Raw genomic sequence first — 115,093 nt, 5'->3', positions numbered from 1 at the left:
TTTGCCGACTCCTTCAAACGTTTTGCCGATACCCATTTGTCCCGCTGCGCCGCTGAACTCAAAAGTACGTTCGCGCATCCGTTGGGAGACAGTTATCGCGACCAGTTGCCACGTCTGGCACGAGAAATAGACAATGTGCTGTTGCTTGCTGGCTATTACGATGCGGCGCAGGCAAATGCCTGGCTGGAAAACTGGCAAGGCTTGCTCCACGCCATTGAGACACGCCAGCGTATTGAAATCGAACATTTCCGTAACGAAGCAATCTGTCAGCAGCCCTTCTGGCTGCACAGTGGACAACGCTAACCCGGTCAAGGAACCCCCCGATGATGCCGCACTCTCCACAGTTACAGCAGCACTGGCAAACAGTACTGGCCCGCTTGCCTGAGTCGTTCAGTGAAACACCGCTTAGTGAACAAGCGCAGTTAGTGCTTACTTTCAGTGATTTTGTGCAGGATAGCCTTGCCGCGCATCCTGACTGGCTGGCTGAGCTGGAAAGCGCGCCGCCACAGGCGGACGAGTGGAAGCAGTATGCGCAAACCCTTCGCGAATCGCTGGAGGGGGTGGGAGATGAGGCATCATTAATGCGTGCGCTGCGCCTGTTCCGTCGCCATATGATGGTGCGCATTGCCTGGGCGCAGTCGCTGGCGCTGGTGGCAGAAGAGGAGACGTTGCAGCAATTGAGCGTACTGGCGGAGACCCTGATCGTCGCTGCACGTGACTGGCTTTACGATGCCTGCTGTCGCGAGTGGGGAACGCCATGCAATCAGCAGGGGGAACCGCAGCCGTTGCTGATCCTTGGCATGGGCAAGCTGGGTGGCGGGGAGCTTAACTTTTCGTCCGATATCGATCTGATTTTTGCCTGGCCGGAAAACGGTTCAACGCGCGGTGGGCGACGCGAACTTGATAACGCCCAGTTTTTTACTCGTCTGGGACAGCGCTTGATCAAAGTGCTCGACCAGCCGACGCAGGATGGCTTTGTCTATCGCGTGGATATGCGGCTGCGCCCGTTTGGCGACAGCGGTCCGCTGGTGCTGAGTTTTGCCGCGCTGGAAGATTATTATCAGGAGCAGGGGCGCGACTGGGAACGTTATGCGATGGTGAAAGCCCGCATTATGGGCGATAAGGACGATGTTTACGCTGGCGAATTACGGGCCATGCTGCGGCCGTTCGTCTTCCGTCGCTATATCGATTTCAGCGTTATTCAGTCTCTGCGTAACATGAAAGGGATGATTGCCCGCGAAGTGCGCCGCCGTGGTCTGAAAGATAACATTAAGCTGGGCGCGGGCGGCATCCGTGAGATTGAGTTTATCGTTCAGGTGTTCCAGTTGATACGCGGTGGGCGCGAGCCGTCGTTGCAGTCCCGTTCACTGTTACCGACGCTGGACGCTATCGATAAGCTGGGTTTGCTGCCGCCTGGCGATGCACCGGCGTTACGCCAGGCCTATTTGTATTTGCGCCGTCTGGAAAACCTTCTGCAAAGCATTAACGACGAACAAACGCAGACGCTGCCGACAGATGAACTCAATCGCGCGCGTCTGGCCTGGGGGATGCGGGTCGCTGATTGGGAAACCCTGACCGCTGAGCTTGAAAAGCAGATGTCTGCCGTACGAGGGGTATTCAACACCCTGATTGGCGATGACGAAGCCGAAGAGCAGGGGGATGCGCTCAGCGGGCAATGGAGTGAGTTGTGGCAGGATGCGTTTCAGGAAGATGACAGCACGCCAGTGCTGGCGCACCTTTCTGATGATGATCGCCGCCGCGTGGTCGCGATGATTGCTGATTTTCGCAAAGAGCTGGATAAGCGCACCATTGGCCCGCGCGGCCGCCAGGTGCTCGACCATCTGATGCCGCATCTGTTGAGTGATGTCTGCTCCCGTGAGGATGCCCCTGTACCGTTGTCTCGCGTGACGCCGCTGTTAACGGGAATTGTCACGCGTACGACGTATCTTGAGCTGCTCAGCGAGTTTCCCGGTGCGCGTAAACATCTGATTTCACTCTGTGCCGCCTCGCCGATGGTGGCCAGTAAGCTGGCGCGCTATCCGTTATTGCTGGATGAGTTGCTCGATCCGAATACCCTTTATCAGCCCACGGCGATGAATGCCTACCGGGATGAGCTACGTCAGTATCTGCTGCGTGTGCCGGATGACGATGAAGAACAGCAACTGGAGGCGTTACGCCAGTTTAAACAGGCTCAATTGTTGCGTGTGGCGGCAGCAGATCTGGCTGGCACACTCCCCGTGATGAAAGTGAGCGATCACTTAACATGGCTTGCCGAAGCCATCATTGAAGCCGTGGTACAACAGGCGTGGAGCCTGATGGTATCGCGTTATGGGCAACCGAAACACTTACGCGACCGTGAAGGCCGTGGGTTTGCGGTGGTCGGTTACGGCAAACTGGGCGGTTGGGAGCTGGGCTATAGTTCCGATCTGGATTTGATTTTCCTTCATGACTGTCCGGTGGACGTGATGACTGACGGCGAGCGGGAAATCGATGGCCGTCAATTTTATCTGCGCCTTGCCCAGCGCGTGATGCATCTGTTCAGTACGCGCACCTCATCCGGGATCCTGTATGAAGTGGACGCGCGCTTGCGACCGTCCGGTGCGGCGGGAATGCTGGTGACCTCAACTGAATCTTTTGCCGACTACCAGCGCACCGAAGCCTGGACCTGGGAACATCAGGCGCTGGTTCGCGCCCGCGTTGTCTATGGCGATCCACAATTAAACGCGCAATTTGATGCCATCCGCCGCGATATCACCATGACCGTGCGTGATGGTGCGACGTTACAAACCGAGGTGCGCGAGATGCGCGAAAAAATGCGCGCTCACTTGAGCAATAAGCACAAGGATCGCTTTGATATTAAAGCCGATGAGGGTGGAATTACCGATATCGAATTTATCACCCAGTATCTGGTGCTGCGTTATGCCCATGCAAAACCGAAACTGACGCGCTGGTCGGACAATGTCCGCATTCTGGAGGGGCTGGCGCAAAACGGCATTATGGAAGAGCAGGAAGCGCAGGCACTTACCACCGCCTATACGACGTTGCGTGACGAGCTGCATCACCTGGCGCTACAGGAGCTGCCGGGGCATGTTCCGGAGGCATGTTTTGTCGCTGAGCGCGCGATGGTGCGAGCCTGCTGGAACAAGTGGTTGGTGGAGCCGTGCGAGGACGCGTAAGTGTGCTATTATCGCGCGCAAATTTTGTATCTCTCAGGAGACAGGAATGAAAGTAACGCTGCCAGAATTTAATCAAGCGGGAGTGCTGGTCGTAGGCGATGTGATGCTGGATCGCTACTGGTACGGTCCAACCAGCCGCATTTCACCGGAAGCGCCGGTGCCAGTGGTGAAGGTTGAAACCATTGAAGAGCGTCCGGGTGGTGCGGCGAACGTAGCAATGAACATCGCTTCTCTGGGCGCGGGCGCGCGTCTGGTTGGGTTGACCGGTATTGACGATGCGGCGCGTGCATTGAGCAAAGCGCTGGCGGACGTCAACGTAAAATGCGACTTCGTTTCTGTTCCAACTCACCCTACCATCACCAAGCTGCGCGTACTGTCGCGTAATCAGCAACTGATTCGTCTCGATTTCGAAGAGGGCTTTGATGGTGTGGATCCTGAGCCGCTGCATGAACGGATTAATCAGGCGCTGAGCAGCATCGGCGCGCTGGTGCTCTCCGATTACGCCAAAGGGGCGCTGACCAGCATTCAGCAGATGATCACGCTGGCGCGCGGTGCAGGCGTGCCTGTACTGATCGATCCGAAAGGGACCGACTTTGAACGCTACCGTGGTGCGACCCTGTTGACGCCGAATCTCTCCGAATTTGAAGCCGTGGTCGGCAAATGCAAAGACGAAGACGATATTGTTGCACGTGGCATGAAGCTGATTGCCGATTTCGACCTGACTGCGCTGCTGGTCACCCGTTCTGAACAGGGAATGACGCTGCTACAGCCGGGCAAAGCACCACTGCATCTGCCGACGCAGGCGCAGGAAGTGTATGACGTGACCGGTGCGGGTGACACGGTGATTGGTGTGTTGGCTGCTACGCTTGCCGCGGGTAATTCGCTGGAAGAAGCCTGCTTCTTCGCGAACGCTGCTGCTGGCGTTGTGGTGGGTAAACTCGGGACTTCAACGGTTTCGCCTGTCGAGCTGGAAAACGCGGTGCGCGGGCGTTCTGAGACGGGTTTTGGTGTGATGACCGAAGAAGAACTGCGTGACGCCGTGGCGGCAGCACGCAAACGTGGCGAAAAAGTGGTCATGACCAACGGCGTGTTCGACATCCTGCACGCGGGCCATGTGTCATATCTGGCGAATGCCCGTAAGCTCGGCGATCGTCTGATCGTTGCGGTGAACAGCGATGCTTCCACTAAACGGCTGAAAGGGGATTCGCGCCCGGTTAATCCGCTTGAGCAACGTATGATTGTTCTCAGCGCGCTGGAAGCCGTGGACTGGGTGGTCCCGTTTGAAGAAGATACGCCGCAGCGTCTGATTGCCTCCGTTCTGCCGGATAAGCTGGTGAAAGGGGGTGACTACAAGCCGAAGGAGATCGCCGGTAGCGAAGAAGTGTGGGCCAACGGCGGTGAAGTGCTGGTGCTCAACTTTGAAGATGGCTGTTCGACCACCAACATCATCAGGAAAATCCAGAAAGACAGCGAGAAGTAAGCAATGCGGGAGATGCATCGAACATCTCGTTATGTCGCTCTCCTCGCTGTTGACGGTGCTGCTTTTTCGACCTAAATTAAAGGAACAAGGGTGAGAGGGGATTTCTCCCCCCTCTGATTGGCTGTTAGTAAGCTGCGAAACTTATCGTTAACAGAACAATCAGTATGATGATGTGCTTCATCATAACCCTTTCCCTATTAAAGCCCCTTCCTCGGGAGGGGCTTTCCCGTTTCAGCCCCTTGCTGACCCAGCGATTGTTGGTGAGTGCCTCGACAGGGACAAGAGCTTTTCCCCTCGGATGTTTTATTACTGGGTCGTTCACGCAAAATGGCCTCCGTTCCGAACGTTACGTACTGAAAAGGCGCGTTCAGAATAAAAAAATCCCCGGCTTTATGGGCCAGGGATGGGGTTGCATAAGGTGGGAGGAAACTATTCCTCTTTTACCGTTTCTTCTTTTACCGCTGTGACCGCGATTTCTTCATTAGGCCCGACCGCAGGCGATGAATTTAACGGCGTTGCCATGGCTGCCAGCGAGCCGCCGGAAATCCCAATTTCATTAAGCAGCGAATCAATCAGCGGCGCCTGAGTTCGGTAGGCGAGGGCGGCAGAGAGCGCCTGTTCCGCCAGATTGTCACCGTTAACCGTACCTGTGGTCACTTCGCCTGCCGCTCCGCCGCGGTTCAGCCCATCTACCTGAATGATCTTGATACCTTCGATGGACTTCATTGGCTCAACGGATTTCTCGATAACCGCAGGCAGAGACTGCAGAAGTGCCAGTTTGAATTTGAGGCTGGTTTGTTCGTTGGAAAGCACGTTGATCGCATCGTTCAGCGCGCGCTGCGCTTCGGCTTCCGCCAGACCTTTTTTCCGCGTTGCTTCCGCCAGTTCGACGATGGCTGCAGCCTGCAATTCTGCCGCTTCTTTCTCGGCTTTGGCGCGTACAGTCAGCTCAACCGCTTTGGTTTCCGCATCCTGAGCTGCGGCAATCAGCGCAACCTGTTTTGCACGATCGGCTTCTGCGGTCTGACGCGTGGTTTCTACGTTTTGCTGGGCACGAACGGCTTCCGCCAGCGCGTCGTTGGCTTTTGCTTCCGCCTGTGACTGTTGCTCTGACTTCGCCGCGATGGCGATGGATTTCGTCTGGCTGGCAATCTCCGTCACCTGCTGTTGCTCGATCTCTTTAATGCGAACTTCACGCTCAGCCTCAACTTTTCTGGAACGTACTGCCTGTTCGCGTTCGATTTCACTTTCCTGAATTTGCCGTTCCGCAAGGATACGTGTTTGCTCGGCTTCACGATGGCGCTCTGCTTCGAAGGCGGCGATTTTGGCATTCTGCTCGGCGGTGCGGGTTTTCACCTGCTGCTCCTGCTCAAGCGTCATAAATGCCTCTTGCTGTTCAATCTCAAGTTTGCGCGCCAGGGCATCGCGGTTCTTCTCACGGACTGCGACTTCAACGTCCTGCTCGACTTCGTTACGTTCACGGCGACGGCGCTCAGTTTCCTGAGTCAGTTTGGTGAGACCTTCGGCATCAAAGGCATTGTTCGGGTTGAAATGCACCTTTTCCGTCTGGTTGAAGTTGGTTAACGAGACGCTTTCCAGCTCCAGGCCGTTCTTCGACAGATCTTCCGCAACGGTGTTTTGCACACCCTGAACGAAGTTCTCGCGAGTGTCCTGTAACTCATGCATGGTCATCTGGGAGGCCGTAGCACGCAGGGCATCAACGAATTTATCTTCAATCAGCACGCGGAGATCTTCTGGTGACAATGTACGCTGCCCCAATGTTTGTGCGGCAGTGGCAATCCCCTCAATCGACGGTTTTACGCGTACGAAAAAGGCAACAACGACATCAACGCGCATACGATCTTTAGTGATCAGGCTGTCAACCGTAGAGCGGCTCACCTCGAGTTTAAGGGTGTTCATGTTAATCGGAATAATTTCGTGGAAGATAGGCATCACAATCGCGCCGCCGCTCATTACCACTTTCTGCCCACCTAAACCTGTTCGTACAAACGCCTGCTCAGCCGAGGCCCGACGGTATAACCGGGCAAAAATAATCCCGATGACCAATAAGACAAAAACGGCTATCAGGGCATAACTCATCCATGAGGGAAATAGATTCAAGAGATTTTCCATAATACTTCCTTTTGTTTTTACAATTCATTCGGCCAGGGGTTCAGTTCCGCCAAATAACGGCTGGCGGACAACCGACAAATAATGAGGACCTTATCGCCTCGTTTAAACGTCTTTCCTTCTTCGGGTTCCAGAAGTAAATAATGTACCTGCCCAAACTTATCTTTAAATTTTCCTTCGCAAGGGCGTTGAGGCTCCGCACTGTGACCCGTGATAATGGCCATGGCGCCAATAAAATCATCTTCTGTGATCGCACTGGTTTCATCTCCCGGTAGCCAGTGTCCTAAAAGTTTACCGGTATAGTGTGTGCAAATACCTGAAAAAATAAGGCAGAAAGGGGTCAGGACTATATTGGGAAGCGGGGTTTGCAGCAGTGTCACGCTCATGTGCTGTAAAAAAATGCCAGACAGGCCGAAGCAACCGGCGATAAGGCAAAGGACAACCAGTGCGGGAACGCGACCAAAATTAAGGTAATGGAAAAACTGGTTCAAATGGCCTGAAGCGACGCCGTCATAATCACCCAGATGTGAATCAATAACACCAGAAATAACATTCCCAAAGAACAGGGAGACAATTTCCACAATACCTATAAGCGCCACAAATGCGAGGGCAAAAAAGTAGGGCGAGTAGTATTCAGGAAAAATATCCATATATTCTCCTTGGGTTATTGTTTTTTAAATCAGACGCATATTTCCGTGAGTATTAAAGACGATAATATCATAAATGGAGAGGTAACAAAAAGGTGGATGAACTCCCGGAATATCGTAGGGTAATCGATGAAAACCTTATCGATTACCCCTTTGCGGTTGGCTATGAGGGGGATGCCAGAATTGGCTTAAACACCTGTGTCTGGCGAATCAACCGGAGGAATTGCCGGAGCCGGTTTCACCTCTGCTGACGCATTGCGATTTTCCAGTTCGCTCAGACGTTGCTCGAGCAACGCCAGTTTTTCACGTGTACGCAACAGGACTTGTGTCTGTACGTCAAACTCCTCACGGCTGACAAGGTCAAGGCGAGTCAGTTGCGCCTGCAGAGACTGGCGGATTTTTTTCTCAACATCTTCCCCGAACTCGCGAATCCCTTTTGGCATCGATTCGTGGACCTGACGCGCAATCTGTTCAATTTTTTTCGGGTCAATCATTTGTATGTTCCCTGTTCGGATAGGTTCTGACAATTATTGTAGTGTGATATGCCATAACGATAAACCAGATTTGTTTGAAGGTTACGCGTTGCCGAAGGTAATCAATAGCGTTATAGTTATCCCGCTTATTCTCAGGGCGGGGCGAAATTCCCCACCGGCGGTAAATCAGCGATGTCCAATAGATTTCGCGTAGCGGCAAGGCGGCAACTGAGCGAATTCCAGGAACATAGTCAACTATGTAACTGGGATGAGTGAAGGAAGCCAACGCAGCAGCGGCGTTAAAGATGAAGGACAGGTTGAAAGCCCGCGAGCGCTTTCGATGAAAATCGAAAGGTCAGCAGATCCGGTGTAATTCCGGGGCCGACGGTTAAAGTCCGGATGGGAGAGAGTAACGATTCAGTTGGGCCTGGAGGCCTGCTCGCGTTATTTTTTTATACTCCTAAGACTGCCCTGATTCTGGTAACCATAACTTTAATGAGGTCTTTTACCATGAATCAGACGCTGCTTTCTTCTTTTGGCACGCCATTCGAACGTATTGAAAATGCTTTAACTGCACTGCGCGAAGGCCGCGGTGTAATGGTTCTCGACGATGAAGATCGCGAGAATGAAGGCGACATGATCTTTGCCGCTGAAACTATGACCGTTGAGCAGATGGCGCTGACCATCCGTCACGGTAGCGGGATTGTTTGCCTGTGCATCACCGAAGATCGTCGTAAACAACTTGATCTGCCGATGATGGTTGAAAACAACACCAGCGCTTACGGTACCGGCTTTACCGTTACCATCGAAGCGGCTACGGGGGTTACTACCGGTGTTTCGGCTGCCGATCGTGTTACTACCGTGCGTGCTGCCATTGCCGATGGCGCTAAACCCTCTGACCTTAATCGTCCGGGCCACGTGTTCCCGCTGCGTGCGCAGCAGGGCGGTGTATTGACGCGCGGCGGTCATACCGAAGCGACGATTGACCTGGTGACCCTGGCAGGGTTCAAACCGGCCGGTGTGCTGTGTGAACTGACGAACGATGATGGCTCCATGGCGCGCGCGCCGGAGTGTATCCAGTTTGCTCGCGAGCACAACATGGCTGTTGTCACCATCGAAGATCTGGTGGCTTATCGTCTGGAGCATGAGCGTAAAGCCAGCTAAGTGATAGCCATGCAATGAAAAAAATCCGAAGCCGGGCACCGACTTCGGATTTTTTTATGTCCCTGTGAGTATCTTGCTGAAAATACCCCATTTATCCGCTTTGTTGATCTCGCTAATGGCGACAACGGCTTGCTACTTATAAAGTGGTACCCATGACGTAATGGCTCGCGCAACCACATGTGGAGCGTGATAAGGAAGGGGTATGCTGATTTATTGGTGCGGTTTTTTTGTCGTTGTGCTCGTGATGTTCGCGCATATCATGTGCCTGCGCCGGAATTGCAGGGCATTTCGCCAGGATCGTGATGCGCAACAGGAAGGCTATCAGCGCGCGTTAAAGATCATCCAGTCCATGCAAGCAAATGAGCAAGTGCAGGCGAAACCCGAAGCGGCTTCTGAAAGCGGCGTTGCTCAATAGGCGCGAGCAACGCCTGATTGTATTAACCAAATCCCATCGTTTGCAGCGCAACCAGGCTAAGGCCCATTACTGACATCCCGCAAAGCACGCCATAGCTTGGGTTGTTGTTGGGGTCTATCTCTTTAGCCAGCGGCATCAGTTCATCAACAGAGAGCGCGACCATAATGCCGGCAACCGCTGCCATGACCGCCGCCATCACCATCGGGGAGACCAGGCTTCCCAGAATCAGCCAGGCAAGAACCCCACCGAGAATCTCGGCAAACCCGGATATCCCCGCCCAAAAAATTGCCGTTCGTTTTGAACCCGTTGCTGCATAAACCGGTCCGGCAACCGCAAGACCTTCTGGAATATTGTGTAAGGCTACCGCCAGGGCAATACCGAAACCGAGTTCAAGGTCGTTACTGGCCGTCACAAAGGTGGCGATCCCCTCCGGAAAGTTATGCAGGCTGATGCCCAGCGTCAATAAGATCGCCGTACGTTGGATCTTGCGGGGGACCGGGTGCTGCGAGCATGAACCCTGCATTAAATCCTGCGGGTGTGCATGGGGGAGCATACGGTCAAGGGCAAAGTAACCCAACAGGCCAATGACGAACATGCCATAGCCCAGCATGGGTGACATGCCTTCGGTAGCCAGTGCGGCTGGCAGCATCTCCATAAGGGAGATAAGCAGCATAATGCCGGCGGCAAATCCCAGCGAAAATGCCAGTACACGGTTTGACGGTTTCTGGCCAAGAACCCCCAGAAAGGCGCCGATAAAGGTAGCAGCGCCGGCAAGTAACGTCAGAATCAGTGGGGCTGACATATATCACTCCTTATGATAATGCTTCTCATTAATGCTAAATATTAATGGGTTCCAAAGTGAGGCCGCCGCATCACCTTTACACAATTCTTACATCAAAAATTCTGAATATCTTCATCATGCTTATCTGAGTTCATCACCCGATGAATAAGCGTAATGTGTGTTCATTAAATATGACACACTCAGTAAGGATATCATCATGTCTGCACCTCGCATGCCAGCACTGTTTTTGGGCCACGGCAGCCCGATGAATGTTCTGGAAGATAACGTTTATACCCGCGCCTGGGCTCAGCTTGGCGAAACACTGCCGCGTCCTAAAGCTATTGTGGTTGTCTCAGCGCACTGGTTTACGCGTGGTACCGGGGTAACCGCGATGGAAGCGCCGCAGACAATCCATGACTTTGGGGGCTTTCCTCAGGCATTGTACGACACCCATTACCCGGCACCGGGCTCGCCTGCGCTGGCCCAGCATCTGGTTGAACTGCTGTCGCCCGTGCCGGTCACTCTGGATAAAGAAGCCTGGGGTTTTGACCACGGCTCCTGGGGCGTGTTGATCAAAATGTATCCGAATGCCGATATCCCAATGGTGCAATTGAGCATCGACAGTACCAAACCAGCGGCATGGCATATGGAAGTAGGGCGTAAGCTGGCGGCACTGCGCGATGAAGGCATAATGCTGGTGGCGAGCGGTAACGTGGTGCATAACCTGCGTACGGCACGCTGGCATGGCGATAGCGCGCCTTATCCGTGGGCGACCGCTTTCAACGAATTTGTGAAGAATAACCTGACATGGAAAGGGCCGACCGAACAGCATCCGCTGGTCAATTATATGGAGCATGAAGGTGGTTCGCTTTCTAACCCTACACCGGACCATTTCCTGCCGCTGCTCTATGTTCTGGGGGCGTGGGATGGGGTGGAGAATATCTCGATTCCGGTAGACGGTCTGGAAATGGGCAGCCTGAGTATGTTGTCGGTGCAGGTAGGCTAAGGCTTTGTAGCCCCGGGAAGCGTATGCGCACCCAGGGCTCCTTGTCGCACGTTACTCCACAAAAATATGCGGATAGAAACGTGACAGATCCTGGGTGATCAACGCCCGGTCTTCACGAATGCCAATACCTGCCGGTTGATCGTTGATAAGCCAACTGCCAATCAGCGTGTAGCTGTCGCCAAACCTGGGTAACTGACAGAACTGCTGGACGATCATCCCTTCTTCGCCGTATGGGCCTTCGACTTCCTCGATCGTTTTGCCATTTTCGATAATGGACACATTTGCCCCTTCGCGAGAGAAGATAGGTTTAATGACGTATTTTTCCATTTCCGGGTGAGCATCTTCGGCAAACCAGGCAGGTAACAGGTTCGGATGGTTGGGGAACATCTCCCACAGCATTGGCAGGAGCGCTTTGTTCGAAATAATGCTCTTCCATGCCGGTTCCAGCCAGCGAACGCCTGCATCTTCCAGCTTGGTCGAGAAGTCTTCGCGCAGCATATACTCCCAGGGGTACAGCTTAAACAGATTACTGATCACCTGATCCTGCAGATCGGTAAACTGCCCTTTTTCCCCCAGGCCAATATCTTCAATATAGAGAAACTCGCTGGCCACATCCGCTTCTGCGGCGCAGTCTTGCAGATATTGCACGGTACCCCGGTCTTCAACGGTATCGCGACAGCAAGCGAAATGCAGTAGGTTAAAGCCATGCTGTTCGCGTAGCTCTGCAAAACGCTCAATAAGTTTTTCCTGCAGGCTATTGAATTGATCGCAGCCTTCCGGCAGCTTGCCGGCGGTTATCTGATCTTCCAGCCAAATCCACTGAAAAAATGCCGCTTCATACAATGAGGTTGGTGTATCGGCATTATTTTCCAGCAACTTCGGTTCGCCGGTACCATCCCACGCCAGATCAAGGCGTGAATAAAGCGACGGCTGCCCGGTTTTCCAGGACTGACGTACAAAGCCCCAGGTGTGCTTTGGAATGCGGAATTTCGCCAGCAGTTCATCACTGGCGATAACCTTGTCCACAACCTGCAGACACATTTGATGGAGCTCGGCGGTGACCTCTTCCAGTTTCTCGACCTGGGCGAGCGTCAGTTTGTAGTAGGCATCTTCACACCAGTATGGCTCGCCATACATGGTGTGAAAGTTGAAACCATACTCGGTGGCTTTCTCGCGCCAGTCGGGACGTTCGACAATGTTGATTCTTTCCATGGTCATCAGCCGCCCATTGAACGGGTTGAGGTGCCGCTGGCGCTACTCTGCATAGAGGCGGCTTGTTTGGCCACGGACTGACCAAAACCGCCACGCGTGATGGTGGAGGTCGTTGCAGGTTTTGGTGCCATCGCGGTTTTCGAAACCGTTGCGCTACGGCCAGGCTGGGCTGCACCATAGCTTTTGCCGCTGGCATCGGTGTACTGACCATAGGCCGGGCTGGCCGGGTTTTTGGAGCTGAACAGCGGTTGCTGGGCATAACCCGCGCCGCCGCCCATCAGGCGACCCATCATGTAACCTGCCATCAGCGGCATCCAGAAACTGCCACCAGACTGTTGTGCCTGCGCCTGGTTTTCCGTCGCCATACCTGCCTGAGCAGGAGCTTGCTGACACTGACCTTCGCCAAACTCAGCGACGCAATCCTCGCGCGATGCATATTTCGGCGCGGTACGCGCGGCTTCTTTCAGCGCATTGTCATAGGTGGTTTTACATTCGGCGCTTTTGTCCGGGTTCGCCGAAGCACAGTCATCGGCATTCTGATACATTTTTACTGTTTCATCGTTTTGTTCGCACCCTGCCAACATAAAGACGGCAGTCACGGCCAGCGCTACGGGCGTCAGGTGACGCGCGCCCCAGCTTTTGCGAAACATCGCATGATTAATATTTTTTGTCCGTTTCATATTTGTCTTCCGAGACCCACAGGTATTAATAAAAGGTCAGGATAGTGGATGAGTGTCTGAAAATGAAGCAGGAGGCGGGGCAGCAGGGGGGATCTTTACGTTGCCTTACGTAAAAACGGGGGCTGTATGCCCCCGTACGATAATAATGGGAAAAAAGAATTAATGCGTTGTTTTGCGCACGCTGGCCGGCTGTGTCTGAGGAGCCTGTCCGTTTGCCATCTTCTCAACGCGAGCTTCTTGCTCTGGGTTTTCCGGCGCCACATTTTCTGGCGAGGTAGAGACAGGTTTACCCAGTGTGTTGTTCAGCGCCAGTAGATCCTGTTCATTCAGGGTGCCGAGGGCAGATTTAATATTCAACTGGTTAATCAGATAGTTATAACGCGCGCTGGAAAGTTGCTGCTTCGCGTTATACAGCGTGGTGGTTGCGTCCAGTACGTCCACAATGGTACGTGTACCCACGGAGTAACCTGCTTCCATCGCATCCAGAGAACTTTGCGCAGAAACAACGGCTTGTTTATACGCGTTAATGCTACTGATGGAGGCATTCACGTTGTTGAAGGAGGAACGTACGGTCTGTACAACGCTGCGGTGTGCGCTTTCCAGTTGCTCGCTTGCGCCAACAAAGTTGTACTGTGCCTGTTTCACCTGCGAATTCACCATCCCGCCCTGATACAGCGGCAGGGAGAAGCTCAGGCCCACTTTATTCTGACCAATTTTGCTGTCGTCATACTGGGCGCTGTTGGTACGGGAGCCGCTGTAGGAAGTATTCGATACCGCAGTAGACGCGGTCAAATCGAGCGTCGGCAGATGACCATCTTGCGCCTGGCGAATCTGCTCACGCGCCAGATCCTGGCTCAGACGTGCCTGCAGCAACGTCAGGTTGCGGCTTTCTGCGTCCTTCAGCAGTGTGTTCACCGCCTGAGGTTTGTCTGTTTTGAAGCCATCAACATTCAGTGATGCCAACTGCGGATAATAATTACCGGTGACCTGACGCAGTGACTCGACGGCATTGTCGAGATTGTTACGGGCGGTCACTTCGTTAGCCAGTACGGTGTCATACTGTGAACGGGCGTTCTGTACGTCGGTAATCGCAACCAGACCCACATTAAAACGCTGGGTAGTTTGGTCTAACTGACGGTAGATAGCCTGTTTCTGCGCTTCGGTATAAGAGAGCGAATCAATCGCGCTTAATACGTTAAAATAAGCGGTGGCAGTATTCAAAATGAGTGTTTGCTGATCGGTCTGGTACGTCACATCCTGGATGCCTGCGGATTTTTCCTGTAACGTCAACGCACGCCATTTGGACATATCAAACAAGGTTTGCGTAAGCTGCAGGGAGCCGCTGGTGGCATTGGAGTTCACACCATTGCTGTCGCGATAGCCATTGCTGTAGGTGTAATCCGCACCCAAACCCAGCTGTGGCAGTAACGGGCTGCGCGCTTCGTTAATTTTCTCGAAAGCTGCATCACGATCGGCGGCGGATTTACGCAGATCGGGGTTGCTTAAACGCGCCTGCTGATAAACCTGCAACAGGTTTTCTGCCTGGCTCATAGCACTGAAACCTGTCAGGCTCAGGCCGATAAGAATGGGGAGCAATTTCTTCATTTGCATTCCTTGTTGTGAAGCATGAATAGCGCTGATCTAAATTCAGAAATATTCGCCGATTCTAACAGAGAGCGCCACCGCTGAAGGTTGGCGTAAAGTGCCATCCGACGTAAATTTGCCCCAATCTATCACATGGCGCTTTAAACGGCAGTCAAACAGGCTTGAAAACCACAAAATCAACATTAATTAATAACAGGATATCCGCATGAGTAAGCCAGAAACCTCTGCTGTGACTTTCACAAAAAACGATGTAGAAATTATTGCACGGGAAACGCTCTATAGCGGTTTTTTTTCGCTCGAACTCTACCGTTTTCGTCATCGTTTGTTCAATGGTGAGATGAGCGGTGAGGTACGGCGCGAAATTTTTGAACGCGGTCACGCTGCAGTCTTGCTACCCTTTGACCCAGTAAGGGATGAAGTGGTGTTAGTCGAACAGATTCGCATTGCTGCGTTTGATACCAGCGAAAGCCCGTGGTTGCTGGAGATGGTGGCCGGCATGATCGAAGAGGGCGAGTCTGTTGAAGATGTCGTTCGACGTGAGGCGGTAGAGGAAGCCGGGCTGACCGTGGGTCGGGTGAAAAAGATGTTGAGCTATCTGGCAAGCCCTGGGGGCACCAGCGAGCGCTTATCCATATTGGTTGGCGAAGTGGACGCCACGCAGGCCGAAGGTATTCACGGTCTGGTGGATGAAAACGAAGATATTCGTGTTCATGTGGTGAGCCGGGAACAGGCTTATCAGTTGGTAGAAGAGGGGAAAATCGACAACGCAGCGTCTGTCATCGCCCTGCAATGGCTGCAACTGCATTATGAGAGCTTACGAAACGAGTGGAAAAAATGAAGCGTTATACACCTGACTTCCCTGAAATGATGCGCCTGTGCGAGACCAATTTCGCACAGCTCCGCCGCCTGTTGCCGCGTAACGACGAGGCAGGCGAAACAGTGAGCTATCAGGTGGCAAATGCGCAATACCGGTTAACGATTGTCGAGTCCACCCGCTACACTACGCTTGTGGAAATCGAACAGACCCTGCCCGCAGTCAGCTACTGGAGCCTGCCATCAATGACAGTGCGCCTGTATCACGACGCGATGGTAGCCGAAGTGTGTTCGAGTCAGCAGATCTTTCGTTTTAAAGCACGTTATGATTATCCGAATAAAAAGTTGCATCAACGCGACGAAAAGCATCAAATTAATCAGTTTCTGGCCGACTGGCTACGTTACTGTTTAGCACATGGAGCAATGGCGATTCCGGTTTGTTAGCGTAGTGAAACCTAAGGACACCATTTGGAAAGCCTGTTAAACCTTCCTCTGGCTGGTGGGGCCAGAGTCAGGATATTACAAATTACAGACACTCACCTGTTTGCCGAAAAACATGAAACGTTGTTAGGTGTGAATACCTGGGAAAGCTATCAGGCCGTACTGGATGCCATTCAGGCCCAGCAGCGTGAGTGTGATTTGATTGTCGCCACGGGCGACCTGGCGCAGGATCAGACCGCTGCGGCTTATCAGCATTTTGCTGAGGGCATCGCAAGATTCGGCGCGCCTTGTGTCTGGCTGCCAGGTAATCATGACTTTCAACCGGCGATGTATACCGCACTGCAGGAAGCAGGAATCTCCTCATCCAAACGGGTAATCACTGGCGATAACTGGCAAATTCTCCTGCTTGATAGCCAGGTATTTGGCGTTCCGCACGGTGAGTTGAGTGAATTCCAGCTCGACTGGCTGGAAAAAAAACTGAGTGCCAGTCCTGAACGTCATACGCTGCTATTGTTACATCACCACCCGTTGCCTTCGGGATGTAGCTGGTTGGATCAACACAGCCTGCGCAATGCCGCAGAGCTGGATAACGTGCTGGCGCGTTTCCCGCATGTTCGCTACCTGTTATGCGGACATATTCACCAGGAGCTGGACCTCAACTGGAATGGCCGCCGCCTGTTAGCGACGCCATCGACCTGCGTGCAGTTTAAACCGCATTGTGCCAATTTCACGCTCGACACAATCGCGCCGGGCTGGCGCTGGTTGGATCTGTACCCGGACGGAAGCCTGCAAACTGAGGTCTGTCGTTTGCAATGCACGCGGTTCAACCCGGATACCGCGTCAGAAGGATACTGATGGCCACGCTCCTTTATTTGCATGGTTTTAACAGCTCGCCGCGCTCTGCGAAAGCGACGCAGTTGCGTCATTGGCTGGCTGAACATTACCCGGATATCAACGTTGTCGTTCCCCAGTTGCCCGCTTACCCGGCGCAGGCTGCGGAACTGCTGGAATCGTTGGTGATGCAACATGGCGGGCAGCCGCTGGGTATTGTCGGTTCGTCCCTTGGGGGCTACTACGCAACCTGGCTCTCTCAGTGTTTTACGCTGCCAGCGGTAGTGGTGAATCCTGCCGTTCGCCCGTTTGAATTGCTGGCAGAGTTCCTCGGTAACAACGAGAACCCCTACACCGGGGAGCAATATGTGCTAGAGTCTCGCCATATTTACGAGCTCAAAGTGATGCAGGTCGACCCGCTGGACGCGCCGGATTTAATCTGGTTGCTGCAACAGACAGGGGACGAAGTGCTGGATTACCGCCAGGCCGTGGCGTATTACGACGCATGTCGTCAGACGGTAGAAGAGGGCGGTAACCATGCATTTGTGGGCTTTGAGAATCATTTCACACAGATTGTCGATTTCCTTGGGCTCCATTGAGCCCGCCGGGAAACGAAGCGGTCACTATCTACGAACACACCATGACGCAATCCTATAACGCTGATGCCATAGAGGTACTCACCGGGCTTGAGCCGGTTCGCCGCCGTCCGGGGATGTATACCGATACCACTCGTCCCAACCATCTTGGTCAGGAAGTTATTGATAACAGCGTGGACGAAGCGCTGGCAGGCCACGCGAAGCGCGTGGATGTCATTCTGCACGCCGATCAATCTCTCGAGGTCATTGATGATGGTCGTGGTATGCCGGTGGATATTCACCCGGAAGAGGGGGTGCCTGCGGTCGAGCTGATTCTTTGCCGTCTGCACGCTGGCGGCAAGTTTTCCAACAAGAACTATCAGTTCTCCGGTGGCTTGCACGGCGTAGGGATTTCTGTGGTCAACGCCCTGTCTCGTCGCGTGGAAGTGAACGTGAAGCGTGACGGTCAGATTTACAATATCGCTTTCGAAAATGGCGAGAAGGTCAGTGACCTCAAGGTTGTCGGGACCTGCGCGAAACGCGCGACCGGTACCAGCGTCCACTTCTGGCCGGACGAGAAGTTCTTCGACAGCCCGCGTTTTTCCGTCTCCCGCCTGAGCCATCTGTTGAAAGCGAAAGCTGTGCTGTGCCCTGGCGTGGAAATCACCTTTAAAGATGAGGTGAACAACGCCGAGCAGCGCTGGTGCTATCAGGATGGTCTGAATGACTATCTTGCCGAAGCGGTGAATGGTCTGCCGACGCTGCCGGAAAAACCGTTTATTGGCAATTTTGCGGCTGAAACCGAAGCCGTGGATTGGGCGCTGCTCTGGTTGCCGGAAGGCGGTGAGTTGCTGACGGAAAGCTACGTCAACCTGATCCCTACCATGCAGGGCGGTACTCATGTAAACGGTTTGCGTCAAGGGTTGCTCGACGCGATGCGTGAGTTTTGCGAATACCGCAATATTCTGCCGCGCGGCGTGAAGCTCTCGGCGGAAGATATCTGGGAACGCTGTGCATATGTGTTGTCGGTGAAGATGCAGGATCCGCAGTTCGCCGGGCAGACCAAAGAGCGTCTGTCATCGCGCCAGTGTGCGGCCTTTGTTTCCGGTGTAGTGAAAGATGCCTTTAGCCTGTGGCTGAACCAGAACGTGCAGGCCGCAGAAATGCTGGCGGAAATGGCGATTTCCAGCGCCCAGCGTCGCCTGCGTGCCGCGAAGAAAGTGGTGCGTAAAAAGCTCACCAGTGGCCCGGCGCTGCCAGGCAAACTCGCTGACTGTACCGCTCAGGATCTCAACCGTACCGAGCTGTTCCTGGTGGAAGGTGATTCGGCGGGCGGTTCTGCCAAGCAGGCGCGCGATCGTGAATATCAGGCGATCATGCCGCTGAAAGGTAAGATCCTGAATACCTGGGAAGTCTCCTCTGATGAGGTGCTGGCTTCGCAGGAAGTGCATGATATCTCTGTGGCGATCGGTATCGATCCGGACAGTGACGATCTGAGCCAGTTGCGTTACGGCAAGATCTGTATTCTGGCGGATGCTGACTCGGATGGTCTGCACATTGCGACGCTGCTGTGCGCGCTGTTTGTGAAACATTTCCGCACGCTGGTGAAGAACGGCCATGTCTACGTTGCTCTGCCGCCGTTGTATCGTATCGATCTGGGCAAAGAAGTTTACTATGCCCTGACCGAAGAAGAGAAAACGGGTGTGCTGGAGCAGCTTAAGCGTAAGAAAGGCAAGCCAAACGTGCAGCGCTTTAAAGGTCTGGGTGAAATGAACCCGATGCAGTTGCGTGAGACGACGCTTGATCCTAACACTCGCCGACTGGTGCAGCTCGTCATCAGTGATGACGATGATCAGCGGACGAATGCAATGATGGATATGCTGTTGGCCAAGAAACGTTCGGAAGATCGTCGCAACTGGCTGCAGGAAAAAGGTGATATGGCGGATATTGAAGTTTAAGCCACTGAGACTCTTCAGGCCTGATGGCCTGAAGAGTATTTGCCTCAGTTAATCCATTATCGCTTTCTGTTTCGGCGAGAGGGACTGTGTTTCAGGGGCCACTTCCGGCCAGAGTTTTTCATATTTTACCCCAGTCAGATCTTCCACAATGCTGCGTGTTTCAGGTGTTACTGCGGCACGTGAACCATTCTTTTTCAGTCGTTCTACTTCATCAACAAACACTTTGTGAGTCTGTTTATTCAAATGGAAGGTCAGAGCCTGCCATAAGGCGAGAACCAGCAAACCTGCGGTACCAACAAACAGTGTCATGGCAATGGTATGCACTGCTTGTTCTGGCTGGACCTGGCTGCCTTTTACAAAACCGCCTTCCTGCAAAATAAAACCGACAACAAAGGTCGCGATTGCGACGGTGGTTTTGCGAGAGAAGGTCATCACCGCTGCAAACAGACCTTCACGGCGCTGGCGCGTAATCATCTCATCAATATCCGGAATAAACGGGAAGACATTCCACGGGGTAAATTCCAGAACACAACGACCTACCTGGTACAAACCGGCCAGGATAATCAGCAGCAGGGCTTTTTGCTCCGTCGGGAAGAGATAAATCAGCAGAATACCGCCAAGGCAAAGCATCATTGTGCTGTAGGCAAAAACATAAAGTTTTGAGGGGCCAAATTTGATGATAGCGAAACCGGCCACCAGCGTAACGGGCAGGCCGATGATACTCATCGACAGCAGGCTTCCCGCAAACGCGGAGGAAACCTGCAGACAGTAGACGCAGAAAAAGACGAAAACGGTATTGTAAATGTCTTTGGCGGTAAACGAGAGCAGATAGATGGCCAGATGTTTACGGAAGGCTCTCACTTTCAGCGTTGACAAGTAGTCCTTAAAAAGGCCCAGAATATTGACCCGTGAAGCTGAGCGATCGCTTTCCAGTTCGGCAAGCATTTCCGGCGTTAATTCGCGCTCCCAGGTCACTTTCCACGAGATAAAGACGCAAAGCATAAAAGCCACGGCAAATACGATGCCGTTTATCAGATAGGCTTCCGCACTCTTTTCTCCGAGGTAGCCAATCAGCAGCCCCGGAATAAATGTGGCGAGAAAGGTTCCCGTTGCAGAAAGAAACATGCGCCCGGTGGATAGTTTTGTCCTGGCGTTGAAATCTTTGGTCATTTCAGAGGGCAGCGTTTCCCACGGGATAAGCACCATGGCAGCAATAATTTCAAAGGCAAGATATACGCTGAGATAGAACCAGTAGTTCATGCCATTAAGCCAAAGAAGAGCATAAACCAGCATTAACGGTGAACCAATCAGCAGGAAAAATCGGCGACGACCAAATTTCTTACCCAGTCTATTTTTATAAAAATGGTCTGTGAATGTTCCCATGAACAAACTGATAATAGCATCGACAATTCGCGCTATAGCTACGATGGAAGCGGCTTCTAATGGCGAGAGGCCCACAAACGTTGTGTAATAAAATAATAGCCATGCGCCAATGACGGTAAAAGCACCACCACCCATAATATCGGTAAGGCCATAACCGATACTGACAGGTATGGTAATTTTTCTTTCTGAGTTCTTCATGTTTTATCTCGATTATAAAATCAGAAATTGAAATAAGAACGGGCGTTGTCAGCGCAAATCCCTTTGATCATACTGGATAAAATATCCATATCTTCTGGTACTTCGCCCCGATCCACCCAACCGCCTATAAGATTGCAAAGAATACGTCTGAAATAATCATGGCGGGTATAAGACACAAAACTACGGGAATCCGTAAGCATGCCAATAAAATTGGCAAGTAATCCCTGGTCGGCCAGAGTCATTAATTGATTGATCATGCCGCGTTGGGTATCGTTAAACCACCATCCAGAACCGAACTGCATGGGTGATTTAATCCCTTCTTCGCCGCTCTGAAAATTAGCCAATGCCGAGGCTACAATATCGTTATAGCCAGCGTTTAAATTATAGAGAATGGTTTTAGGCAGACCATTATTTTCCGCCATTGCGTTAAGCAGGGCATTTAAATTCGCAGCCAGGTTCTGTTGGTCGGCAATTGAATCAAACCCACTATTAATACCAATAGCGTGATATTGCGGCATATTATTATTTCGGATAGCACCGAAATGAATCTGCATTGCCCACTCTTTTTGCTTATAGAGAGCAGCGAGTTTCACAAAGATAATGCTGTTCCATGCCTGCATCCCTTCGGCGGAAAGTGTTTGTTGCGCCATTCTGGCCGCAAAAAGCGCCTCTGCTTGTTCATCGCTGACGCGCTGATAGCTCACTTCTACCGGGCCATGATCGGAAATACGACAGCCAACCTCATGGAAGAAATCGATACGCGCGGCAATCGCAGCAATGAATGATGAGAAATGCGTAATATTGACTGAGCTTATTTCAGCGAGTTGAGTGACAAATTGGCTAAACCGGATAGGATCCGCTTCGAATAATTCATCGGGACGAAAGGTCGGTAATACGCGCGTAGCGAACCCTTTCTCATTTTTAAGAAGCTGGTGATATTTCAAATCATCCAGGGGTTTATCCGTCGTGCAAATAATTTCAACATTTGACCGCGAAATAAGTGCGCGAGGTGAAAAATCACTATTTTTTAATTTCTTGTTACATTCACTCATCACCTCACACCAGTTGTTACGGTTTAGCGGGGTGTGAATATCAAAATAGGTGGCGAGTTCAAGATGTGTCCAGTGATATAACGGATTGCCAAAGCTGGATTCAACGGTTTTAGCCCAGGCTTTAAACTTCTCCTCAGCAGAAGCATGGCCTGTAATATATTTTTCCTGAATACCATTGGCGCGCATGGCTCGCCATTTGTAGTGATCACCTTCAAGCCAGAGCTGGGTGATATCGCGAAAAGGTTTGTTTTCGAAAATGTCCCGGGCTTCAAGATGACAATGATAATCCAGTATCGGCTGTTTCTTCGCATAGCGCGTATATAGTATTTTTCCTGCTTTACTGTTAATCATAAAATCGTCGTTAATCAACGTCATGATCGACTTGCTCCTGAAATTTTTACCTAAGGTTTTTTTATAAATGCAATAACTGAGCTGTATTTACGGTATACCTAAAAACCGCACAGTCTACTACCATACCAGATAAGTTTTTAATTATGTGAAGGTGGTCAAATTTTGAAATAGTGTTTTAACTGTGCTTGTAGTTAGATTGTTAACGGGCGCTTAACATATTGTTCAATATATTTAACCTCGTTTATTGATTCAGAAAATCTATTGATTATTAAAGCCCATCGTTTTACTGTACTGCTCATCAGCTACTAGTATGGTAGATATTTTTGCTCATTCGGGTTGAGGTTGTTCTATGCAGATGACAATGCGGTGGTTTGGGTCAACAGAGGATAAAGTTTCTCTGGAATATATTCGTCAGATTCCGGGCGTAGAAGGGGTTGTCGGTGCGTTGTACGACATCCCGGTGGGGGAAATATGGCCCGAAGATAAGATTGAAGCGCTGGTCGGCCAGGCCACTGCCGCCGGCCTGAAAATGGAAGTCATCGAGAGCGTTAATATTCATGATGACATCAAAATTGGTCTACCGAGCCGCGATCGTTACATTGAAAATTACCAGCAAACCATTCGCAATCTGGCGCGATTTGGTGTGAAGGTCATTTGCTACAACTTCATGCCTGTTTTTGACTGGATGAAGACTGACATGAACTATGTTCTGCCAGACGGCTCCCTGACCATGGCCTTTGAGAAAAAGGATATTGATAAAAGCCTGGAAGAGGTGGTGAGTGAGGTGCTCAGTAATTCAAACGGCTTTGCACTGCCTGGGTGGGAACCTGAACGTCTGGCGCAGGTACAGAAATTATTTGCCAGTTATAAAGGTGTCGACGACGAAAAATTACGGGAAAATTTAGTTTATTTTCTCAAGGCAGTCATTCCGGTTTGTGAAGACGTTGGTATCAAAATGGCAATTCATCCGGACGATCCGCCGTACTCTATTTTCGGCCTGCCGCGCGTTGTCAAAAATCGTCAGGATCTGGATTGGCTCTGCAACGCCGTCGATTCAGAAGCCAATGGCATCACCCTGTGTACGGGCTCAATTGCCGAAGACCCTGAAAATAATGTCTACGAGATTCTGGCAGAATTTACCCGTCGCAAGCGTATTCATTTTGCCCATGTGCGTAATATTAAGCTTCTTAAGGATAAAGACTTTTATGAGTGCGCACATCCGTCACAGTACGGCTCTCTGGATATGTACAAAGTGATGCAAGCGCTGCACGACAATGGTTTCGAGGGTTACATTCGCCCGGATCATGGTCGTTTTATCTGGGGGGAAAGCGGTCGTCCGGGTTACGGATTATACGATCGCGCGCTGGGTGTCACTTATCTGGTGGGCCTGTGGGAAGCGTTGCAAAAACAGTCGGCGTAATGTTCTGAAACTGGCGGTATTGCCTCGCCAGATCCCTGCGGTTCTGAAATCAGGCACGCCTGAATAAGGCGTTTTACGGCGCAACCTGATGTCCCGGCTGCGCTTTTTCATAACCGTTATCTCTCTTCTTCCCGGTCTACTCCCCCTCTACTCCTCATGGCGTACAACGCCGCTTCAACGCTTTTATTCTCACTTTAAAGGTGTATTTTATTTGCAATATATTGTTTCAATCGACGCATATTTTATTAAGGATGAAACATGCAACGCATTGTTATACCAACACATTATGTGCACGTGCGCTCAACACCGTTATGGACTAAAGAGACTGCCCCCGCCTCTATCTGGCAGCGGCATCTGGATGCCGGTACGCGCCAGGGGGTAAATCCACGCTTGTGCGTTATGCAGGGGGCGATTCGCTATTACGGCTATGCCGATGAAACCAGCCCGCAACCGGTGGAAACGATGACCATCGAAGCCGGACAGTTTGGCGTATTTCCGGCAGAAAAGTGGCACCGCATTGAAGCGCTATCAGACGATACGGTATTCAACGTCGATTTTTGGGTCGATCCCAAAGTACTCATTGAAGGTTGAGGTGGATGTCATGACAACGGAAAACCAAGGCTATTCTCTGGCCGTCACAAACCGCGGCAGCAAAACAACGGCAGAAAAAGTGTATCTGAAACCGATGGCGCTCTACGTGCCGAATATCGCGGTGGCGGCGGTGGCAGAGCTCGTTGAAAAGCTGGCGGACAAGAGTGCCAGCGAGAAGGGTTTCATCCTGACGGTGACCAATAACAATAACGGCGTGTCAGTGGATAAAGATTTCTCTGCGCTGGCAGAACTACAAGATGCCACCGTGGCGGCGGATGCGGTCAAAGATCTGATCAATATCGTCCGTGGCTATGAGTCTGACGAAGAGACCAATGTCTGCGGATGGTAAGTCGCTTCTGATATAGCAAGGATCGCCAGCCCGGCCAGTGCGACTGACCAGGCGGCGAATCTGATTACAGGCGTTGCAGGCGCAGCGCTATCCAGGGTTTCCCCGGCAGCTCAAGCTTATCTCCCTGACGAATTTCCTGAGCAACAGGCGTGATGGTCATTTCCCAGGTATCGATGATATCGACCTTCCACACGCTGTCCGGCGGCAGCATGGTCATCATTTTGTAGCCCGGGCAGTGGTCGCCAAAATAGAACAGCCCCCAGCGCTCGTCGCTCATGCCCATTGAGGTATCCCAGTGGCTTCCCCACGGGACTGGCGCGAGCCGTTTAGCCGCTCCTTCTTCCAGTAGCTGGCGCAAGAACGCGATACGTTTCACGCTCTCGCCTTTGAGTTTGCCGCCGTGCGACCACCAGATGATCTCATCGTCGCTTAGCCAGGTTTCCCCGTGCGTGACATAGCCGCCCAGGCAGACGCCGTGCCAGAACAGGGCCACCATTTTCTGCGCGGTGATATTCCCCCAGCCCAAATCGACATTGCCTTCATAGCAGCACTCGTCAATCACCACCGGTTTGTTGAAAGTCTCACGCCACTCTGGCACGAAGTGCAGATCGTGATGCTGAATGCTGGCGTGGGTCAGCGCGGTATTATGATGATCGTACCAGTGCGCATTAGAGGGATAGTGGATCGGTGGGTTATGCCAGTTGTGGATCGATATCAGGTGATTCGAGGGGTCTTCACGCTGGATCCGGGCGATGGCGGCATCCCAGAAATGCATCGGTTTCTCTTTCAGCAGATCGAATTCATTTGCCAGCGACCACCAGATGTTCTTAAACGAGGCCAGACGTGCCACCAGGTAGCGGATGTAGCGTTGATCCACTTCGAGCGGCATGCGCGAGAATCCCCAGCGATCGTACGGGTGGAAGATGATCAGATCCGCTTCAATGCCGAGCCCGGCTAGCCTGTCGATCTGCTGCTCCAGTTCGGCAAAGAAGCTGACATCAAAGCGCGTATAGTCAAAGCCCGTCTCGATATTGCCGGGGAAGGGGAAGCGCACCGGTTCCGCCAGATTGTAGTGGTAGTGTTTTGGGAAGACGCACTTGCGAATCTTGTTAAACGGGCTCGCGGCAAGCGAGGCGAGGGTGTCTGCCTGCACCGCTTCGGACTGGTAATTCCACACATAGGCCGTTGTGTCAAACGGGTACCAGGGTTCGCCATTGGTGTGGCAAAAATGCCGTTCCCTTCCCGACGAACGGGGCCTTTGTCTGATGAAGGCGTGCACTCAACATCGCCAGAAATCCTGTGCAGCGCGGTGCCTTACGGCGTGTCGTGCCTGCTGGTCTTCCTCGCCCCCGATTTTTCACCGACGGGAAAACGGGTTTACGCCACCGCCACCTATCTGTTTTTGATTCTGATGTACGCCTCAACGGTCGTACCCTATGTTGCGCTGCTGACCACCCTAACGTCTGACCCGATGGATCGGTTGAGTGCGAACTCCTGGCGTTTCCCGCTGGCGAAAATGGCCTTCCTGATCTGCTCGACCGTGGCGCCGATGTTTGTTGCCTGGTATGGCAAAACCAATGAGGCGCAGGCATACATGATGGCGATGAGCTTTATCGCCATTCTGGCGACGGCGTTTATGCTGCTCTGCTTCTGGGGTACCAAAGAACGCTATCAGGTGAAACTGGAGAGCGAACGAGTCCCGTTTGGCAAGCAGCGGCGGGTGATGATGAAAGCGAAGCCGGTGGTGATTTTCTACATCTTCAAAATCACCAGTTCTATCGCGTTTGTGATTAAAGGCAGCGTGACCATCTACTTCGTGAAGTACTTCCTGGAGCGTGGCGACAGCTTTGTTTCCGGGCAGCTCTCTGCGACGGCGATTGCCGGGATTATCGCGCCGATGATTGCCATTCAGCTTATCAAACGCGGCGTGCTGTCAAAGCTCGGCACGCTGAAAGCGGCACAGCTTGGCTGCTGCGTGGCGGCGCTGTGTCTGTACTTTGTTAATCCAGGGCAGATTGGCCTGGCCTGCGCGTTGCTGGTGGTGTCGGTGCTGCTGGCTGAGCTGGGGGCGGTTACCGCCTGGGCGTTGCCTTCCGACTGCGCCGATTATTGCGAGACCCGTTCGGGAATTACAATGTCTGGCGTAGTGGCGGCGGGCACGCTGTTCTCAATGAAAGTTGGCCTGGCGCTGGCGGGCGGGATGGTCGGCCTGGTGCTTTCCGCCAGCGGCTACAGAGCGGGCGAAGCCGTCAGCCCGGAAGCCATGAAAGCCATTCTCTTTTTGTTTGCGGGCGTACCTGCCATCTTCCACGGCATCAGCCTGATATTGCTGATGATGTTTTAGCTGGAAAGTGAGCCGAAAACCACGCTTGCCAGCACGGCGGCGAAATAAGCCATAGCGCCTTCCCATGGGGATATCCGGGAAGGCGCTCTCAATAAAACGTACTGCGACCGGTCAGATGGCCAACCCAGCCTTCCGGATTGGTGAAGATGCGGATGGCGACAAAATCCGGGTATTCACCGCTGTCAAACCAGTGCGGCGTATTGGCCGGGACGCGCAGCAAATCCCCCGCGTGGCAGACCAGTTTTACCACCAGGTCCCCGGCAGGTACGAAGAAAGTGCCACTTCCATGCACAAACAGGCGCACCTCATCTTCATTGTGCGTATGCTCCTGGAGGAATTTTTCCCGCAGCGCGATGCGGTCTTTATGGTCTGGCGTCAGCGCAATAACATCCGCTGACTGGTAGCCTTCGCGCTGTTTTAATGCTTCGATATCGTCGTGAAATTGCGCCAGCAGCTGTGCTCCATCGGTCCCTTTATCAACGCCGCTGACATCCCAGCGTTCAAGCACGATACCGGCCTGGGAAAGAAAGGCGCGGATGTCGTCAAAGCGGGAAAGCGATTGTATGGGGTCGGCTGTCTGCGGGCGCTGGAATACGTGTAATGCCGTCATCATGACTTACCCTGGTAACATAGAAAGACTATAACCTTTCATGTCGCATGGGTAATGGCAAGACGGGTTCTGTATATAATATTGCTATTGCTTCTGAGCGAAGCGGGTCACATGGTTTTTCCGATACTGTAAGGGCGTCTCGCCAATCCCTTTTTTGAACGCGCTAATAAAATAGGTCACATCAGAAAAGCCTGCCTCGCTGGCAATGTCGCCGATGCTTCTCATACTGTGCAGCAGTAATTCACAGGCTTTTCGCAGGCGGATGGTATTAAGGTACTGGTGAATATGTTCGCCGGTCTCAAACAGAAAACGGCGCGACACATAGCTGCGCGATTTGCCCAAATCCTCTGCCAGCCGGGCGAGGCTAAATTTCTGCTGATAATTCTCTTCCAGCCAGAACATCACCGGCGTGGCGATTCCGGTAAGATCTTCCGGCATTTTTTCATTCTCTTCCGGCAGCATATTCAGCAGGGTTAACAGTAAACAGGCGACCTGTTCGCTATTGAGGCTGGCGAGGGCAGCCTGCTGTGCATAGCGGCTAAACAGGTGATCGATATGGGTATGAATATCCGCCGCATCCATCACCACGGCCTGCCCACCGCGCACCGAGAGACGCTGCAACCGCCGCTGGTTATGCGGGAAGTCGCGGAATAGTTTGAGAATGGCCCGATGATCCACATGGATGATGGTGCGCCGGTAGCTGTTCTGCGCTTGCTCATCCACCATCACTTTATGCAGCGTAAAAGGCGGGAAGAAAAACAGCCTGCCGGGGCGCATGGTGTACTGGCGATTATCGACCATCACCACGCCAAATCCCTCTTCCACGTACAGCAGCTCGAGGCATTGATGCCAGTGATGGTAGCGCACGGTATTGGCAAACAGGCGGCTAAACGACACGATAGCATCGTTTAGCGAGATCAGCTCCAGACGTTCCGCATGCCAGGGTTCAGCCATAGTGCAACCATTCTCAATTTTGGTCTCATTACCTGCTGTTATAAACCACCATTTTAAATTTTCTCAACTACCGGTTCGCTGAAAATTCTCCAGTGTGACCGGGGTAACATTTCACTACTCTATCGATTCACTATTCTTTAGCCACTTACGGGAGGGTGAACCGATGCAGATGGCTGAAGGAAAAAAATCAATTCCATTGTCTTCACGTAGCGATGTGGCGACAGCGCTTAAGACGATGCTGAGCGCGCTGGATAAGCAGTTTCCGGCGGGGCAATCGGGATTTCGCTGGGCGAAACCTGTGCGCATTACGGCGCAGACATTGCTGAAATGGAGGGATTATCCCGGGCGATGTGGGGGATTTTCCCTCTGATGGCGGGCGGTGAAGCACTGCCGCTGAGTGAAAAATACATCACGGCGCTAAAGCTCGGCACCGACCCGCAAAGCAGCGGCTACTGGGGCGACACCGGGCCATACGATCAGCGCCTGGTCGAGATGGCGGCCTGGGGACTCGGGCTCGCACTGTTGCAGGATACATGTCTGAGTAGCTTCTCTGCTCAGGAGCGGGACAATCTGCATCGCTGGCTTAATCAAATCAGCGACGCGCAGATGCCGGACAGTAACTGGAATTACTTCGCCATTCTGGTGCAACTGGGCTTCAAACGCGCGGGGTTGCCGTGGGATCGCGAGGCCATCGAACGGCGCTTTAACCTGATGGAAGCCTACTATCTGGGCGATGGCTGGTACTCCGACGGGCCGGGGCGGCCCAAAGATTACTACATCTCGATGGCTTTTCATTTCTACGGGCTGATTTACGCCACGCTCACTGGCGAAGACGACCCGGGCCGCGCCGCCTGCCTGCGTGAAAGGGCGGAGTTGTTTGCCCGCGACTTTATCTATATGTCCGCATCGGGTGGCGAATCTGTACCGTTTGGCCGTAGCCTGACGTACCGTTTTGCGATGGTGGCCTTCTGGAGTGCGGTAGCATTTGCCGGGCTGAATACGTTCTCGCCGGGCGTGGTGAAGGGGCTAATCCTCCGCCATCTGCGCTGGTGGTTGCGTCAGCCCATTTTCGATCGCGATGGCATTCTAACGCTGGGATTTGCCTACCCCAATCTGGCCATGTGTGAAGACTACAACTCGCCAGGTTCGCCTTACTGGGCGCTGAAAGTGTTTTTGATTCTGGCGCTGCCGGAAAGCCACGCCTTCTGGCAGGCAGAGGAGCTGCCGTTGCCGGAGCTTGCCGTGCAGCGTGTCGTTCCTCATGCTCAGCAAATCCTGGTGCACAGTGCGGCGTCCCGGCACGTCTATATGCTGACATCCGGGCAGCTGGAGTTGAACAATTACGTCAACACCGAGGCTAAATACACCAAATTCGCTTACTCCAGCGCCTTTGGTTTTACCATCGAACGCGGGCGCTACGGCATCAAGCATGCCGCCAGCGACTCCATGCTATTACTGAGCGAAGGCGATAACTATTTCCGCGGCCGTCGTGAGTGTGAAGAGGTAAGCGTCCATGCCGACCACATTTTTTCACGCTGGTCAGCCTGGCATGACGTACATGTCTCAACCTGGCTGATCCCCTGCGATGACTGGCATGTCCGCGTGCATCGCGTCGACACGGCCCGCACGTTGCAGAGTGTGGAAGGGGGCTTTGCGGTAATCAAAGCACCGCACCAGTTAGCTCCCCATGAAGGGAGGGCAGGCTGTCGGGTGGAGGCTGAAAACGGGACCAGCATGATTTATGACTTATCGCCTGACCTGGCGCGCGAGCCGGACTGCCTGGTAACACCGCCCAATAGCAGCATCATGTTTGCCCAGTGCGCGGCTATCCCGCAGCTTAAAGGCGAGCTTTTACCGGGAACGCACTGGCTGGTGTGTGCGGTGCAGGCAATGCCAACGGGCAGCCCGTTAACGACTGAATTACCCACGTTTCAACGTGAAAATAACCAGCTGGTGGTGACTCCCGTCCACTGGAATAAAAGTATCACCATTGCGTTTTAGCGAATGCTATTACCCATAATCAGTATTTTAAATTGCATTCAGCACCTCTGAACTCTACCTTTTTTGTCGAGGATAGTATGGAAAAATTAACCATAAATACCCGTACTGAATATTATAAAATCAGTAGTTTTATCTTTCTCTATTTCTTTACCTGGTCGGCAAGTATTGGTTTGCTCGCTATCTGGTTGGGGCAAAAAGCCAACCTGAGCGGTACGGTTATCGGTACCGTTTTTGCTGTTAACGGCGTATTTTCCGTTATTCTCAAACCGATATATGGCTACATCCTGGATAAAATAGGGATGAGTAAATATCTGCTCTATTTTGTCGTGCTGATGTCGGCACTAATGGCGCCGTTCTTTATCTATGTCTATCAGCCGCTATTAATTTCCAACACCCTGTTGGGGATTATCGTTGGTGCCATTTATTTAAGTTTTGCCTGGTATGCCGGGGTGGCCGCCTGTGAATCTTACAGCGACCGCTACAGCCGATTAAACGGTATGGAGTTCGGGCAGATCCGCATGTGGGGATCGCTCGGTTGGGCGGTGGCATCCTCTTTCTCCGGGCTGCTGTTTAACATCTCACCGGCGTGGAACTTCATTATGGGGAGCGTGGCCTCCGTCATCATGTTCTGCGTGCTGCTGAGCCTGAAAGTGAATACCCAGGCGGCTCACGCCAGTGAAGTGCTGGCAAAAGAGAAGATCGCCCCGGCGGATGTGTATGCCCTGCTGCGTAACCGGAAATTCTGGGCTTTCTGCCTGTATGTCGCGGGTGTGGCCTGGATGATGTTTATCGCCGAACAGCAGTTCTCCCGTTATTTCGTCACCTTTTTCACGGATATTCACCAGGGCAACGCCGTGTTCGGCTATCTGGGCACGGTACAGTCGGGCATGGAATTTGTGATGTACATGGTCATCCCACTGTTTGTGAATTTTATCGGTGCTAAGCGTGGCTTATTACTGGTCGGTGCTTTTGTCGGTGCCCGCCTGATTATTTCCGGCCTGTGTGAATCGCATTTGCTGATTTCCATCTTAAAACCGCTCTACGGTCTGGAAATCTGTCTGCTGCTGGTGTCAGTATTTAAATATATCGCTGAGCATTTCGATAAGCGCGTTAATGCCACCATGTATTTGTTGGGCTATCAGGCCATGTTGTATGTCGGCAATGTGGTGGTTTCTTCCCCGGCGGGATTATTGTATGACCGCATTGGCTTTGAAAATACCTACATCATTATGGGATCGATTGCGCTGGCCTTTACCGCCATCTCTGCAATAACGCTTTCCGCCTGCCAGAGTAAATGGCGACAGCATTCCCCTTTAGATATTGCTGGAAATAACCTTTCACGTTAATTCCCGGCCATGATTGCCAGTAAAATAAGGAACCGAAATATGTTAAGTAAAATCGTTGAGGAGCCGTTACGTGAATGTCCAGGCGCACCGTTTAATCGGCAGGCGTTTTCTGATGAGCTGGACAGCGCACGTCAACACACCCTTGAGCTGATTCGCCGTCATTTAACGGAATTCGGTGAGAAGTTTCCCGCAGAGACCTGCGAGAAGGGGTATTACCCGCTGACCGATAACGTTGAGTGGACAACCAGTTTCTGGACCGGGCAACTGTGGCTGGCGTGGGAGATGAGCGGTGACCCGGCGTTTCGCGCAATGGCAGAAAAAAATGTGCGCTCTTTTGGCTTACGCATTGCGGGGCGCAGCGACACCAACACCCATGACCTCGGCTTCCTTTATACGCTCTCCTGCGTTGCTGCCTGGCGTTTAACGGGTAACCGCGATGCGCGCGGGTTTGCCCTGCAGGCCGCCGAGGCGCTACTTGAACGTTTTCACGCAAAGGCGCAGATCATTCAGGCGTGGGGCGATCTTCAAGACCCGCAGCAGGCCGGGCGGATGATCATCGACTGCAATATGAACCTGCCGCTGCTGTACTGGGCGAGCGAGCAAACCGGTGACCCGCGTTTTGCGCAGGCGGCGCAGGCCCATGTCAGGCAGGCGGCGACTTATCTGATCCGCGAAGATGCCTCGACCTTCCATACCTACTATATGGATGTGCAGACCGGCGAGCCGCGCTACGGTAACACTCAGCAAGGTTACGCCGATGATTCTTGCTGGTCACGCGGGCAGGCGTGGGGGATTTACGGTTTCCTGCTGAGCTTCATTTATACCGGCGATAAAGAGATGGTGGCCCTGTCAAAACGGCTGGCGAACTACTTTTTGAATCGCCTGCCGGAAGATGCGGTGTGTCACTGGGATTTGGCACTGGTGGGGACCGACGCGCTGCGCGACTCCTCTTCTGCGGCGATTGCGGTCTGCGGCCTGCTGGAGCTGGTCAAACATTTACCGGTTTCCGACCCGGATCGCGAACGTTATCAGCAGTGGGCGATGCGTATTATGTCGTCACTGGGCAGGCACTATCTGGCCGGGAAAAATGAGCCAACCAACGGCCTGCTTAAGCATTCGGTGTACCATCTTTCCAGCAATAAAGGGGTGGATGAGTGCTGTAGCTGGGGGGATTATTTCTACGTTGAGGCGTTAATGCGCTTTAGCGAGAGCTGGAAGTTGTACTGGTAGTCAGTGGGGTTTTGTCCCGGATGCGGCTTCGCCTTATCCGGGCTCTTGAGATACCCGGGTGAGGCGTTGCCGCATCCGGGGCACTACGAGGGGATTAGACCCCTTGTTCCAGAATGCGGATATGCGTTTCCAGCACATCGCCTTTCACGGCTTCGCTCCAGGCTTTCATATGTGGCGTTTGCAGATGCGCTTCTAAATGCGCCACGCTCTCCCAGTTTTCCACCATGATAATGGAGTCCGGTGCGCTCGTCTGGAAACTGACGCCTGCGGCATGGTCAACCCACGGCGCATAGCCATGGCAACCCTCTTCCTGCAACACCGTCGGGATAATTTTTGCGAATTGATCAAGGACCGCCTGGCGATGGTGCTGGCCAGGACGGGTACGAATTTCAGCAATCACTGTCAACATGGTTAACTCCTTCTAAGTCCAGCTTCACAGTTAAGCAAAAATCTCCGCAAGATGCTTGCGATATTCCTCAATATAACGCGGCACATCTGGCATTTTGATCACGTCATTGGCGATAAAGCTCGGTAGAGCTTCCATCCCAAGGAACTGATTCGCTTTGTGGAACGGCAGATAAACACCGTCAACGCCGACGCCATGGAAGAACTGCTCTTCATCGGTAAAGGCATCAAGCGGTGCGTTCCAGGTCAGAGAAAGCATATATTTTTTCCCCTGAATCAGACCACCGGAACCGTACTTTTTCGCGCCGTCAGAACGGGTTCGCCCATCGCTGGCATACAGCGAGCCGTGGCCTTCGGTAAACACATCGTCCATGTATTTTTTTACGGTCCAGGGAGCGCCCATCCACCAGCCTGGCATCTGCCAGATAACCACATCGGCCCAGAGAAAATTCTGCACTTCCTCTTTAACATCATAATCACCGTCGGTACGTACGCTTTTTACTGCGTGTCCGTTATCGCGCAGAAAACTTTCGGCGACAGAGGTGAGGGTGTCATTGAGTTGACCGTTAGAGTGGGCGAATTTTTTTGCGCCGTTGATAATCAGGATGTTGCTCATTTTTTGTCCTTATCGAAACGTTAATGCCGGTAATTTTATCCCGCATGCGTCAATGACAAAACTGGCAAAGCGTGCAAAGACTTTTGCATTTAAAGCAACAATCGCTTTCGGAGTGGGACTGAAATGACTGCGCGTATTGCGCAAGATCGGTCAGGATTAACCTTCGTCGAACCGCCAAAGTAGCGCCTCAGGAGGATGCGATGAGCGACACGCGTAAGGCGGTTTATTCAGCACGTTTCAGAATGGTTTGTCACTACATTGAACGTCATCTGGATGAGCCCTTATCACTGGAGGCATTGAGTGCGATTGCGCACTGCTCGCCTTTTCACTTTCACCGGATGTTTACAGCCTGGAGCGGAATGCCGCTTTATCGCTATATCCAGTGGCTGCGGCTGCGTCACGCCTCATGGCGGCTGGCGTTTAATCCGCACGATAAAATTATCGATATCGCCCTGGATGCGGGTTTTCAAAATCCGGAGTCGTTCAGTCGCGCCTTCAAAACGGCGTTAGGCGCCAGTCCCCGTCAGTTTCGTCTTAAACCGGACTGGGTGAACTGGCACCAACGCGTACCGAAAAACGTTTCTCAGGAGCGAACGATGAAAGAGATCAACATAGTCCTGTTTCCGACCACGCCAGTGGCGATGCTAAAACACCGGGGCGACCCGGCGCAGGTGAATGCCAGCGCCGCGACATTTATTGAGTGGCGGCGAAGTAGCGGACTTTCGCCGGTTGAGCGTTATCCAACATACGGTATTGCATGGGACGATCCCGAGTCAGTGCCTGCCGACGCGTTCCGCTTTGATATTTGTGCGGCCGTGGAGCAGGCAGTACCGGCAAATACGTTTGGCGTCGAAAATGGTGAAATCCCCGGCGGGCGCTGCGCGGTCATCCGTCATCATGGCTCGCTCGACTCCGTGGGGGAGAGCGTGTATCACCTCTTTCGGCACTGGCTGCCGGAGAGTGGCGAAACCGTGCGCGATTTCCCGGTCTTTTTCCACTATCTGAATTTTGTGCATCAGGTGCCTGAGCACGAACTCAAGACCGATATTTACCTTCCCCTCGTGTAAGCCTGACGCGGCCACCAGCCTTCGGTGGCCGCCAGATGCCTGAACAGGCGAAAGTCCCCCGGCGCGATAGGTTTTGTACGCGCATCACTATGCCTTGACGTCACAGATAGGGTAGTATCTGCGGCAATATTGCCGCCGAAAAGGCGGACGCACATGTTGAGGAATCACACTTAATGAGCGATATGGCAGAGCGCCTTGCGCTACATGAATTTACGGAAAACGCGTATCTGAACTATTCCATGTACGTCATCATGGACCGTGCGTTGCCGTTTATCGGTGATGGCCTGAAACCTGTTCAGCGTCGCATTGTTTACGCTATGTCTGAATTGGGGCTGAGCGCCAGCGCCAAATTCAAAAAATCTGCCCGTACCGTGGGCGACGTACTGGGTAAATATCACCCGCACGGCGACAGCGCCTGTTACGAAGCTATGGTCTTAATGGCACAGCCGTTCTCCTATCGTTATCCGCTGGTTGACGGGCAGGGGAACTGGGGGGCGCCGGACGACCCGAAATCCTTCGCCGCAATGCGTTATACCGAATCCCGTTTGTCCAAATACGCCGAAGTGCTGCTGGGTGAACTGGGGCAGGGGACGGCGGATTGGGTTCCGAACTTTGATGGTACGCTGCAGGAGCCGAAGATGCTGCCTGCGCGCCTGCCGAACATTCTGCTAAACGGCACCACCGGGATTGCGGTCGGGATGGCGACCGATATCCCGCCGCATAATCTGCGTGAAGTGGCAAAAGCGGCGATCACTCTGATTGAACAGCCGAAAACCACCCTCGACCAGATTCTGGATATCGTTCAGGGGCCGGATTACCCGACCGAAGCAGAAATCATCACGTCGCGAACTGAGATCCGTAAAATTTATGAGAACGGTCGCGGCTCCGTACGTATGCGTGCGGTGTGGAAAAAAGAAGACGGCGCCGTGGTGATTACCGCGTTGCCGCACCAGGTTTCCGGCGCGCGCGTACTGGAGCAGATTGCCGCCCAGATGCGCAACAAAAAGCTGCCGATGGTGGATGACCTGCGCGATGAGTCCGACCACGAAAACCCGACCCGTCTGGTGATTGTGCCGCGCTCCAACCGCGTGGATATGGAGCAGGTTATGAACCACCTGTTTGCCACCACCGATCTGGAAAAAAGCTACCGTATTAACCTCAACATGATCGGTCTGGACGGACGTCCGGCGGTGAAAAACCTGCTGGAGATCCTCACCGAATGGCTGACTTTCCGTCGCGATACGGTACGTCGTCGCCTGAATTATCGTCTGGAGAAAGTGCTCAAGCGCCTGCATATCCTCGAAGGCCTGCTGGTAGCATTCCTCAATATTGACGAAGTGATTCATATTATTCGCACCGAAGATGAGCCGAAGCCGGTTCTGATGTCGCGGTTTGGCATCAGCGAGACCCAGGCAGAAGCCATTCTCGAACTGAAATTACGCCACCTCGCCAAACTTGAAGAGATGAAAATTCGCGGCGAGCAGGACGAGCTGGCAAAAGAGCGCGATCAACTGCAGGCTATCCTTGCCTCTGAGCGCAAGATGAATAATCTGCTCAAGAAAGAGCTGCAGGCGGATTCTGATGCCTTTGGCGACGACCGCCGTTCACCGCTGCATGAACGCGAAGAAGCGAAAGCGATGAACGAACACGATATGCAGCCGTCTGAGCCAGTGACTATCGTACTGTCGCAAATGGGCTGGGTACGTAGCGCCAAAGGCCATGACATTGATGCACAGGGCTTAAGCTACAAAGCGGGCGATAGCTGGAAAGCGTCGGCGAAGGGCAAGAGCAATCAGCCGGTGGTCTTTATCGACTCAACCGGGCGCAGCTATGCCATTGACCCGATCACGTTACCTTCTGCGCGTGGGCAAGGGGAGCCGTTAACCGGTAAACTGACCCTGCCGCCGGGTGCCGTTGTTGAGCATATGGTCATGACCAACGAAGATCAGAAGCTGCTGATGGCGAGCGATGCCGGTTACGGTTTTGTCTGCACATTCAACGACTTGGTGGCGCGAAACCGTGCGGGTAAGACGCTGATCAGTCTGCCGGATAACGCCCGTGTGATGCCGCCGCTGGAAATTGAAAACGATGCGGATATGCTGCTCGCGATCACCACGGCAGGCCGCATGCTGATGTTCCCGGTGGGCGATCTGCCGCAGTTGTCAAAAGGCAAAGGCAACAAGATAATCGGCATTCCGTCGGCGGAAGCCGCCAAAGGCGAAGACGGGCTGGCGCATCTCTACCTGCTGCCGCCGCAGAGCACGCTGACGATTCATGTGGGTAAACGTAAAATCAAACTGCGCCCGGAAGAACTGCAGAAAGTGCAGGGAGAACGTGGCCGTCGCGGGACGCTGATGCGCGGCTTGCAGCGTATCGACCGCGTTGAGATTGATTCACCGTCCCGCCCCAGCGTCGGAAACAGCGAAGAGTAATTGTTCTGCATTCATCCCCCACACATCGGTGGGGGAATGACTAATTTTTCCCGTAAAAGCGTTGTTTATTCCAGAGTTGCGATTAACAATACGTTTTTACGACCCCGCATCTAACCAGGCCTGAGTGTTGCAGGCTAGTGTTTATGCACATAGGGATGGGTTTTCGAGGTAGCTATGCTATTTATTGTTCGCTTCATCATCGTTGTTATTTATTCCATTCTGGTGTGTGTCTTTGGTTCTCTTTACTGCCTGTTCAGCCCACGTAATCCGAAGCATGTTGCTACCTTCGGGCATATGTTTGGCCGCCTGGCTCCGGTATTTGGTTTAAAGGTCGAAAAGCGTTTCCCGCAGGGTTACGAACAGCATGGCAAGGCTATCTATATCGCGAATCACCAGAACAACTACGATATGGTCACCGCGTCTAACATCGTTCAACCGCCAACCGTCACCGTCGGCAAAAAGAGTCTGCTGTGGGTGCCGTTTTTTGGTTTGCTTTACTGGTTAACGGGCAATCTGCTGATTGATCGTAATAACCGGGCAAAGGCGCATGGCACCATTGCTCAGGTGGTTAAACATATTCAGAAGCGCAATATTTCTGTCTGGATGTTCCCGGAAGGCACCCGCAGCCGTGGGCGTGGGTTGCTGCCGTTCAAAACAGGGGCGTTCCACGCAGCCATCGCCGCTGGCGTGCCGATCATCCCGGTTTGTGTCTCTGGTACGTCGAATAAAATCAATCTTAACCGCCTGAAAAACGGGCTGGTAATTGTCGAAATGCTGCCACCCATCGATACCACCGGTTACGGTAAAGATCAGATTCGTGAACTGGCCGCGCATTGCCATGAGCTGATGAAAACGAAAATCGATGAGCTGGACAAAGAAGTGGCTGAGCGCGAGGCTGCAGGAAGGGTCTAATCCTTTTGCTATATTGATGCCGGGAAATGATTTCCCGCGCGGTTTATTCAGTTTTTACACGGAGCAACTATGTCACTCAGTCGGCGTCAATTTATTCAGGTATCCGGGGCTGCATTCTGCGCAGGCGCGATACCGCTGAGGGCGAACGCCGCCGGGCAGCAACCGCCGCTGCCGATACCTCCGTTGATTGAATCCCGTCGCGGGCAGCCGCTTTTCCTGACTCTTCAGCGTACGCACTGGTCATTTGCCACCGGAACGCGCGCGCAGGTCTGGGGAGTGAACGGGCGTTATCTTGGGCCGACAATCCGGGTCTGGAGCGGCGATGACGTCAAAATGATTTACAGCAACCGTCTGGCAGAAAATGTCTCTATGACGGTGAGCGGGCTGCAGGTGCCTGGGCCATTAATTGGCGGCGCCGCGCGGATGATGACTGCGAATAATGACTGGGCGCCAGTACTGCCGATTCGCCAAAGTGCCGCCACGCTCTGGTATCACGCCAATACGCCGAACCGTACCGCACAGCAGGTTTACAATGGCCTCGCCGGAATGTGGCTGGTGGAAGATGACGTCAGTAAATCGCTACCCATTCCGAACCACTACGGTGTGGATGATTTCCCGATTATTATCCAGGATAAACGGCTGGATAATTTTGGTACGCCGGAATACAGCGAGCCAGGCAGCGGCGGCTTTGTGGGCGATACCCTGATGGTCAACGGCGCGCAAAGCCCGTTTGTCGAGGTGTCGCGCGGCTGGGTGCGTTTACGTCTGCTCAATGCCTCAAATTCTCGTCGTTATCAGTTGCAGATGAGTGACGGACGTCCCCTGCATGTGATCTCCGGCGATCAGGGGTTTTTGCCTGTTCCTGTGTCGATCAAGCAACTGGCGCTGGCGCCGGGTGAACGTCGTGAGGTGCTGGTTGATATGACCAACGGTGATGAGGTTTCTGTCACCTGCGGTGAAGCGGCTGGCATCATGGATCGTCTGCGCGGCTTTTTTGAGCCCTCCAGTATTTTGATTTCCACCCTCGTACTGACGTTGCGGCCTACCGGACTGTTGCCGCTGGTCACCGATACTTTACCGATGCGACTTTTGCCATCGGACATCATGACCGGTACGCCTGCGCGCAGCCGCGATATTACACTGGGCAGCGATCCGGGGATCAACGGGCAACTGTGGGATCCGCAACGTATCGACATTACCGCTCAGCAGGGCTCCTGGGAGCGCTGGACAGTGCGTGCGGACATGCCGCAATCATTCCATATGGAAGGCGTACAGTTCCAGGTGCGTAACGTCAATGGCGCAATGCCGTTCCAGGAAGATCGTGGCTGGAAAGATACCGTGTGGGTTGATGGCCAGGTGGAGTTGCTGGTCTATTACGGGCAACCGTCATGGCCGCATTTCCCGTTCCAGTATGGCAGTCAGACCCTGGAGATGGCGGATCGCGGCTCGATCGGACAACTGCTGGTGAACCCGGCGGCCTAGTCGATATGGATGCTACTCTGTCGCCCGACTGCGTTCCCGGATGACGGCGTAAACGCCTTATCCGGGCTATATCCTCTTCGGGTTCTGAGGCGAAAACCCCACACATATTCCTTCATTTCATGTATTGATCCAGCGTATAATCCACGCCCTTTGTTTATTTTTTTGCCACTTTTTTGGAAGCAAGATGAGCGCAATATCCCTGATCCAGCCGGATCGCGACCTTTTTTCATGGCCCCAGTACTGGGCGGCCTGCTTTGGTCCGGCTCCGTTTTTACCTATGTCCCGCGATGAAATGGATCAACTCGGCTGGGATAGCTGCGACATCATTCTGGTAACGGGCGATGCGTATGTCGATCACCCGAGCTTCGGTATGGCTATCTGTGGTCGTATGCTCGAAGCCCAGGGCTTTCGCGTTGGCATCATTGCCCAGCCGGACTGGAACAGCAAAGACGACTTTATGCGTTTGGGTAAACCAAACCTGTTCTTCGGCGTGACCGCAGGCAACATGGACTCGATGATCAACCGCTATACGGCGGATCGTAAGCTGCGCCATGACGATGCCTACACCCCGGATAACGTGGCGGGTAAACGTCCGGATCGCGCGACGCTTGTGTATACCCAGCGTTGCAAAGAAGCCTGGAGAGATGTGCCGGTGATCCTCGGTGGCATTGAAGCGAGCCTGCGCCGTACCGCCCATTACGATTACTGGTCCGATACCGTGCGCCGTTCGGTGCTGGTGGACTCCAAAGCCGACATGCTGATGTTTGGTAACGGTGAACGTCCGCTGGTGGAAGTGGCGCATCGTCTGGCACAGGGCGAGCCTATCTCAGAGATTCGCGATGTCCGTAACACCGCGATCATGGTGAAAGAAGCGCTGCCGGGCTGGAGCGGCGTGGATTCACGTATTATTGATATGCCGGGTAAAATCGACCCGATTCCGCATCCCTACGGCGAAGATTTGCCGTGCGCGGACAACAAACCTGTCGAGCCGAAGAAAGCCGAAGCGAAAGCTGTCGTTGTTCAGCCACCGCGTCCGAAACCGTGGGAAAAAACCTACGTGCTGCTGCCCTCCTTTGAGAAGGTCAAAAGCGACAAAGTGCTGTATGCCCACGCTTCGCGTATTTTGCATCATGAAACCAACCCCGGCTGTGCCCGTGCACTGATGCAAAAACATGGCGATCGCTACATCTGGATTAACCCGCCGGCTATCCCGCTTTCTACCGAAGAGATGGACAGTGTTTTTGCCCTGCCGTACAAGCGTGTTCCGCATCCGGCCTACGGTAACAGCCGTATTCCGGCGTACGAAATGATCCGTTTCTCCATCAATATTATGCGCGGCTGCTTTGGTGGCTGTTCCTTCTGCTCGATCACCGAACACGAAGGGCGCATTATTCAGAGCCGTTCGGAAGATTCTATCATTAACGAGATCGAAGCAATTCGTGACACGGTTCCGGGTTTTACCGGCGTCATCTCCGATCTGGGTGGCCCAACGGCCAACATGTACATGCTGCGCTGTAAGTCGCCGCGCGCGGAACAAACCTGTCGCCGTTTGTCCTGTGTATACCCGGATATTTGCCAGCACATGGATACCAACCATGAGCCGACGATCAATTTATACCGCCGCGCACGCGATCTGAAAGGCATCAAAAAGATCCTGATCGCCTCCGGGGTACGTTACGACATCGCCGTAGAAGATCCGCGTTATATCAAAGAGCTGGCGACGCACCACGTGGGTGGCTATCTGAAGATTGCCCCGGAACATACCGAAGAAGGGCCGCTGTCGAAGATGATGAAGCCGGGCATGGGGAGCTATGACCGTTTCAAAGAGCTATTTGATACCTTCTCGAAGCAGGCCGGTAAAGAGCAGTATTTGATCCCGTACTTTATCTCTGCTCACCCTGGTACGCGCGATGAGGATATGGTCAATCTGGCGCTGTGGCTCAAACGCCACCGTTTCCGCCTCGACCAGGTGCAGAACTTCTATCCGTCACCGCTCGCTAACTCAACCACCATGTATTACACCGGGAAAAATCCGCTCGGTAAGATTGGTTATAAGAGTGAAGATGTGGTGGTGCCGAAGGGCGACAAACAGCGTCGTCTGCATAAAGCGCTGCTGCGTTACCACGATCCGGCGAACTGGCCGATGATCCGTCAGGCGCTGGAAGAGATGGGTAAAAAGCACCTGATTGGTTCACGTCGCGATTGTCTGGTACCGGCCCCGACGCTGGATGAAATGCGTGAAGCGCGTCGCCAGAATCGTAATACCCGTCCGGCGCTGACCAAACACACCCCGATTGTTCATCAGCGTCAGAACGGTTCCACACGCAGCGAAACCGCAAAGCGTGGCGTTGCGAAAAACGGCGCAGTGAAAAGTGATGCTGTGAAAACCGGTGCTGTGAAGAGTGGCGCGGTGAAAAGCGGCGTAATGAAAAATGATAACGCGAAAAAAGCGGTGAAGCGTAAGGCGAGCTAACGATTCACCTGCCCCTTACCCTTCGGGAGAGGGGATGTAGCCCGGATAAGGCGCTTGCGCCGCATCCGGGAACGCGCCAAGGTGTCTGCCACTCTGCTAGGGAGAAGGCTGGGAAGAAGGTGTGCTGGTGACATGTTTTTCGTCCGCTTTATCGCTCAGCGCTTCCTGCTGTCGCTCGCGGTTATACTCTTTAATCCCCTGGTATAAGCTTTGGGTTTCATTGACGATGTCGTCAATCAGCCAGCGGCCGTTTTCATCCACCAGGGAGAGCGTCTGTGTAACGGTCTCCGGCCCATCGCTGAATGGGCGGAAGCGGACCACCGCGTCAACGTGCTGACTATCATGGGGCACGATATCGACCTGCTCCAGCACCAGGTTGTCATAATCCTGGCAACCGCAGATAGGATCGTAATTCAAATAGCCTACATCTCCCTCCGCCGTCAGCCTCTGATCCTCTGCGACCTCTTTCATGAGCCGACTGGAAATCACCTGATCCTTGCCGGAAGCATCAAAAATGACCCCGGCTTGATTATCCTTATAGTGCTGATAAAGCAATTCCACGCTACGCTGAGGAGATTCACCAAACGCGGAAAAGCTGCAAATAAAAAGCAATACCAATAGTTTTCGCATAGTCGATTCTTCTTGTGGGGCACTGTACCCAGAGTAGCATTGCCTTTGTGCAGGCGTAAGTCTTCATATACGAAGAGATGTTTATCTGAATTCAAGGAGCGAGTGATGGCAACACGATTCTGGCCGGGTATCGCGCTTTTAGCGCTATTGCAAAGCGGGTGTGTGGCATACACCCAGTCTCAACCCGCACTGGAAGGCCGCCTGGTGGATAGCAGCGGAAAGCCCATACCTGCGGCCACTATTACGCTGAAAAGCTATCGTCCAGGGGCCAGCACCGTAACCGATAGCAAGGGCTTCTTCGCTTTTGCAGGCGAGCATGAATGGTCGTTCTTTTTACCCGTTGGGCCAATCGACAAGATTAACCTTTCCCGCTTGCTTATCAGTGCGCAGGGGCAGCAATACGATGTGTTGCTCTCATACGGGCTGAGTGGACCTTACGGCTCGGGGCCGTCGGAAGTGGGTGTACTGTGTACGCTACCTGAAACGCAACTGCCAACGGATAAAGAGGGCGCAACGCCGGATATTTGCCAGCGGGTGCCGTATAAAGAAATACAGGTATCCCGCACGGCTGAGTGAGTCGGTGGAAATCAGCCCGGCACTCAGGCCGGGCTAAAAGAACTAATTAGTACAGCCCCAGCATTTTCCACCAGACAAGGCCGATGGTCATAAACACAGCCTGGTTGAACAGGCTAATCAAGAACCCTGTTCGCCACCAGGTGCCTGTTGGCACATAACCGGCGCCAAACAGAATCGGACCGCGTGCATGGGTGTACTGCGTTAGTGAGCAATAGAGGCTACTGGTAAAGGCCAGCATCAGCGCCATTGGCGCGGCGGGAATATTCAGGTGAATACCCACGCCGAGGAAGACGGCGTACAGTGCGGCGATTTGCGCATTACCGCTGGCGAAAAAGTAGTGGGTATAGAAATAGGCGGCATTCAGCAGCAACAGTACAATAACCCAACTGGTGCCGCCCATTGCGTTTCCGATGCTTTCACCAATCACGCCGCCAAACCAGGTGGTGAAGCCCAGTTTTTTCAACTGGTTCGCCATCATCAGCAGCGCCGCAAACCAGATCAGCGTATCCCAGGCCCCTTTCTCGCTTTTCACATCTTCCCAGCTCAGTACTCCGGAAAGTAACAGTACCGACAGGCCAACAAAAGATGCGGTTGTCGGGTCTACCCCCAGCGCATCGCCGAAGATCCACAGTATCAGCAGAAGCAGGACGGTGCCGAGCATCAGCCATTCTCCGCGGCCCATTTTCCCCATCAATGCCAGCTCGCGCTGCGCCAGGACGGGAGCATCCGGGGTATGTTTGATTTCGGGACGCGTTATCCAGTAAACCAGCACCGGCACGATAAGCAAGGAGACAACGCAGGGGGCCAGCGCGGCGATAAACCAGCCGCCCCAGGTCAGCGTGACGCCTGCGTTTGCCGCCAGCTTCACCGCCAGCAGGTTACCGGTATAGCCGGTCATAAACAGCGCGGCGGTGACATCGTTAACGTTGCCGATACAGGTAATAAGAAAGGTACCGATTTTGCTGCGCGATTCATCTTCCGGACGAGAGTCAAAGCTGCGCGCCAGTGAGTCGGCAATCGGGTAGATGACCCCACCGCAACGCGCGGTATTACTTGGCATGGCGGGGGAGAGGATCAGATCGGCAAACGCCAGACCATATGCCAGCCCAAGCGTGCGCTTACCGAGCAGGCGGATCATTTGTAGTGCGATGCGTCGACCAAGCCCGGTTTTGATAAAACCACGGGCGATCATAAAGGCGACGACGATAAGCCAGATAAGTGAACTGTTCAGCTCGCTTAATGCCGTGAGGATAGCGCCATTAGCGGTTTTATCGCCCGCGGCGTAGGTGAGGGCGAACACGGTAATACCGATGATGCCGACAGCGCCAATAGGCAGCACTTTAGCGACAATCGAGGCAATGGTTGCGACAAAGACAATAGCTGAATGCCAGGCCTGGGCGCTGAGTCCTTCCGGAGGGGCTACTTGCCAGAGGCCGGTGGCGATAGCAACGATAATAATTAAAGGGAGCCATCGGACTCCTGACGTGGTTTTTTCGGCCATAAAGTCATCCCTATTCATGGTGTAAATAAAACATCGCGAATAAATAATCATTACAAGTGATTATGTGGTTTCAGCATAAATTATGCTGCGCTACAAATGTGTACAAATACACAATAAGAATAGGGTTAAATTGTTTCCTGATGTTTCTGATTTCAGAGCAAAAAAAGCCCGGCATGGACGCCGGGCGGGTGGAGAGTAAAAGGCATTAGCCGCCGAACTGATCCGGGTCAGGGCCAAGACGTTTACCCTGATCGAGTTTAGCGATTTCGGCCAGCTCGTCTTTATCGAGACGGAAATCCCAGACGTCAAAGTTTTCGGCAATGCGCGCCGGAGTGACGGATTTCGGGATCACAACCAGACCGCAGTCCAGATGCCAGCGAATCACAATCTGTGCGGGGGTCTTGCCGTATTTATCCGCCAGCTCGCGGATAATTTTCTGGTCAAATACCCCTTCGCCGCCCTGTGCCAGTGGGCTCCAGGATTCGGTCTGGATTTTGTGCGTGGCGTTCCAGGCATGCAACTGGCGCTGCTGCAAAAGAGGGTGCAATTCAATCTGGTTGATAACCGGGGTCACGTTCGTCTCATCAATGAGCTTTTGCAGATGATGAATCTGGAAATTACATACCCCAATGCTCTTCACCAACCCCTGTTCCTGGAGTTTGATCATCCCTTTCCAGGCCTCAACATAGCGATCGATAGCCGGAACCGGCCAGTGCATCAGGTAGAGATCAACATAATCGAGCTGCAGTTTATCGAGGCTTTCTTGCAATGCTTCCTGTGGGCGTTTCTGATCGTCATTCCACAGTTTTGTGGTAATAAACAGGTCTTCACGCGCAACGCCTGCACTTTTTAATGCCGTGCCGACGCCGTCTTCATTTTTATACGCGGCAGCGGTATCAATAGAGCGATAGCCCACTTCCAGCGCCTTGTGAATGGCGGAAACCACTTCCTCATTGCCCGCTTTCCACACGCCAAGACCCAGCTGCGGCATCAGGTTGCCGTCCGAAAGCTTAATCACGGTTGGATGTGTCATGCATTCCTCCTGTATGAGCTTACCGGGACAAGTCCCGGTAAGGTTGTGTGCATTAAGTCTGGACGAAAAGTCCAAAAACGAAAGGCAGCGGAGTAAAAAGCTTAGCGTGCCGCTTCGTAAATGCGACGGCTGACTTCAAGAGTAATGTCCTGATGTTCACCGAGTTTTGTCATGCCATGTTCTTCCAGTTTTGCCAGCAATGCAGGGATAGAACTACCGTCCAGACCGTAACCGGACAGACGCGTCGGCACACCCATCTGCTCAAAGAAACCACGGGTTGCTTCGATAGCGGCATCGATACGACTGTCTTCAGAACCTTCGCTGATATTCCAGACACGTTCTGCATATTGCAGCAGTTTGGCGCGCTTGGTGTCGCGTTTCTCATTCCACAGGGCAGGGAGTACTATCGCCAGCGTCTGGGCATGATCAAGACCGTGCATTGCCGTCAGCTCATGGCCGAGCATATGGGTCGCCCAGTCTTGCGGCACACCCGCACCAATCAGGCCGTTTAGCGCCTGGGTGGCCGCCCACATGACGTTGGCGCGGACATCATAGTTTTCCGGTTCTTTCAGCGCTTTCGGACCTTCTTCAATCAGCGTCAGCAGAATGCCTTCGGCGAAACGATCCTGGATTTTGCCGTTTACCGGGTACGTGACATATTGCTCGACGGTATGCACGAAGGCGTCCACAACACCGTTAGCGACCTGACGCGGCGGCAGAGTGTAGGTGTAAACCGGATCCAGCACGGCAAAAATCGGCTGAACGTGTTCAGACATAAACGCTTGTTTATCGCCAGTGGTTTTACGGGAGATAACCGCGCCTTTGTTGGATTCGGAGCCGGTTGCCGGCAGCGTCAGCACGGAACCCATCGGGATTGCGCTGGTGATTTTGCTGCCGTAGGTTTGCAGAATTTCCCACGGATCCACGCCTTCCGCGTAATGCGCCGCTGCAGCGATGAATTTGGTGCCATCCAGCACTGAGCCGCCGCCGACCGCCAGCAGGAAGGTAATTTTTTCATCCTGCGCGATTTTGACGGCTTTCATCAGCGTTTCGTAAGACGGATTGGGTTCGATACCGCTGAATTCCCGCACATCCAGACCTTCCAGCGCGCTATACACCTGATCCAGCACACCGTTTTTCTTCACGCTACCGCCACCGTAGGTAATCAGGACGCGAGCGTCTGCCGGGATTTGTTCACGCAAATCGGCAATCGCGCCTTTACCAAACAGGATGCGGGTAGGGGTATGGAGATTAAAGTTGTTCATTGCTCGTTCCCTTTATGTGGGTGATTGATGAGCAGGCAGTATGCTGCCCGATGGCAATAATTGTGGCCGTGGTGAGCTTTCCTCTCAATGCACATTTCTGCCGATGTCTTGCCTGTTTCTCCAGCTTGCTGGAGAAACCGCACAAAAGATTGCACACTGTAGCGGTCGAAAAACTGTGAAGGAGCGGCGAGCTATGAACCGTGACGAGATTTGCCAGGCGCTAACGAAAAAAGTAAAACTACTGAAAAATAATGAAAACTATCTCAGTACGCTGCTTCCGGATATCCGTTTACTTTACGGTACTGAACCGGGAACCCGCACGCCGGTGATGTATCAACCGGGGATCGTTTTTCTCTTCTCCGGCCATAAGATTGGTTATATCAACGAGCGTGTATTTCGCTACGATACCAATGAATATTTACTGCTTACCGTACCCTTACCCTTTGAGTGTGAAACCTATGCAACGCCGGAGATTCCGCTGGCGGGGTTACGCCTTAACGTCGACATTCTGCAGCTACAGGAACTGCTGATGGATATTGGCGAAGATGAATCTTTCCAGCCTGCGATGGCGGCAAGCGGCATCAACTCTGCCACGCTATCCGAAGAGATCCTGTGTGCGGCGGAGCGTTTACTCGACGTGATGGAACGCCCTCTGGATGCCCGTATTCTGGGAAAACAGATCATTCGCGAGTTGCTCTATCACGTGCTCACTGGACCACGTGGCGGCGCACTGCTGGCGCTGGTTAGCCGCCAGACCCATTTCAGCTTAATCAGTCGGGTGCTGAAACGCATTGAGAGCCAATACACGGAAAACCTGAGCGTCGACGAACTGGCGGCGGAAGCCAATATGAGCGTCTCTGCGTTTCACCATAACTTTAAGTCGGTGACCAGCACCTCGCCGTTGCAGTACCTTAAAAGCTACCGCCTGCACAAAGCGCGAATGATGATGATCCATGATGGTATGAAAGCCAGTGCTGCGGCCATTCGGGTGGGGTATGAGAGCCCGTCGCAATTCAGCCGCGAGTTTAAACGCTATTTTGGCGTCACGCCGGGGGAAGATGCTGCGAGAATTCGCATGATGCAAGCGGGTTGATTTTCCTTCTCCTTTTGGGAGAAGGAAAAAAGAAAGGTATCAGGCGCTGCAGTATTTTTTCTTAATCACGACGGCCAGCGTACCCACCAGCCCGGCGACCAGCAGGAAAAGCGGCAGAATCATCAGGAATGTCATCACCTGATCTTCATGGCGCTTAACGAAGGGGATCATGCTGATGGCATAGCCCAACGTGGTGATCATGCCGACCCACAGCAGGCCACTGAGCCAGTTGAAAAGCTGAAAGCGGCGGCTGGACAAGCCTGAAATGCCGGCCATGGTTGGCAACAGGGTACGCACGAAAGCCAGGAAACGCCCGGCCAGCAGCGCCAGCAAACCGTGACGGTCAAACATGCAGGTTGCGCGCTGGTGATATTTCTCCGGTAACTGCGCCAGCCAGCTCTTCACCACTCGCGTATTCCCCAGCCAACGTCCCTGCAGGTAGCTTAACCAGCAGCCCAGACTGGCGGCAGACGTCAGGATCAGGAGTGTCGACAGGTAGTCCATGCAACCACGCGCCACCAGTGCGCCAGCCAATAAAAGCAAACTGTCCCCAGGTAAAAACGAGGCCGGAAGCAATCCGTTTTCTAAAAAGAGTGTGGCAAACATCACGAAATAGACGACGCCAACAATATGTGGGTTCGCCAGCGCTGCAAAGTCGTGGTGCCAGAGCGCAGCGATAATGTCTTGAATTACAGCCATGGACTTTCCTGTGGTACCGCTTAGAGAAGGCTATTGTACCTGCTTATCGCCCGAAACACCTTGATCCCAGGCGCAATTAATACAGAGTATTCTGCTAGCGTAATCAGAATTTTCAACCAGCAGTTAACAATTTAAACGATACGCTGGAAACCTGCGGCCAAATCTTCAATTAAATCATCAACATCTTCCAGACCAATATGAACGCGAATCAGAGTACCGCTAAAATCCACGCCGCCATCAGGACGAATAGCTGCGATCTGTTCCGGTTGATTTGCCAGAATTAATGATTCATACCCACCCCATGAGTAGGCCATGCTGAACAGTGAGAAATTATCGAGATAGGCCGCCAGCTCTTCATTGTTAAGACGCTTGTTCAGAATGAAGGAAAACAGGCCGCTGCTACCGCTAAAATCGCGCTTCCAGAACTCATGACCTTTGCTCCCGGGCAGCGCCGGATGGTTAACCTGCGCGACTTGCGCCTGTGAAGCCAGCCACTTCGCGATTTTCAGACTGCTTTCATGATGCTGGCGCAAGCGTACGCCAAGGGTACGCAGGCCACGGCTGGTCATATACGCCGTATCCGCATCGACCATTTGCCCCATCAGATAGGCATTCTCACGTAGTTGATCCCAACAACGGGCGTTGGAAACCGCGGTGCCGATCATCCCATCAGAGTGGCCAATCAGGTATTTGGTGGCGGCCTGAATAGAAATATCGATATCGAATTCAAGGGCTTTAAAGAGAATGCCTGCCGCCCAGGTATTGTCGATCATAATGATCGCCTCTGGCGCAACGCTTCGGACCGCCTGCACAATTGCCGGTACGTCATGAACTTCCATGGTGATGGAGCCAGGGGATTCGAGGAACACGATTTTCGTATTGGGCTGAATCAGACGCACAATGCCTGAGCCGATCATCGGGTCAAACCAACTGGTGGTCACGCCGAGTTTAGTGAGGATCTTCGTACAAAAATCCTGGCTTGGTTCATAGGCGCTATTGGTCATCAGGATATGGTCGCCCTGTTCTACAAACGCCAGAATGGTATTCGCCACTGCCGCGGCGCCACACGGGAAAAGGGCACATCCCGCGCCGCCTTCCAGCTCACACATGGCGTCCTGTAACGAGAAATGGGTTAGCGTGCCGCGACGCCCGTAAAAAAGCTCGCCCTTTGCGCGATTGCGTGTGGCCTGCTTTTTCGCTTCGACAGTGTCGAAAACCAGGGAGGAAGCCCGTTGAATGACACTATTCACCGAACCTTGCGTGTATTTCTTGCTGCGCCCCGCGTTCACCAGAGCGGTATCAATATGCTTCGCCGTCATGTTCGCCTAACCTGTTTTTATACGTCTGGATGTCCAGACTACCATGAATGCCAGACGATGCATCGGTGCCTGTTCTGATAAAGCATAAAATTTTATGAATATTCGGCGATGAAACTTTTTTACTGCGTGAGCGCAAGGAAAAAGCGGGAATATTGCGGCAGTATGTAAATACTAATGAGAACTACTATCAATTCGACGATGTTTTGATATTATTATGCTCAGATTTTGTGATATGCGTCGTGGAGATACACAGTGGGTAATAATTTGATGCAGGCGGATCTTTCCGTTTGGGGTATGTATCAACATGCCGACATCGTAGTAAAAATTGTGATGATCGGGTTGATTCTGGCATCAGTGGTCACCTGGGCAATCTTCTTTAGTAAAAGTGCTGAGATGATTGCGCATAAACGCCGCCTTAAACGTGAACAGCAATTGCTGGCTGATGCCCGTTCGCTGGATCAGGCCAGTGACATCGCCTCCGCTTTCCATGCCAGAAGCCTCAGCACGCAGTTAATTAACGAAGCCCAAAATGAGCTGGAGTTGTCCGCGGGTAGCGAAGATAACGAAGGTATTAAAGAGCGTACGGGTTTCCGCCTTGAGCGTCGCGTTGCCGCTACGGGCCGTCATATGGGCCGTGGCAATGGTTACCTTGCGACAATTGGTGCTATTTCCCCGTTCGTGGGGCTGTTTGGCACCGTATGGGGTATTATGAACAGCTTCATTGGTATTGCCCAGACGCAGACCACTAATCTTGCCGTGGTTGCACCGGGTATCGCGGAAGCGTTGCTGGCCACCGCGATCGGTCTGGTGGCGGCAATTCCTGCCGTGGTTATCTATAACATCTTCGCCCGCATGATCGGCGGTTATAAAGCGACGCTGGGTGATGTTGCCGCGCAGGTTCTGCTGCTGCAAAGCCGCGATCTGGATCTGGCTGCCAGCGCCGCAGCAAAACCCGTTCACGCCGCCCAGAAACTACGAGTAGGTTGATGCCCCATGGCAATGCGTCTTAACGAAAACCTCGACGATAACGGCGAAATGCACGAAATCAACGTAACGCCGTTTATCGACGTTATGCTGGTACTGCTGATTATCTTCATGGTGGCTGCGCCGCTTGCAACGGTAGATGTGAAAGTTAATCTGCCGGCTTCCACCAGTCAGCCGCAGCCGCGTCCGGAAAAACCCATTTACCTGTCCGTCAAAGCGGATAACAGCATGTTCATTGGTAACGATCCGGTGACTGACGAAACGATGGTGACTCAACTTGATGCTCTCACCGAAGGGAAGAAAGACACGACGGTCTTCTTCCGTGCGGATAAGACTGTTGATTACGAAACCATCATGAAGGTGATGGATACTCTGCATCGCGCGGGCTATCTCAAAATTGGCCTGGTCGGCGAAGAGGTTGCAGCCGCGAAGTAACCTTCGCGTTTGCTTATTAAGGCTGGCCTGCGGGTCGGCCTTTTTGTTTTCAGGGTTCCGCTCAGCCGACGATATAACACCTTATTTCAGGGGATGTTAACCTGAGAATGCGTATACCAATACAACGGGAATGATTCAGTGAATAGTCAAATAGGGTGAATAATTATTGATAATAGAGGGAGAGATTATAAGGTTATTTCGCTACTTGCGCAGGCTCTGACATAAGGGGCGTTGCAGCGTCTTCTGACGCAGGTTTTTCCTCAGGCGCAACGGTCTTCACAACCGAGGTACGGTATTCTTCATCGGCAAGCTTACGGCTGATACGCAGTGTTGCTGTCTCTCTGGCAAGGATATGCTGGTAATTGGCTTCCAGCCTGGCCATTATTTTTTCCAGCAGTTCAGGGCGCTCCTCTACGATAGCGTTGATTGCCGCACCATAGATCTCTTCTTTTACCTGAAAGGCATAGATTTCCCGGCGATTTTGCCACTTTAGTCGTACAAGGGCCGCAGGGATAGAGATGAGCTCATGGGCAATGCGCTGTATGGTGGCGTTCTTACTCTGAATCAGTGCATCGATATTTTGCTTTAAGATAAATTCGTCGCCAGGTTGATTGTCTAAAGTCAAATAAACGTCGTTATTATCTATTTTCTCCACGTCATTCATCCCCTAACTTATAAAACAAAGGCGTATCTTTTTCGCGGGTAATGAGATTAAGCCAAATTTCATTTCCTGCTTCATTAATTTGTTTGGTCTTTTCGGAAATTATTTGGCTTAATGTCTGGGCATCAATCTCGCCTTCGGCTTGCAAATCGTTCAGCAGGCGGGCAAAAGTTTCGATTTTTACCACACGATATAATCGATCTTTTATATGACGATCGCGCTCTTCAAGCAACATATTCCGCGACTGACCGGTACGATTGGCATTCGCTAATATATCACTGGCATAATCAGAGAGCGTTCTTTTTCCCTGAGTTAAATTAGTGTCTTTTTCTGCTTCTCCCGCTTCTGTTTCCGTAACAGAAATGTGAAATCGAGCCGGGACAAGATTCTCGGGGAGCATTTCTAATATCCTTTAATATCAATAAGGTAGGAGAAGTTCAGGCGTGAGGTTCGTTGACAATATCATGGCGCACTTTTAAAATCAAAAAAAATGGAGCCTGCATATGAACAGTATTTATTATTCTGTTGTCATTTTATTGCTGTTAACGGGCGGCGTACTTTTATTGATGCGCGAAAACAATAAAAAGCCGTCCATAGCTGAAACTGAAACGTTGGCGCCGCAAGCTAAGCCTCTGTCCAAAGAGGAGGGCGAAGACCATTTCGCAATGCTAATGAATGCCATTACCCCGGTGTGGTACTGGCGTGTAAATCATGAATATATCGATTTTCTTCATGCGACCATTAAACGCATGAACATGGCGGAGATAAATAGTGTACCTGGGTTATTTGAGGCGCAGCGCCGTTGCAGCGATCTCAATTCTGCCGTCTACAAGTATTATGACAATATTAAAAAGCGCTGTTTAAACGGCGAAAAAGTGATGCACTCTGACCTTGATGTGTTGAACTTGCGCCAGTGTTTTCGCGAGTTCAGCATGGAAGCCTACCCGGAACTGGTCGTGCTGGTATGGCCGGAATATCAGCGCCCGGAGATAGACCCGGCACAGGTGTAACCTGTCGTGACGCTCCACTGCTGCCGGAGCAGCAGTGGAACAGGCGAATCAATATTTCGCGTGGTGTTTAAAGCGGAAATCTTCCATAAAACCGGTCAGTTTTTCTACCGCGCCGAGCGTCAGCGCGTTATAGATTGAGGCGCGTACGCCGCCAATCGCGCGGTGACCGCCAAGGCCGGAGAATCCAGCGGCCGTCGCTTCATTCAGGAACAACGCTTCTAGCTCTTTCGTCGGCAAATTGAACGCAACATTCATATCAGAACGGAAAGCCGCTTCACCCCACGGGCGGTAGAAATCATTGCTGCCGTCAATCAGGCCATACAGCAATTTCGCTTTTTGCTGGTTGATTTGAGCCATGTTTTCCAGCCCACCGACGTCATTGAGCAGCCAGCGTGTGACCAGCAGTACCACATAAATTGCGAAGACTGGCGGGGTGTTGAAGTTTGAGTGTGACTCAACCTGGCGGCGATAATCCAGGAATGACGGCAGGTTATCCGGGGCGTTTTGTACGACGCTGTCACGAACCAGTACGATGGTAACGCCTGCCGGACCAATGTTTTTCTGCGCATGGGCATAAATCAGTGAGAATTTATCGGCCTCACACGGCTTAGACAAAAAGTCAGAAGACATGTCACAGACGCGCGGTACGTCGTCGCGGCCCAGAATACGATTGAACTGCAGACCTTCTACCGTCTCGTTGGAGACATAGTGAATGTACGGAGCGTCCGGCGAAAAATCTAACTCTTCATCGGTCGGCAGACGGCGATAACCATGTTCCTCACCGCTCCAGATGACGCGAACCGGGCCTTCACGCATGGCCTCGGTCACAACTTTACGGCTCCAGTAGCCGGTATCAAAATATTCTGCCGGGTGTTTTTTCCCCCGCAGCATGGTCATCGGGACCATAGAGAACTGCTGTGTCGCCCCCCCCTGCAGGAACAGGATATGGTAGTTGGAAGGCAAGCCCAACAGTGTGCGGATATTGTTTTCGGTTTCACGCACCACATTTTCAAACCAGTCTGAACGGTGGCTGATACCCAGAATGGACAGCCCCGCCTCAGGGACATTAATGATCGCCTGTTGGACCTGGTTTAATACCACCTCGGGCAGCGCGCCCGGGCCGCCAGAGAAGTTCAGTGCGTTATTCGGATTCAATGACATGTTCATACCTGTGTAGCATAAATGGTTAGAGCGTTTTACCGGCCCGTTGTAACAACATTTCCCGCATCGCAGTTTTGACTTTATGCATATGAATCTGCTTGTTGGGAAACATCACTTCGTCGTCCATGGCGTGCACGACCATCGCCGGATCGATTTCAAAAATCAGCAGTTCGCCATTCTGCGTCTCGGCACAATCGATACCGATGTACTCAAGGCCTGTGCGCTGGCTTATTGCGTCCAGTGCATCATGGTGGCGTGCGGCAAAATCAGCGAATTCGTTCAGGAAGCGAGCTTCCTGAGCGCGTTTGTTTTCGTCTTCGTACATCCCTGCGTTGACGTAATGGATCATCCAGTTGGACGACACGGCCATATGGCAGGCATACGCTTTGCCGTCGATTAGCACCAGGCGCATTTTGCGAAACAGACCGTCGTCACCGCTGTAATCCACGAAACGGGACAAGAAAAACGTATCCTCGTCGTTCTGCTGCAGATAGGACGCGACGGCCTCACGGTTATCCACTTTTTGTAGACCGTGACCGCCATGGCTGCCGACCGGGCGCAGAATAATCGGGAAGGCGTGATCGTCGGCGATATCGGAGACCGACTTCTCTCCCGCAGCCACAGACTGCAGAGACTGGCGGCTGGTATGCAGCGCCGGACAGATCACCAGACCGGGCACATTTTGCAGCAGGATACTGGCGTTGTGGCGTTCAGAATTGGGGACATTTTGAGGCGGATTCAGGACTGGCGTAGGCCAGTCGCGCAGAACATTCTCCAGGCGCTGCAAAACGGCACTTTGTTCGTCGCTGGCACCAATCGCCACCATCACCAGATCGTGTTCCGGCACGGGTGACGTCAACGGATGCGGCGCAGTGGGATCAACATAGTAATTGATGAGATCGATGTCGCTATCTTCAAGCAGGCAGTCGAGCGGAATATTGGCCGAAAGATTACCCGGCACCATCAGCATCAGTACACGCAGTTTCGTTGGCTGACGCGCATGCCAGTGGTAAACGCGTTGCATCTGCAGCGCCTGGTTTTGAATTTGCAGACCTAACTCTTCATGTTTCAGGCTCATCATGGCCGTGGCAAGGTTCATCCACAGAGTCGCATCTTCCGGTGCTTTTTCCGCAAGGGCGATCATTTCTTGTGCCATAGAGGAGAAGTCAACACCTGCGATGCTCATACGTAAAAACGGCGCCATTCCCAGGAATGGCAACGATTGAGCTTCCGGCTCTGACGTTAACGACATACTGAGTGCCTCTGGTTATACAGTCGATATGACTTATGATGCTATAAATGACCAGATGGCAATGCGGTGATTAGCGGGGATAAAAAGCGGGATAACGAGAGTTACCCTCGGAAAGTGCGTCATGGTTGGGGTAAATAGTGCGAATTTTTCTATGAAAGGCCGATAAACCACCTGAAGGGTAATAAAAGAAGGGGGAACTGCGCCCCCTTCATTTTTACTTATCGGAGGAGGCGTGCCAGAGGTTGAGTTCACCGTCGGCAACATGCTTATCGATCTGCGCCAGCTCGTGTTCGCTGAATGTCAGGTTGTTTAGCGCCAGCACGTTTTCTTCCAGTTGCTCCGGACGGCTTGCACCGATCAACACGGAGGTGACACGGTCGTCTTTCAGCAGCCAGCTCAGCGCCATCTGCGCCATGGATTGCCCACGCGCGGTGGCCATCTCGTTAAGCAGCCGCAGGCTGCTGAGGTTGGCTTCGGTCAGCATTTTTTCCGACAGGCCGCGAACCTTCTTCCCTTCTTTCTGCATCCGCGAACCTTCCGGGATCCCGTTAAGGTATTTTCCGGTCAGCAATCCCTGTGCCAGCGGGGTAAAGGCGATGCAGCCAACGCCGTTGGCGTCGAGCGTATCCAGTAAGCCGGTTTTATCGACCCAGCGGTTAAGCAAGTTGTAAGAAGGCTGATGGATCAACAGGGGAATCTTCCACTCGCGCAGCAGCGCTACCATTGTCTGGGTTCGCGGCGTTGAATAAGAGGATATGCCGACATAGAGCGCTTTACCGCTCTGTACGGCCTGGGCCAGCGCGGCGGCGGTCTCTTCCATCGGCGTATTCTCATCGACACGGTGTGAATAGAAGATATCGACGTAGTCCAGCCCCATGCGTTTCAGGCTTTGATCGAGGCTGGCGAGTAAGTACTTACGGGAGCCGCCGGAACCGTAAGGGCCGGGCCACATGTCATATCCTGCTTTGGTGGATATGATCAACTCATCGCGGTAAGCGGTGAAATCTTCACGCAGCAAACGCCCAAAGTTTTCTTCCGCGCTACCCGGAGGCGGGCCGTAGTTATTGGCTAAATCAAAATGGGTGATGCCTAAATCGAAGGCTTTACGTAACAGCGCACGCTGGGAATCAAGGGCTTGAACATGGCCGAAGCTATGCCACAAACCCAGCGACAGTGCGGGCAGGCGCAGGCCGCTTTTACCGCAGTAACGATACTGCATCTGCTCATAGCGAGCAGGGTTGGCAAACCAGGGCATGATGTCTCCTTTCTTGTAGATGTAGGGTCGAAACAGTGTTTTTATTCTATAACGGTTCTGGTGGCGTGCTCTCGACGGGATAAAAAAATCTCTTCGCTAGCGTTCTTCTCTCTAATGATAACGTCTTGCGATTATTCACTTTATGGGGTTATCAGGTGCTGAAATAGATTGTCGACACTGAACTCCGACGAAGGGGCTCTGGGCGTTGAGGTAATATTGTGTTTAAGACGTTACGACAAGGTAAAATAGACTTGCGCAAATACTTCATATCGACAGTGCTGTCGGCGATGCGACATGCGAGCTTTTCCGGAAGATGCGCAAATTTTCTGAGAAAATTCTTAGGTTATGACGTTCGCGCACCGTTGTTGCTATGAGACGGACAAACGATAAATTATATTTATTGAATATGATCGAAATAACAGTTGGTTTTCCACGCTTCCCGTAATCCTGCCTGCGCAGTGTCACTTTAAAAGCATCGCGCTGTACGATTTATCGCATTTCAATCAGAAGGTTATCATCCTCTCTGAACGTCACGGTAGAGACCGCTTTTTGTCACCATTACGGGTAACAAAAAACGCATTAACATTACTAATGGTGTGGTTATTATTTCTTTGATTTTATTTATGGCGGCGTGGTTAATATTTATTTTTGTATTTTATTATGATTCTTATATCTTTGTTTTAAATTTGAATGCGGTGTTGGTATGTTGTTATTTCCTTTATTGGGCGTCTTTTTTGTTTATTTATAATATTTTTCTCAGATCTTTTTTAATTTTCCTTTTATTTATAAAAAACGTTTTGTATTTTTTACTTTAATTACGAATCTAATAACTCATCAATAAATTTCCCTCATAATATAAAGCAGTTACATATAGTTTAGTTAGGTTGCTAACCTTAAAAATCGAATGATAAACCGCACCTTGTTTTCAAAAAATAACATCCATAAGTGAAGGTAAACCACGATGGGATATGGACAAATATTGCCCATTTTGTGATCAATTTTTTACTTTGAACCATACAAATTCCCTAAATGTTGCCGATAAAGGAATTAACTCTCAATTCCGAGTAAGCATGTCCCTTCACTGCAAGGAAATAATTATGCGTATGCTTCAAAACTTTACTATCCGAATCGTCATGCTGGTGATCCTGGGCATTTTTGGCCTGTTGTGGTCCGGTGTCGGTTTGTATAGCGTTTTCTCTCTTTCAAAAGTGGCAGATGGCAATGAAGTTGATCGCCAGCTTGTGTCACAGATGACGTTGCTTAGCCAGGGCAATGACCAGTACTTCCGTTTTGTTACGCGCCTTAGTCGTGCGATGGAGGCAAAAAGCGCAGGCGGTGCAGTCGATTTTGCCCCTGCACAGCAGTCGCTTGAGAGCATGGCGAAAAAACTCACCGAGTTTAAAGCTATCTCTCCAGGACCTATGGATCCGAAGGTATCAGAGCAGGTAATCGCTGCCTGGCAGGCACTGCTTGATCAGGGCGTCACACCGCAGATGCAGGCCGCCCAACAAGGGTCGGTTGAAGCCTATCGTCAGCAGGCAAACAACGTGACCCCTGCATTGAGTCGGGCATTTGGCGCAACCACTGACAGCTTTAATAAAGCGGCAGGTGTCAGTCTTGACGAAACTCGTGTGATGGTTGACAGCCAGACCCACATCATTCGTATGATTATTATCGTGGCAATGGTGCTGGGGTTACTGATTCTGCTATTCACCGACCGCTACCTGGTGACCATGCTGGTGAGACCGTTGGATGCCATTCGTGATCACTTCACGAAAATGGCACAGGGTGACCTTAGCCAGCCAATCCCGGATTTTGGTCGCAATTGCGTAGGACGTGTCGTGCCCTTGCTACGTGCGACTCAGGATAGCCTGCGAGATGCGGTCAGCTCTATCCGTAACGGTAGTGAGAATATCTGGCGCGGCGCGACCGAGATTTCCAGCGGCAACAATGATCTCTCTTCCCGTACCGAGGAGCAGGCGGCAGCGCTGGAACAGACGGCAGCCAGCATGGAACAACTGACGGCAACGGTGAAACTGAACGCCGATAATGCCAGTCAGGCAAGTGAATTGGCCGATATCGCCTCCTCAACGGCGAGTAAGGGCGGCGCGCTGGTAGAGGAGGTCATCAGCACAATGGATGGCATCTCTCAAAGCTCGAAGAAAATTGCGGAAATTACTACGGTCATTAATAGCATTGCCTTCCAGACCAACATCCTGGCCCTTAACGCCGCTGTCGAAGCTGCTCGTGCGGGTGAGCAGGGGCGTGGCTTTGCGGTTGTTGCAGGCGAAGTGCGTAACCTGGCCAGCCGAAGCGCAGGCGCGGCGAAAGAGATCGAATCGCTTATCGCAGACTCCGTTACCCGCGTGGAGAAAGGCGCCAAACTGGTCAATGACACCGGCACTACGATGGAAGGCATTCTGCGCGCGGTTACCGAAGTGACCACCATCATGAAGCAGATTGCTGCCGCATCCGCGGAGCAGAGCAAAGGCATTTCGCAGGTAGGCGTCGCCATAACCCAGATGGATAGCGTCACCCAGCAGAACGCCTCGCTGGTAGAAGAAATTTCTGCAGCAGCAGCGGCGCTTGAGGTACAAACAGAAGAGTTGCAGCGTTCTGTACAACAGTTCCGTTTGTCTGCTAATGAGCAGGTCAACGTCGCTGCGCCGACGGCAGTGAAAACACCTGCCTTGCGCGGTACCGCTAAGAAAGCCGCTTCTTCGTCAGATGAGTGGGTCGCATTTTAAATAACACTGTTACTGCTCAAAATATCGCTATATAGTTGTGTATATATCGGTTGAGGGCAGTAAGCATGGAAAACCATTTTGGCAAAGGCTTGATGGCAGGGCTTAAGGCAACACAGGCGGATGAAGCCAGTAGGGTCACACATTTTTGTTCTGACTATAAACGCGGTTTTGTGCTCGGTTTTTCACATCGTATGTTCGAAAAAACCGGTGACAGGCAACTGAGTGCCTGGGAGGCTGGTGTGCTGACGCGCCGCTATGGGCTGGATAAAGAGATGATCATGGATTTTTTCCGTGAGAGCCATTCCGGCACGATCATCCGCTTCTTTATGGCTGGTTATCAGGTCGAACAATAACTTCATTGCCGAATGCTTTCAGCTCTATTCACCCCTTTTAAGAAGCCGTATCTCAGGGTGCGGCTTTTTTTATTTCATTTCCAAAATCAATGTGATCTGATGCTCCGATATTGAATTTTTTCTATATATAGCCACAGTTTTTGTGTGATTACTTGATCGCACACGCACAACACTCATCTCAATCCAGTGTAAAAACAGGGCTAATTTTTGGCAAAGGAATGACAATGCATGGCCGACGAAATTCCTCAACTGACTTCTTTTACCTCCTGCGGCATTAATCGTCGCGATTTTATGAAGCTTTGTACCGCACTGGCAGCCACGATGGGGCTTAGCAGCACTGCTGCCGCGAAGATGGCGCAAGCCGTCACCCAGAGCAAGCGCCCGCCCGTGGTCTGGATTGGCGCGCAGGAGTGTACGGGGTGTACTGAATCGCTGCTTCGCGCAACGCATCCCACCGTTGAAAACCTCGTGCTGGAAACTATCTCGCTGGAGTACCACGAAGTACTGAGCGCCGCGTTTGGTCACCAGGTCGAAGAGAACAAACACCATGCTCTGGAAACCTATAAAGGGCAGTACGTTCTGGTGGTAGACGGTTCGATTCCGCTTAAAGATAACGGCATTTATTGCATGGTGGCGGGCGAACCGATTATCGACCATATCCGTAAAGCGGCGGAAAATGCCGCGGCGATTATCGCGATTGGTTCCTGTTCTGCATGGGGCGGGGTGGCCGCAGCCGGGGTTAACCCCACCGGGGCGGTGGGTCTGCAAGAATTGCTCCCAGGCAAAACGGTGATTAATATTCCAGGCTGCCCGCCGAACCCACACAATTTCCTCGCCACGGTGGCGCACATTATTACCTTTGGCAAACCGCCGAAGCTTGATGCGAAAAACCGTCCGCTCTTTGCCTATGGTCGGCTGATTCACGAACATTGCGAACGTCGTCCTCATTTCGATGCCGGACGTTTCGCCAAAGAGTTTGGCGATGACGGGCATCGTGAAGGCTGGTGTCTCTACCATTTGGGATGTAAAGGTCCGGAAACCTGGGGCAACTGTTCAACGCTGCAATTCTGCGATGTGGGCGGCGTCTGGCCGGTTTCGATTGGTCACCCTTGCTATGGCTGTAACGAAGAAGGTGTTGGCTTCCACAAAGGCATTCACCAACTGGCGCATGTTGAAAACACCACGCCTCGCGTTGATAAGCCGCAGGTGAACAGCAAAGAAGGCGGTGTGATGTCGGCTTCCGCTGTTGGTCTGCTGGGTGGGGTGGTGGGATTACTGGCAGGCGTCGGGGTAATGACGGTGCGCGAGCTGGGCCGCCAGCAAAAGAAAAACAACGCTGACTCACAGGGAGAGTGACCGTGAACAGACGTAACTTTCTGAAGGTGGCCTCCGGCGGAGCGCTACTGGCGGGGGGAGCACTACCCGTTTCCGCCGCCGTGCATAACCGCCCGGCGATACCGGGCGCATGGGGAATGCTCTACGACTCCACGCTCTGCGTCGGTTGCCAGGCGTGCGTCACCCGCTGTCAGGACATCAACTTCCCGGCACGTAACCCACAGGGCGAACAGACCTGGTCGAATAATGCCAAACTCACCCCCTATACCAACAATATTATCCAGGTGTGGCGTAGCGGTACGGCGCAGCATAAAGATCAGACGACAGACGGTTATGCCTACATCAAAAAACAGTGCATGCACTGCGTTGACCCGAACTGTGTTTCTGTCTGCCCGGTTTCGGCCCTGAAAAAAGATCCCAAAACCGGCATCGTCCATTACGACGCCAGCGTCTGTACCGGTTGTCGCTATTGCATGGTTGCCTGTCCCTACAACGTGCCGAAGTACGATTACAACAACCCCTTCGGCGCGCTGCATAAATGTGAGCTCTGTAATCAGGCGGGCGTGGAGCGGCTCAACAAAGGGGGGCTGCCGGGGTGTGTCGAAGTCTGCCCAACCGGCGCGGTGATTTTCGGTACGCGCGAAGCATTACTGTCCGAGGCGCAAAAGCGCCTGAAACTGCAACCCGGCAGTGAATATCCTTACCCGCGCCAGACGCTGGATGCCAATGATCCTAACGTTCGCGAAGTCCCGAAATATCATCCACACCTTTATGGCGAGCATGAAGGGGGAGGCACGCAGGTCATGGTACTGACGGGCGTGCCTTATACCTGTCTGGGCTTGCCGGAGCTGGATGATGTTTCGACCGGTGCGCGTTCAGAAAACATTCAGCATACGGTGTACAAGGGGATGATGTTGCCGCTGGCCGTTCTTGCGGGTTTGACCGCGCTGGTGTATCGCCATACCCGAAGCGATGACCATAAGGGAGGGGATGACGATGCATCATGATCCGCAGCCGCTTGGCGGAAAGTTACTCAGTAAACCGATCTACATGTTTGGGCCGCTGATCGTCTTGTGCGGGCTGTTTATCCTCAAGCGCCTGGTTTTCGGTCTGGGATCCGTTTCCGACCTGAATGGCGGGTATCCGTGGGGGATTTGGATCGCCTTCGACTTGCTCATCGGCACCGGTTTCGCCTGTGGCGGCTGGGCGCTCGCCTGGATGGTCTATGCCTTTAATCGTGGCGAATATCATCCGCTGGTGCGCCCGGCACTGCTGGCCAGCCTGTTCGGCTATTCGCTGGGGGGCTTATCCATTACCGTCGATGTTGGTCGTTACTGGAACCTGCCGTATTTCTACATTCCGGGCCATTTTAACGTCAATTCGGTGCTGTTTGAGACCGCGGTGTGCATGACGATTTATATCGGCGTGATGGCGCTGGAGTTTGCCCCTGCTTTGCTGGAGCGTCTGGGCTGGAAGGTGTCGCTAAAACGGCTCAATAAAGTGATGTTTTTCATCATTGCGCTGGGTGCGTTACTGCCCACCATGCACCAGTCGTCAATGGGATCGCTGATGATTGCCGCCGGACACAAAGTGCATCCGCTATGGCAAAGCTATGAAATGCTGCCGCTTTTCTCGTTGCTGACGGCGTTTATTATGGGCTTTTCCATCCTCATTTTTGAAGGTTCTTTGCTACAGGCGGGGTTAAAAGGAAACGGGCCGGATGAACGGCACCTGTTCAGTAAACTTACCGGTACGTTGAGCGTGCTGCTGGCGCTGTTTCTGGTGGCGCGCTTTGGCGAGCTTATCTGGCGTAACAAACTGTCGTTCGCTTTTGCCGGGGATGGTTACAGCCTGATGTTCTGGGCCGAAATACTGCTGCTGGCTTTCCCTCTGGTGGTGTTTCGTGTGCCGCGCCTGCGCAACGACGCCCGATTCTTGTTTACCGGTGCGGTGAGTATGCTGCTGGGTTGTGCGCTGTGGCGTCTATCCTACTCTTTGCTGGCATTCAACCCCGGTGACGGCTACCACTACTTCCCAACGGCTGAAGAGCTGATCATTTCCATTGGTTTTGTGGCAACGGAGATTTGCGCGTACATCCTACTTATCCGCCTGTTACCCATAATTCCCCCGTTAAAACAATCAGAAAGCCATGAGGCGAGTAAAGCATGAGTCAACGTATCACCATCGATCCGGTGACCCGTATTGAGGGTCATTTACGCATTGATTGCGAAATTGAAAACGGCGTGGTTTCCCGAGCCTGGGCATCGGGAACCATGTGGCGCGGAATGGAAGAGATTGTGAAGGGACGGGATCCGCGCGATGCGTGGATGATCGTGCAGCGCATTTGCGGCGTTTGCACCACCACCCATGCGATTTCCTCGGTGCGTGCGGCGGAAAGCGCATTGAAAATCAATGTGCCGCTAAACGCTCAGTACATCCGTAATATTATTCTGGCGGCGCACACCACCCACGACCATATCGTGCATTTCTACCAGCTTTCCGCACTCGACTGGGTAGATATCACCTCGGCTTTGCAGGCCGATCCGCAAAAAGCGTCGGCATTGCTAAAAGGCATCTCGAACTGGTCGCTAAACAGCGCCGAAGAGTTCGCCAAAGTGCAGCAGAAAATCAAAGCGCTGGTTGCCAGCGGGCAGTTAGGTATTTTCGCCAACGGTTATTGGGGACATCCGGCAATGAAACTGCCGCCGGAAATTAACCTGATTGCCGTGGCGCACTATCTGCAGGCGCTGGAATGTCAACGTGATGCCAACCGCGTGGTGGCGTTGCTTGGTGGCAAAAGCCCGCATATCCAGAACCTGGCGGTTGGCGGCGTGGCTAACCCGATTAACCTCGATGGGCTGGGCGTGCTCAATCTTGAGCGTCTGATGTACATCAAAACCTTTATTGACCGCCTGGAAGACTTTGTCGAACAGGTTTACAAGGTCGATACGGCGGTGATCGCGGCATTCTACCCGGAATGGCTGACGATGGGCAAAGGCGCGGTTAACTATCTGAGCGCGCCGGAATTCCCTACTGATGCCCAGAATGGCAGCTTCCTTTTCCCCGGCGGCTACATTGCCAACGGGGACCTCGCTACCCGTCGTGAAATCACTTCCCACAGTGACGAATACCTGATCAAGGGGATTCAGGAGAGCGCGAAACACGCCTGGTATAAAGATGAGGAGCCGCAGGCGCCGTGGGAAGGGACGACTGTGCCTGCCTACACGGGCTGGCAGGACGAGGGTAAATACAGTTGGGTGAAATCCCCCACCTTCTATGGCAAAACCGTGGAAGTTGGCCCGCTGGCGAACATGCTCAATAAGCTGGCCGCGAAACGGGAAACGACCTGGGAAAAACTTAACGATATCATTGCTATCTACCAGAAACTTACCGGGAAAACCCTTGGCGTCGAGCAGTTGCACTCAACACTTGGCCGCGTGATTGGCCGTACCGTTCACGCCTGCGAGCTGCAGCATATTCTGCAGCATCAGTATATGGCGCTGATTACCAATATCGGCAAAGGCGACCACGTGACGTTCGTGAAACCGGATATTCCGGCGACGGGCGAATTTAAAGGGGTGGGTTTCCTGGAAGCGCCACGCGGTATGTTGTCGCACTGGATGGTTATCAAGGACGGCAAAATCAGCAACTATCAGGCGGTAGTGCCGTCGACCTGGAATGCCGGCCCGCGTAATGCTAATGGCGATATCGGGCCGTATGAGCAGTCGCTGATTGGCACCCCGATTGCGGATGCGAATAAACCACTGGAAGTCGTGCGTACCATCCACTCGTTTGACCCTTGCATGGCCTGCGCGGTGCATGTGGTTGATGCGGACGGTAACGATGTTGTCTCGGTGAAGGTGCTGTGATGCGTATTTTGGTACTGGGTGTCGGTAACATTTTATTGAGCGACGAAGGTATTGGCGTTCGTGTTATTGAAGCGCTGGAGCAGCGCTATGTTATGCCGGAAGGCGTAGAGGTGCTGGACGGCGGCACCGCGGGCATGGAGTTACTGGAAGCCATGGCGAATCGCACCCACCTGATCATCGTTGATGCGATCGTGTCGCGCAAAAGCGAGCCGGGCGCGCTGCTTATCCTGCGTGATGAAGAGGTGCCAGTGCTGTTCAACAATAAAATCTCGCCCCATCAGTTGGGGCTATCTGATGTCCTTTCCGCCCTGCGCTTTACCGGCGAGTTCCCGGATAGCATTACCCTGGTGGGGGTGATTCCCCACTCGCTGGAGCCGAACATCGGGCTGACGCCAATCGTAGAGGCAAGCCTGGAGCCTGCGTTACAGGCGGTACTTATGGCGCTACAGGAATCCGGCGTAACCCCGGCATTACGGGAGCGCGCGTATGTCTGATTTCCTCGGTTTTCAACATTCCCCGCATGAACTGGTGGAGGCTGCGTTTGCGCGCATTGCCACAGATGAGATGCAGGATTTGCCTTTCTTACACCCGACTATGCCGGTTTTTGTCCCCGGCTTTACGCTGTTTGAAGGGCAATGGATCGGCTGCGTATTGACGCCCTGGATGCTGAGCCTGGCTATCTTTCCCGGCCCGGATCAGTGCTGGCCCCCGCGAAAAGTGGGGGAGAAGATCGGCCTGCAACTTCCCTTTGGCGAGATGATGTTTACCGTCGGCGAACTGGATGGGATATCCCAGTACTGCGCCTGTTCACTGATGTCGCCGTTGGCGCACGATCTCTCCGTTGGGCAGGGGAAAACGCTGGCCCAGGATTGCCTGCGCATGGTGCTTTCTCTGCCGGTGCGTGACCCGCGGCTCAGCCGCCGTGCCCTGTTTGCTGGCCTTAAAGGCGGCGAGTATGCATGAGCTTTCCCTGTGCCAGAACCTGGTTGAGATCCTTGAACAACAGGCTCAGCAGCATGGGGCAAAACGGGTAACGGGCGTCTGGCTGGAACTGGGGGCGTTTGCCTGTATCGAGGAGAGCGCTCTGCGTTTTGGCTTTGAGATAACCTGTCGGGGAACGGTGGCAGAAGGGTGTCAGTTGCATCTTTCACAGCGTCCTTCGCTGGCCTGGTGCTGGAACTGCAACGAAAGCGTTGAGGTGAGCGGGGATGAGGTGTGTCCGCATTGCCACAGCCCCGGCCTGCAGCGGGAAAACGACAGCGGCATGCAAATCAAAAGTATCGAAGTCGATCAGGAGTAGCTATGTGTATTGGTGTGCCCGGCCAGGTGGTGAGCGTCGGTGAAAGCGCTCATCATCTGGCGCAGGTCGATGTCTGCGGCGTTCGCCGCGATGTGAATATTATGCTGGTGTGTGAAAGCGAACCCGCCGCGCTGCTTGGTCAGTGGGTGCTGGTGCACGTGGGGTTTGCCATGAGCGTGATTGATGAGGAAGAAGCCCTGGCGACGCTGGAAGCTCTGCGCGAACTGGATATGGATTTCACCGATCCTCAAAGATGAACCAGACCGGGTTTGGCATCGGTAATCATCTGGGTAACCAGCGCCAGATTACCGATTTTCGCCTCGCTGGCCCGGTAAAATTTACTTTTATCAATAAGCAATAAAGACTGATTTGCACGCCGCAGAAGGTGCGCTTTATAGGTGGCGTTATATTTCGTTGAATCCCACATCTCCCCGCTGGCATCCACCCCTTCGCAGGAAAAAATAAACAGGTCGACCTCAAGCGATTTCAGCATCGTGACCAGCGCCGGGTTCACGTAGCAGCGATTTTGCCGCTCCAGCCGCCCGCCGGAGCAGATGAGATTGATATGCTGGCGGCGCGCCATCTCCTGGCAAACGGGCAGGCTGTTGGTAAAGACTGTCAGGGGGATATCCGGCAACTGGCGCGCCAGATGAAAACAGGTCGAACTGGCATCCAGCGCCAGCGTCATCCCTTGCTCAATCCAGTTCAGGGCGTGGCGGGCAATATCGGCTTTATCTGCATAATGGCTTTTACGCCGGGCGTAAAACGGCTCGCCATCACTCTGTTGCGGCGTGTGAAGTAATCGCGCCCGACCGTGGCGGCGCACAATTTTTCCCTGCGTCTGTAGCGCTTTTAGATCCCGACGAATGGTCTCTTTGCTGACGCCAAGCTGCCCGGCGAGTGCGTCGGTGGTCAATGTCTCATGTTCTGCCAGTAGCTGAATCAACGAAGCCTGGCGTGTCATTTTCATGTCGGTTCCGCCTGCCGGTATGAAAGGGACAGCAGCGTGTGACCAATGGCTGCACCATTTTTACCGGTATGTTTTATCTGATACATCGACTGGTCTGCGCGGCGTAGCGCGTTAACAAAATCGTCGCCGCGCTGTACTTCATCAATACCGATGGATGCTCCCACCCGTGCCTCGCCATTATCCAGCTCGAAGGGCGTTAGCGCGGCGTGCAGGCAATTATGCGCGGTGCTGTTGATAAGCAAACTGTTGAGCGCAAACGGTAGCAGCAGGACAAACTCATCGCCCCCCAGTCGCCCTACCACTGAGCCTTCCGGACAGGCTTCACGCAGGCGCCGACTTAACTGTATCAATAATTCATCACCACTACGGTGACCAAAGGTGTCGTTGACGACTTTAAAATCGTCCAGATCGATAAACGCTATGCACAACGGGCCAGCCACCTTGAGCGTATCGAAATGATGAATCAGCGCGTGGCGGTTCGCCAGCCCGGTCAGCGGGTCGTGGTTCGCCAGCGCCGCGAGCTGCTCTTCATACTGCTTCTCTTTGGTCATGTCGATGTGGGTACCGGTGACCTTTAACGGCTTGCCGTCGCAGTTCCGGTCAGTGACACGCCCACGGTCCAGCACCCAGGTGACGGTGCCGTTTTTATGCTGCATACGGTGCAGCGCTTCATAGAACGGGGTTTTGCCGTTGAGGTGGTCAAAAAACGCATCGAGAACGCGCTGGCGGTCATCCTCATGCAGGTGCTCTTTCCAGACATCAAAGTGGGCGCTGAGCTCTTTTGGCTGATAGCCGAGCATCGATCCCCAGCGTCGGTTGTAGATAATCAGTTTCCCGCTGGGCACATCAAGCTGCCATAAACAGAGGCCTGTGCCATCCAGCGCCGCGCTGAGTTTGTTACGGGCATCACGCGCAATTCGCACCAGACGGGCGTTATGCTTTTTCAGATTCTGGATCTGCTGTTTTAGCGCATTTTCAGACATTTGGCGTGATTATAGGTAAATAAAAGGCATTCTTACTGGTTATCTCAGAGGTTGTAAATATGAAGTGATAAAAACAGTCTGAGGCTGGCCTGGGAAGGGGAATTCCCGGACGCTTGCCGTCCGGGAAGAGGGGGGTTAGCCGTTGCGTTTGTCTTCGGTGTGGGTGTCGAAATCGCTGGCATCGTGGCGTTCGTGCAACTGTTCGCTTGGCTCACCAAAGGTACGGTTGACCATACGCCCACGCTTCACGGCAGGACGCTCAGCAACCTCTTTGGCCCAGCGCAGAACATTCTGGTAGCCACTGGCTTCAAGGAACTCGGCGGCGTTGTAAACGTTGCCCAGCACCACGTTGCCATACCACGGCCAGATGGCCATATCGGCGATGGTGTATTCGTCACCCGCCACGAATTTGTGTGTGGCGAGCTGTTTGTCGAGCACATCTAACTGGCGTTTGGCTTCCATCGTAAAGCGGTTGATGGCGTACTCGATTTTCACCGGCGCATAATTATAGAAGTGACCAAAGCCGCCGCCGAGGAACGGCGCGGAGCCTTGCAGCCAGAACAGCCAGTTCAGTGTTTCAGTCCGCCCGGCGGGGTCTTTGGGCAGGAAGTGACCAAACTTCTCTGCCAGATACAGCAGAATGGCACCGGACTCAAATACGCGCGTTGGCGGGGTGGTGGAGTGGTCACGCAGCGCCGGAATTTTGGAGTTCGGGTTCACGTCCACAAAGCCGCTGGAGAACTGATCGCCTTCACCAATGCGGATGAGCCAGGCGTCATACTCCGCCTCTTTCACGCCCTTCGCCAGTAGCTCTTCGAGCATGATCGTCACTTTTTGACCGTTCGGCGTACCCAGCGAATAAAGCTGTAGCGGGTGCTTACCAACGGGTAATTCTTTGTCATGGGTCGCGCCGGAAATGGGGCGGTTAATATTGGCAAACGCGCCGCCGCCGCTGTCTTTATTCCACGTCCAGACTTTTGGGGGCTGATAGGTGTTCTCTGACATGTTGACCTGCCTTTTCGTTAAGGTATTGAAGCAGTGTAGCAGCCGTCGGATAGGGGGGGGCCCGCTCCGATCAAGCCAGAATACGCGCCGCCCAGGCGCTGATATCATCACCGCTGCCCAGATCCGCCTGTACCAGGCCGTTGACCATAAAGGTGGGGGAGACGTGGATACCGTTCTGGCGCGCATACTTACAGTGCCATTTGATTTCCGTCTGCAATTCCGGGCGCGCAAAGGCTTCGCTCACCTTCACGCCGCTATAATTTTCAATTCGCTCGATGATCTGCTGCGGGGTGGCATCCATATTCGGGCCGCTGCAGTGGTCGGTAAACTCGAACTCTTCCCGGTGATCGGCAACCGCCTGCATCACCTTATGTGCGGCATCTCGACCATTGGGCAGCGTGGAGGCGGCAAGAATGCAGCGCACAATGACGCCAGAAAACAAATGCCAGGGCTGCGATTGCAGGCGAATTTTTACCGTCACCTTGTCTTCACCCACTTCTTTTAGCAGCGCATCCAGTTTGTTAAACGCGCGCACGGAGAACGGACAGGTGGGTTCCAGAAAAACTTCAAAAGTGCGTGGGCCGTGACCCCAGACCAGCGGCTCGGCATGTAACGGTTGGCTCATGTTGACTCCTGATGGTTAGCACGATGTTGTGGCAGATGTGAACGTTGCGATGACCAAAGAGAATATCAGGATGTGATTTCGTGAGGCACTGGAATTGATGAATTTGGCAGGAGTGACGGCTAAACCGCTCAAAAAGCCAATGCCACAAGCAGACCGCCAGGCGAGACCCTGCGGTTGATGTAGCGCACCTCATTTTGCATTGGCAGCAGAATAGATTTGCTTTGCTAAACCGGTTTAATTAGATTTTAGCGATACATTCTACTGGGAGAAAATCATGTCAGCTCAAGTCTGGTGTCTGGGTGATGCCGTTGTTGATCTGTTGCCAGAGGGCGACGGGCGATTAATGCAGTGCGCGGGGGGAGCCCCGGCCAATGTCGCCGTTGGCATTGCGCGGCTGGAAGGGAAAAGCGGTTTTATCGGCCGTGTAGGGCAGGATCCTTTTGGCAAATTTATGTACGACACGCTACGTCAGGAAAAGGTGAACACGGATTATATGACCTTTGACGAGGCACAGCGGACATCCACCGTTGTCGTCGCCCTTGACGACGAAGGCGAGCGTTCCTTCACCTTCATGGTGCGCCCCAGCGCCGATCTTTTCTTGCAGGCTGATGATTTGCCAGCCTTCCGGCAGGGGGAGTGGTTACACTGCTGTTCTATTGCGCTCTCGGCTGAACCTTCGCGGACCACGACGTTACTCGCCATGCAGCGCATACGTGAAGCAGGCGGCTTCGTCAGTTTTGATCCTAATATTCGAACCGATCTCTGGCAGGATCCGCAGAGGCTGCAGCGGTGTCTGGAGCGTGCCTTCGCTCTGGCCGATGTGGTCAAACTCTCAGAAGAAGAGTTGGCTTTCATGACGGCCTCCACGGATTTACGTGTCGCGATGAAAACGCTGGCAGAACGTTTTGCGATCAAACTGTTACTTGTTACCCAGGGCAAAGCTGGCGTGCAGGCGCTCTTCCAGGGCGACATTTTCCATTACCCCAGCGTGCCCGTAGCAAGCGTGGATACCACCGGTGCGGGTGATGCCTTTGTGGCCGGGTTACTGTGGCAACTGGCGCAAACAGGTTTACCCCAAAGTGAGCCAGATCTGGCATTGGGCCTTAAGTATGCGCAGCGATGCGGCGCGCTGGCGACCACGGCGAAAGGGGCGATGACCGCGCTGCCCCATCTTGCGGCTTTGATGCCGCCGCAGGGCTGATTTCCATAACGATTTGCGACCCTCCTCACATTCACTAAACCGGTTTAGCTAATTTGTTTGCAGGTTGAAATTAACCACGATTATGATTCGCGACTAAACCGGTTTAGCAAAATATTCAGCACTCTTACCTCTTTCATAGGGACGCAAAAACAATGAGAAAAAGCACGCTCGCTATCACGCTTGGTTTGTTAATGGGGTCGGGTTCTGCCCTTGCAGCAGAGGCGGGGACCAGCAGTATCGAGGCGCGCCTTGCCGCGCTGGAACAACGTTTACAGGCCGCCGAACAACGGGCGACTAACGCAGAAAAAAGAGCAGAAGCCGCCGAGTTACAGGCAAAAAATCTGGCAACCGAGCAGCAGAAAACGCAGACCACCACGGCTGAGGTGGCGCAGCGCACCACGCAACTGGAGCAGAAATCATCACAGGAAGGCGGCTTTGAGTTCCATGGCTATGCCCGTTCGGGACTGCTGATGAGCGACTCCGCGGCTAAAACCCAGGGTGGGCCAGGGATGACGCCAGCCGGTGAAACGGGTGGACATGTCGGGCGTCTGGGCAACGAACCGGATACCTATGTTGAGATGAATCTTGAACATAAACAGACGCTGGCTAACGGCGCCACCACGCGCTTTAAAGTGATGCTGGCCGACGGGCAGCGCAGCTACAACGACTGGACGGCATCGAGCAGCGACCTCAACCTGCGTCAGGCCTTTACCGAGCTGGGCCATCTGCCCACCTTCACCGGCGCGTTTAAAGACACTACCGTCTGGGCCGGGAAACGCTTTGACCGCGATAACTTCGATATTCACTGGCTTGATTCGGACGTGATTTTCCTCGCCGGGACCGGCGCAGGTATCTATGACATGAAGTGGAGTGATAACGCGCGTAGCAACTTCTCACTTTATGGCCGCACCTTTGGCGATATCGAAAACAGTGAAAATAATGCTCAGAACTACATCCTGACGCTGAACAACTACTTTGGCCCGGTGCAGGCGATGGTTAGCGGCATGCGTGCAAAAGACAACAACGACCGCCTTGACCTCGATGGCAACAAAGTGAAAAGCGATGCGGCTAACACCGGTGTCCATGCGCTGTTAGGGCTGCACAACGAAAGTTTCTATGGCTTGCGTGAGGGGATGTCGAAAACCGCGCTGCTTTATGGCCATGGCCTCGGTGCTGAGGTGAAAACAGTAGGGGCGGATGGCGCGCTGTTACCTCAGGCGGATACCTGGCGTCTCGCGACCTACGGCATGACCCCTCTGGGTGGTGGCTGGCATATTGCCCCTGCGGTACTGGCGCAGAGCAGCAAAGACCGTTACGTCAAAGGCGACAGCTACGAGTGGGCGACGGTTAACATGCGACTGATTCAGGCACTGACGCAGAATTTCGAGATGCAGTATGAAGGCAGCTATCAGTATATGGATCTCAAACCGGAGGGGTACAACAGCCGCAATGCGGTCAACGGCAGCTTCTACAAACTCACCGTTGCGCCAACATTGAAAGCGGGTGATGTGGGTGAGTTCCTGAAACGTCCGGAACTGCGTCTTTTCGCCTCCTGGATGGACTGGGATCACAAGCTGGATAACTATGCCAGCGATGATGCTCTGGGTAGCAATGGCTTTAAGTCTGGCGGCGAATGGACCTTCGGCGTGCAGATGGAAACCTGGTTCTGATAATGAAGCCCCGTTAAGGGGCTTCCTGATGCGCTAATTATTACAAATTTCCATAAAACAGGGGCTTATATGGACTTTGAACAGATTTCCCGCTCGCTCTTACCGCTGCTGGGCGGCAAGGACAATATCGTCAGCGCAGCGCATTGCGCTACGCGACTGCGGCTGGTTCTGGCGGAAGATGCCAAAGCAGACACCACGGCAATCGGTAAGGTTGAAGGGGTGAAAGGTTGTTTTCGCAATGCCGGACAGTTGCAGATTATTTTCGGCACTGGCGTTGTGAATAAAGTCTACGCCGCCTTTATCAAAGAGGCGGGTATTGGCGAAACGAGCAAGTCCGAGGCCGCCGCCATCGCTGCCCGCAAACTGAATCCGTTCCAGCGCGCGGCCCGTTTGTTGTCGAACATTTTCGTCCCAATCATCCCAGCCATCGTGGCGTCGGGTTTGTTGATGGGGCTGCTGGGAATGGTGAAAACCTACGGCTGGGTAAACCCGGAAAATGCGCTCTATATCATGCTGGATATGTTCAGCTCGGCGGCGTTCATTATTCTGCCTATCCTGATTGGTTTCACCGCGGCGCGTGAATTTGGCGGTAACCCCTTCCTGGGCGCGACGCTGGGCGGCATTCTGACGCACCCGGCGCTGACCAACGCCTGGGGCGTAGCCGCCGGGTTCCATACCATGAACTTTTTTGGTATCGAAGTGGCGATGATCGGCTATCAGGGCACGGTCTTCCCGGTGCTGCTTGCCGTCTGGTTTATGAGTGTCCTGGAAAAACAGTTGCGCCGGGTCATTCCTGACGCGCTGGATCTGATTCTGACGCCGTTTTTGACGGTTATTATCACCGGTTTTGTCGCGCTGCTGGTCATCGGTCCGGCGGGGCGTGCGCTGGGTGACGGCATCTCCTTTGTGTTGAGCACGCTCATCACCCATGCCGGTTGGCTGGCAGGGCTGCTGTTCGGCGGTCTCTATTCGGTGATTGTTATTACTGGTGTGCACCACAGTTTCCATGCGATCGAAGCGGGATTATTGGGTAATCCGTCTATTGGCGTGAACTTCCTGCTGCCCATCTGGGCGATGGCCAATGTGGCTCAGGGCGGCGCTTGTCTGGCGGTGTGGTTCAAAACCAAAGATGCCAAAATCAAAGCCATTACCCTGCCATCGGCGTTTTCTGCGCTGCTTGGCATTACAGAAGCTGCGATTTTTGGTATCAACCTGCGTTTTGTAAAACCCTTTATTGCAGCGTTGATTGGTGGGGCGGTTGGCGGCGCCTGGGTGGTCTCGGTCCATGTCTATATGACTGCCGTAGGGTTAACGGGCATTCCGGGCATGGCGATTGTACAGGCCAGCTCGTTACTGAATTATGCTATCGGGATGGTGATTGCTTTCAGCGTCGCCTTTGTTATCTCTTACCTGCTCAAATACAAAACGGACTCCGAATAATGACGCCATCAGCCCTGTTGCCGAAGATTTTACTGTCAGTACTTAAAGGTCAACCGAAAGCACTGCGTGACAGTCACTATCCGGCCTGGCATCTGGCCCCGGCGACGGGGCTGTTGAATGACCCCAACGGTTTTATCCATTTTCAGGGACGGTTTCATCTGTTTTATCAGTGGAACCCGCTCGGCTGTCAGCACAATCATAAATGCTGGGGGCACTGGAGTTCAGCGGATTTACTGCACTGGCAGCATGAGCCGATAGCGCTGATGCCGGAAGAGGAGTATGACCGCAGCGGTTGCTATTCCGGTAGCGCGGTCGACAACCAGGGCGCACTGACGCTCTGTTATACCGGCAACGTGAAATTCGCCGAAGGCGGGCGCACGGCCTGGCAATGTCTGGCCGTGCAGAACGCGGAAGGCGGGTTTGATAAACTGGGGCCCGTCATCGCGTTGCCGGAAGGCTACACCGGGCACGTCAGAGATCCGAAAGTCTGGCGGCATGAAAACCAGTGGTACATGGTGCTTGGCGCCCAGGATCTGGCGCTGCGCGGCAAAGTGCTGCTGCTTCGTTCCGATGATTTGCATCACTGGCAGTTACTCGGTGAGCTCGCCGGTAGCGGCCTCGGCGGTTTAGGGGAGGCAGGGTACATGTGGGAGTGCCCGGACCTGTTCACTCTGGGTGCCGATACTTTCCTCATCTGTTGCCCGCAAGGGGTGGCACGTGAAGCGCACCGTTTCCTTAATACCCACCCGAGCGCGTACCTGAGTGGGGCATTCTCCCCGGAACAGGCGACGTTTGCGCATGGCGCGTTGCATGAGCTTGACGGCGGATTTGAGTTTTACGCTCCGCAAACCACCTTAAGCGCTGACGGTCGGCGCCTGCTGGTGGGCTGGATGGGTGTGCCGGATGGCGAAGAGATGCGCCAGCCGACGGTAGCGCAGGGCTGGATCCATCAAATGACCTGCGTGCGTGAGCTTTCCAACCGCAACGGTAAGTTGTATCAACAGCCGGTCAGGGAATTGCAGGCGCTGCGCGAAAATGAGCGCCGTTTTGCAGGGCCTGTGGATGACGCACCGGTGATGGACGCCCGGAGCCTGGAGCTATGGGTCGAGAGCGAAGGTGAGCTGACGCTGAATATTGGCGATACGCTTATCCTGCACTGGCATAAAGACCATCTGCGTCTTGACCGTCGTAGCCTGGAAAATGGCGAATGGCTCTCGCGTTACTGGGACGGAGCGGCAAATGCGCTGCAAATTTTATGCGACAGCTCAAGCGTTGAGATCTTCATCAATGAGGGCGCTGGCGTAATGAGCAGCCGCTACTTCCCGTCACATCCTGCGCAAATAACCTTTAGCGGAAGTGGCGAACTGCGGGCGCAATACTGGTCGTTACGTCCTTGCATGGTAGAATAACCGCTTGTTTCATTAACCGATGCATTGTCGTGAGAAAAACAAAACGCGTTACCATCACTGATATTGCCGCGCTGGCGGGTGTCTCAAAAGCCACCGCCAGCCTGGTTCTCAATGGACGAGGTAAAGAGTTACGCGTGGCGCAGGAAACCCGTCAGCGTGTGCTTTCGCTTGCTCAACAGCACCACTATCAGCCGAGCATTCATGCCCGCCTGTTGCGCGAGGATCGCAGCCACACGCTTGGCCTGGTGGTCCCTGAGATAACCAACCACGGGTTTGCCGCCTTTTCTCATGAACTGGAAAACTTGTGTCGTGAGGCGGGCTTGCAGCTTCTTATCTCCTGTACCGATGAAAACGCCAGCCAGGAGTCGGTGGTGGTCAACAACCTGGTCTCCCGCCAGGTGGACGGGCTGATCGTCGCCTCCAGCATGCTCAACGACGCCGATTACCTGAAACTCAGCGAGCAACTGCCCGTTGTGTTGTTCGACCGCCATATGAACAGCACGCCGTTGCCGCTGGTTATCACCGATGCGGTGACACCCACCGCCGATCTGGTTGAACGTCTGGCCCGTGCGAATCCGGATGAAATCTACTTTTTAGGTGGGCAACCGCGACTGTCGCCAACCAAAGATCGTCTGGCGGGTTTCACGCAAGGGCTGGAGAGAGCGGGGGTGGCGTTGCGCCCTGAGTGGATTATTCACGGCAACTATCACCCCAGCAGCGGCTACGAAATGTTTGCCGCCCTGTGTGCGAAGCTGGGACGTCCGCCCAAAGCCCTGTTTACGGCGGCATGTGGGCTGCTTGAAGGAGTGTTGCGTTATATGAGTCAGCACCATTTACTGCAAAGTGATATTCATATCGCCAGCTTCGACGATCACTATCTCTACGACTCGCTTTCGCTGAGTATTGATACCGTTGAACAGAATATCCCGCGTCTGGCGTACGACTGTTTTGACCTCATCACCCAGTTGATTGAGGGCAATGAGCCGACCGAACAACAACGCATTTTGCCCGCCACACTGCGCCTGCGTAATGAACGTTTGAAAAACGCAGCGCCTGGTCAGGCTGGCTGATGTAACGGCAACGCGTGTCACCATTTTGATAATACAAGGGGAAGGGGCTTCCCCTTGTGTTCATCATTGCTGGCTGCCACGCACCATCGTCACGATCGCCTGCACCAGTTCATCCTTCGCCTGCTGCGCGCTGATTTTGCCAATCACCACCGCCCAGGATAATCCTTCTGCGGCACCGAGCATCGCCCATAGCGCGGGTGTTTGTAACGTATTGCCATTGCAGAACGGGGAAAACAATACCCGGCATTTCTCAGTAAACGTAGTGGCGTACTCCTGACGGATTTGCTCCAGTTCCGGCGTGCCGCTGAGTGCGGCAATGACACTTGGCATTTCGCGGCCCGATAGCAGCACACACTCAATGTACGCATCGGCAATGACCGCCGCGAGCTTCTCCAGCACAGGTTCTGTCTGGCTAAGCTGTGCGTCCATACGTGCCGTCGAGCGAAGATCGTATTCCCGATAAAGTGCGGCAAACAGGCCCGAACGGCTGGTGAAATGATCATAAACCACCGGCTTTGTGATCCCGGCGCGTTCTGCGAGATGGCCGAGTGTCAGGGCTTCTGTGCCTTCTTCCCGAATGATCTGCCAGGCCACCTCAATCAACTGGGTATAGCGTTCCTGCCGTGATAAACGCTGGCGTGTGCTCTGACTGCCCATCGTAAAAATTCTCCGTTGACATGCTTATATACCAAAGGTAAGTTACTATTGGTAGGTTACCTTTGGTATATAGAGTACGTTTGCTTACGCCATCCCGCAACCAGGAGTCGCTAAATGCATGCTTTAATCGTCGTTTCTCATCCGGATACACACTCTCTGAGCCACAGTGTCGCTGCCGCCATGGCGAAAGGGATTACCACTCATCCGCAACACACCGCAGAGATTGTCGATCTTACCGCCGAAGGCTTTAACCCAACCTTCACGGCGCAGGACTTTGCCGCGTTTAAGCTTACCGCGCCTGTCCCGGCGGATATTGTGGCAGAGCAGGCTCGAATTGATAAGGCTGATGCGCTGGTGCTGGTGTTCCCCGTTTACTGGTGGTCAATGCCCGCACTGCTGAAAGGCTGGATTGACCGCGTGTTTACCAACGGTTGGGCTTATGAAGAGACCGCCGAAGGAGAGGTGGTGAAAAAGCTGGGCCGCCTGCCGGTCCATATTATTGGCCTCGGCGCGGCAAGCCAGGGCGCCTACGACCGGCACGGTTTTACCGCCGCCTTTCACGCGCAAATTGCCCACGGCATTTTTGACTACTGCGGCGCGCAGGTGAAAGTGTCTGAGCTGCTATTACTGCCGGAACTGGGAAGCGGGGAGGCGTATCTGGATAAAGCGCTGACGCTGGGGCATGCCGTTTTCGCATAGTTGTACGCTGTTTTGATACCGTCTCCAGGCCGTAGTACACCCTGCTGCGGCCTTATGTTTGCTGCGAAAATATATGTTTTTAAATATGTTTATATTGTGGATGACCATCATTCCTATAACATTAAAGAATGCTATTTATTTTAATTTTTTACCGTTAGGACGAAATTTGCTGAATTAACATTAATAAGCTCATGTGCTGAATCGACGCGTACATGTTTTTTTTGGAAATTGACATTGCAGAGGTAAATTATTCTTTGTATATTGACTTCGTTCCTTTTAGTGCTTAACTATTACTAGCCAATATTTTTCCCATCCTGACATGCGTTGGTAACATAACCTGCTCATTATATTAAAAAAACCTGCTCGTGATTGATTTCTGAGAATGTGTAGTCTGATAATTATCACAATACTCGTAAAGCATACCTAAGTTTGGGTTGTTTTTTCTTATCTATATTTAATCTTCCAGGTTAGTTGCTATTTAAGTCAGTCTAACATCGAAATTGTTTGATGCTGAAATATCAGATATTTTGGTGTGTTAATTCCTGTGCGCCAGGAAAGATTCATTTTTAATTAACCTATTATTCTTCAATCAGTAAGGAGGGAGATGCCTTAATTTATTTTGCTCGGCTGTGAACGTCAGAATGTCATTCTAATTTCAAAAAAGGAACTACATGATGAGTACAGAACCGATTAAGATCGCGTTGAAAAAAAGTAGCGGACATTACGTTACTGTCGACAGTGGGGCTAATCTATTAGCGGCGACAAGTTCAACGTGTGGAAATAATGAAATTTTTCAGTTGGTTTACCAGCAAGACATGATCTTCGCTCTGCAAGCGTTTAATGGAAAGTATGTGACAATTAAGCCGGGCGAAAGTAATTCATTAGCCGCAATAAGTGACTCGGTGGGGGGAAACGAAAAATTTGAGATGTTCAACTGGCATTCAGATGAGCAAATCGTCCTGCTGGCAGCGAATAAGATGTATGTCGATATCAAGGCCGCAGGTGCTATTTTGCAGGCCAACTCTCTGAATCCAACGGACGATGATATCTTCGAAATTATTCCCCTTGATCAATCCGGCAATCCGCTCCCGCTCAACGAACCCGATACGCTGACGGAACAACCTTCTGCACATATGTTTAAAGCGGCTGCGGCAGGAAGCTCTCCTTCTGTGTTTACCGTCTGCTTTAGTGGCACCGCCTGTACGCGCGATGAAGGCGAAGTATCACGTCCTGGTAGTGATAAAAATATCTATTGTCCGAATACGGGTTATATACCGGTACGGATCCACAAAGAGATCAGCGGCTCATTACAGGCCGTCATGCCGAGTATTTCTGTTCGTGGTGTAGGTGAGAATGACTGGGCGGTTCCCCGCAACGACAGTGAACCGCTGGTCTTTAATGGACCACTTGATGCAGATTCCAGCCTGCTTAACTATGTAAAAAGTTACTCAGGCGGCGACCAGTATTCTTATGCCACTCAGCTTGATGGCTGGTCCGCCCCGGCACTGGCTTTGCATGGCGCTAACATCGCATGCAAAAGTGGCAAACAGCAGTTTAATTTTATCGGACACAGTCGGGGAGCCGTTGAGTGCATCATGGCGGCCTGGTTTATCTATGCCTACGGTTCGGAGCAACTCAAAAAAATCCCCATCAATATTTTTGCGATCGATCCTGTTCCTGGGACTGGCCAGTGGTACAGCATGCTTACGCAGCTTCCCCCCAACGTGGTGAATTATGTCGGTGTCTATGCCTGGGATATGTGCATACAGCCGGGTGATAAACCCTTTATGGCACTGGTCCCTCGTCCCAACGGACTCATGACAGGAAAAGACAATACCGCCAAAATCTACAACTCAGTTTTATGGTGGGACAGATGGAAATACATCGCGGATAACGCGCAATTGACCGACCCTCTGGAGAAAGGCAATTATCCGCAACCCGTGGGCTATACGCTGTACGCCATACGCGGCAGGCACAGCACCGTCGCGGGAAATTACACCGCAGACGCAAAATATGATGCGGCAAACGTATCGGCTTCGGTCGCCCCCGTACCTGAGCTTATCTACAAAATGGCACGCGGTTATCTCACTCAGTGGGGCACCGTTTTCCCGACGGCGAGCGCCGTGGGTGAAGATGTTGTTCCGCTTCGACAGGCTATCAACACTGACCACCGCGATTTCGACGCGATGGGCGGAGGGGAGACACGAACCAGCTCTCTTCCCTACCGACCTTATGTGCGCAGAGTTTCTTCCATTTATGGAATCAACCCGGCAAATAGCTACTACATGGATAACGTTGTTGGCAACCCGCCTTATTCAATGGCCTACCCGGTCACGAATGAACGAACCGACGCCGGATGGGTTAAATGGACGTTTTTATAATTCAGCGCCCAGCCAATTAACGGACATACCTGATTATCATTCACAGGAAAGATTATCATGAGCTATGCACTCAATTTAGTGGGAAATCCGTCTTATCTGTCTGCGCCAAATAGCACGGTTTATAATTTTGGCACAGGTGACTTTACGCTTCAGTGCTGGGTAAAAACCCGCGCATCCGGCACCGTTATTTCACGCAAAGCAACCGAAGGCGGTGCCGGTAACGGTGGTTTTTTGCTGGTCATTAAACCTGGCGGTCTGATTAAACTCGCGACGGATAATGGATTTGGCTTCTATGAAATTAATACGGTTGCCACCCATATCAGTGATGGAAACTGGCATTTTTTAACGGGTGTTCGTCAGAACAGCCAGCTCTCTGTCTATGTAGATGGCACGCTAGTTTCATCAAGCCCAAGAAATAATATTACACCACCTGTCAACGTGAATAACGCCTTGCCACTGTACATTGGGGCCACGGCACAACGACAAGAACAATATAATCAATTAAATGGCGAGCTTGATGAAGTTCGCGTCTGGAATATTGCACTATCCGCAGCGCAAATTAGCACGCAAATGAATCAGCCGCTGACTGGCATGGAACCAGGCCTGGTGACTTATTACACTTTCGCCGGACAGAATGCGACGGACCAGTCACCGAGCCATAATAATGCGAGCCCCGTTGGCGCTGTCGCATATTCCGCCCCCGGCGTTTTTTCCGGTGAGGATATGCCTTTTATCGACCGGGTTGAACAGGCCGTTAAAGGCTATTTCAATCAGTTAAGCGGCCCGTCGTATATTCGTATTATGGATACCCCCCATATCTGGGGAATGGATTTCGGGCGGGATATTATGACCCAGGCCCGTAATCGACAAAGGGATTTCTCCCGAGCCATTGATGAAATCATTCAAAAAACCAAATTTCGTTGTGATGTATCCTCACTAAATAGTCCGGACCCGGACTGGCAGCGGGTGATTTTTGGCGCCATTGATACCTGTTTAACTCAACGCATGGGCAGAACTCAGCCGACACAGTTCCGCTTCTTTTTTGGCCAGACCCCCACCACGCCGGTTGGCGAACCGGCTAACTATACCGAGTTTAAAGCGGGGCTGATTCGCCTGATTCAGGAGCGCGGTAAAGAGTGGGAAGTGATGCCCGAGATCTGGATGGGGCGGTTCTATCGGCTCGGTGCCGGGATCATTTCGGCGATTCAGGCCAAAGTGTTTGGTAGCGCGGTGATTGGTGTCGACGACACGAAAATGACGTGGAACCACACCAAAATTATCAGCATGGATGGCACATCGGCGCTGGTTGGCGGACATAACCTGAATATGGATCTGTTTCGCAGCTATCCTCCCGTGCACGATGTGTCGGTGGTTGTCCATGGCAAGCCTGCGCAGGGGTCGCAGCTTTTCTTAAATCAAATGTGGGTATGCGGCAAAGACCTGATTACCAAAGAGACGCTGAACGTAAGCAACCTGAGCTGGCAAAACAAGGATAGCGATCCCACGTTACCTCGCGACCCCTTCGTGCAACCTGAGGTTGCGGCTTATCTCGAGGCCCAGCAAAAAGCGATTATTGCCCTTCATAAGGGGGGCGTTCAGCCTGATGGCGGCGAACAGGGGGTAAACCATGAGGAGTACGCCCCGGCGAGCCCGGACATTCGCGATCAGGATTTAAAAACGCTGCTGGATCTGAAACTTCCGGTCTTCCCGCTACGTGTAATCTATACGAAATATGCCGGATTTGAAGAGTACAAACTCGCCACGCGTAATCTGGTGCTGGGGAAATACTGGAATGGCCCTGACCCGGCAACGAGCTTTCAGAAAGCGGCAGAGATCATGAAAGAACAGCTCATCAAGCATGCCAAAAAGACTATTCGTATGTCGCAGATGGACCTGGTGAGCGCATGGAAGAAAAACTGGTCCGATCATAAAGTTTGTCAGTGGCTGCTGGAGGCGTTACTGAATAATACGGCATTACAGGTGCAAATTGTCGTTTCGCCGCTGGATGCCGGGGCCGGCGCGGCGGGCGATCAATATTCTTTTGGTTCTGGTGCCTCCCGAACATTCGAACTGATGGAGTATTACATGACGCATGATGTCGCCACGGATGCGCCCATTAGCGACCCTGGCGGTATACGTGCTAATGCCCTGAAACGTCTGCATATCGCGCCGCTGTATTACACGGATAAAGTCCCGGCGAACAAAACGCAGGAGGGGGTGACTTACAAATGGCCGGATCTGAGCCCCGAAGGTTACACGGCAACCCTGAAACAGCCGCCGCTTTCCGTTGAGCCACCGGTGAAAGGTGTTATCGGCAGTGCCGCCTGGGCAGTGATCAACGCCAGTGGTTACATCTATTCCAAAGTGCCCTCGGCACCGGGCAACCACGCCAAGATTATGATTATCGATGACGAGGTGTATGTGGTCGGTTCCGATAATCTCTACCCAGGCTTCCTCTCGGAGATTGATTATCTTGTAGAAGGGAAGGATGCGGTCAGCCAGATGATCAATTCGTACTGGAACCCGCTGTGGCAATATTCCGGCCCCCACAGTATTTCGGGCTCAAGCGATATCCGCAGCAATTACCTCACGCTGATGGAACCGCTTGGGGTGAATGGCACGTTGATTTCCAGCAATCGGCAATATTTCGCCATCATGCAGGCCGACGGTAACCTCTGCGTTTATCAGGGCACACCCCATAATCAGGGTAAATATGTCTGGGGCAGTCAGAAAACGGGGCCGGGAGGACAGTTCTTTACAGTGGTGCAAGCCGACGGCAACCTCTGTACCTACTTCGGTACCATGGGTAACCAGGGGCAATACCTCTGGGGTACACAGCGGCTTGCCGACGGTGGCAAATTCTTCCTGATTATGCAGGATGACGGCAACCTGTGTGTCTATAAAGGTACCGGTCCGCAAGACCAGGGCGCATTTGTCTGGGGTTCGAAGAACTGAGTGTTGAATTGTCGCGCAAGAAAACTCAAACCCGCCCTCAGTTCATCAGGGCGGGTTTTTTAATGAGTCAGGTGCGCATGTAATGGCGTTAGCGTTACATCGTGTGTATTTAACGCTCAGAAAATGAGAGGGCAATTAACTATGCCAGTTTCACATAGCATTTCTGCTAAACGCGAAACGTTAAATTTACGCATTAAACCTGCGGAGCGGGAGCTAATTGATCGTGCCGCGAAAGCCAGAGGTAAGAACCGAACTGATTTCGTTCTTGATGCTGCCCGCGCTGGCTGCGCACGACTCAAAGGGTGAAGCTGCTCTTAGCAAAAACTGCCGCCCACATCGCAGGCGGCAGCGGCCATCAGAACAATACCGAGTAGTTCAGGCCGAAGGTACGACCGCGGCCTTTGTAGGTATACAGATTCTCAGCACCGTAGGTTGGGCTATAAAGGCCCGGTGCGCGTTGTCCCCAGGCGGTGGTGTAATCTTCATCCAGCAGGTTTTCGACGCTAAAGCTCAGCTTGCCCACGGGCAGTACATAGCTGCCTAACAGGTCAACGGTGTTATAGCCATCGATGTGCTTACCGGCTTCGTCAGAGAGATCAAAGGTCTGGGTACTTTGCAGACGCAGTGTCCAGTCGCCCGGCGCCCAGGTGACCCATGCGCTCATTTTCGACGGGCTTGCACTGTCGACCGTCAGCTTTTGCCATTTCCCGTCAACGCGGGTTTGCGATTTGATGGCGTTAAAGTTCGCGCCGGTGCTCCACTCGCTATCGGTAAAGAAGTAATCCACCTGGCCTTCAACACCATATATACGACGCTGGTCATCTTCAATATTGATGGTCATGTCGGTTTTATTGATGTTGATGGTTTTGTCAGAAAGTGAGTAGTAACCGGCAATTTGGGTGCGCAGATTATCCCCGGTAAAACGCCAGCCCAGCTCATACGCATCGACTTTGATACCGTCGAGTTTTGAGTCGTTGACGTTCACGCTGTTGACCAGACGATAGTGCCCATTACTCAACTGGTAGGTGCCGGAGCCGTAGTATTTCGCCAGATCCGGGATCTCAAAGCCTTGTGAGAAGTTAAACCACAACTGTTGGCGATCCGTCAGATGGCCCAGAATGCCTGCGTTAAACAGCAGGTTGTTGTAATCGGTTTTCCCGCCCGGCACCGCGTCTGCTGAGGTGGCTCTGCCCGTGGCGATGGCCTGCTGCTGCGCGTAACCAATAAAGTCATCGACCCGGTTTTCTGTGTATTGATAGCGCACGCCGCCGCTCAGAGTGATAGCGGAGATGTCGTAGCTACTTTGCAGGAAAGGGGCGAGGTTGGTGATGCTGTAACCCGGATAACGCCCGACGTTCCAGGCGTTGTCCAGCTTCATGCCACCGCTGGCCGCCGCTTTGTTAAGGTCGAAAAATTGCTGGTTGGCGTCGAAAGTTTCATGTTCGGCATCCACGCCCCATGTCAGGGTTAAATCCTCCAGTGGCTTGCTGTTGATGGTCAGCTTGCCGCCGTAGAAATCGGTCTTTTGCTGCGATGCGCCAATACTGGTCACCCGGCCGCCGGAGAGGGTAGGGAAGGGGTAGAACGTCAGGCTTTCATCACGGTAGTAAATCTGCGCGAGCAGGTCCTGGCCCCAGAAATCGGTGTTGGAATATTGCAGGTTGATCAGGTGGCGCTCGGTGCCCGGAATGCGGTCGGAGTCGAGGTTGTTTTTGTTGTACGCATTGCCAGAACCGGTTACCGCCGAGAAGTTCTCGCCGAGGTACAGGCCGTGCTTACCGTCGGATTCACTTTTGTAATACTGAGTGGTGAGCTGCAACTGCTGATGAGCGTCGATATTCAGCGTACCGGTGCCCATGACATCCAGACGGTCTGAGTACTGCAGGCCGGTCTGAGTGTTATCGATATTGACCTCATTGCCTTTGCCATCATACCAGCCGCCAAAGCGCTGATACGCCACCGACAGGCGTCCGGATGCATTGTCGTTGCCGCCGCTGACCGCCGCCGCGACGTTTTCGTCATTATCGTTATGGCTGTTAAAGCCCGTCTTCATGCCGGTCTGAAACTCGACTTCTGTTTCCGGCTGGCCTTTTTTAGTCACGATATTGATCAAACCACCGGTACTGCCGCCGCCATAGAGGGAGGTTGCGCCGGAGATAACTTCAATGCGGGCGATATTAAATGGATCGATTGAATCCAACTGGCGGCTGTCGCTGCGCGAGGAGTTTAAACGTACGCCGTCGACCATCACCATCATCGAACGACCACGCATATTCATACCGTAGTTGGTGCGGCCCTGGCTGCTGACATCCATACCGGGAATCAACTGCGCCAGCACCTCTTTGAACTCTTTACCGCCCTGAACCTGCTGTTCAATTTCCGCCTGTTCAATGACCCAGGTGGTCTGCGCCATGTCGGTAATGCTGTGATTCGCACGGCTGGCGGCCACCACCAGTGTCTCTTCTTTTTGACCTTCAGCTGCGGCATTTGCGTTTAACATCATCAGTAAACAAGGACTTAACGTCCAAAAGTAACGAGGTTTCATTATTGTGGTAATCCTGATTAATCCAAAGGTACGGCGACGTTGATTCTCCTGTGCCGCAAGCGCATCACCTTAGTGGTGATAGTGATTATCAAGATGATATGAATTATCGTTACCATGTAAACAGTTTATGTTAAAAAATATTTCTCTAATGGCATGAATTTTATGTGGTTTATGATGCGGGAATGTGATGTTTGGCAAGTCTTTAGAGTTACAGGGGGGTAGCCCGGATAAGCGCCTGCGCCACCATCCGGGAAAGAGAGGGAATGCTCCCCCTAACACCGATTTTCTGCCTGAAGGAGAAGGGGAAACCAAAAGCAAAAACCCAGCCATAGGCTGGGTTCTCTGAATAAGTGGTGCCCGGACCCGGACTAACGCCGAAGGCGTTGAACAGCGCGCGTGTCGCGCTGGCCCCGAAGGGGTGAGCCGCTTGCGGCGAATAATCGAACGAAGTTCGATGAAGAGTCCGGTCGTAGAAAAGCAAAAACCCGCCTTGTGGGCGGGTTCTCTGAATAAGTGGTGCCCGGACTCGGAATCGAACCAAGGACACGGGGATTTTCAATCCCCTGCTCTACCGACTGAGCTATCCGGGCAACGGGGCGCATTAAACCCGATCCGCCTCGCCTCGTCAACGAAATTTCTTCAAATCGTTGCAGACTGCACAATCTATCACCACTTTGCTGATGATGCACGCGAACTCAGGCAAAAAAAGTGGTCCACAGGGCAGAGAGCGGCATCGCAAGCGCCAGTGCAGGTAGCATATTCGCCACCGCAAACATCTTAATTCCACAAATCCTTAGACCCGTTGCCAGCAGCAGCACGCCGCCTACGGCGGTGAAATCACCCATCATCGCGGGTGTGGTCAACGGTAAAATAAGCGTGGCGCAGGTAGCGAGCGTCAGTTGAATAATAAGCATCGGTACGGAGATGAACGCGACGGCAAAACCTAACGAAGTCGCGAATATCACCGCCGTGAAAAAATCGAGAAACGCTTTGGCAATCAGCAGGCTTGGATCACCGGTCATCCCCTCACGCATGGCGCCGAAAATCCCGGTGCCACTGGCGCAAAATAAAATGATAATCGCCACCAGGCTTTGGATAAACGATTCGTGAGCATCCAGCGCATGGCTTGCTGAGCGGCGCTTTTGCACTAATTTACGTAAACCGTTCACCGCGCCGCTGATACCGCGCTCCACATAACAGAGTTCACCTACCAAGGTGCCAACCAGGGTTGCAAGCACCATAACGGGCAGATTGACGCATTTAATCACCAGCAAAATGCCGATACCCAGCGAGGCAAGACCAAAGATCGAGGGCATTGAGGAGCGAACCCGCTCCGGTAAACGGTGGCTCAGCAGCGCACCAATCGTTCCCCCCAGCAAAACGGCGGCGGCGTTGATATAAGGTCCTGTTAACACGTTTTTTCTCCAGAGGTTTTGCGAACACAACTGCATAGTATGACGCAACGAAGCACATTATTATGCCCGATTAATGCGGGTAATAACTGTATTTAGCTTTTGAATATAATCACTTATGAAAATCCTAAAAAAGGCAATTGCATTATGTTGCATTTGGCCTTCGCTTCGTTGGTTGCACCTGCGAAAAAATGATGACATGATTGCGCGAATTTTCTTCACAACCTCACGGGGACACCTGAAATGACGCAGATTTTATCGCTCATACAGAGACGCCGCGCCACGCTGCGAACGTGCACCCGTTCAGTTTTATCCCATACTACACTCACCATGCGGTGAGGCTACCGTACGCTCACTTCAGGACAACATTAAAATCAGAGTGTATCTGCTTTTACTGATGTCTGGCGGTCGGAGCGGGTTCCAGTCAGACACGTTCGTTGGGTAAGGCGCCAGCTTTGCCCGGGGCCTTTTCTTCCCCTGAAACGGGTATCTGTGCTTATGAAAACAATGAAAATTGCCGTCAGCCGCGAGCTGATCTCCACCCTGTCTACCCACCGCCAGATGGTGACGCTGGACAGTACCGATTTTACGGATGTGGCGGCAGTCGTCATTACGCTGGCGGAAAGCCGTAGCGGCATTCTGGCCTTGCTCAAACGGACGGGCTTCAACGTGCCGGTATTCTTATTTGACCAGACGTTGGAAGAAACGCCGGACGGCGTCACGGCGGTGATTAATGGCAAAGAGCAGGACTGGCTGGAGCTGGAGACCGCCGCCTGTGATTATGAAGATAATTTGCTGCCGCCGTTTTTCGATACGCTGCGTCAATATGTCGAGATGAAAAACGACACCTTCGCCTGTCCTGGTCATCAGCACGGTGAGTTCTTTAAAAAGCATCCGGCGGGTCGACAGTTCTACGATTTCTTTGGTGAAAATGTTTTTCGCGCCGACATGTGCAATGCCGACGTGAAGCTGGGGGATCTGCTGATTCACGAAGGCTCCGCTAAACATGCGCAGAAGTTTGCGGCGAAAGTGTTCAACGCAGATAAAACCTACTTTGTGCTGAACGGCACTTCTGCCGCGAATAAAGTTGTTACCAACGCGCTGCTGACGCGTGGCGATCTGGTGCTGTTTGACCGTAACAACCACAAATCCAACCACCATGGCGCGCTGATTCAGGCCGGGGCGACGCCTGTGTATCTGGAAGCCTCCCGCAACCCGTTCGGTTTTATCGGTGGCATTGATGAACACTGTTTTGATGAAAAATACCTGCGCGAACTGATCCGCGAAGTAGCGCCGGAAAAAGCCAACCAGCCGCGCCCGTTTCGTCTGGCGGTGATCCAGCTCGGCACCTATGACGGCACGATCTATAACGCCCGTCAGGTGATCGACAAAATCGGCACCTTGTGTGACTACATTTTGTTTGACTCAGCATGGGTGGGGTACGAACAGTTCATTCCGATGATGGCCGACACGTCGCCGTTGCTGCTGGAACTCAATGAGAACGATCCGGGGATCTTCGTTACCCAGTCCGTGCATAAGCAGCAGGCCGGTTTCTCGCAAACCTCACAGATCCATAAAAAAGATAATCATCTGCGCGGCCAGGCGCGTTTCTGCCCGCATAAGCGCCTGAACAACGCCTTTATGTTGCACGCCTCGACCAGCCCATTCTACCCGTTGTTTGCGGCACTCGACGTGAACGCCAAAATCCATCAGGGGGAAAGTGGTCGCCGCCTGTGGGCCGAGTGCGTAGAAGTGGGGATCGAGGCGCGCAAATCGATTATCGCCAACTGCAAAATGATCCAGCCGTTCGTGCCGCCGGTCATTGCCGGGCGACCGTGGCAGGATCATCCGACAGAGATCATCGCTCGCGAGCGTCGCTTCTTTAGCTTTGAGCCCGGTGCAAGCTGGCACGGTTTTGAAGGTTACGCGCAGGATCAGTACTTTGTGGATCCCTGTAAGCTGCTGCTCACCACGCCGGGTATCGATGCGCAAACGGGTGAGTACACTGAGTTTGGTATTCCGGCGACGATCCTCGCCAACTACCTGCGTGAGAACGGCATTGTGCCGGAAAAATGCGACCTTAACTCTATTCTGTTCCTGCTGACACCAGCGGAAAGCACAGCGAAGATGGCCCATCTGGTGGCCATGCTGTCGCAGTTTGAGCGTCACATAGAAGACGATACGCCGCTGGCAGATGTATTGCCGACCATCTACAACAAGTATCCGGTGCGTTATCGCGACTATACACTCCGCCAGCTCTGCCAGGAGATGCATGATCTTTACGTCAGCTTCGATGTGAAAGATCTGCAAAAAGAGATGTTTCGCAAGGCGAGTTTCCCGGCGGTTGCCGTCAACCCGCAGGATGCCCATCAGGAGTATATTCGCGGCAACGTGGAGCTGGTGCGCATCAGTGAGGCGGAAGGACGGATTGCGGCAGAAGGAGCGCTGCCGTACCCGCCAGGCGTGCTATGCGTGGTGCCTGGTGAAGTATGGGGCGGCGCGGTGCAACGCTACTTCCTGGCGCTGGAAGAGGGTGTCAATTTGCTGCCAGGTTTCTCGCCGGAGCTGCAGGGGGTCTACTCCGAGACAGATGCTGATGGGATTAAGCGCTTATACGGCAATGTGTTGAAACAGCCCTCTGCGGTCTGATGCCCTCACCCCGGCCCTCTCCCACAGGGAGAGGGAGAATAGCCCGGATGCCGCTTACTAATCCGGGATACGCTCAGGTGAGGTGAAAACCGCGAAACCTATACCCCGTCGCCCGCCCGGCGGTACAACCTGCGTGGGTGCCCAATCTTGCCATATTGCATCTCAACCGATAAAAAACCGGACTCCACGCCGTGCTCCAGGTAGCGACGGGCGGTGGTCTTACTGAGCCCCGTCTCCGTCACCACTTCATCCACGGAAAAACAGCGCTCACCCGCATCGGCAAACAGGGTCTGTACGCGAGACAGCGTATTCTCCTCGATCCCTTTACTGCCGTTATCCAGCTTGTAGTTCTTTGCCTGCAACTGATACAGCGAATCCACGTTCTGCTGATCGACGATCTTCCACACCCGTTGCTGCTCGGTGAACTGCACAAAACGTTCCAGTGACTGGCTCAGACGTTTCCACGATACCGGTTTAAGAATGTAATCAAACGCGCCGTTGCGAATCGCCTGGCTACAGGTATCCATGTCACTGGCGGCGGTAATGAAAATAACCGAACAGTTGGCGCGAATGATCATCGGGTCGCTAATCAACGTAATCCCTTTGCCATCCGGGAGATAATTATCGAGCAACACCAGTTGTGGTTGCTTACTGGCGAGCAGCGCCTTCGCTTCTGCCAGGGATGTGGCGATGCCCACCAGCCGCAATCGTGGATGCTTGCCAATCAGTTCTGCATGGAGCTGCGCCAGCTCGTTTTCATCTTCTACTATCAGCACATCTATCTGTTCATGTCGCATAATTCTGATCTTCCAGAGTCGGAGCGGGGCGTTGTATCTGACCCGTTTCCGGAATAAATAAAGAGAAAATCGTTCCGCGCGGCGCGTTATCAGAAACCTCAATGGTGCCGCCCACCTGCGTGACATAGCTGGAGATCAGATACAGGCCGATGCCATGATCGCCGTTGCGTTTCGTTGTCATCCCTCGGTCAAAAATACGATCTCGTATGGACGGGTCGATCCCGATGCCGCGATCTGCCACTTCAATAATCAGCTCGCGCTCATTTTGCAGGATCAAGACCTCGACGGGCTCGTGCGGCAACGCGGCGCGTTGCGTTGCTTCAATGGCGTTATCCAGCAGGTTACCAATAATCGATATCAGTTCGGCTTCCACCAGCAGGTGCGCGGGGCGCGACATCTGGCAGCCAGGGTCAAAAACCAACTCTACCCCTTTTTCCCGGGCGCGGGCCGCTTTACCCAGCAGCAAACCGCACAATGTAGGGGAGCTAAAACGCGACGAAATAAAGTCGAGCAGCTCCTGCGCATGCTCCGACTGGGCCTGAAGATAACGAATCGCCTCATCGTAGCGTTCCATATGCAGCAGGCCGGAAAGTGTCGTCATCCGGTTAAGCTGCTCGTGGCGCATGATACGCAGGTTATCGACATAGCGTTTCACCTGGCTCAACTGGGCGCTGAGGCTGTCGATTTCGTTACGATCGCGAAAGGTAATGACCCAACCTTGCAGCTTATCTTCCAGCATAATGCGCACACGGCTGGCAATGACCGTCGCGTGATTAAAACGGCAGATCTCATCGTGTGTATCTTTCGCCAGCATCGCACTGCGGGAGAAAAAGGGCACGGCCGGAATCACGTCGGAGATCAATTGCCCCCGCAGTTCGCGCGTGGGTTGGCTCAGATTGAGCAATGTTCTCGCGGCCTGGTTTATCACCTCGATGCGCAGATTGCTGTCGATGGCGATCACCCCTTCGTAAATCGACTCCATCATCGCTTTTTGCTGGCGCACCAGCAGGCCGATTTCTCGCGGCTCCAGTGAAAAGATCTGCTTCTTGATACTGCGGGTAAAGAACCACGAGAAGATAAACAGCGCCGCTAACAGCAGTACGGCGGCAATAAAGATATTGATTGCCTTGCCGAGCGTGATGGTATCGAGATAGCTGGTCAGATAACCCACGGAAACAATACCAATCACCTTGCCTGCGTCATTGAATATCGGTGCTTTACTGCGTAAGGAAATACCCAGGCCGCCCTGGCGGATAGTGGTCAGGCTTTTACCCTGTAACACTTCCTGATTATCGCCCCCGACCAGCGTAGTCCCCACACGATCATCATAAACCGAATGAAATAGATGAATGCCTTTATCATCGCCAATGACAATAAAACTGGCATCGCTGCGATCGACTACTTGTTGCATAAATTCTGCAATCGCGGGAATATCTTTTTCAGCAACCGACTTGCGTAAATTCGGAATTATCGCTATTTCTTCAGCTTGTATTTTGGCTCGCGTACTCATTTCCTGATAAAGCTGGCGACCGACATCGATATAATAATAACCACCCAGTAAGATGAACAAACCGGAGAAAAACAGTACCAGCGAAATAAAGAGCTTAATCTGGAAAGAAACTTTCATGGTGTGGTACGCACAGAGCAACAAAAACGGTAATGTAACATCTTTCCTGTTGACAGTGGCGAGTTTACTGGAAACTTGTGATCCCTTGCACACCAGACGCTGACTGGCGGCGCTAAAGAAACAAAGATTTTCTGGAAATGTTATTAACTTGTTTTTTTATTTAAAAAAACCATAAAAACCACGGAAGTAATTACGGCATTAATCACACTAAATTAAAGAAACCATAAAAACCATAGGTGCCATTAAAACTTCGGTTTTATTATGCTGCGCTTCACATAACGTAAAAACCTGGCCCTTTAAGCTACAAATGCAAAATAACCAAGGGGCTTAATTATGAGCACAACTGACGATTCTTTTTCTATTACCTCTGAGTCGCTATCGATTCAAAAACCATCATTGAAAGACAGATGGTGGCACATTATGGATACCTGGAAAGTCGGGATTATTCCATTGCCGTTGTTTTTACTTGCTGGTGCATTAATCGCCATCGATTGTCTGGGCGGTAAATTACCCAGCGATATCGTTGTGATGGTCGCAACGCTGGCGTTTTTCGGCTTCGCCTGTGGTGAGTTCGGTAAACGCCTGCCGATTATCGGTAAACTGGGTGCGGCGGCGATTTGCGCTACCTTCATCCCTTCTGCAATGGTCTATTATGGCCTGCTGCCGGATGTGGTTGTCGAGTCCACCACCAAGTTCTACAAATCCACTAACATTCTGTACCTCTATATCTGCTGCATTATTGTCGGCAGTATTATGAGCATGAATCGCACCACGCTGATTCAGGGCTTCCTGCGTATTTTCTTCCCGATGCTGTGTGGCGAAATCGTCGGCATGCTGGTCGGGATGGGCGTGGGGCTGCTGCTCGGTCTCGAACCGTTCCAGATCTTCTTCTTTATCATTCTGCCAATCATGGCGGGTGGTGTGGGTGAAGGCGCCATTCCGCTTTCTATCGGTTACGCCACCATTCTGCATATGGATCAGGGCGTTGCGCTGGGGCGCGTACTGCCGATGGTAATGCTTGGCGGCCTGACTGCCATCATTATCTCTGGCTGTCTGAACCAACTGGGTAAACGCTTCCCGCACCTGACTGGTGAAGGTCAGTTGATGCCGAATCGTGATAACACCGATGAGAAAGCCCCTGCTACGCCTGCGTTCAGTGGTAAAGCTGACGTCACCACTATCGCATCCGGTGCGCTGCTGGCCGTGCTGCTGTACATGCTGGGTATGCTGGGCCACAAACTGATTGGTCTGCCGGCGCCGGTTGGCATGCTGTTTATGGCGGTGCTGGTCAAACTGGTTCACGGCGTATCGCCGAAGATCCTCGAAGGTTCTCAGGTCGTTTACAAATTCTTCCAGACCTCTGTGACTTACCCAATCCTCTTCGCTGTGGGCGTGGCTATCACCCCGTGGCAGGAGCTGGTACACGCATTCACCCTCACTAACTTGTTGGTGATTGTCAGCACCGTGTCCGCGCTGGTCGCCACGGGCTTCTTCGTAGGTAAAAAAATCGGTATGCATCCGATTGATGTCGCCATCGTCTCCTGCTGTCAGAGCGGGCAGGGTGGCACCGGGGATGTTGCCATCCTCACTGCAGGTAACCGTATGAGCCTGATGCCGTTCGCACAGATCGCTACCCGTATCGGCGGCGCGATCAACGTCTCGGTATCACTGCTGGTTCTCGGCAACTTCCTCGTCTGATTCATGTGTTACAGGAACTGATATGAAACTCGCAAGCTTTGTCCATCAGGGGATCCGCAGTTACGGGATCGTGAAGGCGGATGGTGTGATCAATCTGGGACGCCGTCTGGGCGATCGTTACAGCGATCTGAAATCGTTGCTCGCTGCCAACGCGTTAAATGAAGCGCAGCAGTTGTCTGGTGAAAAACCGGATCTGAGCTTCGATGCGCTGGAATTTCTGCCGGTGATTGATAACCCAGGGAAAATTCTTTGCGTCGGCATGAACTATGCCGACAAACGTAAAGAGTTTGATCAGCACAACCCGGCACCGACGCTGTTCGTCCGTTTTGCCGATTCGCAAACCGGCCACCAGACTCCGGTACTCAAACCGCGTCATTCCAGCGAGTTTGATTACGAAGGTGAACTGGCGGTGATCATCGGTAAAAGCGGAGAGAATATCTCCCGTGAAGAGGCATTGAGCCACGTTGGCGGTTATAGCTGCTATATGGACGGTTCTGCACGCGACTGGCAGCACACCTGGTTTACCGCCGGTAAAAACTGGCGTCAGACCGGCGCGTTCGGTCCGTGGATGACCACGGCGGATGAGATTCCGGATCCGCACAGTCTGGCGATCCGCACCTGGCTGAATGGCCGCATGGTGCAGGAAGACAACACCGCCAGCATGATCCACAAAGTGGCGGAGCTTATCGAGTACATCAGTACCTTCACGCGCCTGAATGCTGGCGATGTGATCATCACCGGTTCACCGGGGGGCGTTGGCAAAAAACGTAACCCACCGCTGTTCATGAACGCGGGCGATCGCATCGAAGTGGAGATCGAGAATATCGGTCATCTCAGCAATGTGATTATGGACGCGCCAGCCTTATCGCTGTCGCCCATGCACTAAGGAACGCGGCGGATTTATGCAAGCACAACCTCCCATTGATTTTCGCATTGCGGATGTCACGAGCGGCGCACAGCGTTTTACGCAGATTCGTAATCTGCTCGCGGACAGCGGCTTAGGCATGGACAACGATATCACCACTTTCGTTGAAGCCTGGTCGGGACTCCGGCTGGTGGGTTGTGCGGGCCTGGCCGCCAATGTCATCAAATGTGTGGCGGTAGATGAAAGCCTGCGCGGAGAAAATCTTAGCGCCCGTTTGCTGGCTGAGGTGGAACACCTCGCGCTGTCACGGGGACATTTTCATCTGTTCCTCTGTACGCGCCCCTGTAACAAGGAGCGCTTTGCACACAGCGGATTCTGGCCTATTGCGCAGAGCGGCAACAACGCGGTGTTAATGGAAAACACGCCCTTTGGCATCAGCCGTTACTGCCGCTCATTGCAGCCTTATCGCGTAGAAGGAAAGCGCGTTGGGGCTATCGTGATGAACGCTAATCCGTTCACCCTTGGGCACCGCCATCTGGTGGAACAAGCGGCGCATTCCTGCGATCACTTACATCTGTTCGTGGTTCAGGAGGATGCGTCGTTTTTCCCCTTCACCGACCGTCTGGACATGGTACGGGCAGGGGTCGCTCATCTGCCAAACGTGACCGTTCACAAGGGATCGGAATACATCATTTCGCGGGCGACATTTCCGGCCTATTTCCTCAAAGAGACCGGCAAGGTACAGCAGGCGTGGAGCGAAATCGATCTGCTGATTTTTCGCGACCACATCGCCCCCGCGCTGGGTATTACCCACCGATTTATCGGCTCAGAGCCGTTTTGCGATATTACGCGCCAGTACAACCAGACTATGCACCGCCTGCTTACAGGCGCGGTAGAGGTGGTGGAGATCCCACGCATCAAAGCCACGGGCAATGCCATCTCTGCCTCGGAAGTTCGTCGTCTACTTAAGACGCACCAGTTTTCCCGTATTCGGGAAATAGTACCGGATACCACTTTCGTGCATCTCGAAACGCACTACAGCGCGGAAGTCGCTTAAAAAACTCAGGAAATAAATTATGAAAATTGTTAGGGAGGCGCTGGCCGGGACTATGGAGTCCAGCGACCTGATGGTGAAAATAGCCCCCGCTGATGGCGAGCTGGACATCGTCATCCACAGTGAAGTGATTAAGCAGTTCGGCGATCAAATTCGCCATGTGGTGACCACCACGCTGCGCGCCATGGAAGTCCACCAGGGACTGATCATTATTGAAGATAAAGGTGCGCTGGACTGTGTGATCCGCGCCCGCCTACAGAGCGCGGTATTACGCGCCAGTGACAGTGACAATATTGACTGGGAGAAACTGCAATGAAAAAGCTTCGTCGTAGCATGCTGTTTCTCCCAGGCGCCAACGCCGCCATGCTTTCCAACTCGTTTATTTACCGCCCGGACTCCATCATGTTTGACCTGGAAGATGCCGTGGCGCTGCGTGAAAAAGACACTGCGCGACTGCTGGTCTTTCATGCGCTGCAACACCCGATGTACGAAGACATCGAAACCGTCGTTCGTATCAACCCGCTCAATACCCCGTTTGGCCTGAAAGATCTGGAAGCCGTGGTCCGCGCCGGGGTGGATGTGGTTCGTCTGCCAAAAACCGACACGCCGGAAGATATTTACGAACTCGAACGCCATCTTGAACGCATTGAAATGGCCTGCGGGCGTGAAATCGGATCCACGAAGGTGATGGCGGCGATCGAATCCGCGATCGGTGTTATCAATGCCGTGGCGATCGCACGCAGTTCTCAGCGTTTGATCGGCATCGCGCTGGCGGCGTTTGACTACGTGATGGACATGCAAACCGAACGCGGCGACGGCACCGAGCTGTTCTACGCCCGCTGTGCCGTACTGCATGCGGCACGCGCCGCCGGGATCGACGCCTTTGACGTGGTGTGGTCGGACGTAAATGACGAAGCCGGTTTCCTGCGCGAAGTCGATCTGATCCGCAAAATGGGCTTTAACGGCAAGTCGCTGATCAACCCGCGCCAGATCGATCTGCTGCACAACGCGTATGCGCCAACGCAGCACGAAGTGGATCACGCGAAGTTAGTGATCGAAGCCGCAGAAGAGGGCGAACGCAACGGGCTGGGCGTGGTGTCGCTGAACGGTAAGATGATCGACGGCCCCATTATTAATCATGCGCGAATGGTGCTGGAACGTGCCGCCGCGTCCGGCGTGCGTCGGTAAGGACAGAACAATGAATCAGACAGAGCTTCTCCACGTTAATTTTCCGCATCTGCGCGATTTAAAACCGTTCGATAGCGCCCATGCCAGCACGCCGTGGCTTGCCGATCTCGACAGCAAACATAACCGCAAATTGTGCGCCACCCTGGAAGATGCCATTGCCCGCAGTGGCCTGAAAGACGGCATGACCATTTCGTTCCACCATGCGTTTCGCGAAGGCGACCGGGTGATCAACAACGTGGTGGAAATCCTGGCGCGACTGGGCTTTAAAGATCTGACGCTGGCTTCCAGCTCGCTGATGACCTGTAACGAAAGCCTGATTGAGCATATCAAAAACGGCGTTATCACCCGTATCTACACCTCCGGCATGCGCGGCAAACTGGCGGATGCGATTTCCCACGGTCTGATGGCGGAGCCGGTGCAAATCCACTCGCACGGTGGCCGCGTCAAACTGCTGCAGGATGGCGAGCTGAATATCGATGTCGCCTTCCTCGGCGTACCGTGCAGCGACGAATTTGGTAACGCTAACGGCACCCAGGGGAAATCCTGCTGTGGTTCGCTGGGTTATGCCATGGTCGATGCGCAGTTCGCTAAAAAAGTGGTGTTGCTGACCGAAGAACTGGTGCCGTTCCCGAACATGCCAGCCAGCCTGGTACAGGATCAGGTGGATTACATCGTGCAGGTCGAGAGCGTAGGCGACCCGGCGAAAATCAGCGTTGGCGCGGCGCGCGTGACCAGCAACCCGCGTGAACTGATGATTGCCCGTTATGCGGCGGATGTTATCGAGCATTCCGGCTATTTCAAAAATGGTTTCTCCATGCAGACGGGTTCCGGTGCGGCTTCAACGGCCTGTACACGTTTTATGGAAGAGAAAATGGAACGTCTCGGTGTGAAGGCAAGCTTTGCGCTGGGCGGTATCACCGGTGGTCTGGTGTCGCTGCACGAAAAAGGTCTGGTGGCAAAACTACTGGATACGCAGTGCTTTGACAGTGAGGCGGCAGCATCGCTGGCGCGTAACCCGAACCACGTGGAAATCTCTACCAACGTTTACGCCAACCCTGGCAGCAAAGCGGCCTGCTGTGACCAACTGGACGTGGTTATCCTCAGTGCGCTGGAGATCGACGTTGACTTCAACGTCAACGTTATCACCGGTTCCGATGGCGTGATGCGCGGCGCATCCGGCGGCCACTGCGACGTTGCAGCGGCAGCGAATTTGACCATCGTTGTGGCACCGCTTCTGCGCAGCCGCATCCCGACCGTTGTAAAACGCGTCACCACGCTGCTAACGCCGGGCGAAAGCATTGATGTGCTGGTCACCGACCACGGCATCGCGGTGAACCCGGCACGCCCGGAAATCCGCGAGCGCCTGGTGAATGCCGGGCTGAAAGTGGTGGATATCGAAGCACTGTACGCGCGTGCGATCTCGCTGACCGGGACACCGAAACCCATTGAATTCACCGACCGTATCGTCGGGGTTATTCGCTATCGTGACGGCAGCGTGATTGACGTTGTGCGTCAGGTGAAGGAGAACATCTAATGACATTACTGACGCCCGTAAGAGCGGGCGTCAGCCTTGAAGCGCTGCTGACGGCGAAAGAAAACCGCGCAGCGCGGCAGGCTGACTGGCTCACTCATTATCACCATCCGGTTATCTCCCTGACGCTGGTCACCCCCGGCGCGCAGAAAGACAGTATCCGTTACCGTAATACCATGGGGGTGGCGCTACAGGCTTGCGATCAACTGCTGTGGCAGAATCACTGGCCAGTGCTGGATCGCCAGGTACTGTGGTTGCCGACCGGTGCGGAAGCTCTGTGGTGTGTTGACCATGCCGCGGCTGAAATTAAAGCCCAGTGTATTGAACTGGAACAGACGCATCCGCTTGGCAGACTTTGGGATTTTGATGTGATATGCCCGAAAAACGGTCAGGTGGGACGTCAGTCTCTGGATCGCAGTACCCGGCGCTGCCTGGTCTGCGATGAACCTGCCCACGGTTGCGCCCGTTCGCGCCGTCATCCCATGGAAGAGGTCGTGTCACGCGTGGAGACCCTGATCGATGGCTGGTTCGCTCGCGACTAAACTCGCCCGTTTTGATGTCTGGGCGCTGGCCGCCACGGCACTGCGCCTGGAAGTCAATCTCACCCCCAAACCGGGGCTGGTGGACATGGCGAACAACGGTTCGCACAGCGATATGGATCACGCGTTATTTTTACGCAGTATCGATGCCATCACCCCCTGGTTTCGCGTCTTCGAAAAAGCCGGGTTCGAGCATGCTTTAAAACCCGCCAGCGAACAGTTGCGCTTATTACGCCCGGCAGGAATGGCCTGTGAACAGGCTATGTTCGAGGCGACCGACGGTGTAAATACCCATAAAGGCGGCATCTTTTCCCTGGGGCTGATCTGCTTTGCGGCAGGGCGTTTACGCGGTCTGAACCGTCTGGTCTGTGCACAATCGGTCTGTCATCAGGTGGCTGAGATCTGCAAAGGGCTGGTGGCGCGAGAGTTGGCTTCCCGCACGCATGCGACAACGGCGGGTGAAAAACAGTATCAACAGTTTGGCCTGACCGGCGCGCGCGGTGAGGCGGAACTGGGCTTTCCTACGATACGCCAACATGTGCTGCCGTACTGGTATCAGGAGGCGGGTGAACGGCGTTTTCACCATGCGCTGCTGCGCTTAATGGCGATAAATCCCGACAGTAATCTGGTCTCCCGCGGCGGTATTGACGGGCTGTGCTATGTGCAGGAATATGCGCAGACGCTGTTAAAAAACGGCTGGAACATTGCGCGCCTGCAAGAGATGGATAAGGCATTAATCAGTCGCAATCTCAGCCCCGGCGGCAGTGCCGATCTGCTGGCGGTCTCGTATGTGCTGGCGACGTTGGGCTAGCGGCAGAGGCTAACCGCCAGACATAAAAAAGCCCGGTGGCATCACGCGCACCGGGCAGGCATTAAATCAGTCAGGCTTACGCTTTTTGCGCGACGCCAGCCGCTTGCGGAACATGTTTGTATTTGAACAGCGCCATGAACGCAAAGGCCAGAACCACAGAGTAACCGGCGAAAATCAGCCACACGGTTTTCCAGTCGGTTGCGCCTGCAACGGTGTACATCTCAACCACTTTACCGCTCGCCATACCGCCCAGGATACAGCCGAAGCCGTTGGTCATCATCAGCAGCATACCCTGCGCACTGGCGCGGATAGCCGGGTTCACTTCTTTCTCGACGAATACGGAACCGGAGATGTTGAAGAAGTCGAACGCACAACCGTAAACGATCATGGAGAGAACCAGCAGGACGGTGCCGAACGGGGTCGGATCGCCGTAAGCGAACAGGCCGAAACGCAGCATCCAGGCAACGATACTCATCAGCATGACGTTCTTGATGCCATAACGGCCCAGGAAGAACGGAATCGCCAGGATAAAAACAGTTTCTGAAATCTGCGAGATAGACATCAGCACGGAGGCGTGCGTCACGATGAAGCTATTCGCAAACAGCGGATTTGAGTCGAAGCTGTGCAGGAAGGTGTTACCAAACATATTGGTAATCTGCAGTTCCGCGCCCAGCAGCATGGAGAAGATAAAGAAAATCGCCATGCGTTTGTTTTTGAACAGCGCGAAGGCGTTCAGGCCCAGCATTTCCACCCAGGTCTGGTTTTTCTGGGTGTTGCTTACCGGCATGTGCGGCAGGGTCAGGGAGAACAGGCTCAGCACCAGGGAGAGTGCGGCACCGATATAGAGCTGCATATGGCTCAGTTCGAAGCCAGAGAAGCTCACCGCCCACATCGCCAGGATAAAGCCGATGGTGCCCCAGATACGAATCGGTGGGAAGTCCGTAACGATGTCATAACCGGCGTTTTGCAGGCGCGCGTAGGAGATGGTGTTGACCAGGCCCAGCGTGGGCATATACGCCAGCGAATTGAGCAGGATAACCGCAAACATCGCACCCGGTGTGGTCACGCCAGCGGCGATAAACAGGGTAATAGCGCCCACCAGATGGCAGATAGCGTAAACCCATTTCGCGCTCAGCCACTTATCAGCCACGATACCCAGCAACGCAGGCATAAAGACCGAGGCAATACCCAGGGAGCTATAGACCGCGCCAATTTCCGCACCCTGGAATTTCAGGGTGACAAACATATAAGAGCCAAGCGTAGTCAGCCAGCTCCCCCACAGGCAGAACTGCAGGAAGATAATCACTTTAAGCTGCAGCTTAAGATTCATGTTAGTTTCCTCACCGAAGGAGTCTGATATACCCGCCATACTTTAAGCTGCATATGCGTTGGCTTTTCTCACTCATCTCAGTCACTTACCAGAGTAAGCTCCTGGGGATTCGCTGCGTTGCCGCCATCCTGCAACTCGAATTATTTAGGGTATAGATGTTGGAATTAAGACAATTACTGTTGTTATGTGAGGCGATTCTATCATCGAAGTTGGGGCGAGATTGTTACATCCGACATATAAATGCAAACTTGATATGGTTGCAGTCGAATATAGTGACATTCGTCACATTTGTATGCGGGGGACATCCGTGTTCAAAGGGAATTCTTATCCCCTCCCGCTAAACGGAAGGGGATAAGTCACCTCTTACTTCGTGCGACGATAGCTTTTCTGCGCGGTATTCACTTTATAAAGGTAGTTACGTGACTCCGCAGAAGGGTGGCGTGTGGTCAGGGTGGAATAGACATCGCCCGGCGCCATCGTGTTGATGATATTCGCGGCCTGTACTTTGTCGCTGGAGAAGACGCGCAGAACGCTACCCGCACCGCCATTGTAAGCGGTTATGACGGCATAACGGCGCGAGGTGGGGTTGGTTATCCCGGAAAGATAGACATTATTGAGCATCGCCAGGTAAGCCGTGCCGGTATCGATATTGCTTTCCGGATCGAACAGATAGCTGCGACTCGGGGTACCGGATTTGCCCTGCGCGCGGAACACATCACGACCAGCGCTATGCTGCACCACCTGCATCAGCCCCAGCGCGTCGGAGCGGCTGACCGCATAAGGGTTAAATGACGATTCAGTCTGCATAATGGCCAGAATCAGCGATTCGTCAACGCCGTAGCGACGAGCGGCCTGATGTACCATGCCAATATATTTATGCGCACGTTTATCCAGGTGGTTTGGCACCAGATTAAACGTCACGCTGTAAATGATTTTTAACCCGACGCTGCGTTTTTGCAGCCGCGTTTTCAGCAGGTAATCCGCGAAGCTGGTCGCACGCCCCATCCAGCGAATGGGCTGGCCCGTGTTATCCACCACCTGGCCATACAGGAACGGCTCTTTGGATATCTGGATATCATCCGCGTCGGAATAGAGATCGATAGAGCCCGGATCATCACCCATTAACAGGGTTTTGATAATGGCCTGGCGCAAATGTGCCGTAGGGTCTGTGCCGGAGATGGTCTCGACGGTGATGGTGCCTTCGTCGAAGTTGATGTGGCTTCGGGTTTGGTACTGATCGGTGTACTTGACGTAATCTTTTGGACCGGCAATCAGTACTTCGCTAAATCCCCATAAGTTCTCGATATTGTGGGCGAACTGTCCCATTAAAATGTCAAAACCGTTGGTATCTTTAACCCAGGCTTCGTTATAGGTCTCGCCATTTTTATTTGAGCTGGAACAAGAAATAAGCAACGGCGCAATGATCGCTAGCGCTAAAAATTTTTTCATCATTCCGGAAGTATTGTTGGTTGCACAAATGACCCTGAATCAGGCCGCAGACGGCGGAACATCGCTGCGGCCATGCATTTATTTTTTATCTTCCGGCGTATAGCCTTCAATATGCACATCTTTGCCTTCGAACAGGTAACTCACCATTTCCTGTTCAAGCAGTTTGCGATGCTCAACGTTCATCATGTTGAGTTTCTTTTCGTTGATCAGCATCGTCTGCTTTTTCTGCCACTGGGACCAGGCTTCTTTGGAGATTTCGTTATAAATACGCTTACCCAGTTCCCCCGGATAGAGCTGAAAGTCTTGCCCCTCTGCATCACGTTGCAGGAAGGTACAGAAAATAGTGCGGCTCATAAATAGTCCTCTTTACTCTGCGCGGCGTTACATCGCCACGCCGATGCGTAATTGTTGTAACAGGCGCTCCACGGGGGCTGCCAGGCCCACTGACGGCGGCTGCGCTAAGTTATACCAAAGACCTGTACCTTCATCCATGCAAGAACTGAACGAGGACACGGTAAGCCACATAGGCACAATATCCAGATGGAAATGGCTGAACGTGTGGCGAAAAGCAATCAGTTGGCTGAGATTATCGGCCTTAATCTGATGTTGCGCCAGCCAGTCATGTAATGACGCTTCATCTTCAAACTGCGGGAAACAGAATAAGCCGCCCCATAACCCAACCGGTGGACGCTGTTGCAGGAAGACCTGATCGCCATGTTGCATCAACAGGAAATATGCGGTGCGTTCCGGCAGCGTTTGCCTGGGTTTTTTGCCAGGATACTCGGCCCATGAGTGGTTCGCGTAGGCAATACAGCCTGTTTGCAGTGGGCAAAGCGTGCATTTGGGTTTTGAACGTGTACAGACCATGGCGCCTAAGTCCATCATCGCCTGGTTAAACTGTTCCACCCCTTTGGCCGGGGTCACCTGTTCAGCCAGCTCCCACAGACGTTTCTCCACCTCTTTCTTGCCCGGCCAGCCTGCAACCGCATAGCAACGCGCAAGAACGCGCTTCACGTTGCCGTCGAGGATCGCAAAGTGTTTACCCAGTGATAAAGAAAGAATGGCGCCGGCAGTTGAACGTCCGACCCCCGGCAGTGCGGCAACCTCTTCAAAGGTTTGCGGGAAGACGCCGCCATGCAGTTCGGCCACCTGTTTTGCCGCTTTGTGCAGATTACGCGCACGGGCGTAATAGCCGAGTCCGGTCCATAAATGCAGCACTTCATCAAGCGGCGCATTAGCCAGGTCGGTGACGGTGGGAAACCGTGCCATAAAACGCTCAAAATAAGGGATGACAGTTGCGACCTGAGTCTGTTGCAACATCACTTCGGATAGCCATACTTTGTAAGGCGTTTTTTCAATTTGCCAGGGCAGGGTCTTACGCCCGTATTTGTCGTACCAGTCCAGAACCTGGGCTGAAAATTGAGACGCTTGCATGGTCACCAACATCGCGTTAACAGGGGGGCTGATTGCAGCACAGCGGCATGAACGTGTAAACCGGAACTTTCCGGTGCTTTCATCTTGCATACTGTATCGAACTTTGGATAATGCCCGTTTCCTGAACACTCTCACAAGCAGACTTATTTATGAATAACGACGTCATCTCACCAGAATTTGATGAAAACGGCCGCCCGCTGCGCCGTATCCGCAGCTTTGTCCGCCGCCAGGGGCGCCTGACCAAAGGGCAACAGCACGCGCTTGATAATTACTGGCCGGTGATGGGCGTTGAGTTTGCTGAGCAGCCGCTCGATTTTGCCGCCCTGTTTGGCAATAGCGGGCCGGTGACGCTGGAGATTGGCTTCGGTATGGGCGCATCGCTGGTGGAAATGGCGAAAACCCGTCCTGAGCAGAACTTTTTAGGTATTGAAGTGCACTCACCGGGCGTGGGGGCATGCCTCTCCTCGGCACATGAAGAGGGCGTCGGGAACCTGCGCGTGATGTGTCATGACGCCGTCGAAGTGCTGCACAAAATGATTCCTGACAATTCATTAAACATGGTTCAGCTCTTTTTCCCTGACCCGTGGCATAAAGCACGTCATAATAAGCGCCGTATCGTGCAGGTGCCGTTTGCTGAACTGGTGAAGAGCAAGCTGAAACTGGGCGGCGTGTTTCATATGGCGACAGACTGGGAAGCATACGCAGAGCACATGCTGGAAGTTATGTCCTCTATTGAGGGTTATCAGAACCTGTCGTCGACTAAAGATTATGTGCCGCGCCCGGATTCGCGCCCGGTAACCAAATTTGAACAACGTGGTCATCGCCTTGGCCACGGCGTATGGGACTTAATGTTCGAGAGGGTAAAATAATGGCAAAGAACCGTAGTCGTCGTCTGCGTAAAAAGATGCACATTGACGAGTTTCAGGAGATCGGTTTTTCCGTCAAATGGCGTTTTCCGGAAGGCACCACTGAAGAACAGATTGATAAGCTGGTCGATGAGTTTATCAGCGAAGCCGTTGAAGCTAACGGCCTGATCTTTGGCGGTAGCGGTTTCCTGGCATGGGAAGGTCTGGTCTGCAAACCGAACATTGGTCATTGCACCGAAGAGGACCGGGCGCTGATTCGTAAGTGGCTTGAGGAGCACAAATTCGAAGAGGTCAGCGTCAGCGAACTTTTCGATATTTGGTGGGACTAAGAATGAAAGGGTCGGCAATTGCCGGCCCATTTTGTCTCTACAGGAGTGGTTATGATGCGCAAGACGCTACTGGCGGTAGCACTGACGGCAACGGCTTTTGCCGCGAATGCGGATTACAAATGTAGCGTGAACCCGCGTGATGATGTGGTTCTAAGCCCGCAAACCGTCCAGGTGAAAGGCGAGAACGGCAATCTGATCTTAACGCCGGAAGGTAACGTGACCTTCAACGGTAAACAGTATTCGCTGAGCGCCGCACAACGCGAGCAGGCAAGGGATTATCAGTCTGAATTGCGCAGCGCGCTGCCGTGGATTGATGAAGGTGCTCGCTCACGCGTAGAGAAAAGTCGCGTGGCGCTGGACCGAATCATCGTCAAGGAAGTGGGCGAGAGCAGCAATATGCGTGGCCGCCTGACCAAGCTGGATGCCCAGCTTAAAGAGCAGATGAACAAAATTATTGAGCATCGCAGCGATGGCCTGACGTTCCACTATAAAGCGGTTGATGACGTGCAGGCTAATGGTCAACAACTGGTGAACCAGGCGATGGGCGGTATTCTGCAGGACAGCATTAACGAGATGGGCGCCAAAGCGGTACTGAAAGGCGGCGGCAACCCGCTGCAGGGTGTGCTCGGGAGCCTCGGCGGTTTGCAGACCGCCATCCAGAACGAGTGGAAAAACCAGGAAGCGGATTTCCAGCAGTTCGGTAAAGATGTCTGTAGCCGCGTGGTGTCGCTGGAAGCTAACCGTAAAGCGCTGGTGAGCGGGCTTAAGTAAGGTTCTGTTGTTTCTCTTCTGTCTGTTCCCCTCACCCTAACCCTCTCCCCGGAGGGGCGAGGGGACCGATAGTGCGATTTGAGACTACGGTGCTGATTTCCCCCTCTCCCTTTTAGGGAGAGGGCCGGGGTGAGGGTAACAGCATTTGCAGCGCCTCAAATATCCGCTCCAGCACGGCCTCTTCGTTTTGCCAGAGTTCATTGTTCCAAAACCGCATGATCATCCAGCCTTTTTTGTTTAACCATACCGTTCGCTGAACATCATATTCGTACCGCTCATCATGCTGACCACCATCCAGCTCAATGGCAAGCCGTGCCTCGCAGCAGGCGAAATCAAGAATGTAATGGCCGACAGAGTGCTGCCGACGAAACTTATAACGAGAAAATCGGCGGCTGCGTAACAGATACCAAAGCCGTCTTTCTTCTTGTGTCAGTTCGCGTCTGAGTTGTTTTGCATGTGAGCGTATTATTTCCATCCACACACTCTGCCACCCTCTCCCTGTTTCACCACAACCTTCTGCTGACACTGGAACCCGCTTTCCAAATAATTGCCACATGACTCGCAAGGTTATTAATGGAAGAGACATTAAAAGGATTTTGACGATGAAAATGAAATGGGCCGCAGGACTGGCGGCGTTGATACTTCTGTCGGGCAGTGTGCTGGCCGATAGCAATATCCCTACCGATGAGGTGCTGAAAAAGCAGTTTAATCAGACGCAGGAAGGGCTAATGCAACTGGACAGCATCACGCGCCTGCTTGATTCGCACGGTAACCAGGCGACCTATGCCGCCGAAGGCGATATCTCCGCCACGGAAGATCTCTATTCCATGGTCGGTATGGCCGGAAACTATCAGTTTATGGAGCAGACCTGGACCAAAGGGCGCCCGGTGAAGTTCTCGGCGATGGTCAAGGCGGTGGGGACAAAAGATTCCGGCTGGACCGCCGAGTTCTTCTCTATGCAGATGGCGGCGAAACCTGCCGGGTATCCGAAACCGGACATTAACAACAAAGAGAAGTATCTGGTGGTCACCGACAGCGATTTTTATCCCCGCCTCGCCAAAATTGAAGCCGACAGGGCCGCCCAGAAAAAAGCGCTGGATAAATCCCTTGATAAACAAGAGCTGCTCCAAAAGGAGATTGACGCGCTGGACGCCCAGATTGCCGCTTCGTGGGGCAAAGACAAAAACGGCAAACAGTTAACCCGTGATGATGTGCAACACGCGCTGCTGGAGGAGCTTCAGGAGGTGGGCAGGCAGAACGATCCGCTGCATTTTGAAAATAACTACAACAAAACGATTTATGAACCGGCGCTGGCCGAGTGCCAGAAAAAACCGGATTGCGATGCCACACCGCTGCGAAAAGCGCGTGCTACGGCACTTGAGGATCAGCGTCGGAACTATCAACTTAAGTTTCAGCTCAAGCGAGAATAGGTCATGAAAACCCTGGAGGCTTACGATAAAAAGCGGGAGCCGCTGCGCGAAAAGCGTAATGAACTCCGCAGCGAACTGAGCAATTTGGATATCACCAATAGCAAAGCCCGGATGGATTACGAAGGTTGGGAGCGGGACATCGCCGTTATGCGTCGCCAGGGTATTATCAAATAAATCAACCAGCCCGTGTGTGCCGGGCTGGATTCAGATCACTCCCCGGCGAGGAAAATGAAATGGGCCACCGTGGTGGCTCATTTCATTTTTTCGGATTAGAACGGGCGTTGTTTCTCCCTGCCTGATCGAATTACATCAAACCCAGTATGCGGGGGAGCCATAGCGAGATTTGCGGTATATAAGTAATCAATGCCAGCGCTACGAGTAGTGCGGCATAAAAAGGAAGTAGAGGCTTAATCAAGTGTTGAATTTTAACGCCCGAAATAGAGCAGCCAACAAACAAGGCACTGCCGACCGGTGGCGTTAATAATCCGATGCACAGGTTCGCAACCATCATGATACCAAAGTGTACCGGGTCCATACCTAAGTCTTGCGCAATAGGCAGGAAAATTGGCGTGAAGATAAGTACCGCTGGGGTCATATCCATAAAAACGCCAACAATAAGAAGAACAAGATTAATTAATAAAAGAATAACGAGCGGATTTTCAGAAATAGACATCAGCGCATCGCTAATCATGTAGGGTACATCTGCATTTGTCATTGCCCATGACATCCCAACGGAAAAACCGATCAGCAATAAAACAATAGATGTTGTTACTACTGATTCAAGGACTAACGACGGTAGCTCACTCCACTTCACTTCGCGATAAACGAAAACTGACAAGATGAAAGTGTAAACCACAGCAATAGCAGATGCTTCTGTTGCGGTAAATACGCCCCCCAGGATGCCACCCATAACAATGATGACCAATAATAGGCTAGGCAACGCAGCAAAAAACGCTGTCAGTGCCTGTTTGAATGACGGTTTTTCTGAAAGCGGATATCCGCGTCGGCTGGCGATAACCGCACAAACCATCATGATGACCAGCCCCATCAAAATGCCCGGTAAATAACCCGCCATGAACAGCGAGGCAACGGAGACGCCCCCAGCCGTGAGTGAGAAAACAATCAATACATTCGATGGTGGTATTAAGAGGCCGGTAATACAGGACGAAACGTTAATGGCGGTTGAAAGGGTGGGGTCGTAACCCTGTCGGGTCTGGATTGGATTAAGTGTTCCGCCTACCGCTGCCGCTGCGGCAACCGCAGAGCCTGAAATAGAACCAAACATCATATTTGCCAGTACGTTAACATGCCCCAGAGAACCGGGCACGCGGCCAACCATGACCTGCGCAAGGTTAATCAAGCGTAGAGCAATCCCGCCTCGATTCATCAGTGTTCCGGCAAAAATAAAGAAAGGAATAGCCAGTAGGGCAAAATTATCCAGCCCATTAGCCAGTCGCTGTGAAACCGTAATAACGGCAATGTCCCAGGGAAACATAAGGAGCATGGAGCTAACGGTAGAAATACCAATAGCAAATGAAATAGGTACTCCAAGGAAAACCAGGATGAAAAAGGATCCAAATAACGTTAATGCGATATAGCCATCCATTAATCTACTCCTTCGATGGGATTTTTTAGTTTATCCATGCCAACATTTATGAACCACAAGGCGTAGAACATCATTACGATTCCGGTCAGTGGCAAAATAAGATAGATGTAACCCATAGGGATTTGCATCGCGGCTGACACCTGGTTGGTTGCCAGCGTTTTGCCGATCAATTTCATTCCCCCCGTTACGATGACTCCGCCAGAAAAAAGGAAAATCAGCAGATTTACTACGATGGTCAATAGGGCCTGTTTACGCGGTTGTAGCGCCATTGACAGGAGGTCAATTGACAGATGGCGCTGAGCGCCAACGGTATAGGCTGCGCCGAGTAAACCTACCCAAATCATCAGAAAACGTGCAAGTTCATCGGTTGATGTACTGGGCTGATTGAGAACATAACGACTAAATACTTGCCATACGACGCAAATAACCAGTACGCTCATCACCATAATAGAAAACGCCGCGATCGTGCGATCGACCGCCAGCTTTATGCGGTTAAATATCATCTTTAATTATCCAGGTGAATAAGGGCCAATGACTGGCCCTGGTAGATATTATTCAGCAGCGGCTTCGAATTTTGCTAATAATGCGGCCTGTTTAGGATCTTTTTTAAACTCATCAAACAGAGGTTGCACGGCTGCGCGGAAGGGAGCTTTATCCACTTTCACAATTTTACCACCCTGCGATATTGCCTGAGCACGGGTATCGGCATCGATTTGAGCCCAAAGTTTTTGCTGGTATGTTTCTGAATGCTTAACTGCTTTTTGTAAAATGTCTTTTTGTTCAAGTGTTAATTTGTTCCAGGTTTTAGTTGAAATAACCAGGAAATCAGGAATGGAAGCGTGCTCATCTTCCGAAAAGACTTTTGCAATCTCGATATGGCGCGTTTGTACCCAGGAAGGTACATTATTTTCTGCTCCGTCTACAACGCCCTGCTGCATGGCAGTATAGACCTCACCAAATGAAATGGGCGTAGGCGAGCCACCCATTAACTCAATCATTTTTATTGTGGTTGGGCTGGCCTGAACGCGTATTTTCAGGCCTTTCAAATCTTCCGGTTTCGTAATGGGCTTCCCGGCATAAAAGCTTCTTGTGCCAGCAACGTAAGCAGAAAGCGCGAAGAAACCTTTGTCTTTTGTAGACTCCATGATTTCTTTACCCACATTACCGAAAACAACGTTATTAAAATGCGCCTGATCTTTAAACAAGAATGGAAGATTATAAATAGCATATACGTTATCAAAAGATTCAAGATCGCTGGCGGAACCTTTAGTCATATCAAGGGCGCCATTTTGTAATAATTCCAGGGTCTCTCTTGCGCTTCCCATTTGGCTGCTGGGGTAAATGCGGATCGTCATTTTACCATCAGACAGTTTTTTGACTTCTTTAGCCATTTCATCTAAAGCCTGATGTACAACATGGCTTCGCTCAAGGTTATGCGCAAGCTTTAACGTGACTTTATCCTGCGCAATAGCATTCAAAGAAAATAACGAAATAAGCGATGCACACACAAGTGTTTTGGAAAGAGAGAGTTTACTCATTGTTTGGCTCCATGCACATTAATGGTCTATATCTAAAATCAATAATCCTTATTTCTGTATGACATATTATCCTGGTTGTCTGACATCTTTAAGGTGTCTGTCTCACAGTTTTTATTTTTTGTCAGTGTGGATATTTTTAAAAAGCGTTAAATATTATCGTGATGAATAAATTGAAATAACAACATTTATTCTGAGAATGTATTTGGCTGATAAGCGGTATAGCCATATCAGTTTTTTTAATTGGCGGGGAAACAGGTATCCCGCTTAATAAAGCGAGCGGGATAGTTCTGTACATATTATTCGCTCAGGAAAAGTTCCAGCAGGGAGTTGAGGAACAGCTTACCGTGCTCGGTGATTTGCCAGTACTGCTCGCACTCGGTGAGGTAGCCCTGCGCCAGGGCCTCGTCGAGCTGCGAGCGGATCACGCTTTCATCCAGCCCCGTGAACAGCGCGAACTCCGCACGCGGCGCGGCTTCCAGCAAACGAAAGCGGTTCATAAAGAACTCGAACGGCTTATCGGCGGCTTCCACATCGTGCTGGCGCTCAAGGTAGCGACCCTGCATATACCCGCGCGGGTGGCGCGTTTTCGCGGTGCGTAAAATGCGCCCGTCAGGGAAGGTCACTTTGCCATGCGCACCGCAGCCAATACCCAGGTAATCGCCAAAGCGCCAGTAGTTGAGGTTGTGCTGACACTGGTAGCCCGGTTTCGCGTACGCCGAAGTTTCGTATTGCTGATAGCCCGCGGCGGTCAGTAACTGGTGGCCACGCTCGAAAATATCCCACAATGCATCGTCATCCGGCAGCACCGGCGGGCGCGAGCCAAACAGCGTGTTGGGTTCGATGGTCAACTGATACCAGGAGAGATGCGGCGGGTTCAGTTCAATGGCCTGGCGCAAGTCGTCCAGCGCCTCTTCCAGCGTCTGATCCGGCAGGCCGTGCATCAAATCGAGGTTAAAACTGCGCAACCCAAGTCCGGTTGCCAGCCGCGCGGCGCGTTTGGCTTCCTCCGGGCCGTGGATACGCCCCAGCCGCTGTAATTTCGGCTCGCTAAAGCTCTGAACGCCAATCGAAATGCGGTTCACCCCGGCACGTTGATACTCAACAAAGCGGTCGGCCTCGACCGTTCCGGGGTTGGCTTCCATTGTGATTTCCGCATCCGCCGCCAGAGTCAGGCGCTCACGCACGCCATCCAGCAACGTCTGCATCGCCGGGCCGGAGAGCAGGCTCGGCGTACCGCCACCAATAAAGATCGTCTTTACTTCACGTCCCTGTGCGTAAGGCACATCAGCATCAAGGTCGGCGAGCAGGTGCTGCACATAATCATTGTGAGGCACTTCGCCTTTCAATGCATGGGAATTAAAGTCGCAGTACGGGCATTTCTGCACGCACCACGGAATGTGAATATAAAGACTTAAAGGTGGCAAATTAGCCATTACGTAATGCTTCCAGTAACAGTTTCAGCGCCTGCCCACGGTGGGAGATAGCGCTTTTTTCTTCGCGGGTCAGTTCGGCGGCGGTTTTACCTTCCGTCGGGACGAAGAAAATCGGATCGTAACCAAACCCGCCCTGACCGGCAGGCGCACGGGTAATCACACCAGGCCAGCTACCGTGGCACACCAGCGGCGTCGGGTCAGCGGCGTGACGCAGATAGACCAGCACACAGTGGAACTGAGCCTGACGTTTATCGTCCGGCACATCCTGCAGGGTGGTCAGTAATTTTTGCAGATTCGCTTCATCAGTGGCATCCACGCCAGAGTAACGTGCGGAGTAGATGCCCGGCGCGCCGCCCAGCGCATCAACTGCCAGGCCGGAATCGTCGGCAATCGTGGGCAGACCGGTCACCTCGGCGGCATGGCGCGCTTTCAGGATCGCGTTTTCAATAAACGTCAGGCCGGTCTCCTCGGCGGATTCCACGCCCAGCTCGGTTTGCGCCACGATATCCAGACCGAAATCACTCAGCAGCGAGGCAAGCTCGCGCACTTTACCGGCATTACCGGTTGCGAGAACAACTTTTTGCATAATAGATCCTAATTCATCAGGGCCGTGACGGCCGAAGGTATCTGTTGCGGATGGGTAATTTTGACTTGTTTATGGCGGCCCAGTTCGCCTTTTTCAATCAGCACCTGATTTTTGGCCACCCGAAACTGTTTGGCGAGATATTTCACCAGATGGGCGTTGGCCTGCCCATCGACCGGTGGGGCGGTAATGGCGACTTTTAGCTCGTCGCCATGCAGCCCAATAATGCTGTCCCGGCTGGCCTTTGGCTGAATATACAGCCGCAGCACCAGCCCGTCGTCACAGGATGTGACAGCACTCATGCCCAGTTCCAGATATAGGCTAACGGTACGATGGTGTTAGCCAAAAACTCCATCACGCCCATATTGATGACATACATTAGCAGCACCAGAATCATCGGCGAGAAATCGAGACCGCCCATTGATGGCAGAAGGCGGCGAATCGGGCGCAGCAGCGGTTCGGTAAGCTGCAGCAGCACATATTCCACCGGGCTACGCCCCTGGCTGACCCAACTCATGATTGCCATTAACAGCAGCACCCAGAAGATCAGCGAACCGAGCGTTTTAATAACAATCAGCACCGCCGCCAGCACGATGAACACGCCGTTCATGGAGACGTACGGGTTCAGGAAGACTTTCACAACACACAGCAGCAGCGCGATAAGCAACGATGCGCTGTCAATGGGCCCCATTGAAGGAATGATGCGACGCAGCGGGCCAACAATCGGCTGGGTGATTTTCACGATAAACTGGGAAAACGGGTTATAAAAATCACAGCGCGCCCACTGCATCCAGATACGCAGCAACAGCACCATCGTGTAAGCCTGGATAATCAGTGACAGGAGAGTGGACAACGTATTCATGGCGTTCCTCAGTTTTCCTTAGTTTTTTGTGTAATCGCGCGCGCCAAAAATGGCGGTTCCGATGCGCACCATGGTGCTGCCTGCCGCAATCGCGGCCTGCATATCGTCTGACATGCCCAGCGAAAGGGTATCCACGCCAGGGTAACGTACCTTAAGTGCGTCAAATGCGACAGCCATTTGGCGGGCCACGGCAAACTGCCGTTCATAATCAGCCTCGGGAGCAGGGATCGCCATCAGTCCACGCAGGCAAAGACCGGGTAATTCCACCACCTGCGCCGCCAGCGCGTCCAGCTCGGCAAGGGAGATGCCGGATTTGCTCTGCTCATCACTGATATTGACCTGAATCAGCACGTTCAGCGGTGGCAGAGAGTCAGGTCGCTGCTCGCTTAAGCGGCTGGCGATTTTGAGGCGGTCCACGGTATGGCACCAGTCAAAATGTTCAGCCACGAGGCGGCTTTTGTTGGACTGTAAGGGGCCGATAAAGTGCCACTGGATATCCGCGATGCCCGAATCCTTGAAATGGCGAATCTTATCAACGCCTTCCTGAACGTAGTTTTCACCAAAGCCACGCTGACCCGCCGCGTAAGCTTCTTCGATGGC

At 53.0% G+C, this 115,093-nt stretch carries 107 protein-coding genes, 1 tRNA gene, 2 pseudogenes and 1 riboswitch (2 of these 111 only partly in view); of the genes and pseudogenes, 61 read left to right on the top strand and 49 right to left on the bottom strand.

Annotated features, from left to right (window positions below; genetic code table 11):
- The 3 genes in view from IP582_RS21580 to hldE are tightly spaced (at most 46 nt apart) and all read left to right on the top strand, a layout consistent with a single transcriptional unit that may run on beyond the window.
- Positions 1–303 carry the 3' portion of an inorganic triphosphatase gene (locus IP582_RS21580; protein WP_125123851.1) on the top strand. It extends 999 nt beyond the left edge of the window, so only the last 303 of its 1,302 coding nucleotides appear in the window; its start codon lies off the left edge, out of view; the stop codon is at positions 301–303.
- A gap of 20 nt (positions 304–323) precedes the next feature.
- Positions 324–3,176 carry a bifunctional [glutamate--ammonia ligase]-adenylyl-L-tyrosine phosphorylase/[glutamate--ammonia-ligase] adenylyltransferase gene (glnE, locus tag IP582_RS21575; RefSeq protein ID WP_193794413.1) on the top strand — a complete coding sequence of 951 codons (2,853 nt, stop codon included), beginning with the start codon at positions 324–326 and terminating at the stop codon, positions 3,174–3,176.
- A 46-nt stretch (positions 3,177–3,222) separates the two neighbouring features.
- Entirely contained in the window at positions 3,223–4,656 is a 1,434-nt protein-coding gene (gene hldE, locus IP582_RS21570; protein ID WP_193794412.1) for a bifunctional D-glycero-beta-D-manno-heptose-7-phosphate kinase/D-glycero-beta-D-manno-heptose 1-phosphate adenylyltransferase HldE, read from the top strand.
- A gap of 124 nt (positions 4,657–4,780) precedes the next feature.
- Here the strand turns inward: hldE and IP582_RS25590 are convergent, their stop codons facing one another.
- The 4 genes from IP582_RS25590 to ubiK form a co-directional block, all read right to left on the bottom strand.
- Positions 4,781–4,837, bottom strand: a complete 57-nt coding sequence (locus IP582_RS25590; RefSeq protein WP_228008004.1) for a type I toxin-antitoxin system Ibs family toxin — start codon at positions 4,835–4,837, stop codon at positions 4,781–4,783.
- 248 nt (positions 4,838–5,085) lie between these two features.
- A complete protein-coding gene (locus IP582_RS21560) occupies positions 5,086–6,789 on the bottom strand; it encodes a flotillin family protein (RefSeq protein WP_228007924.1) in 1,704 nt (567 codons plus the stop codon).
- Between the two features lie 17 nt (positions 6,790–6,806).
- Positions 6,807–7,436 carry an OB-fold-containig protein gene (locus IP582_RS21555; protein WP_193794411.1) on the bottom strand — a complete coding sequence of 210 codons (630 nt, stop codon included), beginning with the start codon at positions 7,434–7,436 and terminating at the stop codon, positions 6,807–6,809.
- A 185-nt stretch (positions 7,437–7,621) separates the two neighbouring features.
- Positions 7,622–7,927, bottom strand: a complete 306-nt coding sequence (gene ubiK, locus IP582_RS21550; protein ID WP_193794410.1) for a ubiquinone biosynthesis accessory factor UbiK — start codon at positions 7,925–7,927, stop codon at positions 7,622–7,624.
- Positions 7,928–8,050: 123 nt separating this feature from the next.
- Positions 8,051–8,321: riboswitch (FMN riboswitch) on the top strand.
- A 95-nt stretch (positions 8,322–8,416) separates the two neighbouring features.
- Here ubiK and ribB point away from each other — a divergent pair.
- Both ribB and IP582_RS21540 read left to right on the top strand, forming a co-directional pair.
- Positions 8,417–9,070 (top strand): 3,4-dihydroxy-2-butanone-4-phosphate synthase, encoded by a 654-nt coding sequence (ribB, locus tag IP582_RS21545; protein WP_039078103.1) that lies wholly within the window; start codon positions 8,417–8,419, stop codon positions 9,068–9,070.
- A gap of 202 nt (positions 9,071–9,272) precedes the next feature.
- On the top strand, positions 9,273–9,485 hold the full coding sequence (locus tag IP582_RS21540; protein ID WP_193794409.1) for a hypothetical protein: 213 nt from the start codon (positions 9,273–9,275) through the stop codon (positions 9,483–9,485).
- A 22-nt stretch (positions 9,486–9,507) separates the two neighbouring features.
- On the opposite strand, the gene zupT is transcribed toward IP582_RS21540, so the two are convergent.
- Positions 9,508–10,287, bottom strand: a complete 780-nt coding sequence (gene zupT / locus IP582_RS21535; RefSeq protein ID WP_039078101.1) for a zinc transporter ZupT — start codon at positions 10,285–10,287, stop codon at positions 9,508–9,510.
- Between the two features lie 196 nt (positions 10,288–10,483).
- Here zupT and ygiD point away from each other — a divergent pair, with 196 nt between their 5' ends.
- Positions 10,484–11,272, top strand: a complete 789-nt coding sequence (gene ygiD / locus IP582_RS21530) for a 4,5-DOPA dioxygenase extradiol (protein WP_193794408.1) — start codon at positions 10,484–10,486, stop codon at positions 11,270–11,272.
- Between the two features lie 51 nt (positions 11,273–11,323).
- Here ygiD and IP582_RS21525 read toward each other — a convergent pair whose 3' ends face one another.
- The 3 genes from IP582_RS21525 to tolC all read right to left on the bottom strand — a co-directional run bounded on the left by IP582_RS21525 (position 11,324) and on the right by tolC (position 14,769).
- On the bottom strand, positions 11,324–12,484 hold the full coding sequence (locus IP582_RS21525; protein WP_039078189.1) for a glutathionylspermidine synthase family protein: 1,161 nt from the start codon (positions 12,482–12,484) through the stop codon (positions 11,324–11,326).
- A gap of 5 nt (positions 12,485–12,489) precedes the next feature.
- The gene (locus IP582_RS21520; RefSeq protein ID WP_193794407.1) at positions 12,490–13,164 is read right to left on the bottom strand and encodes a DUF1190 family protein; all 675 of its coding nucleotides are present in this window, start codon (positions 13,162–13,164) and stop codon (positions 12,490–12,492) included.
- A gap of 159 nt (positions 13,165–13,323) precedes the next feature.
- A complete protein-coding gene (gene tolC / locus IP582_RS21515; RefSeq protein WP_193794406.1) occupies positions 13,324–14,769 on the bottom strand; it encodes an outer membrane channel protein TolC in 1,446 nt (481 codons plus the stop codon).
- A gap of 205 nt (positions 14,770–14,974) precedes the next feature.
- Between tolC and nudF the strand changes: the two genes are divergently transcribed.
- Genes nudF through parE form a run of 5 tightly spaced genes read left to right on the top strand, consistent with a single transcriptional unit; the run spans position 14,975 to position 19,387 of the window.
- Complete coding sequence (gene nudF / locus IP582_RS21510; protein ID WP_039078097.1) at positions 14,975–15,607, top strand: ADP-ribose diphosphatase; 633 nt, start codon at positions 14,975–14,977, stop codon at positions 15,605–15,607.
- Complete coding sequence (locus IP582_RS21505) at positions 15,604–16,026, top strand: DUF1249 family protein (protein WP_039078096.1); 423 nt, start codon at positions 15,604–15,606, stop codon at positions 16,024–16,026. The genes nudF and IP582_RS21505 overlap by 4 nt, the downstream gene beginning before the upstream one ends.
- A 24-nt stretch (positions 16,027–16,050) precedes the next feature.
- On the top strand, positions 16,051–16,878 hold the full coding sequence (gene cpdA / locus IP582_RS21500; RefSeq protein WP_039078095.1) for a 3',5'-cyclic-AMP phosphodiesterase: 828 nt from the start codon (positions 16,051–16,053) through the stop codon (positions 16,876–16,878).
- Positions 16,878–17,453 carry an esterase YqiA gene (gene yqiA, locus IP582_RS21495; RefSeq protein ID WP_039078094.1) on the top strand — a complete coding sequence of 192 codons (576 nt, stop codon included), beginning with the start codon at positions 16,878–16,880 and terminating at the stop codon, positions 17,451–17,453. The genes cpdA and yqiA overlap by 1 nt, the downstream gene beginning before the upstream one ends.
- 41 nt (positions 17,454–17,494) lie before the next feature.
- On the top strand, positions 17,495–19,387 hold the full coding sequence (parE, locus tag IP582_RS21490; RefSeq protein WP_039078188.1) for a DNA topoisomerase IV subunit B: 1,893 nt from the start codon (positions 17,495–17,497) through the stop codon (positions 19,385–19,387).
- A gap of 48 nt (positions 19,388–19,435) precedes the next feature.
- Here the strand turns inward: parE and IP582_RS21485 are convergent, their stop codons facing one another.
- Together IP582_RS21485 and uxaC are read right to left on the bottom strand one after the other, a co-directional pair.
- Positions 19,436–20,968, bottom strand: a complete 1,533-nt coding sequence (locus IP582_RS21485) for an MFS transporter (protein WP_193794405.1) — start codon at positions 20,966–20,968, stop codon at positions 19,436–19,438.
- A gap of 20 nt (positions 20,969–20,988) precedes the next feature.
- Positions 20,989–22,395 carry a glucuronate isomerase gene (gene uxaC, locus IP582_RS21480; RefSeq protein ID WP_193794404.1) on the bottom strand — a complete coding sequence of 469 codons (1,407 nt, stop codon included), beginning with the start codon at positions 22,393–22,395 and terminating at the stop codon, positions 20,989–20,991.
- A 325-nt stretch (positions 22,396–22,720) separates the two neighbouring features.
- On the opposite strand from uxaC, the gene uxuA reads away from it, so the two are divergent.
- The 3 genes from uxuA to IP582_RS21465 all read left to right on the top strand — a co-directional run bounded on the left by uxuA (position 22,721) and on the right by IP582_RS21465 (position 24,731).
- The gene (gene uxuA, locus IP582_RS21475; protein WP_193794403.1) at positions 22,721–23,791 is read left to right on the top strand and encodes a mannonate dehydratase; all 1,071 of its coding nucleotides are present in this window, start codon (positions 22,721–22,723) and stop codon (positions 23,789–23,791) included.
- A gap of 258 nt (positions 23,792–24,049) precedes the next feature.
- Positions 24,050–24,382, top strand: coding sequence for a DUF1971 domain-containing protein (locus IP582_RS21470; protein WP_039078090.1), 333 nt, complete (start codon positions 24,050–24,052; stop codon positions 24,380–24,382).
- A 10-nt stretch (positions 24,383–24,392) separates the two neighbouring features.
- Positions 24,393–24,731, top strand: a complete 339-nt coding sequence (locus tag IP582_RS21465; protein ID WP_193794402.1) for a DUF1869 domain-containing protein — start codon at positions 24,393–24,395, stop codon at positions 24,729–24,731.
- 64 nt (positions 24,732–24,795) lie between these two features.
- Here IP582_RS21465 and IP582_RS21460 read toward each other — a convergent pair whose 3' ends face one another.
- Positions 24,796–25,908 (bottom strand): DUF4038 domain-containing protein, encoded by a 1,113-nt coding sequence (locus IP582_RS21460; RefSeq protein WP_255520026.1) that lies wholly within the window; start codon positions 25,906–25,908, stop codon positions 24,796–24,798.
- Positions 25,909–25,989: 81 nt separating this feature from the next.
- Between IP582_RS21460 and IP582_RS21455 the strand changes: the two genes are divergently transcribed.
- Positions 25,990–27,075, top strand: a complete 1,086-nt coding sequence (locus tag IP582_RS21455; protein WP_193794400.1) for an MFS transporter — start codon at positions 25,990–25,992, stop codon at positions 27,073–27,075.
- Between the two features lie 88 nt (positions 27,076–27,163).
- Here IP582_RS21455 and IP582_RS21450 read toward each other — a convergent pair whose 3' ends face one another.
- Both IP582_RS21450 and IP582_RS21445 read right to left on the bottom strand, forming a co-directional pair.
- Positions 27,164–27,688, bottom strand: coding sequence for an acireductone dioxygenase (locus IP582_RS21450; protein ID WP_228007923.1), 525 nt, complete (start codon positions 27,686–27,688; stop codon positions 27,164–27,166).
- Between the two features lie 81 nt (positions 27,689–27,769).
- On the bottom strand, positions 27,770–28,639 hold the full coding sequence (locus tag IP582_RS21445) for an AraC family transcriptional regulator (RefSeq protein ID WP_193794399.1): 870 nt from the start codon (positions 28,637–28,639) through the stop codon (positions 27,770–27,772).
- Between the two features lie 163 nt (positions 28,640–28,802).
- Between IP582_RS21445 and IP582_RS21440 the strand changes: the two are divergent.
- The 3 genes and pseudogenes from IP582_RS21440 (at position 28,803) to IP582_RS21430 (ending at position 33,216) form a co-directional block, all read left to right on the top strand.
- Positions 28,803–30,640, top strand: a pseudogene (locus tag IP582_RS21440) (DUF2264 domain-containing protein).
- Positions 30,641–30,717: 77 nt separating this feature from the next.
- Positions 30,718–31,986 (top strand): oligosaccharide MFS transporter, encoded by a 1,269-nt coding sequence (locus IP582_RS21435; RefSeq protein WP_193794398.1) that lies wholly within the window; start codon positions 30,718–30,720, stop codon positions 31,984–31,986.
- A 39-nt stretch (positions 31,987–32,025) separates the two neighbouring features.
- Positions 32,026–33,216: a glycoside hydrolase family 88 protein gene (locus tag IP582_RS21430; RefSeq protein WP_193794397.1), complete on the top strand. Its 1,191-nt coding sequence runs from the start codon at positions 32,026–32,028 to the stop codon at positions 33,214–33,216.
- A gap of 94 nt (positions 33,217–33,310) precedes the next feature.
- Here the strand turns inward: IP582_RS21430 and IP582_RS21425 are convergent, their stop codons facing one another.
- Both IP582_RS21425 and IP582_RS21420 read right to left on the bottom strand, forming a co-directional pair.
- Positions 33,311–33,625: a putative quinol monooxygenase gene (locus IP582_RS21425; protein WP_039078088.1), complete on the bottom strand. Its 315-nt coding sequence runs from the start codon at positions 33,623–33,625 to the stop codon at positions 33,311–33,313.
- Positions 33,626–33,655: 30 nt separating this feature from the next.
- On the bottom strand, positions 33,656–34,237 hold the full coding sequence (locus tag IP582_RS21420; protein WP_039078087.1) for an NAD(P)H-dependent oxidoreductase: 582 nt from the start codon (positions 34,235–34,237) through the stop codon (positions 33,656–33,658).
- A gap of 200 nt (positions 34,238–34,437) precedes the next feature.
- Between IP582_RS21420 and IP582_RS21415 the strand changes: the two genes are divergently transcribed.
- From IP582_RS21415 to IP582_RS21395, 5 genes are all read left to right on the top strand, one after another.
- Entirely contained in the window at positions 34,438–35,304 is an 867-nt protein-coding gene (locus tag IP582_RS21415; RefSeq protein WP_193794396.1) for a GyrI-like domain-containing protein, read from the top strand.
- 173 nt (positions 35,305–35,477) lie between these two features.
- A complete protein-coding gene (parC, locus tag IP582_RS21410) occupies positions 35,478–37,736 on the top strand; it encodes a DNA topoisomerase IV subunit A (protein ID WP_039078085.1) in 2,259 nt (752 codons plus the stop codon).
- 174 nt (positions 37,737–37,910) lie between these two features.
- Complete coding sequence (locus tag IP582_RS21405) at positions 37,911–38,648, top strand: 1-acylglycerol-3-phosphate O-acyltransferase (protein ID WP_193794395.1); 738 nt, start codon at positions 37,911–37,913, stop codon at positions 38,646–38,648.
- Between the two features lie 69 nt (positions 38,649–38,717).
- Entirely contained in the window at positions 38,718–40,130 is a 1,413-nt protein-coding gene (ftsP, locus tag IP582_RS21400; protein ID WP_193794394.1) for a cell division protein FtsP, read from the top strand.
- A 184-nt stretch (positions 40,131–40,314) separates the two neighbouring features.
- Positions 40,315–42,603, top strand: coding sequence for a YgiQ family radical SAM protein (locus IP582_RS21395; protein WP_370551776.1), 2,289 nt, complete (start codon positions 40,315–40,317; stop codon positions 42,601–42,603).
- A 96-nt stretch (positions 42,604–42,699) separates the two neighbouring features.
- Here the strand turns inward: IP582_RS21395 and IP582_RS21390 are convergent, their stop codons facing one another.
- On the bottom strand, positions 42,700–43,233 hold the full coding sequence (locus IP582_RS21390) for a DUF3828 domain-containing protein (protein ID WP_079497100.1): 534 nt from the start codon (positions 43,231–43,233) through the stop codon (positions 42,700–42,702).
- 105 nt (positions 43,234–43,338) lie between these two features.
- On the opposite strand from IP582_RS21390, the gene IP582_RS21385 reads away from it, so the two are divergent.
- On the top strand, positions 43,339–43,809 hold the full coding sequence (locus IP582_RS21385) for a carboxypeptidase-like regulatory domain-containing protein (RefSeq protein ID WP_193794393.1): 471 nt from the start codon (positions 43,339–43,341) through the stop codon (positions 43,807–43,809).
- 46 nt (positions 43,810–43,855) lie between these two features.
- Here the strand turns inward: IP582_RS21385 and IP582_RS21380 are convergent, their stop codons facing one another.
- The 3 genes from IP582_RS21380 to yqhD all read right to left on the bottom strand — a co-directional run bounded on the left by IP582_RS21380 (position 43,856) and on the right by yqhD (position 47,608).
- Entirely contained in the window at positions 43,856–45,310 is a 1,455-nt protein-coding gene (locus tag IP582_RS21380) for a DASS family sodium-coupled anion symporter (RefSeq protein WP_370551775.1), read from the bottom strand.
- A gap of 205 nt (positions 45,311–45,515) precedes the next feature.
- Complete coding sequence (gene dkgA / locus IP582_RS21375) at positions 45,516–46,343, bottom strand: 2,5-didehydrogluconate reductase DkgA (protein WP_193794391.1); 828 nt, start codon at positions 46,341–46,343, stop codon at positions 45,516–45,518.
- Positions 46,344–46,444: 101 nt separating this feature from the next.
- Positions 46,445–47,608 carry an alcohol dehydrogenase gene (yqhD, locus tag IP582_RS21370; RefSeq protein WP_193794390.1) on the bottom strand — a complete coding sequence of 388 codons (1,164 nt, stop codon included), beginning with the start codon at positions 47,606–47,608 and terminating at the stop codon, positions 46,445–46,447.
- Between the two features lie 193 nt (positions 47,609–47,801).
- On the opposite strand from yqhD, the gene IP582_RS21365 reads away from it, so the two are divergent.
- Complete coding sequence (locus IP582_RS21365; protein ID WP_193794389.1) at positions 47,802–48,701, top strand: AraC family transcriptional regulator; 900 nt, start codon at positions 47,802–47,804, stop codon at positions 48,699–48,701.
- Between the two features lie 39 nt (positions 48,702–48,740).
- On the opposite strand, the gene yghB is transcribed toward IP582_RS21365, so the two are convergent.
- Both yghB and metC read right to left on the bottom strand, forming a co-directional pair.
- On the bottom strand, positions 48,741–49,400 hold the full coding sequence (gene yghB, locus IP582_RS21360) for a DedA family general envelope maintenance protein YghB (protein WP_039078078.1): 660 nt from the start codon (positions 49,398–49,400) through the stop codon (positions 48,741–48,743).
- Between the two features lie 131 nt (positions 49,401–49,531).
- A complete protein-coding gene (gene metC / locus IP582_RS21355) occupies positions 49,532–50,719 on the bottom strand; it encodes a cystathionine beta-lyase (protein WP_193794388.1) in 1,188 nt (395 codons plus the stop codon).
- A gap of 252 nt (positions 50,720–50,971) precedes the next feature.
- On the opposite strand from metC, the gene exbB reads away from it, so the two are divergent.
- Together exbB and exbD are read left to right on the top strand one after the other, a co-directional pair.
- Positions 50,972–51,706 (top strand): tol-pal system-associated acyl-CoA thioesterase, encoded by a 735-nt coding sequence (gene exbB / locus IP582_RS21350; protein ID WP_039078076.1) that lies wholly within the window; start codon positions 50,972–50,974, stop codon positions 51,704–51,706.
- A gap of 6 nt (positions 51,707–51,712) precedes the next feature.
- Positions 51,713–52,138 carry a TonB system transport protein ExbD gene (exbD, locus tag IP582_RS21345; protein WP_039078075.1) on the top strand — a complete coding sequence of 142 codons (426 nt, stop codon included), beginning with the start codon at positions 51,713–51,715 and terminating at the stop codon, positions 52,136–52,138.
- A gap of 193 nt (positions 52,139–52,331) precedes the next feature.
- Here the strand turns inward: exbD and IP582_RS21340 are convergent, their stop codons facing one another.
- Positions 52,332–52,802 carry a cytoplasmic protein gene (locus tag IP582_RS21340; protein ID WP_193794387.1) on the bottom strand — a complete coding sequence of 157 codons (471 nt, stop codon included), beginning with the start codon at positions 52,800–52,802 and terminating at the stop codon, positions 52,332–52,334.
- Complete coding sequence (locus IP582_RS21335) at positions 52,795–53,199, bottom strand: hypothetical protein (RefSeq protein ID WP_193794386.1); 405 nt, start codon at positions 53,197–53,199, stop codon at positions 52,795–52,797. The genes IP582_RS21340 and IP582_RS21335 overlap by 8 nt, the downstream gene beginning before the upstream one ends.
- A 103-nt stretch (positions 53,200–53,302) precedes the next feature.
- Between IP582_RS21335 and IP582_RS21330 the strand changes: the two genes are divergently transcribed.
- Positions 53,303–53,809: an ESA_00282 family adhesion-associated protein gene (locus IP582_RS21330; protein ID WP_039078072.1), complete on the top strand. Its 507-nt coding sequence runs from the start codon at positions 53,303–53,305 to the stop codon at positions 53,807–53,809.
- Positions 53,810–53,857: 48 nt separating this feature from the next.
- On the opposite strand, the gene IP582_RS21325 is transcribed toward IP582_RS21330, so the two are convergent.
- The 3 genes from IP582_RS21325 to IP582_RS21315 all read right to left on the bottom strand — a co-directional run bounded on the left by IP582_RS21325 (position 53,858) and on the right by IP582_RS21315 (position 57,477).
- The gene (locus IP582_RS21325) at positions 53,858–54,970 is read right to left on the bottom strand and encodes a phosphoserine transaminase (protein ID WP_039078071.1); all 1,113 of its coding nucleotides are present in this window, start codon (positions 54,968–54,970) and stop codon (positions 53,858–53,860) included.
- Positions 54,971–54,995: 25 nt separating this feature from the next.
- Positions 54,996–56,222, bottom strand: coding sequence for a RimK family alpha-L-glutamate ligase (locus tag IP582_RS21320; protein WP_193794385.1), 1,227 nt, complete (start codon positions 56,220–56,222; stop codon positions 54,996–54,998).
- 214 nt (positions 56,223–56,436) lie between these two features.
- Positions 56,437–57,477 carry an aldo/keto reductase gene (locus IP582_RS21315; RefSeq protein WP_107223713.1) on the bottom strand — a complete coding sequence of 347 codons (1,041 nt, stop codon included), beginning with the start codon at positions 57,475–57,477 and terminating at the stop codon, positions 56,437–56,439.
- Between the two features lie 1,097 nt (positions 57,478–58,574).
- Here IP582_RS21315 and IP582_RS21310 point away from each other — a divergent pair.
- The 10 genes from IP582_RS21310 (at position 58,575) to hybG (ending at position 67,338) form a co-directional block, all read left to right on the top strand.
- Entirely contained in the window at positions 58,575–60,224 is a 1,650-nt protein-coding gene (locus IP582_RS21310; RefSeq protein WP_193794384.1) for a methyl-accepting chemotaxis protein, read from the top strand.
- A 65-nt stretch (positions 60,225–60,289) separates the two neighbouring features.
- Positions 60,290–60,577, top strand: a complete 288-nt coding sequence (locus IP582_RS21305) for a DUF2623 family protein (RefSeq protein ID WP_193794383.1) — start codon at positions 60,290–60,292, stop codon at positions 60,575–60,577.
- Between the two features lie 228 nt (positions 60,578–60,805).
- Entirely contained in the window at positions 60,806–61,933 is a 1,128-nt protein-coding gene (hybO, locus tag IP582_RS21300; RefSeq protein ID WP_193794382.1) for a hydrogenase 2 small subunit, read from the top strand.
- Between the two features lie 2 nt (positions 61,934–61,935).
- Positions 61,936–62,919, top strand: coding sequence for a hydrogenase 2 operon protein HybA (gene hybA / locus IP582_RS21295; protein ID WP_193794381.1), 984 nt, complete (start codon positions 61,936–61,938; stop codon positions 62,917–62,919).
- Positions 62,909–64,081 (top strand): Ni/Fe-hydrogenase cytochrome b subunit, encoded by a 1,173-nt coding sequence (gene hybB, locus IP582_RS21290; protein WP_039078065.1) that lies wholly within the window; start codon positions 62,909–62,911, stop codon positions 64,079–64,081. Before hybA ends, hybB begins: the two co-directional genes overlap by 11 nt.
- Complete coding sequence (hybC, locus tag IP582_RS21285) at positions 64,078–65,781, top strand: hydrogenase 2 large subunit (RefSeq protein WP_193794380.1); 1,704 nt, start codon at positions 64,078–64,080, stop codon at positions 65,779–65,781. The genes hybB and hybC overlap by 4 nt, the downstream gene beginning before the upstream one ends.
- A complete protein-coding gene (locus IP582_RS21280; protein ID WP_193794379.1) occupies positions 65,781–66,275 on the top strand; it encodes a HyaD/HybD family hydrogenase maturation endopeptidase in 495 nt (164 codons plus the stop codon). Before hybC ends, IP582_RS21280 begins: the two co-directional genes overlap by 1 nt.
- Positions 66,268–66,744: a hydrogenase-2 assembly chaperone gene (gene hybE / locus IP582_RS21275; RefSeq protein ID WP_193794378.1), complete on the top strand. Its 477-nt coding sequence runs from the start codon at positions 66,268–66,270 to the stop codon at positions 66,742–66,744. Before IP582_RS21280 ends, hybE begins: the two co-directional genes overlap by 8 nt.
- Complete coding sequence (gene hypA / locus IP582_RS21270; RefSeq protein WP_071194557.1) at positions 66,737–67,081, top strand: hydrogenase maturation nickel metallochaperone HypA; 345 nt, start codon at positions 66,737–66,739, stop codon at positions 67,079–67,081. Before hybE ends, hypA begins: the two co-directional genes overlap by 8 nt.
- Positions 67,082–67,083: 2 nt before the next feature.
- Complete coding sequence (gene hybG / locus IP582_RS21265; protein WP_193794377.1) at positions 67,084–67,338, top strand: hydrogenase maturation factor HybG; 255 nt, start codon at positions 67,084–67,086, stop codon at positions 67,336–67,338.
- On the opposite strand, the gene fucR is transcribed toward hybG, so the two are convergent.
- From fucR to IP582_RS21245, 4 genes are all read right to left on the bottom strand, one after another.
- Entirely contained in the window at positions 67,329–68,051 is a 723-nt protein-coding gene (fucR, locus tag IP582_RS21260) for an L-fucose operon activator (RefSeq protein WP_039078059.1), read from the bottom strand. The genes hybG and fucR overlap by 10 nt on opposite strands.
- Entirely contained in the window at positions 68,048–69,034 is a 987-nt protein-coding gene (locus IP582_RS21255) for a sensor domain-containing diguanylate cyclase (RefSeq protein WP_193794376.1), read from the bottom strand. Before IP582_RS21255 ends, fucR begins: the two co-directional genes overlap by 4 nt.
- A 135-nt stretch (positions 69,035–69,169) precedes the next feature.
- Entirely contained in the window at positions 69,170–70,039 is an 870-nt protein-coding gene (yghU, locus tag IP582_RS21250) for a glutathione-dependent disulfide-bond oxidoreductase (protein WP_193794375.1), read from the bottom strand.
- A gap of 70 nt (positions 70,040–70,109) precedes the next feature.
- The gene (locus IP582_RS21245; protein WP_110295754.1) at positions 70,110–70,664 is read right to left on the bottom strand and encodes a thioredoxin domain-containing protein; all 555 of its coding nucleotides are present in this window, start codon (positions 70,662–70,664) and stop codon (positions 70,110–70,112) included.
- Positions 70,665–70,938: 274 nt separating this feature from the next.
- Between IP582_RS21245 and IP582_RS21240 the strand changes: the two genes are divergently transcribed.
- The 5 genes from IP582_RS21240 to IP582_RS21220 all read left to right on the top strand — a co-directional run bounded on the left by IP582_RS21240 (position 70,939) and on the right by IP582_RS21220 (position 77,454).
- Positions 70,939–71,865, top strand: coding sequence for an aminoimidazole riboside kinase (locus tag IP582_RS21240; protein ID WP_193794374.1), 927 nt, complete (start codon positions 70,939–70,941; stop codon positions 71,863–71,865).
- 152 nt (positions 71,866–72,017) lie between these two features.
- Positions 72,018–73,535, top strand: a complete 1,518-nt coding sequence (locus tag IP582_RS21235) for a carbohydrate porin (protein WP_193794373.1) — start codon at positions 72,018–72,020, stop codon at positions 73,533–73,535.
- 69 nt (positions 73,536–73,604) lie between these two features.
- Positions 73,605–74,975, top strand: a complete 1,371-nt coding sequence (locus IP582_RS21230) for a sucrose-specific PTS transporter subunit IIBC (RefSeq protein ID WP_039078053.1) — start codon at positions 73,605–73,607, stop codon at positions 74,973–74,975.
- Positions 74,975–76,384: a sucrose-6-phosphate hydrolase gene (locus IP582_RS21225; protein WP_193794372.1), complete on the top strand. Its 1,410-nt coding sequence runs from the start codon at positions 74,975–74,977 to the stop codon at positions 76,382–76,384. Before IP582_RS21230 ends, IP582_RS21225 begins: the two co-directional genes overlap by 1 nt.
- Positions 76,385–76,413: 29 nt before the next feature.
- Complete coding sequence (locus IP582_RS21220; protein ID WP_103281524.1) at positions 76,414–77,454, top strand: substrate-binding domain-containing protein; 1,041 nt, start codon at positions 76,414–76,416, stop codon at positions 77,452–77,454.
- 63 nt (positions 77,455–77,517) lie between these two features.
- On the opposite strand, the gene IP582_RS21215 is transcribed toward IP582_RS21220, so the two are convergent.
- Entirely contained in the window at positions 77,518–78,111 is a 594-nt protein-coding gene (locus IP582_RS21215) for a TetR/AcrR family transcriptional regulator (RefSeq protein WP_103281523.1), read from the bottom strand.
- 114 nt (positions 78,112–78,225) lie between these two features.
- Between IP582_RS21215 and IP582_RS21210 the strand changes: the two genes are divergently transcribed.
- From IP582_RS21210 to IP582_RS21195, 4 genes and pseudogenes are all read left to right on the top strand, one after another.
- On the top strand, positions 78,226–78,810 hold the full coding sequence (locus tag IP582_RS21210; protein WP_193794371.1) for an NAD(P)H-dependent oxidoreductase: 585 nt from the start codon (positions 78,226–78,228) through the stop codon (positions 78,808–78,810).
- 671 nt (positions 78,811–79,481) lie between these two features.
- Entirely contained in the window at positions 79,482–81,191 is a 1,710-nt protein-coding gene (locus IP582_RS21205; protein ID WP_193794370.1) for a Tat pathway signal protein, read from the top strand.
- A 57-nt stretch (positions 81,192–81,248) separates the two neighbouring features.
- Positions 81,249–84,146 (top strand): LamG-like jellyroll fold domain-containing protein, encoded by a 2,898-nt coding sequence (locus IP582_RS21200; protein WP_193794369.1) that lies wholly within the window; start codon positions 81,249–81,251, stop codon positions 84,144–84,146.
- A gap of 141 nt (positions 84,147–84,287) precedes the next feature.
- Positions 84,288–84,428: pseudogene (locus tag IP582_RS21195) on the top strand (DUF1778 domain-containing protein); the annotation flags it as partial.
- Between the two features lie 73 nt (positions 84,429–84,501).
- Here the strand turns inward: IP582_RS21195 and IP582_RS21190 are convergent.
- The 3 genes from IP582_RS21190 to IP582_RS21180 form a co-directional block, all read right to left on the bottom strand.
- Positions 84,502–86,691 (bottom strand): TonB-dependent siderophore receptor, encoded by a 2,190-nt coding sequence (locus tag IP582_RS21190; protein ID WP_193794367.1) that lies wholly within the window; start codon positions 86,689–86,691, stop codon positions 84,502–84,504.
- Positions 86,692–87,205: 514 nt separating this feature from the next.
- Positions 87,206–87,281: transfer RNA gene (locus tag IP582_RS21185), tRNA-Phe, on the bottom strand.
- A 105-nt stretch (positions 87,282–87,386) separates the two neighbouring features.
- On the bottom strand, positions 87,387–88,106 hold the full coding sequence (locus IP582_RS21180; protein WP_193794366.1) for a DUF554 domain-containing protein: 720 nt from the start codon (positions 88,104–88,106) through the stop codon (positions 87,387–87,389).
- Between the two features lie 495 nt (positions 88,107–88,601).
- On the opposite strand from IP582_RS21180, the gene IP582_RS21175 reads away from it, so the two are divergent.
- On the top strand, positions 88,602–90,752 hold the full coding sequence (locus IP582_RS21175) for an ornithine decarboxylase (protein WP_193794365.1): 2,151 nt from the start codon (positions 88,602–88,604) through the stop codon (positions 90,750–90,752).
- Positions 90,753–90,850: 98 nt separating this feature from the next.
- On the opposite strand, the gene IP582_RS21170 is transcribed toward IP582_RS21175, so the two are convergent.
- Together IP582_RS21170 and IP582_RS21165 are read right to left on the bottom strand one after the other, a co-directional pair.
- A complete protein-coding gene (locus tag IP582_RS21170; RefSeq protein ID WP_193794364.1) occupies positions 90,851–91,549 on the bottom strand; it encodes a response regulator in 699 nt (232 codons plus the stop codon).
- Positions 91,539–93,176, bottom strand: coding sequence for a sensor histidine kinase (locus IP582_RS21165; protein ID WP_039078182.1), 1,638 nt, complete (start codon positions 93,174–93,176; stop codon positions 91,539–91,541). The genes IP582_RS21170 and IP582_RS21165 overlap by 11 nt, the downstream gene beginning before the upstream one ends.
- Positions 93,177–93,509: 333 nt before the next feature.
- Here IP582_RS21165 and IP582_RS21160 point away from each other — a divergent pair, with 333 nt between their 5' ends.
- From IP582_RS21160 to citG, 8 genes are read left to right on the top strand one after another with little or no spacing between them, the layout of a single operon-like run.
- Entirely contained in the window at positions 93,510–94,874 is a 1,365-nt protein-coding gene (locus IP582_RS21160) for a 2-hydroxycarboxylate transporter family protein (RefSeq protein WP_039078042.1), read from the top strand.
- Positions 94,875–94,896: 22 nt separating this feature from the next.
- Positions 94,897–95,760 (top strand): fumarylacetoacetate hydrolase family protein, encoded by an 864-nt coding sequence (locus tag IP582_RS21155; protein WP_039078041.1) that lies wholly within the window; start codon positions 94,897–94,899, stop codon positions 95,758–95,760.
- A gap of 16 nt (positions 95,761–95,776) precedes the next feature.
- On the top strand, positions 95,777–96,796 hold the full coding sequence (gene citC, locus IP582_RS21150; protein ID WP_193794363.1) for a [citrate (pro-3S)-lyase] ligase: 1,020 nt from the start codon (positions 95,777–95,779) through the stop codon (positions 96,794–96,796).
- A gap of 19 nt (positions 96,797–96,815) precedes the next feature.
- Positions 96,816–97,109, top strand: a complete 294-nt coding sequence (gene citD, locus IP582_RS21145; protein ID WP_039078039.1) for a citrate lyase acyl carrier protein — start codon at positions 96,816–96,818, stop codon at positions 97,107–97,109.
- Positions 97,106–97,981, top strand: coding sequence for a citrate (pro-3S)-lyase subunit beta (gene citE, locus IP582_RS21140; protein WP_039078038.1), 876 nt, complete (start codon positions 97,106–97,108; stop codon positions 97,979–97,981). The genes citD and citE overlap by 4 nt, the downstream gene beginning before the upstream one ends.
- 10 nt (positions 97,982–97,991) lie before the next feature.
- Positions 97,992–99,515, top strand: a complete 1,524-nt coding sequence (citF, locus tag IP582_RS21135; protein ID WP_039078037.1) for a citrate lyase subunit alpha — start codon at positions 97,992–97,994, stop codon at positions 99,513–99,515.
- On the top strand, positions 99,515–100,054 hold the full coding sequence (citX, locus tag IP582_RS21130; RefSeq protein WP_193794362.1) for a citrate lyase holo-[acyl-carrier protein] synthase: 540 nt from the start codon (positions 99,515–99,517) through the stop codon (positions 100,052–100,054). Before citF ends, citX begins: the two co-directional genes overlap by 1 nt.
- Positions 100,032–100,862, top strand: coding sequence for a triphosphoribosyl-dephospho-CoA synthase CitG (citG, locus tag IP582_RS21125; protein ID WP_193794361.1), 831 nt, complete (start codon positions 100,032–100,034; stop codon positions 100,860–100,862). The genes citX and citG overlap by 23 nt, the downstream gene beginning before the upstream one ends.
- 76 nt (positions 100,863–100,938) lie before the next feature.
- On the opposite strand, the gene IP582_RS21120 is transcribed toward citG, so the two are convergent.
- The 4 genes from IP582_RS21120 to mutY form a co-directional block, all read right to left on the bottom strand.
- Positions 100,939–102,192 carry a nucleoside permease gene (locus tag IP582_RS21120; protein WP_193794360.1) on the bottom strand — a complete coding sequence of 418 codons (1,254 nt, stop codon included), beginning with the start codon at positions 102,190–102,192 and terminating at the stop codon, positions 100,939–100,941.
- A gap of 363 nt (positions 102,193–102,555) precedes the next feature.
- Positions 102,556–103,644 (bottom strand): membrane-bound lytic murein transglycosylase MltC, encoded by a 1,089-nt coding sequence (mltC, locus tag IP582_RS21115; RefSeq protein WP_193794359.1) that lies wholly within the window; start codon positions 103,642–103,644, stop codon positions 102,556–102,558.
- A gap of 75 nt (positions 103,645–103,719) precedes the next feature.
- Positions 103,720–103,995, bottom strand: coding sequence for an oxidative damage protection protein (locus IP582_RS21110; protein WP_039078032.1), 276 nt, complete (start codon positions 103,993–103,995; stop codon positions 103,720–103,722).
- Positions 103,996–104,022: 27 nt separating this feature from the next.
- Positions 104,023–105,075 (bottom strand): A/G-specific adenine glycosylase, encoded by a 1,053-nt coding sequence (gene mutY / locus IP582_RS21105; RefSeq protein ID WP_193794358.1) that lies wholly within the window; start codon positions 105,073–105,075, stop codon positions 104,023–104,025.
- 149 nt (positions 105,076–105,224) lie between these two features.
- On the opposite strand from mutY, the gene trmB reads away from it, so the two are divergent.
- From trmB to IP582_RS21090, 3 genes are read left to right on the top strand one after another with little or no spacing between them, the layout of a single operon-like run.
- Positions 105,225–105,944: a tRNA (guanosine(46)-N7)-methyltransferase TrmB gene (trmB, locus tag IP582_RS21100; protein WP_039078031.1), complete on the top strand. Its 720-nt coding sequence runs from the start codon at positions 105,225–105,227 to the stop codon at positions 105,942–105,944.
- Positions 105,944–106,270 (top strand): YggL family protein, encoded by a 327-nt coding sequence (locus tag IP582_RS21095; RefSeq protein ID WP_039078030.1) that lies wholly within the window; start codon positions 105,944–105,946, stop codon positions 106,268–106,270. The genes trmB and IP582_RS21095 overlap by 1 nt, the downstream gene beginning before the upstream one ends.
- A gap of 51 nt (positions 106,271–106,321) precedes the next feature.
- A complete protein-coding gene (locus tag IP582_RS21090) occupies positions 106,322–107,041 on the top strand; it encodes a DUF2884 domain-containing protein (protein ID WP_193794357.1) in 720 nt (239 codons plus the stop codon).
- Between the two features lie 112 nt (positions 107,042–107,153).
- Here IP582_RS21090 and IP582_RS21085 read toward each other — a convergent pair whose 3' ends face one another.
- Entirely contained in the window at positions 107,154–107,516 is a 363-nt protein-coding gene (locus IP582_RS21085) for a DUF559 domain-containing protein (protein ID WP_193796324.1), read from the bottom strand.
- A 127-nt stretch (positions 107,517–107,643) separates the two neighbouring features.
- Between IP582_RS21085 and IP582_RS21080 the strand changes: the two genes are divergently transcribed.
- Both IP582_RS21080 and IP582_RS25425 read left to right on the top strand, forming a co-directional pair.
- Positions 107,644–108,471, top strand: coding sequence for a DUF1202 family protein (locus IP582_RS21080; protein ID WP_228007922.1), 828 nt, complete (start codon positions 107,644–107,646; stop codon positions 108,469–108,471).
- Positions 108,472–108,474: 3 nt separating this feature from the next.
- Positions 108,475–108,645 carry a hypothetical protein gene (locus IP582_RS25425; protein WP_228007921.1) on the top strand — a complete coding sequence of 57 codons (171 nt, stop codon included), beginning with the start codon at positions 108,475–108,477 and terminating at the stop codon, positions 108,643–108,645.
- 130 nt (positions 108,646–108,775) lie between these two features.
- Here IP582_RS25425 and IP582_RS21075 read toward each other — a convergent pair whose 3' ends face one another.
- The 8 genes from IP582_RS21075 to IP582_RS21040 form a co-directional block, all read right to left on the bottom strand.
- Positions 108,776–110,077 carry a TRAP transporter large permease gene (locus IP582_RS21075; RefSeq protein ID WP_193794356.1) on the bottom strand — a complete coding sequence of 434 codons (1,302 nt, stop codon included), beginning with the start codon at positions 110,075–110,077 and terminating at the stop codon, positions 108,776–108,778.
- Positions 110,077–110,580 carry a TRAP transporter small permease gene (locus IP582_RS21070; protein WP_193794355.1) on the bottom strand — a complete coding sequence of 168 codons (504 nt, stop codon included), beginning with the start codon at positions 110,578–110,580 and terminating at the stop codon, positions 110,077–110,079. Before IP582_RS21070 ends, IP582_RS21075 begins: the two co-directional genes overlap by 1 nt.
- Before the next feature lie 48 nt (positions 110,581–110,628).
- Positions 110,629–111,615 (bottom strand): TRAP transporter substrate-binding protein, encoded by a 987-nt coding sequence (locus IP582_RS21065; RefSeq protein WP_193794354.1) that lies wholly within the window; start codon positions 111,613–111,615, stop codon positions 110,629–110,631.
- 296 nt (positions 111,616–111,911) lie between these two features.
- On the bottom strand, positions 111,912–113,048 hold the full coding sequence (gene hemW / locus IP582_RS21060; protein WP_193794353.1) for a radical SAM family heme chaperone HemW: 1,137 nt from the start codon (positions 113,046–113,048) through the stop codon (positions 111,912–111,914).
- Positions 113,041–113,634, bottom strand: coding sequence for an XTP/dITP diphosphatase (locus IP582_RS21055; RefSeq protein ID WP_193794352.1), 594 nt, complete (start codon positions 113,632–113,634; stop codon positions 113,041–113,043). The genes hemW and IP582_RS21055 overlap by 8 nt, the downstream gene beginning before the upstream one ends.
- Positions 113,635–113,642: 8 nt before the next feature.
- On the bottom strand, positions 113,643–113,933 hold the full coding sequence (gene yggU, locus IP582_RS21050; protein ID WP_039078023.1) for a DUF167 family protein YggU: 291 nt from the start codon (positions 113,931–113,933) through the stop codon (positions 113,643–113,645).
- Complete coding sequence (locus tag IP582_RS21045; protein ID WP_071195982.1) at positions 113,930–114,493, bottom strand: YggT family protein; 564 nt, start codon at positions 114,491–114,493, stop codon at positions 113,930–113,932. Before IP582_RS21045 ends, yggU begins: the two co-directional genes overlap by 4 nt.
- Before the next feature lie 18 nt (positions 114,494–114,511).
- Positions 114,512–115,093, bottom strand: partial view of a YggS family pyridoxal phosphate-dependent enzyme gene (locus IP582_RS21040; RefSeq protein ID WP_071195983.1) — the 3' portion only. The gene runs 123 nt beyond the window's last position; 582 of the gene's 705 nt are visible here — the last part of the coding sequence; its start codon lies beyond the right edge, outside the window; the stop codon is at positions 114,512–114,514.

The sequence above is a fragment of the Citrobacter sp. BDA59-3 genome (genome assembly GCF_015167655.1).
In the GTDB taxonomy this organism is placed as follows: Bacteria; Pseudomonadota; Gammaproteobacteria; order Enterobacterales; family Enterobacteriaceae; genus Phytobacter; species Phytobacter diazotrophicus.
The sequence above is the reverse complement of the archived record's forward strand: the minus strand, read 5'-3'. Positions and strand labels throughout refer to the sequence as shown.

Excerpts from the sequence above, each read along its gene's own strand:
- glnE (WP_193794413.1), top strand. The coding sequence starts at position 324 with ATGATGCCGCACTCTCCACAGTTACAGCAGCACTGGCAAACAGTACTG.
- hldE (WP_193794412.1), top strand. The coding sequence starts at position 3,223 with ATGAAAGTAACGCTGCCAGAATTTAATCAAGCGGGAGTGCTGGTCGTA.
- IP582_RS21560 (WP_228007924.1), bottom strand. The coding sequence starts at position 6,789 with ATGGAAAATCTCTTGAATCTATTTCCCTCATGGATGAGTTATGCCCTG.
- IP582_RS21555 (WP_193794411.1), bottom strand. The coding sequence starts at position 7,436 with ATGGATATTTTTCCTGAATACTACTCGCCCTACTTTTTTGCCCTCGCA.
- ubiK (WP_193794410.1), bottom strand. The coding sequence starts at position 7,927 with ATGATTGACCCGAAAAAAATTGAACAGATTGCGCGTCAGGTCCACGAA.
- ribB (WP_039078103.1), top strand. The coding sequence starts at position 8,417 with ATGAATCAGACGCTGCTTTCTTCTTTTGGCACGCCATTCGAACGTATT.
- IP582_RS21540 (WP_193794409.1), top strand. The coding sequence starts at position 9,273 with ATGCTGATTTATTGGTGCGGTTTTTTTGTCGTTGTGCTCGTGATGTTC.
- zupT (WP_039078101.1), bottom strand. The coding sequence starts at position 10,287 with ATGTCAGCCCCACTGATTCTGACGTTACTTGCCGGCGCTGCTACCTTT.
- ygiD (WP_193794408.1), top strand. The coding sequence starts at position 10,484 with ATGTCTGCACCTCGCATGCCAGCACTGTTTTTGGGCCACGGCAGCCCG.
- IP582_RS21525 (WP_039078189.1), bottom strand. The coding sequence starts at position 12,484 with ATGGAAAGAATCAACATTGTCGAACGTCCCGACTGGCGCGAGAAAGCC.
- IP582_RS21520 (WP_193794407.1), bottom strand. The coding sequence starts at position 13,164 with ATGAAACGGACAAAAAATATTAATCATGCGATGTTTCGCAAAAGCTGG.
- tolC (WP_193794406.1), bottom strand. The coding sequence starts at position 14,769 with ATGAAGAAATTGCTCCCCATTCTTATCGGCCTGAGCCTGACAGGTTTC.
- nudF (WP_039078097.1), top strand. The coding sequence starts at position 14,975 with ATGAGTAAGCCAGAAACCTCTGCTGTGACTTTCACAAAAAACGATGTA.
- IP582_RS21505 (WP_039078096.1), top strand. The coding sequence starts at position 15,604 with ATGAAGCGTTATACACCTGACTTCCCTGAAATGATGCGCCTGTGCGAG.
- yqiA (WP_039078094.1), top strand. The coding sequence starts at position 16,878 with ATGGCCACGCTCCTTTATTTGCATGGTTTTAACAGCTCGCCGCGCTCT.
- parE (WP_039078188.1), top strand. The coding sequence starts at position 17,495 with ATGACGCAATCCTATAACGCTGATGCCATAGAGGTACTCACCGGGCTT.
- IP582_RS21485 (WP_193794405.1), bottom strand. The coding sequence starts at position 20,968 with ATGAAGAACTCAGAAAGAAAAATTACCATACCTGTCAGTATCGGTTAT.
- uxaC (WP_193794404.1), bottom strand. The coding sequence starts at position 22,395 with ATGACGTTGATTAACGACGATTTTATGATTAACAGTAAAGCAGGAAAA.
- uxuA (WP_193794403.1), top strand. The coding sequence starts at position 22,721 with ATGCAGATGACAATGCGGTGGTTTGGGTCAACAGAGGATAAAGTTTCT.
- IP582_RS21470 (WP_039078090.1), top strand. The coding sequence starts at position 24,050 with ATGCAACGCATTGTTATACCAACACATTATGTGCACGTGCGCTCAACA.
- IP582_RS21465 (WP_193794402.1), top strand. The coding sequence starts at position 24,393 with ATGACAACGGAAAACCAAGGCTATTCTCTGGCCGTCACAAACCGCGGC.
- IP582_RS21450 (WP_228007923.1), bottom strand. The coding sequence starts at position 27,688 with ATGATGACGGCATTACACGTATTCCAGCGCCCGCAGACAGCCGACCCC.
- IP582_RS21445 (WP_193794399.1), bottom strand. The coding sequence starts at position 28,639 with ATGGCTGAACCCTGGCATGCGGAACGTCTGGAGCTGATCTCGCTAAAC.
- IP582_RS21435 (WP_193794398.1), top strand. The coding sequence starts at position 30,718 with ATGGAAAAATTAACCATAAATACCCGTACTGAATATTATAAAATCAGT.
- IP582_RS21430 (WP_193794397.1), top strand. The coding sequence starts at position 32,026 with ATGTTAAGTAAAATCGTTGAGGAGCCGTTACGTGAATGTCCAGGCGCA.
- IP582_RS21425 (WP_039078088.1), bottom strand. The coding sequence starts at position 33,625 with ATGTTGACAGTGATTGCTGAAATTCGTACCCGTCCTGGCCAGCACCAT.
- IP582_RS21420 (WP_039078087.1), bottom strand. The coding sequence starts at position 34,237 with ATGAGCAACATCCTGATTATCAACGGCGCAAAAAAATTCGCCCACTCT.
- IP582_RS21415 (WP_193794396.1), top strand. The coding sequence starts at position 34,438 with ATGAGCGACACGCGTAAGGCGGTTTATTCAGCACGTTTCAGAATGGTT.
- parC (WP_039078085.1), top strand. The coding sequence starts at position 35,478 with ATGAGCGATATGGCAGAGCGCCTTGCGCTACATGAATTTACGGAAAAC.
- IP582_RS21405 (WP_193794395.1), top strand. The coding sequence starts at position 37,911 with ATGCTATTTATTGTTCGCTTCATCATCGTTGTTATTTATTCCATTCTG.
- ftsP (WP_193794394.1), top strand. The coding sequence starts at position 38,718 with ATGTCACTCAGTCGGCGTCAATTTATTCAGGTATCCGGGGCTGCATTC.
- IP582_RS21395 (WP_370551776.1), top strand. The coding sequence starts at position 40,315 with ATGAGCGCAATATCCCTGATCCAGCCGGATCGCGACCTTTTTTCATGG.
- IP582_RS21390 (WP_079497100.1), bottom strand. The coding sequence starts at position 43,233 with ATGCGAAAACTATTGGTATTGCTTTTTATTTGCAGCTTTTCCGCGTTT.
- IP582_RS21385 (WP_193794393.1), top strand. The coding sequence starts at position 43,339 with ATGGCAACACGATTCTGGCCGGGTATCGCGCTTTTAGCGCTATTGCAA.
- IP582_RS21380 (WP_370551775.1), bottom strand. The coding sequence starts at position 45,310 with ATGGCCGAAAAAACCACGTCAGGAGTCCGATGGCTCCCTTTAATTATT.
- dkgA (WP_193794391.1), bottom strand. The coding sequence starts at position 46,343 with ATGACACATCCAACCGTGATTAAGCTTTCGGACGGCAACCTGATGCCG.
- yqhD (WP_193794390.1), bottom strand. The coding sequence starts at position 47,608 with ATGAACAACTTTAATCTCCATACCCCTACCCGCATCCTGTTTGGTAAA.
- IP582_RS21365 (WP_193794389.1), top strand. The coding sequence starts at position 47,802 with ATGAACCGTGACGAGATTTGCCAGGCGCTAACGAAAAAAGTAAAACTA.
- yghB (WP_039078078.1), bottom strand. The coding sequence starts at position 49,400 with ATGGCTGTAATTCAAGACATTATCGCTGCGCTCTGGCACCACGACTTT.
- metC (WP_193794388.1), bottom strand. The coding sequence starts at position 50,719 with ATGACGGCGAAGCATATTGATACCGCTCTGGTGAACGCGGGGCGCAGC.
- exbD (WP_039078075.1), top strand. The coding sequence starts at position 51,713 with ATGGCAATGCGTCTTAACGAAAACCTCGACGATAACGGCGAAATGCAC.
- IP582_RS21340 (WP_193794387.1), bottom strand. The coding sequence starts at position 52,802 with ATGAATGACGTGGAGAAAATAGATAATAACGACGTTTATTTGACTTTA.
- IP582_RS21335 (WP_193794386.1), bottom strand. The coding sequence starts at position 53,199 with ATGCTCCCCGAGAATCTTGTCCCGGCTCGATTTCACATTTCTGTTACG.
- IP582_RS21330 (WP_039078072.1), top strand. The coding sequence starts at position 53,303 with ATGAACAGTATTTATTATTCTGTTGTCATTTTATTGCTGTTAACGGGC.
- IP582_RS21325 (WP_039078071.1), bottom strand. The coding sequence starts at position 54,970 with ATGTCATTGAATCCGAATAACGCACTGAACTTCTCTGGCGGCCCGGGC.
- IP582_RS21320 (WP_193794385.1), bottom strand. The coding sequence starts at position 56,222 with ATGTCGTTAACGTCAGAGCCGGAAGCTCAATCGTTGCCATTCCTGGGA.
- IP582_RS21315 (WP_107223713.1), bottom strand. The coding sequence starts at position 57,477 with ATGCCCTGGTTTGCCAACCCTGCTCGCTATGAGCAGATGCAGTATCGT.
- IP582_RS21310 (WP_193794384.1), top strand. The coding sequence starts at position 58,575 with ATGCGTATGCTTCAAAACTTTACTATCCGAATCGTCATGCTGGTGATC.
- IP582_RS21305 (WP_193794383.1), top strand. The coding sequence starts at position 60,290 with ATGGAAAACCATTTTGGCAAAGGCTTGATGGCAGGGCTTAAGGCAACA.
- hybO (WP_193794382.1), top strand. The coding sequence starts at position 60,806 with ATGGCCGACGAAATTCCTCAACTGACTTCTTTTACCTCCTGCGGCATT.
- hybB (WP_039078065.1), top strand. The coding sequence starts at position 62,909 with ATGCATCATGATCCGCAGCCGCTTGGCGGAAAGTTACTCAGTAAACCG.
- hybC (WP_193794380.1), top strand. The coding sequence starts at position 64,078 with ATGAGTCAACGTATCACCATCGATCCGGTGACCCGTATTGAGGGTCAT.
- IP582_RS21280 (WP_193794379.1), top strand. The coding sequence starts at position 65,781 with ATGCGTATTTTGGTACTGGGTGTCGGTAACATTTTATTGAGCGACGAA.
- hybE (WP_193794378.1), top strand. The coding sequence starts at position 66,268 with ATGTCTGATTTCCTCGGTTTTCAACATTCCCCGCATGAACTGGTGGAG.
- hypA (WP_071194557.1), top strand. The coding sequence starts at position 66,737 with ATGCATGAGCTTTCCCTGTGCCAGAACCTGGTTGAGATCCTTGAACAA.
- hybG (WP_193794377.1), top strand. The coding sequence starts at position 67,084 with ATGTGTATTGGTGTGCCCGGCCAGGTGGTGAGCGTCGGTGAAAGCGCT.
- fucR (WP_039078059.1), bottom strand. The coding sequence starts at position 68,051 with ATGAAAATGACACGCCAGGCTTCGTTGATTCAGCTACTGGCAGAACAT.
- IP582_RS21255 (WP_193794376.1), bottom strand. The coding sequence starts at position 69,034 with ATGTCTGAAAATGCGCTAAAACAGCAGATCCAGAATCTGAAAAAGCAT.
- yghU (WP_193794375.1), bottom strand. The coding sequence starts at position 70,039 with ATGTCAGAGAACACCTATCAGCCCCCAAAAGTCTGGACGTGGAATAAA.
- IP582_RS21245 (WP_110295754.1), bottom strand. The coding sequence starts at position 70,664 with ATGAGCCAACCGTTACATGCCGAGCCGCTGGTCTGGGGTCACGGCCCA.
- IP582_RS21240 (WP_193794374.1), top strand. The coding sequence starts at position 70,939 with ATGTCAGCTCAAGTCTGGTGTCTGGGTGATGCCGTTGTTGATCTGTTG.
- IP582_RS21235 (WP_193794373.1), top strand. The coding sequence starts at position 72,018 with ATGAGAAAAAGCACGCTCGCTATCACGCTTGGTTTGTTAATGGGGTCG.
- IP582_RS21230 (WP_039078053.1), top strand. The coding sequence starts at position 73,605 with ATGGACTTTGAACAGATTTCCCGCTCGCTCTTACCGCTGCTGGGCGGC.
- IP582_RS21225 (WP_193794372.1), top strand. The coding sequence starts at position 74,975 with ATGACGCCATCAGCCCTGTTGCCGAAGATTTTACTGTCAGTACTTAAA.
- IP582_RS21215 (WP_103281523.1), bottom strand. The coding sequence starts at position 78,111 with ATGGGCAGTCAGAGCACACGCCAGCGTTTATCACGGCAGGAACGCTAT.
- IP582_RS21210 (WP_193794371.1), top strand. The coding sequence starts at position 78,226 with ATGCATGCTTTAATCGTCGTTTCTCATCCGGATACACACTCTCTGAGC.
- IP582_RS21205 (WP_193794370.1), top strand. The coding sequence starts at position 79,482 with ATGATGAGTACAGAACCGATTAAGATCGCGTTGAAAAAAAGTAGCGGA.
- IP582_RS21200 (WP_193794369.1), top strand. The coding sequence starts at position 81,249 with ATGAGCTATGCACTCAATTTAGTGGGAAATCCGTCTTATCTGTCTGCG.
- IP582_RS21190 (WP_193794367.1), bottom strand. The coding sequence starts at position 86,691 with ATGAAACCTCGTTACTTTTGGACGTTAAGTCCTTGTTTACTGATGATG.
- IP582_RS21175 (WP_193794365.1), top strand. The coding sequence starts at position 88,602 with ATGAAAACAATGAAAATTGCCGTCAGCCGCGAGCTGATCTCCACCCTG.
- IP582_RS21170 (WP_193794364.1), bottom strand. The coding sequence starts at position 91,549 with ATGCGACATGAACAGATAGATGTGCTGATAGTAGAAGATGAAAACGAG.
- IP582_RS21165 (WP_039078182.1), bottom strand. The coding sequence starts at position 93,176 with ATGAAAGTTTCTTTCCAGATTAAGCTCTTTATTTCGCTGGTACTGTTT.
- IP582_RS21160 (WP_039078042.1), top strand. The coding sequence starts at position 93,510 with ATGAGCACAACTGACGATTCTTTTTCTATTACCTCTGAGTCGCTATCG.
- IP582_RS21155 (WP_039078041.1), top strand. The coding sequence starts at position 94,897 with ATGAAACTCGCAAGCTTTGTCCATCAGGGGATCCGCAGTTACGGGATC.
- citC (WP_193794363.1), top strand. The coding sequence starts at position 95,777 with ATGCAAGCACAACCTCCCATTGATTTTCGCATTGCGGATGTCACGAGC.
- citD (WP_039078039.1), top strand. The coding sequence starts at position 96,816 with ATGAAAATTGTTAGGGAGGCGCTGGCCGGGACTATGGAGTCCAGCGAC.
- citE (WP_039078038.1), top strand. The coding sequence starts at position 97,106 with ATGAAAAAGCTTCGTCGTAGCATGCTGTTTCTCCCAGGCGCCAACGCC.
- citF (WP_039078037.1), top strand. The coding sequence starts at position 97,992 with ATGAATCAGACAGAGCTTCTCCACGTTAATTTTCCGCATCTGCGCGAT.
- citX (WP_193794362.1), top strand. The coding sequence starts at position 99,515 with ATGACATTACTGACGCCCGTAAGAGCGGGCGTCAGCCTTGAAGCGCTG.
- citG (WP_193794361.1), top strand. The coding sequence starts at position 100,032 with ATGGCTGGTTCGCTCGCGACTAAACTCGCCCGTTTTGATGTCTGGGCG.
- IP582_RS21120 (WP_193794360.1), bottom strand. The coding sequence starts at position 102,192 with ATGAATCTTAAGCTGCAGCTTAAAGTGATTATCTTCCTGCAGTTCTGC.
- mltC (WP_193794359.1), bottom strand. The coding sequence starts at position 103,644 with ATGATGAAAAAATTTTTAGCGCTAGCGATCATTGCGCCGTTGCTTATT.
- IP582_RS21110 (WP_039078032.1), bottom strand. The coding sequence starts at position 103,995 with ATGAGCCGCACTATTTTCTGTACCTTCCTGCAACGTGATGCAGAGGGG.
- mutY (WP_193794358.1), bottom strand. The coding sequence starts at position 105,075 with ATGCAAGCGTCTCAATTTTCAGCCCAGGTTCTGGACTGGTACGACAAA.
- trmB (WP_039078031.1), top strand. The coding sequence starts at position 105,225 with ATGAATAACGACGTCATCTCACCAGAATTTGATGAAAACGGCCGCCCG.
- IP582_RS21095 (WP_039078030.1), top strand. The coding sequence starts at position 105,944 with ATGGCAAAGAACCGTAGTCGTCGTCTGCGTAAAAAGATGCACATTGAC.
- IP582_RS21090 (WP_193794357.1), top strand. The coding sequence starts at position 106,322 with ATGATGCGCAAGACGCTACTGGCGGTAGCACTGACGGCAACGGCTTTT.
- IP582_RS21085 (WP_193796324.1), bottom strand. The coding sequence starts at position 107,516 with ATGGAAATAATACGCTCACATGCAAAACAACTCAGACGCGAACTGACA.
- IP582_RS21080 (WP_228007922.1), top strand. The coding sequence starts at position 107,644 with ATGAAAATGAAATGGGCCGCAGGACTGGCGGCGTTGATACTTCTGTCG.
- IP582_RS25425 (WP_228007921.1), top strand. The coding sequence starts at position 108,475 with ATGAAAACCCTGGAGGCTTACGATAAAAAGCGGGAGCCGCTGCGCGAA.
- IP582_RS21075 (WP_193794356.1), bottom strand. The coding sequence starts at position 110,077 with ATGGATGGCTATATCGCATTAACGTTATTTGGATCCTTTTTCATCCTG.
- IP582_RS21070 (WP_193794355.1), bottom strand. The coding sequence starts at position 110,580 with ATGATATTTAACCGCATAAAGCTGGCGGTCGATCGCACGATCGCGGCG.
- IP582_RS21065 (WP_193794354.1), bottom strand. The coding sequence starts at position 111,615 with ATGAGTAAACTCTCTCTTTCCAAAACACTTGTGTGTGCATCGCTTATT.
- hemW (WP_193794353.1), bottom strand. The coding sequence starts at position 113,048 with ATGGCTAATTTGCCACCTTTAAGTCTTTATATTCACATTCCGTGGTGC.
- IP582_RS21055 (WP_193794352.1), bottom strand. The coding sequence starts at position 113,634 with ATGCAAAAAGTTGTTCTCGCAACCGGTAATGCCGGTAAAGTGCGCGAG.
- yggU (WP_039078023.1), bottom strand. The coding sequence starts at position 113,933 with ATGAGTGCTGTCACATCCTGTGACGACGGGCTGGTGCTGCGGCTGTAT.
- IP582_RS21045 (WP_071195982.1), bottom strand. The coding sequence starts at position 114,493 with ATGAATACGTTGTCCACTCTCCTGTCACTGATTATCCAGGCTTACACG.